This is a genomic window from Hellea balneolensis DSM 19091, assembly GCF_000428525.1.
Classification (GTDB): domain Bacteria; phylum Pseudomonadota; class Alphaproteobacteria; order Caulobacterales; family Maricaulaceae; genus Hellea; species Hellea balneolensis.
In genome coordinates, this window is record NZ_AUAC01000008.1 from 1 (window position 1) to 115,343 (window position 115,343).

105 protein-coding genes and 1 tRNA gene (1 of these 106 running past the window's edge) are annotated in these 115,343 nt (G+C 49.3%); 51 read left to right on the forward strand and 55 right to left on the reverse strand.

Features of this window, described 5'->3' with window-relative positions:
• A partial coding sequence (locus F569_RS0112750) for a beta strand repeat-containing protein (RefSeq protein WP_026942515.1) occupies positions 1–4,514 on the reverse strand: 4,514 nt, incomplete at its 3' end.
• A gap of 35 nt (positions 4,515–4,549) precedes the next feature.
• Positions 4,550–4,855: a BolA family protein gene (locus tag F569_RS0112755; protein ID WP_026942516.1), complete on the reverse strand. Its 306-nt coding sequence runs from the start codon at positions 4,853–4,855 to the stop codon at positions 4,550–4,552.
• 55 nt (positions 4,856–4,910) lie between these two features.
• Here F569_RS0112755 and F569_RS0112760 point away from each other — a divergent pair, with 55 nt between their 5' ends.
• Both F569_RS0112760 and cobS read left to right on the forward strand, forming a co-directional pair.
• Entirely contained in the window at positions 4,911–5,531 is a 621-nt protein-coding gene (locus tag F569_RS0112760) for a J domain-containing protein (protein WP_026942517.1), read from the forward strand.
• A 38-nt stretch (positions 5,532–5,569) separates the two neighbouring features.
• On the forward strand, positions 5,570–6,553 hold the full coding sequence (gene cobS, locus F569_RS0112765; protein WP_026942518.1) for a cobaltochelatase subunit CobS: 984 nt from the start codon (positions 5,570–5,572) through the stop codon (positions 6,551–6,553).
• 105 nt (positions 6,554–6,658) lie between these two features.
• Here the strand turns inward: cobS and F569_RS0112770 are convergent, their stop codons facing one another.
• The gene (locus F569_RS0112770; RefSeq protein WP_154813745.1) at positions 6,659–7,984 is read right to left on the reverse strand and encodes a hypothetical protein; all 1,326 of its coding nucleotides are present in this window, start codon (positions 7,982–7,984) and stop codon (positions 6,659–6,661) included.
• 38 nt (positions 7,985–8,022) lie between these two features.
• On the opposite strand from F569_RS0112770, the gene cobT reads away from it, so the two are divergent.
• The 3 genes from cobT (at position 8,023) to F569_RS0112785 (ending at position 12,050) form a co-directional block, all read left to right on the forward strand.
• Positions 8,023–9,846: a cobaltochelatase subunit CobT gene (gene cobT / locus F569_RS0112775; protein WP_026942520.1), complete on the forward strand. Its 1,824-nt coding sequence runs from the start codon at positions 8,023–8,025 to the stop codon at positions 9,844–9,846.
• Positions 9,847–10,341: a hypothetical protein gene (locus tag F569_RS0112780; protein WP_026942521.1), complete on the forward strand. Its 495-nt coding sequence runs from the start codon at positions 9,847–9,849 to the stop codon at positions 10,339–10,341.
• 314 nt (positions 10,342–10,655) lie between these two features.
• Positions 10,656–12,050 (forward strand): pyridoxal phosphate-dependent decarboxylase family protein, encoded by a 1,395-nt coding sequence (locus F569_RS0112785; RefSeq protein WP_026942522.1) that lies wholly within the window; start codon positions 10,656–10,658, stop codon positions 12,048–12,050.
• 159 nt (positions 12,051–12,209) lie between these two features.
• Here the strand turns inward: F569_RS0112785 and F569_RS0112790 are convergent, their stop codons facing one another.
• The 5 genes from F569_RS0112790 to F569_RS0112810 form a co-directional block, all read right to left on the reverse strand.
• A complete protein-coding gene (locus tag F569_RS0112790) occupies positions 12,210–12,551 on the reverse strand; it encodes a hypothetical protein (RefSeq protein ID WP_026942523.1) in 342 nt (113 codons plus the stop codon).
• On the reverse strand, positions 12,548–13,033 hold the full coding sequence (gene bfr, locus F569_RS0112795; RefSeq protein WP_026942524.1) for a bacterioferritin: 486 nt from the start codon (positions 13,031–13,033) through the stop codon (positions 12,548–12,550). Before bfr ends, F569_RS0112790 begins: the two co-directional genes overlap by 4 nt.
• A 140-nt stretch (positions 13,034–13,173) precedes the next feature.
• Entirely contained in the window at positions 13,174–13,428 is a 255-nt protein-coding gene (locus F569_RS18015) for a (2Fe-2S)-binding protein (RefSeq protein WP_034388920.1), read from the reverse strand.
• Positions 13,429–13,493: 65 nt separating this feature from the next.
• On the reverse strand, positions 13,494–14,099 hold the full coding sequence (locus F569_RS0112805) for a hypothetical protein (RefSeq protein ID WP_026942526.1): 606 nt from the start codon (positions 14,097–14,099) through the stop codon (positions 13,494–13,496).
• 168 nt (positions 14,100–14,267) lie between these two features.
• A complete protein-coding gene (locus F569_RS0112810) occupies positions 14,268–14,954 on the reverse strand; it encodes a tetratricopeptide repeat protein (RefSeq protein WP_026942527.1) in 687 nt (228 codons plus the stop codon).
• Positions 14,955–14,988: 34 nt separating this feature from the next.
• On the opposite strand from F569_RS0112810, the gene F569_RS18020 reads away from it, so the two are divergent.
• Positions 14,989–16,170, forward strand: a complete 1,182-nt coding sequence (locus tag F569_RS18020) for an antibiotic biosynthesis monooxygenase (protein WP_199285714.1) — start codon at positions 14,989–14,991, stop codon at positions 16,168–16,170.
• A gap of 3 nt (positions 16,171–16,173) precedes the next feature.
• Here F569_RS18020 and F569_RS0112820 read toward each other — a convergent pair whose 3' ends face one another.
• Positions 16,174–16,806, reverse strand: coding sequence for a hypothetical protein (locus F569_RS0112820; protein WP_026942528.1), 633 nt, complete (start codon positions 16,804–16,806; stop codon positions 16,174–16,176).
• Between the two features lie 143 nt (positions 16,807–16,949).
• Here F569_RS0112820 and F569_RS0112825 point away from each other — a divergent pair, with 143 nt between their 5' ends.
• From F569_RS0112825 to F569_RS18035, 6 genes are all read left to right on the forward strand, one after another.
• Positions 16,950–17,483 (forward strand): hypothetical protein, encoded by a 534-nt coding sequence (locus F569_RS0112825; protein WP_026942529.1) that lies wholly within the window; start codon positions 16,950–16,952, stop codon positions 17,481–17,483.
• A 41-nt stretch (positions 17,484–17,524) separates the two neighbouring features.
• A complete protein-coding gene (locus tag F569_RS18025) occupies positions 17,525–19,471 on the forward strand; it encodes a cation:proton antiporter (RefSeq protein ID WP_051279875.1) in 1,947 nt (648 codons plus the stop codon).
• Positions 19,472–19,556: 85 nt separating this feature from the next.
• Positions 19,557–21,425, forward strand: coding sequence for a transglycosylase domain-containing protein (locus F569_RS18030; RefSeq protein ID WP_051279876.1), 1,869 nt, complete (start codon positions 19,557–19,559; stop codon positions 21,423–21,425).
• 14 nt (positions 21,426–21,439) lie between these two features.
• Positions 21,440–22,648, forward strand: a complete 1,209-nt coding sequence (locus F569_RS0112840) for a M24 family metallopeptidase (RefSeq protein ID WP_026942530.1) — start codon at positions 21,440–21,442, stop codon at positions 22,646–22,648.
• Positions 22,649–23,161: 513 nt separating this feature from the next.
• Entirely contained in the window at positions 23,162–23,704 is a 543-nt protein-coding gene (locus F569_RS0112850; RefSeq protein WP_034388923.1) for a sigma-70 family RNA polymerase sigma factor, read from the forward strand.
• Positions 23,701–24,405 carry an anti-sigma factor gene (locus F569_RS18035; protein WP_051279877.1) on the forward strand — a complete coding sequence of 235 codons (705 nt, stop codon included), beginning with the start codon at positions 23,701–23,703 and terminating at the stop codon, positions 24,403–24,405. Before F569_RS0112850 ends, F569_RS18035 begins: the two co-directional genes overlap by 4 nt.
• A gap of 109 nt (positions 24,406–24,514) precedes the next feature.
• On the opposite strand, the gene F569_RS19785 is transcribed toward F569_RS18035, so the two are convergent.
• A complete protein-coding gene (locus F569_RS19785) occupies positions 24,515–24,829 on the reverse strand; it encodes a hypothetical protein (RefSeq protein WP_026942533.1) in 315 nt (104 codons plus the stop codon).
• Between the two features lie 9 nt (positions 24,830–24,838).
• Complete coding sequence (locus tag F569_RS0112865) at positions 24,839–26,377, reverse strand: DUF4331 domain-containing protein (protein ID WP_051279878.1); 1,539 nt, start codon at positions 26,375–26,377, stop codon at positions 24,839–24,841.
• Between the two features lie 266 nt (positions 26,378–26,643).
• Here F569_RS0112865 and F569_RS19110 point away from each other — a divergent pair, with 266 nt between their 5' ends.
• From F569_RS19110 to F569_RS0112890, 5 genes are all read left to right on the forward strand, one after another.
• Complete coding sequence (locus F569_RS19110; protein ID WP_026942535.1) at positions 26,644–27,471, forward strand: DUF4198 domain-containing protein; 828 nt, start codon at positions 26,644–26,646, stop codon at positions 27,469–27,471.
• A 99-nt stretch (positions 27,472–27,570) separates the two neighbouring features.
• Positions 27,571–28,398 carry a substrate-binding domain-containing protein gene (locus F569_RS0112875; protein ID WP_026942536.1) on the forward strand — a complete coding sequence of 276 codons (828 nt, stop codon included), beginning with the start codon at positions 27,571–27,573 and terminating at the stop codon, positions 28,396–28,398.
• Positions 28,395–29,294: a phosphate ABC transporter permease subunit PstC gene (gene pstC, locus F569_RS18045; protein WP_051279879.1), complete on the forward strand. Its 900-nt coding sequence runs from the start codon at positions 28,395–28,397 to the stop codon at positions 29,292–29,294. Before F569_RS0112875 ends, pstC begins: the two co-directional genes overlap by 4 nt.
• 4 nt (positions 29,295–29,298) lie before the next feature.
• Positions 29,299–30,153 carry a phosphate ABC transporter permease PstA gene (pstA, locus tag F569_RS0112885; protein WP_026942537.1) on the forward strand — a complete coding sequence of 285 codons (855 nt, stop codon included), beginning with the start codon at positions 29,299–29,301 and terminating at the stop codon, positions 30,151–30,153.
• The gene (locus F569_RS0112890) at positions 30,150–30,977 is read left to right on the forward strand and encodes a phosphate ABC transporter ATP-binding protein (protein WP_051279880.1); all 828 of its coding nucleotides are present in this window, start codon (positions 30,150–30,152) and stop codon (positions 30,975–30,977) included. Before pstA ends, F569_RS0112890 begins: the two co-directional genes overlap by 4 nt.
• Positions 30,978–30,991: 14 nt before the next feature.
• On the opposite strand, the gene F569_RS18050 is transcribed toward F569_RS0112890, so the two are convergent.
• On the reverse strand, positions 30,992–31,816 hold the full coding sequence (locus tag F569_RS18050) for a M48 family metallopeptidase (RefSeq protein WP_084169022.1): 825 nt from the start codon (positions 31,814–31,816) through the stop codon (positions 30,992–30,994).
• Between F569_RS18050 and F569_RS0112900 the strand changes: the two genes are divergently transcribed.
• Complete coding sequence (locus F569_RS0112900) at positions 31,764–33,368, forward strand: hypothetical protein (RefSeq protein WP_026942539.1); 1,605 nt, start codon at positions 31,764–31,766, stop codon at positions 33,366–33,368. The two genes, F569_RS18050 and F569_RS0112900, sit on opposite strands and share 53 nt — an antisense overlap.
• 2 nt (positions 33,369–33,370) lie before the next feature.
• Positions 33,371–34,084, forward strand: coding sequence for a TMEM175 family protein (locus F569_RS0112905; protein ID WP_026942540.1), 714 nt, complete (start codon positions 33,371–33,373; stop codon positions 34,082–34,084).
• Here F569_RS0112905 and F569_RS0112910 read toward each other — a convergent pair.
• From F569_RS0112910 to F569_RS18055, 3 genes are all read right to left on the reverse strand, one after another.
• Positions 34,081–35,205 (reverse strand): cation:dicarboxylate symporter family transporter, encoded by a 1,125-nt coding sequence (locus tag F569_RS0112910; protein ID WP_324603233.1) that lies wholly within the window; start codon positions 35,203–35,205, stop codon positions 34,081–34,083. The two genes, F569_RS0112905 and F569_RS0112910, sit on opposite strands and share 4 nt — an antisense overlap.
• Positions 35,196–35,324: a hypothetical protein gene (locus F569_RS19985; protein WP_267879453.1), complete on the reverse strand. Its 129-nt coding sequence runs from the start codon at positions 35,322–35,324 to the stop codon at positions 35,196–35,198. Before F569_RS19985 ends, F569_RS0112910 begins: the two co-directional genes overlap by 10 nt.
• Before the next feature lie 146 nt (positions 35,325–35,470).
• Positions 35,471–37,699 (reverse strand): prolyl oligopeptidase family serine peptidase, encoded by a 2,229-nt coding sequence (locus F569_RS18055; RefSeq protein ID WP_084169023.1) that lies wholly within the window; start codon positions 37,697–37,699, stop codon positions 35,471–35,473.
• Between the two features lie 103 nt (positions 37,700–37,802).
• Between F569_RS18055 and dapF the strand changes: the two genes are divergently transcribed.
• On the forward strand, positions 37,803–38,663 hold the full coding sequence (gene dapF / locus F569_RS0112925) for a diaminopimelate epimerase (protein ID WP_084169030.1): 861 nt from the start codon (positions 37,803–37,805) through the stop codon (positions 38,661–38,663).
• Here the strand turns inward: dapF and F569_RS0112930 are convergent.
• Positions 38,656–39,456 (reverse strand): class I SAM-dependent methyltransferase, encoded by an 801-nt coding sequence (locus tag F569_RS0112930; protein WP_084169024.1) that lies wholly within the window; start codon positions 39,454–39,456, stop codon positions 38,656–38,658. The two genes, dapF and F569_RS0112930, sit on opposite strands and share 8 nt — an antisense overlap.
• A 65-nt stretch (positions 39,457–39,521) precedes the next feature.
• On the opposite strand from F569_RS0112930, the gene mtaB reads away from it, so the two are divergent.
• Genes mtaB through F569_RS18070 form a run of 4 tightly spaced genes read left to right on the forward strand, consistent with a single transcriptional unit; the run spans position 39,522 to position 43,694 of the window.
• The gene (gene mtaB / locus F569_RS18060) at positions 39,522–40,835 is read left to right on the forward strand and encodes a tRNA (N(6)-L-threonylcarbamoyladenosine(37)-C(2))-methylthiotransferase MtaB (RefSeq protein ID WP_051279882.1); all 1,314 of its coding nucleotides are present in this window, start codon (positions 39,522–39,524) and stop codon (positions 40,833–40,835) included.
• Positions 40,832–42,637, forward strand: a complete 1,806-nt coding sequence (gene ftsY, locus F569_RS18065) for a signal recognition particle-docking protein FtsY (RefSeq protein ID WP_026942544.1) — start codon at positions 40,832–40,834, stop codon at positions 42,635–42,637. Before mtaB ends, ftsY begins: the two co-directional genes overlap by 4 nt.
• Positions 42,634–43,047, forward strand: a complete 414-nt coding sequence (locus F569_RS0112945) for a PaaI family thioesterase (protein ID WP_026942545.1) — start codon at positions 42,634–42,636, stop codon at positions 43,045–43,047. Before ftsY ends, F569_RS0112945 begins: the two co-directional genes overlap by 4 nt.
• Before the next feature lie 56 nt (positions 43,048–43,103).
• Complete coding sequence (locus F569_RS18070; protein ID WP_051279883.1) at positions 43,104–43,694, forward strand: inner membrane-spanning protein YciB; 591 nt, start codon at positions 43,104–43,106, stop codon at positions 43,692–43,694.
• Between the two features lie 5 nt (positions 43,695–43,699).
• Here the strand turns inward: F569_RS18070 and F569_RS0112955 are convergent, their stop codons facing one another.
• On the reverse strand, positions 43,700–44,092 hold the full coding sequence (locus F569_RS0112955; RefSeq protein WP_026942546.1) for a tellurite resistance TerB family protein: 393 nt from the start codon (positions 44,090–44,092) through the stop codon (positions 43,700–43,702).
• A gap of 187 nt (positions 44,093–44,279) precedes the next feature.
• Between F569_RS0112955 and acnA the strand changes: the two genes are divergently transcribed.
• Positions 44,280–46,967 (forward strand): aconitate hydratase AcnA, encoded by a 2,688-nt coding sequence (gene acnA, locus F569_RS0112960; RefSeq protein ID WP_026942547.1) that lies wholly within the window; start codon positions 44,280–44,282, stop codon positions 46,965–46,967.
• A gap of 66 nt (positions 46,968–47,033) precedes the next feature.
• On the opposite strand, the gene F569_RS18075 is transcribed toward acnA, so the two are convergent.
• The 3 genes from F569_RS18075 to F569_RS0112975 form a co-directional block, all read right to left on the reverse strand.
• A complete protein-coding gene (locus F569_RS18075; protein ID WP_051279884.1) occupies positions 47,034–47,948 on the reverse strand; it encodes a LysR family transcriptional regulator in 915 nt (304 codons plus the stop codon).
• Positions 47,949–48,180: 232 nt separating this feature from the next.
• Positions 48,181–48,552: a YMGG-like glycine zipper-containing protein gene (locus tag F569_RS0112970; protein ID WP_026942548.1), complete on the reverse strand. Its 372-nt coding sequence runs from the start codon at positions 48,550–48,552 to the stop codon at positions 48,181–48,183.
• 86 nt (positions 48,553–48,638) lie between these two features.
• Positions 48,639–48,941 carry a hypothetical protein gene (locus F569_RS0112975; RefSeq protein ID WP_154813746.1) on the reverse strand — a complete coding sequence of 101 codons (303 nt, stop codon included), beginning with the start codon at positions 48,939–48,941 and terminating at the stop codon, positions 48,639–48,641.
• Between the two features lie 167 nt (positions 48,942–49,108).
• Here F569_RS0112975 and F569_RS0112985 point away from each other — a divergent pair, with 167 nt between their 5' ends.
• A complete protein-coding gene (locus tag F569_RS0112985; RefSeq protein ID WP_026942550.1) occupies positions 49,109–49,555 on the forward strand; it encodes an ABA4-like family protein in 447 nt (148 codons plus the stop codon).
• On the opposite strand, the gene cas8a1 is transcribed toward F569_RS0112985, so the two are convergent.
• The 7 genes from cas8a1 to F569_RS0113020 form a co-directional block, all read right to left on the reverse strand.
• A complete protein-coding gene (cas8a1, locus tag F569_RS0112990; protein WP_026942551.1) occupies positions 49,552–49,944 on the reverse strand; it encodes a type I-B CRISPR-associated protein Cas8b1/Cst1 in 393 nt (130 codons plus the stop codon). The two genes, F569_RS0112985 and cas8a1, sit on opposite strands and share 4 nt — an antisense overlap.
• Position 49,945: 1 nt before the next feature.
• Complete coding sequence (gene purH / locus F569_RS0112995; protein WP_026942552.1) at positions 49,946–51,580, reverse strand: bifunctional phosphoribosylaminoimidazolecarboxamide formyltransferase/IMP cyclohydrolase; 1,635 nt, start codon at positions 51,578–51,580, stop codon at positions 49,946–49,948.
• Between the two features lie 54 nt (positions 51,581–51,634).
• A complete protein-coding gene (locus F569_RS18080) occupies positions 51,635–53,521 on the reverse strand; it encodes a polysaccharide biosynthesis protein (protein WP_051279885.1) in 1,887 nt (628 codons plus the stop codon).
• Positions 53,518–55,254 (reverse strand): heparinase II/III family protein, encoded by a 1,737-nt coding sequence (locus F569_RS18085; protein WP_051279886.1) that lies wholly within the window; start codon positions 55,252–55,254, stop codon positions 53,518–53,520. The genes F569_RS18080 and F569_RS18085 overlap by 4 nt, the downstream gene beginning before the upstream one ends.
• Before the next feature lie 286 nt (positions 55,255–55,540).
• On the reverse strand, positions 55,541–56,224 hold the full coding sequence (gene rpe / locus F569_RS0113010; RefSeq protein WP_026942553.1) for a ribulose-phosphate 3-epimerase: 684 nt from the start codon (positions 56,222–56,224) through the stop codon (positions 55,541–55,543).
• Between the two features lie 113 nt (positions 56,225–56,337).
• Positions 56,338–57,180 (reverse strand): hypothetical protein, encoded by an 843-nt coding sequence (locus F569_RS19115; protein WP_026942554.1) that lies wholly within the window; start codon positions 57,178–57,180, stop codon positions 56,338–56,340.
• A gap of 87 nt (positions 57,181–57,267) precedes the next feature.
• Positions 57,268–58,608 (reverse strand): RsmB/NOP family class I SAM-dependent RNA methyltransferase, encoded by a 1,341-nt coding sequence (locus tag F569_RS0113020; protein ID WP_051279887.1) that lies wholly within the window; start codon positions 58,606–58,608, stop codon positions 57,268–57,270.
• A 205-nt stretch (positions 58,609–58,813) separates the two neighbouring features.
• On the opposite strand from F569_RS0113020, the gene F569_RS0113025 reads away from it, so the two are divergent.
• Together F569_RS0113025 and F569_RS0113030 are read left to right on the forward strand one after the other, a co-directional pair.
• Complete coding sequence (locus tag F569_RS0113025; RefSeq protein ID WP_233353669.1) at positions 58,814–59,005, forward strand: DUF1674 domain-containing protein; 192 nt, start codon at positions 58,814–58,816, stop codon at positions 59,003–59,005.
• Between the two features lie 106 nt (positions 59,006–59,111).
• Positions 59,112–60,176 carry a hypothetical protein gene (locus F569_RS0113030; RefSeq protein WP_154813747.1) on the forward strand — a complete coding sequence of 355 codons (1,065 nt, stop codon included), beginning with the start codon at positions 59,112–59,114 and terminating at the stop codon, positions 60,174–60,176.
• Positions 60,177–60,343: 167 nt separating this feature from the next.
• On the opposite strand, the gene F569_RS0113035 is transcribed toward F569_RS0113030, so the two are convergent.
• The 3 genes from F569_RS0113035 to F569_RS0113045 form a co-directional block, all read right to left on the reverse strand.
• Positions 60,344–61,630 carry an aspartate kinase gene (locus F569_RS0113035; protein WP_026942558.1) on the reverse strand — a complete coding sequence of 429 codons (1,287 nt, stop codon included), beginning with the start codon at positions 61,628–61,630 and terminating at the stop codon, positions 60,344–60,346.
• A gap of 203 nt (positions 61,631–61,833) precedes the next feature.
• Entirely contained in the window at positions 61,834–62,226 is a 393-nt protein-coding gene (locus F569_RS0113040) for a response regulator (RefSeq protein WP_026942559.1), read from the reverse strand.
• A 123-nt stretch (positions 62,227–62,349) separates the two neighbouring features.
• Entirely contained in the window at positions 62,350–63,810 is a 1,461-nt protein-coding gene (locus F569_RS0113045; protein ID WP_026942560.1) for a sensor histidine kinase, read from the reverse strand.
• Between the two features lie 135 nt (positions 63,811–63,945).
• Here F569_RS0113045 and ubiG point away from each other — a divergent pair, with 135 nt between their 5' ends.
• Both ubiG and F569_RS0113055 read left to right on the forward strand, forming a co-directional pair.
• The gene (gene ubiG / locus F569_RS0113050) at positions 63,946–64,725 is read left to right on the forward strand and encodes a bifunctional 2-polyprenyl-6-hydroxyphenol methylase/3-demethylubiquinol 3-O-methyltransferase UbiG (RefSeq protein WP_026942561.1); all 780 of its coding nucleotides are present in this window, start codon (positions 63,946–63,948) and stop codon (positions 64,723–64,725) included.
• A gap of 206 nt (positions 64,726–64,931) precedes the next feature.
• A complete protein-coding gene (locus F569_RS0113055) occupies positions 64,932–65,654 on the forward strand; it encodes a ParB N-terminal domain-containing protein (RefSeq protein WP_026942562.1) in 723 nt (240 codons plus the stop codon).
• 262 nt (positions 65,655–65,916) lie between these two features.
• On the opposite strand, the gene F569_RS0113060 is transcribed toward F569_RS0113055, so the two are convergent.
• The 4 genes from F569_RS0113060 to F569_RS0113075 form a co-directional block, all read right to left on the reverse strand.
• A complete protein-coding gene (locus F569_RS0113060) occupies positions 65,917–66,357 on the reverse strand; it encodes a DUF1178 family protein (protein WP_026942563.1) in 441 nt (146 codons plus the stop codon).
• A complete protein-coding gene (locus tag F569_RS0113065; RefSeq protein WP_026942564.1) occupies positions 66,354–67,166 on the reverse strand; it encodes a carbon-nitrogen hydrolase family protein in 813 nt (270 codons plus the stop codon). The genes F569_RS0113060 and F569_RS0113065 overlap by 4 nt, the downstream gene beginning before the upstream one ends.
• 266 nt (positions 67,167–67,432) lie before the next feature.
• Positions 67,433–67,687 (reverse strand): glutaredoxin 3, encoded by a 255-nt coding sequence (grxC, locus tag F569_RS0113070; protein ID WP_026942565.1) that lies wholly within the window; start codon positions 67,685–67,687, stop codon positions 67,433–67,435.
• 28 nt (positions 67,688–67,715) lie between these two features.
• Positions 67,716–68,507 carry a ComF family protein gene (locus F569_RS0113075; protein WP_233353670.1) on the reverse strand — a complete coding sequence of 264 codons (792 nt, stop codon included), beginning with the start codon at positions 68,505–68,507 and terminating at the stop codon, positions 67,716–67,718.
• On the opposite strand from F569_RS0113075, the gene F569_RS0113080 reads away from it, so the two are divergent.
• Positions 68,508–69,362 carry a hypothetical protein gene (locus F569_RS0113080; RefSeq protein ID WP_051279888.1) on the forward strand — a complete coding sequence of 285 codons (855 nt, stop codon included), beginning with the start codon at positions 68,508–68,510 and terminating at the stop codon, positions 69,360–69,362.
• A 1-nt stretch (position 69,363) separates the two neighbouring features.
• On the opposite strand, the gene F569_RS0113085 is transcribed toward F569_RS0113080, so the two are convergent.
• Genes F569_RS0113085 through F569_RS18100 form a run of 4 tightly spaced genes read right to left on the reverse strand, consistent with a single transcriptional unit; the run spans position 69,364 to position 72,187 of the window.
• Positions 69,364–69,546 (reverse strand): Flp family type IVb pilin, encoded by a 183-nt coding sequence (locus F569_RS0113085; RefSeq protein WP_026942568.1) that lies wholly within the window; start codon positions 69,544–69,546, stop codon positions 69,364–69,366.
• 8 nt (positions 69,547–69,554) lie between these two features.
• Positions 69,555–69,974 carry a (deoxy)nucleoside triphosphate pyrophosphohydrolase gene (locus F569_RS18095; protein WP_034388928.1) on the reverse strand — a complete coding sequence of 140 codons (420 nt, stop codon included), beginning with the start codon at positions 69,972–69,974 and terminating at the stop codon, positions 69,555–69,557.
• Between the two features lie 60 nt (positions 69,975–70,034).
• The gene (gene argJ, locus F569_RS0113095; RefSeq protein WP_026942569.1) at positions 70,035–71,276 is read right to left on the reverse strand and encodes a bifunctional glutamate N-acetyltransferase/amino-acid acetyltransferase ArgJ; all 1,242 of its coding nucleotides are present in this window, start codon (positions 71,274–71,276) and stop codon (positions 70,035–70,037) included.
• A complete protein-coding gene (locus F569_RS18100) occupies positions 71,276–72,187 on the reverse strand; it encodes a peptidylprolyl isomerase (protein WP_051279889.1) in 912 nt (303 codons plus the stop codon). The genes argJ and F569_RS18100 overlap by 1 nt, the downstream gene beginning before the upstream one ends.
• Positions 72,188–72,321: 134 nt before the next feature.
• On the opposite strand from F569_RS18100, the gene secA reads away from it, so the two are divergent.
• From secA to F569_RS19120, 3 genes are all read left to right on the forward strand, one after another.
• Positions 72,322–74,994 (forward strand): preprotein translocase subunit SecA, encoded by a 2,673-nt coding sequence (gene secA / locus F569_RS0113105; RefSeq protein WP_026942570.1) that lies wholly within the window; start codon positions 72,322–72,324, stop codon positions 74,992–74,994.
• 80 nt (positions 74,995–75,074) lie between these two features.
• The gene (locus F569_RS0113110; protein ID WP_026942571.1) at positions 75,075–75,773 is read left to right on the forward strand and encodes a methyltransferase domain-containing protein; all 699 of its coding nucleotides are present in this window, start codon (positions 75,075–75,077) and stop codon (positions 75,771–75,773) included.
• A gap of 240 nt (positions 75,774–76,013) precedes the next feature.
• Positions 76,014–76,745 (forward strand): TorF family putative porin, encoded by a 732-nt coding sequence (locus F569_RS19120; RefSeq protein ID WP_026942572.1) that lies wholly within the window; start codon positions 76,014–76,016, stop codon positions 76,743–76,745.
• A gap of 56 nt (positions 76,746–76,801) precedes the next feature.
• On the opposite strand, the gene F569_RS0113120 is transcribed toward F569_RS19120, so the two are convergent.
• The 5 genes from F569_RS0113120 to F569_RS19600 form a co-directional block, all read right to left on the reverse strand.
• Complete coding sequence (locus F569_RS0113120; RefSeq protein ID WP_026942573.1) at positions 76,802–77,746, reverse strand: acetyl-CoA carboxylase carboxyltransferase subunit alpha; 945 nt, start codon at positions 77,744–77,746, stop codon at positions 76,802–76,804.
• A gap of 380 nt (positions 77,747–78,126) precedes the next feature.
• Positions 78,127–78,402, reverse strand: coding sequence for a hypothetical protein (locus tag F569_RS0113130; protein ID WP_026942575.1), 276 nt, complete (start codon positions 78,400–78,402; stop codon positions 78,127–78,129).
• A gap of 5 nt (positions 78,403–78,407) precedes the next feature.
• Complete coding sequence (locus F569_RS0113135) at positions 78,408–79,319, reverse strand: site-specific tyrosine recombinase XerD (RefSeq protein ID WP_026942576.1); 912 nt, start codon at positions 79,317–79,319, stop codon at positions 78,408–78,410.
• The gene (locus tag F569_RS0113140) at positions 79,316–80,875 is read right to left on the reverse strand and encodes a hypothetical protein (protein WP_026942577.1); all 1,560 of its coding nucleotides are present in this window, start codon (positions 80,873–80,875) and stop codon (positions 79,316–79,318) included. The genes F569_RS0113135 and F569_RS0113140 overlap by 4 nt, the downstream gene beginning before the upstream one ends.
• A 1-nt stretch (position 80,876) precedes the next feature.
• On the reverse strand, positions 80,877–81,017 hold the full coding sequence (locus tag F569_RS19600; RefSeq protein ID WP_154813748.1) for a hypothetical protein: 141 nt from the start codon (positions 81,015–81,017) through the stop codon (positions 80,877–80,879).
• 152 nt (positions 81,018–81,169) lie between these two features.
• On the opposite strand from F569_RS19600, the gene F569_RS18110 reads away from it, so the two are divergent.
• The 4 genes from F569_RS18110 to F569_RS18115 are packed head-to-tail and all read left to right on the forward strand — an operon-like array spanning position 81,170 to position 85,778.
• Positions 81,170–81,712: a shikimate kinase gene (locus tag F569_RS18110; RefSeq protein WP_034388931.1), complete on the forward strand. Its 543-nt coding sequence runs from the start codon at positions 81,170–81,172 to the stop codon at positions 81,710–81,712.
• Positions 81,709–82,815, forward strand: coding sequence for a 3-dehydroquinate synthase (gene aroB, locus F569_RS0113155; RefSeq protein WP_026942578.1), 1,107 nt, complete (start codon positions 81,709–81,711; stop codon positions 82,813–82,815). The genes F569_RS18110 and aroB overlap by 4 nt, the downstream gene beginning before the upstream one ends.
• On the forward strand, positions 82,808–84,112 hold the full coding sequence (locus F569_RS0113160) for an HlyC/CorC family transporter (RefSeq protein WP_026942579.1): 1,305 nt from the start codon (positions 82,808–82,810) through the stop codon (positions 84,110–84,112). Before aroB ends, F569_RS0113160 begins: the two co-directional genes overlap by 8 nt.
• On the forward strand, positions 84,102–85,778 hold the full coding sequence (locus tag F569_RS18115) for an amidohydrolase (protein WP_051279890.1): 1,677 nt from the start codon (positions 84,102–84,104) through the stop codon (positions 85,776–85,778). Before F569_RS0113160 ends, F569_RS18115 begins: the two co-directional genes overlap by 11 nt.
• Here F569_RS18115 and F569_RS0113170 read toward each other — a convergent pair.
• Both F569_RS0113170 and F569_RS0113175 read right to left on the reverse strand, forming a co-directional pair.
• Positions 85,775–88,816 carry an NF038122 family metalloprotease gene (locus F569_RS0113170; RefSeq protein ID WP_026942580.1) on the reverse strand — a complete coding sequence of 1,014 codons (3,042 nt, stop codon included), beginning with the start codon at positions 88,814–88,816 and terminating at the stop codon, positions 85,775–85,777. The two genes, F569_RS18115 and F569_RS0113170, sit on opposite strands and share 4 nt — an antisense overlap.
• A gap of 107 nt (positions 88,817–88,923) precedes the next feature.
• The gene (locus tag F569_RS0113175) at positions 88,924–89,853 is read right to left on the reverse strand and encodes a sterol desaturase family protein (protein ID WP_034388933.1); all 930 of its coding nucleotides are present in this window, start codon (positions 89,851–89,853) and stop codon (positions 88,924–88,926) included.
• A gap of 105 nt (positions 89,854–89,958) precedes the next feature.
• On the opposite strand from F569_RS0113175, the gene F569_RS0113180 reads away from it, so the two are divergent.
• The 5 genes from F569_RS0113180 to F569_RS0113200 all read left to right on the forward strand — a co-directional run bounded on the left by F569_RS0113180 (position 89,959) and on the right by F569_RS0113200 (position 94,632).
• The gene (locus F569_RS0113180; protein WP_026942582.1) at positions 89,959–91,266 is read left to right on the forward strand and encodes a UDP-glucose dehydrogenase family protein; all 1,308 of its coding nucleotides are present in this window, start codon (positions 89,959–89,961) and stop codon (positions 91,264–91,266) included.
• Between the two features lie 102 nt (positions 91,267–91,368).
• Positions 91,369–93,183: a glutamine--fructose-6-phosphate transaminase (isomerizing) gene (gene glmS / locus F569_RS0113185; protein ID WP_026942583.1), complete on the forward strand. Its 1,815-nt coding sequence runs from the start codon at positions 91,369–91,371 to the stop codon at positions 93,181–93,183.
• Complete coding sequence (locus F569_RS0113190) at positions 93,183–93,380, forward strand: hypothetical protein (protein WP_026942584.1); 198 nt, start codon at positions 93,183–93,185, stop codon at positions 93,378–93,380. Before glmS ends, F569_RS0113190 begins: the two co-directional genes overlap by 1 nt.
• Before the next feature lie 51 nt (positions 93,381–93,431).
• A complete protein-coding gene (galU, locus tag F569_RS0113195; protein ID WP_026942585.1) occupies positions 93,432–94,304 on the forward strand; it encodes a UTP--glucose-1-phosphate uridylyltransferase GalU in 873 nt (290 codons plus the stop codon).
• Between the two features lies 1 nt (position 94,305).
• Positions 94,306–94,632 (forward strand): DUF2004 domain-containing protein, encoded by a 327-nt coding sequence (locus F569_RS0113200; protein ID WP_026942586.1) that lies wholly within the window; start codon positions 94,306–94,308, stop codon positions 94,630–94,632.
• Positions 94,633–94,657: 25 nt separating this feature from the next.
• Here the strand turns inward: F569_RS0113200 and F569_RS18120 are convergent, their stop codons facing one another.
• Positions 94,658–95,686, reverse strand: a complete 1,029-nt coding sequence (locus tag F569_RS18120; RefSeq protein WP_034388936.1) for a cupin-like domain-containing protein — start codon at positions 95,684–95,686, stop codon at positions 94,658–94,660.
• Positions 95,683–96,645 (reverse strand): NAD-dependent epimerase/dehydratase family protein, encoded by a 963-nt coding sequence (locus tag F569_RS0113210; RefSeq protein ID WP_026942587.1) that lies wholly within the window; start codon positions 96,643–96,645, stop codon positions 95,683–95,685. The genes F569_RS18120 and F569_RS0113210 overlap by 4 nt, the downstream gene beginning before the upstream one ends.
• A gap of 44 nt (positions 96,646–96,689) precedes the next feature.
• Here F569_RS0113210 and F569_RS18125 point away from each other — a divergent pair, with 44 nt between their 5' ends.
• Positions 96,690–97,820, forward strand: a complete 1,131-nt coding sequence (locus F569_RS18125; RefSeq protein ID WP_051279891.1) for an AGE family epimerase/isomerase — start codon at positions 96,690–96,692, stop codon at positions 97,818–97,820.
• Here the strand turns inward: F569_RS18125 and F569_RS0113220 are convergent.
• Positions 97,817–98,428, reverse strand: coding sequence for a hypothetical protein (locus tag F569_RS0113220; RefSeq protein WP_026942588.1), 612 nt, complete (start codon positions 98,426–98,428; stop codon positions 97,817–97,819). The genes F569_RS18125 and F569_RS0113220 overlap by 4 nt on opposite strands.
• Positions 98,429–98,525: 97 nt before the next feature.
• Here F569_RS0113220 and F569_RS0113225 point away from each other — a divergent pair, with 97 nt between their 5' ends.
• A complete protein-coding gene (locus tag F569_RS0113225; protein ID WP_026942589.1) occupies positions 98,526–99,191 on the forward strand; it encodes a hypothetical protein in 666 nt (221 codons plus the stop codon).
• On the opposite strand, the gene F569_RS0113230 is transcribed toward F569_RS0113225, so the two are convergent.
• The 3 genes from F569_RS0113230 to F569_RS0113240 are packed head-to-tail and all read right to left on the reverse strand — an operon-like array spanning position 99,188 to position 104,357.
• The gene (locus F569_RS0113230) at positions 99,188–101,098 is read right to left on the reverse strand and encodes an Hsp70 family protein (RefSeq protein ID WP_026942590.1); all 1,911 of its coding nucleotides are present in this window, start codon (positions 101,096–101,098) and stop codon (positions 99,188–99,190) included. The genes F569_RS0113225 and F569_RS0113230 overlap by 4 nt on opposite strands.
• Entirely contained in the window at positions 101,095–102,039 is a 945-nt protein-coding gene (locus F569_RS0113235; protein ID WP_026942591.1) for a hypothetical protein, read from the reverse strand. Before F569_RS0113235 ends, F569_RS0113230 begins: the two co-directional genes overlap by 4 nt.
• On the reverse strand, positions 102,036–104,357 hold the full coding sequence (locus tag F569_RS0113240) for a S9 family peptidase (RefSeq protein ID WP_026942592.1): 2,322 nt from the start codon (positions 104,355–104,357) through the stop codon (positions 102,036–102,038). The genes F569_RS0113235 and F569_RS0113240 overlap by 4 nt, the downstream gene beginning before the upstream one ends.
• 90 nt (positions 104,358–104,447) lie before the next feature.
• On the opposite strand from F569_RS0113240, the gene F569_RS0113245 reads away from it, so the two are divergent.
• Positions 104,448–105,899, forward strand: a complete 1,452-nt coding sequence (locus tag F569_RS0113245; protein ID WP_026942593.1) for a TrkH family potassium uptake protein — start codon at positions 104,448–104,450, stop codon at positions 105,897–105,899.
• On the opposite strand, the gene F569_RS0113250 is transcribed toward F569_RS0113245, so the two are convergent.
• A complete protein-coding gene (locus tag F569_RS0113250) occupies positions 105,896–106,807 on the reverse strand; it encodes an Hsp33 family molecular chaperone HslO (protein ID WP_026942594.1) in 912 nt (303 codons plus the stop codon). The genes F569_RS0113245 and F569_RS0113250 overlap by 4 nt on opposite strands.
• A gap of 38 nt (positions 106,808–106,845) precedes the next feature.
• Positions 106,846–107,727 (reverse strand): N-formylglutamate amidohydrolase, encoded by an 882-nt coding sequence (locus tag F569_RS18130; RefSeq protein WP_051279892.1) that lies wholly within the window; start codon positions 107,725–107,727, stop codon positions 106,846–106,848.
• A 193-nt stretch (positions 107,728–107,920) separates the two neighbouring features.
• Between F569_RS18130 and F569_RS0113260 the strand changes: the two genes are divergently transcribed.
• Together F569_RS0113260 and F569_RS0113265 are read left to right on the forward strand one after the other, a co-directional pair.
• Entirely contained in the window at positions 107,921–108,280 is a 360-nt protein-coding gene (locus tag F569_RS0113260; protein WP_026942595.1) for a response regulator, read from the forward strand.
• A gap of 86 nt (positions 108,281–108,366) precedes the next feature.
• Positions 108,367–108,441, forward strand: a tRNA-Val gene (locus tag F569_RS0113265).
• A 164-nt stretch (positions 108,442–108,605) separates the two neighbouring features.
• Here F569_RS0113265 and F569_RS19605 read toward each other — a convergent pair.
• Complete coding sequence (locus tag F569_RS19605; protein WP_154813750.1) at positions 108,606–108,785, reverse strand: hypothetical protein; 180 nt, start codon at positions 108,783–108,785, stop codon at positions 108,606–108,608.
• A 28-nt stretch (positions 108,786–108,813) separates the two neighbouring features.
• The gene (locus F569_RS0113275) at positions 108,814–110,148 is read right to left on the reverse strand and encodes a TadE/TadG family type IV pilus assembly protein (RefSeq protein WP_026942596.1); all 1,335 of its coding nucleotides are present in this window, start codon (positions 110,146–110,148) and stop codon (positions 108,814–108,816) included.
• Positions 110,149–110,399: 251 nt separating this feature from the next.
• On the opposite strand from F569_RS0113275, the gene F569_RS18135 reads away from it, so the two are divergent.
• The 3 genes in view from F569_RS18135 to F569_RS0113290 are tightly spaced (at most 60 nt apart) and all read left to right on the forward strand, a layout consistent with a single transcriptional unit that may run on beyond the window.
• Positions 110,400–111,692, forward strand: coding sequence for an efflux RND transporter periplasmic adaptor subunit (locus F569_RS18135; protein ID WP_051279893.1), 1,293 nt, complete (start codon positions 110,400–110,402; stop codon positions 111,690–111,692).
• Positions 111,692–114,844: an efflux RND transporter permease subunit gene (locus tag F569_RS18140; protein ID WP_051279894.1), complete on the forward strand. Its 3,153-nt coding sequence runs from the start codon at positions 111,692–111,694 to the stop codon at positions 114,842–114,844. The genes F569_RS18135 and F569_RS18140 overlap by 1 nt, the downstream gene beginning before the upstream one ends.
• A 60-nt stretch (positions 114,845–114,904) precedes the next feature.
• Positions 114,905–115,343, forward strand: the 5' end (the start) of a protein-coding gene (locus F569_RS0113290) for a HEAT repeat domain-containing protein (protein ID WP_026942597.1). The gene runs 1,481 nt beyond the window's last position; the window shows 439 of its 1,920 coding nt (coding positions 1–439); its start codon is at positions 114,905–114,907; its stop codon lies beyond the right edge, outside the window.

Sequence of the window (115,343 nt, forward strand, 5' to 3'; positions counted from 1 at the left end):
ATCAGCGCGTCCATATCGAAGACTTCATTGATATCTGCTGCGAAGGCGTTGGGGTCATCCAGTGGTTCTGAAAATAACGGGCCTTCAAAGGTGAAGGTGTTACTTGGCAAGTCCGCAAGGTTTACCCCGACAATGGTGAGTGTGTTTCCATTTCCAAAATCAAAGATGACATTGGCGCCCGCATCCGTGCCTACAGCCAGGATTTCAGCCTCGGTATCAAAGTCAGGGTCCCCGCCCAATATTGAAATCTGTTCGTTGATAAAAAAGCCTTGGATAACATCGGCGCCGCCGCCCGTAACATCATAAGCGAAGGTATCAAGTCCCGCACCGCCATTGAGGCTATCATTCGAGCCGTTCATCCCCAGCAGATAATCATTCCCGCCATTACCAAGCAAGACGCCTGAAGCATTGATAATATCATCGCCTGACGAGCCAAAATAGCGTTCTATATTTGTATATGTATCCCCCGCAGCGTCGCCGCCTACGCCGATGCCGTTTTGTATCGCGATAGGGCCAGACGCGAGATAAGAGACAGAATCCGTTCCATCGCCTCCATCGTGACTGTCTGCCCCTGCGCCGCCAAAGAAGAAATCATTCCCCGCGCCGCCGCTCATGATGTCATCGCCGTCTTGACCGAAAATGGTATCAACACCATCGCCCCCATCAATGATGTCATTACCGTCGCCGCCCAGCAGGCGGTCATTCCCGCCTTCCCCGTTTAAGGTATCGTCACCATTGCGGCCTTCCAGGCGGTTATCTCGAAAATCACCGGTAATATTATCATCGAAATTGGACCCCCAAACCCACTCAATACCAGAGAATGTATCGCCCGCGGCTTCACCCGCCGTCCCGCCGATGGTCAAGTCAAGGGTAACGCCAGCCATAGCCTCTGTGTAGACCGCTATGTCAAAGCCCTGACCACCATTTAAGATATCAGCACCATTGCCTCCAAAGAGACGGTCATTACCCATATCTCCATTGAGAGTGTCATCTCCATCAAAACCACGCAGTTCATTGGTACTATTATTGCCCGTGATGCTGTCATTAAGGTCAGACCCGTAAACGGCCTCTATACCAAAATAGGTGTCGCCATCAGCATCGCCGCTTATACCTCCAGTTTGCATATCCAAAGTTACAGCCGCAGTTGCGAGGCTGTAATTGGCAATATCAAAACCTGAGCCGCCATTTAATTGGTCTGCGCCCGCAGAACCGTAAAGCGAATCGTTCCCGTCTTGACCGCGCTGAATATCATTGCCGTCACCGCCATAAATACGGTCAATACCTCCGCCGCCATTGATCACATCATTGCCGTCTTCGCCATAGAAAAACTCATTGGCGCCTGAGCCTGTGATAATGTCGTTAAAGTTGGATAGGTAGTAGCGCTCTATGCTGGAATATGTATCGCCAGCAGCTTCGCCAAATGTTCCGCCAGTCTCGACATTAAAGCGAACACCCGAAGACGCGCCACGATAGTCAACGGTGTCAAAGTCATCGCCCCCATCTAAAACATCTGCACCTTCACCGCCAATTAAAGTATCAGCACCATCATCACCTTCGAGTATATCATCACCTGTTCCCCCGTAGATGATATCATTCCCATTATAAGCGATTAATCGATCATTTCCACTCCCTCCGAAAAGCTGGTTATTTGCGTAAAAGCCTCCAATTAGCACATCGTCACCAGCGCCCCCGAACAGTATATCGTCACTGTAACTGGACGCTGAAATTCTGTCATCAAAAGACGTTCCAATAATTTGCTCAAACCCGTAAATAAGGTGATCATTTATTACAGTTCCAGGAATTCCTATAGCGACGGTTCCATTACTACCTAACCCAGCAATTATTGGGTCTGATAGACTGCTGTAATCTAAGATATCAAACCCTGCGCCACCATCCAGAACATCATTACCATAACTACCAAGAACGGTATCATTACCTTCATTACCAATTAAGTAGTCATTTCCCTCATTCCCATTGAGTAGGTCTCCTCCCAAGCCCCCATATATGTAATCATTGCCTGTTCCGCCATTTAGCGTATCGTTACCAACCCCGCCGAACACCCAGTCATTTCCTTCAAGACCATTGAAGACATCATCTCCTCCAAGAAGGTCATAAGCACTATCATTTGCCGACCCTAAAACTTCATCATTATTTTCGGTGAAGAATGAAATAACTGGTATATCGGAAGGATCAAATATGATGTTATCAGAAGAAGTGCCAGCGAATCTAACCGATTCTATATTTGTTAATGTATCAATCTCCGCATTCAATTTAATGACAGCAAAAGTCCCGTCACCGTTATTAATCAGTGAATAACCACGAAGAGAGCTGTAACTAATAGAGTCAAAACCGCTGCCGCCATCATAGATATCGTCCCCTTCACTTGTGCCAAAAGAGTCATCACCCTCTTCGCCATAAAGCGTATCATTCCCACTTTCACCACGGATATAATCATCGCCTTCACCGCCATGTATTGTGTCATCGTCATTGCCGCCAAGTAGATTATCGTTTCCATCACCGCCATAAATAAGGTCATTGCCGAAACCCCCTGGAATATAGTCATCGCCACCAAAGCCATATAAAGCGTCACTATTAACAGACCCGTATATATCGTCGCTGAATTCACTACCCCAAGCGCCCTCAAAGGCATTCAATGAGTCTGTGGCTTGACCATTTTCAAATACAATTGAACTTAGCCGAATATCGACTCGCTGTAAGGCGTCTCTGTAACTCACAATATCAAAGCCATCACCGCCATCGAGTGCATCTGTCCCAAGGTTGCCGGAAATGATATCGTCACCATCACCCCCATAAATTAGATCTTCCCCTTCTCCGCCGGATAAAATATCATTCCCAGAACGGCCATAAATCGTGTCATTTCCACCGAAACCATTGACCGTGTCGTTACCGCTAAGGGCGTCCAAAACATTGCTGGCCGCCGTTCCGTCAAAGACATCATCGCCTTCCGTAAAGATCGGCCCATTGAAAAATATGATCTCAATTGTGCCGTCTGAAAATTCAAGAAAATCAATATTGGATAATATATCAGCCCCTTCGTTTCCCTGATTGTCAGTCAGAATATAAGTCCCATCTCCGTTATCAATAAGTGTAAAATCAGTAGATTGTCCTACATATCTAGCTGTATTCTCATCTGCTCCACCCTCGAGGGTATCATCACCTAAGCCACCTTCTAAGGTATCGTTGCCTTCCCCACCATTTAAGGTATCTGCACCTGCGCCGCCGCTAATAACGTCATCTCCGCCCAAACCATTTACGATATCATTGCCGCCTAAAGCATCGACCGTATCTCCAATAAAACTTCCTTCGACAATATCGTCATTTTCGGTGAACGCGCCGGGGTTAAAGAATTGAACAGCAATCATTTGATCTGAAAAAGAAAGAACCTCAATACCTTCTAAAAGATCCGTTCCATCAAAGCCGAAATTGGCTGTGATTGAGTAGGTTCCATCGCCATTATCAACCAGGGTATGAAGGCGGGCTAAACGTGAATAAATTGCGATGTCATTGCCATCACCACCAATAAGAGTATCATCACCTGCCCGGCCATTTAATATGTCATCGCCGGCACGCCCCATAAGTAAATTATCAGCACTATTGCCAGAAAACTCATCATCGCCAGCAGTGCCTCCTATGGACTCAATACTGACATAGGTATCGCGGCTCTGAGGGCCTGTTCGTTGCGACTGTAAATCCGACCTAATACCATTCGAAATATCATTGTAATCTGAAATTTCATCGTAATTTGAAAAGTCTATGGTATCAAATCCATCTCCGCCATTGAAGGTGTTATAGCCTCCCGAACCATAGAATATGTCATCGCCATCGCCGCCAAGCCGAGTGTGGCCATTACCTCCATAGATAACGTCATTTCCAGCCTCACCGTAAATAATAGTGTCACGACCCGCGGTTCTCGCATCTATTAAATCATCGCCCTCTCCGCCATAGATAAAAAACCGAAAGTCTGAAAATCCACTTATCTCATCATCAAATGATGAGAGTTGGAAGGTGGTAATGCCATCATAAACATCTCCGTTCGCATCGCCTTCTGTGCCTCCGGTTTCTACATTTACGACAACACGAGCCGTCGAAGTGCTATAATCAACGGTATCGAAACCCGGGCCGCCAAAAAATGCATCCGCGCCAGCGCCGCCAATAAGAATATCGTTACCTGCGCCGCCGTTCAGAATATCATCCCCGTCGCCACCATTGAGAATATCTACACCATCTCCTCCATTAAGAATATCATTACCCCCAAGGCCATTAAGCGTATCGTCACCTTCAAATCCGTTGAGAACATCCACATCTTCCGTTCCCTCTAGAGTGTCATCACCGGGCGTTCCGTCAATATCGGCATACAGCGGGAGGTGAGTGGGCGGAGCTGCTATATATGGCAAGACAAAAGCAGTAAAATTTTGTGAAAAGACAGAACCGACTAAGCTTGCGTCCATATTAAACTCAAGCCCGTCAAAATCATACTCAAAAAAACGGCGCATGTGGTAGTCCCCAATCTATAATTGAACTATACGTATCAGACACTCACGGGCAATTCAACGCACTGCCCCGCACTCGCCTCTAGGGAAAACGCATGTATTTGCGCGATTTCCTCTGAGAGCACATCCAAAACGGCGCGGTGCTTGGCTAATCGGCTCAAGCCTTCGAACTTATCGCTTATAATCACCACATGAAAATGGCTCTCGGCACTGCCGCCATCCGCCGCGTGTTCATGGGCGCCGCGGTGATGTGCGTGCTTATGGCTCTCATCAATCACCTCTAGCTGCGACGGGTTGAAACTTTGCTTAAGTTTTTCCTTGATTGATGACGCGATAATGCCCATTTTGTGCAGTCCTTAAAAACAACCCTAATTTCAACTCTTAACGTATATAGGCAATATGGCAGGTAATTACGAATATAAACCCAAAGGCATCGATATCCGTGTCAATAAGGGTAAAAAGAAAGTCGATCCGAACCAGATGGAATGTGACTGGGCCGGGTGTGTGTCTATGGGCGGATGTAAAGCGCCAAAAAGTCCTGACCGTCTGCGCGAATATTATAATTTCTGCACTATTCATGCGCGCGAATATAATAAGAACTGGAACTTCTTCTCAAATATGAGCGACGAAGATATTGCCGAGTGGCAAGTCGGCGCGCGTCATGGTCACCGCCCGACATGGGACGTGAAGAAGAACACCGCTGAACGCGCCAAAGCACAGACAAAGCGTAAGGCAGGGTCAACTGCCGCCACCGCAGAAGGCTATAATATTTTTGGTGAAGGCAAAATCGGCAATCAAACCGAAGCGCCGCGCCGCCGCAGCCTGTCTAAGATGCAAATGAAAGCGCTCAATGATTTGGGGCTTGATGATACCGCGACCAAAGATGATGTGCGCAAACGCTACACACAGCTGGTCAAACAGCTCCATCCCGATGCCAACCAAGGCAAGCGTAACACCGAAGAAAGCTTCCAACGTGTTGTCAGCGCCATGAAGGTTCTTAAAACAACAAATCTGGGCTAAGCCAGACCTACAAATTCTCCATATAACGGATTAACGACATGAGTGACCAATTCCCTATTTTTGAGCCCGACATTATGGTCTCGGCGCGTGAGGTTTTTAATGTCGATTTCGACATGGAGGTTCCCGCCTTTAGCAAGACTAGCGAAAATGTGCCGCCCATCGATAATGCCTATATTTTTGATGATAAAACCACACAGGCCATCTGCGCAGGTTTCGCCCATGACCGCCGCGTTATGGTACAAGGCTATCACGGCACGGGTAAATCCACCCATATCGAACAAGTCGCCGCACGGCTTAACTGGCCGATGGTGCGGGTGAACCTCGACAGCCATGTCAGCCGTATCGATCTGGTCGGGAAAGACGCGATTGTCCTAAAAGACGGGAAACAAATTACAGAATTCCGCGAGGGGCTCCTCCCCTGGGCGCTGCAACATCCTGTCGCGCTCGTCTTTGATGAATATGATGCGGGCCGTCCGGATGTCATGTTCGTGATTCAGCGCGTGCTCGAAGCGCAAGGCCGCCTCACCCTGCTCGACCAAAACCGCGTGATAACACCCCATAAAGCGTTTCGCCTTTTCGCGACGACCAACACGGTTGGCCTCGGCGATACGTCTGGTCTTTATCACGGGACACAGCAAATCAACCAAGGCCAGATGGACCGCTGGAGCATTGTCTGTCAGCTCAACTATCTCTCTCACGCCGAAGAAGAAGCTATCGTCCTTGCCAAATCCCCGACTTACGACAACGCCGAAGGTAAAGACCTGATTGCGAGCATGGTCCGCGTCGCCGACATGACACGGCAAAGCTTTATCGCAGGTGATATCTCAACGGTCATGTCCCCGCGTACGGTGATGAACTGGGCCGAAAATGCCCGCATCTTTGACGGTGATATCGCGCAGGCGTTTAGGCTGACATTCCTGAATAAATGTGATGAGCTAGAGCGGCCTATTATTTCTGAATTTTATCAGCGGGCCTTTGGGAAAGATTTACCAGAAAGTGCCGCTACTGTGATGGTCGCTTAGTAACGATACATCCCACACCCGTTCATCCCCGCGCAGGCGGGGATCCAGAATTAAAAACTCTCACAACTGGGTCCCCGCTTTCGCGGGGATGAACGGATTAGTTATTCAAGTTTGAATGTAAGTTTCAGCAAAAAACTTTGTTTGCGTTTCCAAAAACTCAATCATCTTCTTGCGGCTTCTAATGTTTTTAGCGGCCCCGGTAGGCGTATACTGGATTATAATCTGAGATAAGTTATCGCTTTTCGGGTGAATGATTTTTGAGTCTTTTAGCGTGTCTTCTTTTGCATCAATCATAGCTTCGGACATGGAGCTATCCGTCATATCTCTATATCGGCTCCATTTCGCAAACAATCTTACATCTGAATGGTCGCCCCACTCGTCCTCAGTCTCATTATCTCGGAAAGTATCAAGAAACCGCTCAATTTGCTTATAAGGCGTCTTTACTTTCGAGGTGGGTTCATGCGCTGTTTCAAATTTTATACAGCGCCCATTTATGTCAACCAATACATTTAAATACTTGCCATCAGGCAATGCAAAGCGTGCTCTTAAATCCCCTGTTTTTTTCAAATAGCTTTCAGCAGCGTCCTTCCGAAGTTCGAGTGTTTTTTCGTCGTGGATTTCAGAAACTCTTTCATCAAAACACTCAGATAAGATTAAAGACAAATCGGACGTTTCCTGAAACCAACCTGAAATTACATCATCGGTATCGTCTGATTTAGGACGTCCGCCGTCACGCAAAACATCTACAAAATCAGACCAACATTTCGGCATCTGATTAAAACCATGGATGCCTGATTTTTCATGACTTAGAAACTCAATAAATTGTTCCAAAATTTTTGTTTCTACAAAGTCTAAATCTTGTTGCCGCAGACCTATTCCTGCTTGGAATTTTATGTAGCGCCAAGACCAGTGAAAGTGCGGGATTTTTCGTAAACGTTTTTCGGCGGGCTTTAGTCGGAGTGGTGGGTGTTCCGGGTCAGAACACATCTCATTAGATATGGTTATAAGTGCGTCAACCTTTTCCGAAATAGCTCTGTTTAGATAACGTCCTAATTGAGCTTGATCTAAATCTCCTGAGCCAATTTTTACTTCAACCAATGCCGTCCAGTCCGTTTTCTGACTCAAAGAAATTAGAGCGTCTGGAATATCTTTATTGGAAAGTCTGCCACCTATTGACGGTCGCAACGTGCAATCAAAATCACCTCCTGCTTTATAAGCCCGTTGACCAATCGATTTGAGCAACGCATTTCTGAAAGGGTAAACCAACTCTAAGACTGCAAAGAAAATACAGGTTGCCCTGTCTTCGAGACCATTTGTCATCATAGGAAATAAGGTTGCCGCTTGACCCCCTTTGAATGGTTCTGACATAAGTTCCCCCAGAGAATAATTATAGCCAACTTCAATTGGTGAATCTTTTAACTGACTTGTCAATTAAAAACAGCTTGGAATTGTGAAATAAATAAACTCCCATGACCTCCCGTACCCCCATCGACGAATTCAAACGCTCTCTCGCCTCCGCCACCAAAGCCATCTCAGGTGAGCCTGAGATGGAGGTGTCTTTTGGCGGGGATGTGGCGGGGATTGTGCGCGATCAGATTATGCTGCCGAGCTTGCCGCCAAAGCCCAAACCTGCACAGATTGCCAAAGCGCGGGGTGAAGCTGACGGCTTGGCGCTGCGTCTTGCGCTGCATGATAAATTCACCCACGCTAAAAATCAGCCGAGCACTGGCCCGGCCCGCGCGGTCTTTGAGGCCATGGAGCAAGCCCGTATCGAAGCATTGGGCGGAAAACATTTAGCGGGGCTTGGCGATAACCTTATGGCCTCGCTCTCGGCCCGCGCGGAGCGCAAAGGCTATGACAAACCCGACATTGCCAAGGATGATAATAGCTTTGCCGAAGCCGTCGGGCTTTATGCGCGCGAAGTCCTGACGGGGCGCAAACTGCCTGAGAGCTGTAACGGCATTATGTCGGCTTGGCGTATGGAAATAGACGCCAAAGCTGCGCCGCAAATGGAAGCGCTTAAGAACTTGCTCGACAACCAACAAGACTTTGGCCGCTCTGTGCGTGACCTGATCCAAGACTTTGACCTCGGCGAAGATTTGGCCGACCCTAATGAGGATGAAGACTCGGATGAGGAAACCTCTGAGAATGAAGAGGACCAACAGCCTGACCAAACGCCCGACACGCCCCAAGAAGAGCAGCAAGGCCAGACCGAAGTCTCTGACGCCGACGCGCAAGAAGATGACAGCGCAGAGCCGCAGGATATGGTGGATGCCGAAAATATTGACGGCGAGTCTGACGATAGCGACCAAACACCCAACCCCAATGCGCAGCGCCCGCAACCGACAAATCTGCCTGACCCTTACACGGTTTATTCGACCAAACATGATGAAGTCATAAAAGCCGAAGAGCTTTGCGAGACGGAAGAGCTCGACCGTCTGCGCGGTTATTTGGACGGGCATATGGCCGGGCTATCCTCTGTCATTGCGCGGCTCGCCAACCGTTTGCAACGCCGCCTGCTCGCGCAGCAACAACGCAGCTGGACCTTCGACCTCGAGGAAGGGATGCTTGATACGGCCCGCCTCACCCGGGTGATTATCGACCCCATGTCGGCGCTGACGTTTAAGGAAGAAAAAGAAACCGATTTCCGCGATACGGTGGTGACGATCCTGATTGATAATTCCGGCTCTATGCGCGGGCGGCCTATTATGGTTGCGGCGGTCTGCGCGGATATCATGGCGAGAACGCTAGAGCGCTGCGGCGTGAAGGCGGAAATTCTGGGCTTTACCACGCGGGCTTGGAAGGGCGGACGCAGTTTCCAAGATTGGATGGCGGCGGGCAAGCCGCCCATGCCGGGCCGCCTCAATGACTTACGCCACATCATTTATAAATCCGCTGATATGCCCTGGCGCCGCGCCAAGCGGAATCTCGGCCTAATGATGCGCGAAGGCCTCCTGAAAGAGAACATTGACGGCGAAGCGCTCGAATGGGCCTATCGCCGCCTCATGGCTCGCCCCGAACAGAGACGCATTATGATGGTCATCTCCGACGGCGCCCCCGTGGATGACGCCACCCAAAGCCAGAATAAAACGGGAATGCTTGAGTCCCACCTGCGCATGGTCATAGACAAGATAGAAAACCGCAGCGAAGTCGAGTTAGTCGCGATTGGTATCGGTCATGATGTGACCCGGTGGTACAAACGCGCCGTCACGATTATGGATGTGGAACAATTGGGCGGAGCCATGACGGAGAAGTTGGCTGAGTTGTTTGATGACGCTAGCGGGCGGCGGTAAGTGAACTTTTTTCACTCACTATTTGACCATAGCTTTGAAGCTGACGACTTTTGGTTAAAAAGGCTTCACACCTTAGCTTTGTCTAGTAATGGCGCCGCAATTATTTTCTTAGGAACATTCGTCACGAGACAATCAGACCCTTTTTTCTACCTAACAAGTGTGCGTGAGTATTTTATTAGCTTTGCAATAGGTTTATTTTTTGCAGTAATAGCTAGCTTAATTGGAATGGCATTGGTTCATGCAAAAGATTGGGGCAAAGTCGTTAAGGCACAAGCTGACATAACTGCCGAAAAGCTTACTGCAAACCCAGAATTTGCAGAGGCCCACTTTCAAAATGGTGATGAAATTTTGACCGGAAATGAGGGGTGGGAAAGGGACATTGCAGCTTTCAACAAAACCACCAAACGGATTCACAATCTTTTTAAGTCGTTTCTTTTAGTTGTATTCACTTCCCTTGCTCTGTTTTGCGCAGGCGTAACATACCTTTTTATTTGACTCCAAAACGAAAGGTTTGCAATCCCTTCCCCCGTTTACGGGGGAAGTACCGCGAAGCGGGGATGGGGGGAGCGGCAGGCGCTTTATTTGAAGTGATTTGACTGTTTCGCCGTGATACGATGTGCTTGGCTTGTGACGCGAGAAGCCCTCCGTAGCTATTATAATGTGCCGCTCCCCGCATCGCCTCCGCTGCCGCTCCAGCACTTCCCCCGTGAACGGGGGAAGGTGGCGCAAGGTTATAGTGAGGCACTTAGACTACCCTACACCCTCATTTCCCCATTGCCTCACCTGCGCCAAAACCCTATTCCCACCGCATGACACTCGACCCCAAAAATTGGCCTGCTTTTCGTAAGACCGCCCATGCTATGCTTGACGCTTCGCTTGATAAGCTTGAAGGCGCGCGTGAAGGGCGGGTTTGGACGCCTGTGCCTAAATCGCTTAAGGCGGAGATAAATACGCCGCTGCCGCAAGGCGGTATATCTGAAGATCAAATGATGGCTGAGCTGGAAGCCATCATGCCGTATAATCCCGGAAATATTCACCCGCGCTTTTTTGGCTGGGTCAACGGAGCGGGCGCGCCGTCTAATATTTTAGCCGAGATGGCGGGCGCGGCGATGAACGCCAATTGCGGTGGACGCAACCATGTCGGCCCCGTGATTGAGCAGCAAGTCATTCGCTGGGCGGCACAGATTATGGGCATGCCGAGCGAGACGACGGGGCTCATCTCCTCGGGCACATCCATGGCCACAGTCACGGCGCTGAAAGTCGCACGGGATAAGTTTCAACGCGAAAACCCTGAAGCTAAGCTTGTCGGTTATACAGGCGCACAAACCCATAGCTGTGTGCGCCGCGCTTTTGACCTACTCGGCATTGGCAAAGACGCATTACGCCTTGTGCAGTGTAATGATGATTTCGAAATTAATTTAAGTGCCCTGCAAGACGCCATCGACAAAGACCGTGCAGAAGGCTTCACGCCCTTCTCTGTTATTGGCACAGTTGGCGCGGTAAATGTCGGCGCGATTGATGATTTAGACGGGCTGGCTGATATTTGCGAAAAAGAAGAGCTCTGGTTTCATGTGGACGGGGCCTTTGGCGCAGCGGCGATCTTGTCCCCATCCGTCGGCCACCGCGTCAAAGCCCTATCCCGCGTGGACAGCCTCGCTTTTGATTTTCATAAATGGTGGCAAGTAAATTATGAAGCCGGATGTGTGTTGATCCGGGATCCGTATTTGCACCGCTCCTCTTATGCTAACCGGCCCGAATATTTACGTCATGATGAAGATGGCCTCGCGGGCGGGGATTTTTGGGCTGTGGATTACGGGCCCGAACTCTCCCGCAGCTTCCGCGCCTTGAAAGTTTGGACACATCTGAAAACCCACGGCATTGACGCCATTGCCGAGGTGGTCGAGCGCAATATTTCCCAAGCTCAATATCTGAAGCGGCGCGTGGAGGCCGAGGATAAATTAGAATTGCTCGCCCCTGTTGCGCTGAATATTTGCTGTTTTCGCTATGACTTCCGCTATGAGAGCAATGCTAAAAACGCGCGTATTGTCGTGGACCTCCAGGAAAGCGGGCTGGCCGCGCCGTCCTCAACCATCATTGATGACGTCACGGCTATTCGCGTGAATCTAACCAATCACCGCACCCAAGAGAGTGATTTGGATATTCTGGTCGATGCTGTGTTGGAAATGGGGAAAGAGCTAGAGTAGATCATCTCCTTCATCTGCCTCATTGCAAGACCCTGCCGGGCTGGCGCACCAGTCTTGCAACCCATCTTCCGCCATTTCTAAACATGACCAAAGTAAGTGGTCGAGCGGCATGGGAGATGGGTTACAAGGACAAGCCTTGTAATGACGTAGGTGTGTAGCCTACGAAAACGTCTTATCTGCATCAACTTTGGATAGCTTTTTTTTGTGTCTGCGCAAGACGAGCCACTGAAACAAAAATAAGATGGGGCCAAAGAAAACGAGTCCGATAAGACCTGTGAGAATGGCTTCGCTTAACTGGCCTGCCATGAGCTGGGGGTCACCCTCCCCATATATCATCATGGCTTGAAATGTTTTGATAAATGCCGGAGCAATGAGGCTGAGAAAAATTATGAGAAGAGCAATGGCAAAAGCGGTACGCGGACGCTTCTTCCAAAGTCCTACAATCAAGAACGGAATAAATAAATAGGCTATTACGCCGATCAGCGCGAATAAGAGGATCATCCCTCTTCAGTCACCGCCGCGCTTTGCAATTGAATATAATTCTGAATGCCAACCTGCTTAATCAGATCAAATTGCGTTTCTAGGAAATCAACATGTTCCTCTTCATCTAGTAAAATACCCTGCAACAAATCACGTGTGCCGTAATCGCGAACCTTTTCGCAATGCTCAACACCGTCGCGGTAAATCGGAAGCGCAATATCTTCAAGCTTCATATCGCATTCTAGAATTTCTTGAACGGTCTCGCCGATATACAGCTTGCCGAGGTCCTGCAAATTTGGAAGGCCGCCTAGGAACAAAATACGCTCGATGATTTTATCGGCGTGCTGCATCTCTTCAATGCTCTCTTCATATTCCTTTTTGGCAAGCTTACTTACGCCCCAATCAGCAAGCATACGCGAGTGCAGAAAATATTGATTGATGGCTGTCAGCTCTGCTTTGAGCGCCAGATTTAGAAATTCAATTGTTTTTTTATCACCGCGCATAATCGAGTCTCCTTAGAAATTATTATGCAGACTTGCCTAACATTGGATGCCTGGGTCAACCAAAAACCAGGCAACTGCAAATCACTTGCACAGAAAAATGCGCACCTGATAATCACTCACAATTAAAAGGGGGTTTTAAGCTATTCAGCCGCTTCGAGAGCCGGGTTGATGGCCCGCCACTCTTCAAGGCGGGCATTGATACTCACGCGACATTGTCCACAATTAAACTTGGTTCCGCAAACGCGCATGACATCTTTAGCGCGTTCTGCACCTTGCGATGCCGCGATATCGACTTTGGCCGTATTGATATTATTGCAAAGGCAGTGAATCATATTCGCCATATGACGACATTGCGAATGATTGTCAATAACTTTGCGAATGAATTGCAGATTCATCTACTTGCTATCAGCACAAAAAAAGCGCCCCCAAAGGGACGCCATCGAGTTTAATTTTAGAAGGCTTAGCCTCGCGGCTGATAATCGCCTGTAATCATACATGTGCCATTGGCCTGAGCCGTTGTTCCAGCCGGACAAGCAATATTTACCGTAGCCGGAGCCGTCATGGTAGGTGCACTCGTCTTGATTGTGCCCTGTGACATCATTTTATCTTTCATCATGCCATCCGCTTTTTCCATCATAGCGTCCTTGGCATTTTCTTTGGCAACAGCCATGGCTGCGTCTTCAGCAGATCCGCCCTCCATCATGACTTTACCGGCTGTCATCATGTCATCGCCGTCCATTTTGCCTTTTTCGGTCAACATTTCGTCGCCCATGACCTTTCCTTTCATCATGGATTTGGCTTCGGACTGACCGGCTTTCATCACAGCGTCTTTAGCGCTGTGGCCATCCATCATATGCTCTCCGGCTTTCATCGCAGGATCAACCATATTGGCTTTATCGCCCGCCATCTCTTTAGCTTTGTCTTTTGCCATATCCGTTGCCATATCTTTGGCTTTGTCAGTTGCCATTGATTTAGCTTTATCTGTCATCGCGTCCTGCGCGAAAGAAACAGAGGCCGTGCCTAAAATAAGCGCCGATGCCATAAGTGTAGATTTAAGAATTGTCATTATGTGTTCTCCTCTAAGCGAATTAATGTCCGCTCTCTTAATAATAAAATATGACTGACAGGACAAGTCTTCCCCTGCCAATCAACCCATGTAACATGCTCGTGAGCTATTGAGGCAAAACTAAGGCACCTTACAGAAGCTTCACACGCGAGTCATTTTCGCAGACCGTTATTCTCTCGAGCCTGTATCAAGCGCCTCTAACCGAATGGCTTCATTGATCTGCCCGCGTAACAGCGCCGTTTCGACTTTGGTCGGGTCGGCCTTTAAAGACATTTCAATATCCGTTTTAGCCTCGCTCAGACGGCCCTGTTTCATTTTTGCGTCAGCGCGGTAGCGCAGGGCATCAGGGTTATTAGGCGAAAATTTTAAAACCGAGGTTAAGTCCGTTTCAGCATAATCATAACGCTCCAACATGGCATAGGCCCGCGCACGGGCGATCCGCAGATCAACATGGTCTTTACGCAGTTTTAGACCGTCAGACGCTGATTTATAAGCCCGGTCGGGCTGTCCATCAACGAGCCAAAAGTTGGCAGCCTCAGCATAAAAATCCGCCCGCATTAATTTCGTGCCGCCATCAGACGCCATCGCCAAGACGTCCAATCGCCTCGCCGCCTCGTCTTCATGGCCCAGCGCATATAGCGCCATCGCCACACAATGTTTGGCTCGGCGGCCGCCGCCTTCATCTTGCCAAATCATGGCCTCTTCATAGGCCAGATCATTATCTTCAGAAATTCGCTCGAGACAGGCTTTGTGTTTAGCATCAAACTCAGCCGTAAGGTTTGCCGCAGCGGCCGGTCCTGCAAAAGCCGTTGCAATCAGGGGTAAACTCAATAGGAGGGTAAGCGTAAGTTTCATGCAAGCTATCTATCCAAGGGGGAGCGGCGCGGCAATGCCAAGACGCATTAAATCACAGTCACATAATGCGCGGCCCACTGCATTGCTTCTGGGCGCGGGATATTGTGCCAAGGCTATGATCACGCCTTTGCGCAAGCAAGGTTATGAGGTTTTGGCAACAACGCGTAACCCTGAAAAAGCGGCGCGTCTCAAGTCTCTTGGCGTTACCCCTATTATTTATAATGGTTTGATAAATGAAGCTTTAAAGGAAAGTCTATTCGGGGCTGATATTATTCTCTCTTCAATCCCGCCTGGTGATAATGGCGATCCTTTTTTAAACAGCCTCGGCCGCCCTTTGGCGGATTGGATACCAAATGCCAAATGGGTTGGGTACCTCTCTGCCACAAGCGTCTATGGAGATCGCCAAGGACAATGGGCGTTTGAAGATGAGCTGCTCCGTCCCTTCACCCGCCGCGGAAAGAATCGCGCTAATGCTGAGATTAAATGGCTTGAGACAGGAACGCCAGTTCACGTCTTTCGCCTCGCCGGAATTTACGGCAAAGGCCGCAATGCCTTTAGCCGTATAAAGCAGGGCAAAGCACGGGCTGTTATAAAAGAAGGCCACGTTGTGAACCGCATACATGTTGAAGATATCGTCTCTGTACTACTGGCCTCTATCGCCCGCCCTAACCCTTTAATGATCTACAATATTGCCGATGGACACCCTACACCCCCGCAAGATGTTTTGAACTATGCGGCAGACCTCATCAATGCGCAGCGTCCACCACAATTGGATCATGAGACGGCTGACATTTCAGATATGGCGCGAAGCTTTTATAAAGAGACCAAACGTATTGACTGCAGCCGCGCGGGGCGTGACTTAGGTTGGACACCAAAATACAAAAATTATCGTGAAGGCCTTATGGCAACCTTAAAAGCGGAACGCGGCGAAACAGAGACTGTTTACTTATCGGGCTATATCGATGTCCTCAAAGCTGATTTGAAATCTGTAAAGCTTGCACTACCCGCACATATTCGTCTTAGCCAACAAGAGCCGGACTGCACGAGCTTTCATATTTTCCAAGATCAAGACCTGCCAACGCGGTTCCACGTCTTTGAAACCTTCTCGAACTCAGCTGCGTTTCGCCGCCATCAAGACCGTATGAAAAACAGCGAATGGGCCACTATCAGTAAAAATGCCCAACGACATTATGATGTTATAGGTCTAGAAAATTAAGGCTTACAGACTTAATTGATCGAGCACTTCGCTTTCTGGCTTATAGCCTTTTGCCCGCATGCAACGCTCAAATCCGGAGTCAATGAGATAACCCTCTTCAAGCACACGAACAAACCCGCCTGCTTGGGCCTCACATATAACCCAATCCTGCATATTTGAACCGCCGCCCATCTTAACAAATGAAATATCTTTTGACTTACGCGGTGCGGATAGCGTCGCAGTGGGTCTGGCCTCAACGGTGCGGGCGGCTTGTATCGGGGGGTTACCATAGACGCTCTGATAGGTCTTTGGCGGATAAACGGGGTTTTGATAATTAGGTGTTTGAGGCACAGGAAGTTGCCTCAATTTAGGAATAACCAATTCACCGCGCTTTTGCATCTGCCCATCTGATGCAAAAGCCATTTTGGCGGCCTGCTGTGACCTGTCGTTATTTTCAAAAACATAGGCCTGCTCAGGTGCAGATCGTAGAAGATTTGTAACAGGACTGGCCACAAAGCTCGCAGCCGATTTGGTATAACCCCAAGCATTTTGTGTATGTCCCCAAACATTATGGCCAAAATGACCCAGTTGCGCACATCCGGACAGCGTCAAGGCTGCCGAGACTAAAAATACGGTTTTCGCAAAATTATGGGACATATTTTCTCTCTAACGTCATGATTCAGAGGAAGATGAGCAAGTGTCATGCCATGCATTGTGAGGTTTCGGGGGATATATATGGATAAAGCCTTGGTAGAGTCGGCCCTTCGCGGTTATAAAGCGGCTTAAAATTAGGGAAGACCATGCCGACGCCAGACAATAAAACGCCAAGCCGCTTGGACAATATCGCTGCTGCAGCCAAAATTTATGGGGCGCGAAGTTTTGACAATTACGCACAAATTCGGTCTGTCGCAGAAGCTATTCGCGATGGACTTTGCGCGTGGCTGGATGATGGCAAGCAATGTGTCTATCTCGTGCCGCCTCAAGGTCCTTTTACAGCGCAAAATTACCGATCGGCAGCTTATTCTGTTTCGGGCAAAGGGTTTCTACCGCTTGAACCGATTAGCTTTGGTCTTGCCGTAAATATTTCAGGCGATGGCGATTACATGCGCCTTGTCCTGACCTGCCGCAAAGAAGGCGATAAGATGTTTATACATCTTGATGAGGGCCGCGAGACTGATTTGAATCTTCCATTGCAAGACAACGAACTCGCAAACTTCTTTGAAGGTATAACAACACATTTGCTGCATTGGTTTGAAGGTCGGGTCGATCAATATGATAATGGCAGTTACGGCAATAATGATATTGGGTTTGATATTCAGCGCGTAGATGAATAACGCTCAACCCAAGACACGCACAATCACTCTGAGGGATTAATATGGCCGCTGCTGCAGATGCTGCCCATCACGTTGTAAATATGCTTCCGTTCAAAATTGCCTTGATTGGCGTTTTGGGCATAGGGGCACAATGGCTTGCATGGAAACTCCAACGTCCAGCGATTGTCTTAATGGCTATCGCAGGACTTATTTTTGGCCCGCTAATAGGTTGGTTCTTAGGCTTTGACCTGCCAGGACCTCTCATGCACAGCCTTGACCTTTTCAGGCTCGATCCCATCAATGATTTTGGCGACCTTTATCGCCCTATGATTGGACTCGCTGTCGCAATTATTCTCTTTGAGGGCGGCATGACCTTACGTTTCAAAGATCTAGGAGATGCCTCCCAAGCCGTCATGCGCATGGTTATAGTGGCGGGCCCCATAGCCTGGTTCCTTGGCACCTGCGCGGCGCATTATATTGTCGGGCTTCCTTGGGATATTTCAGCCATGGTTGGCGGCCTTTTTGTTGTCACAGGACCAACCGTTATCATGCCGCTATTACGGCAAGCCCATCTCAAATCCCGCCCGGCCAATGTGCTAAAATGGGAAGGTATTGTGAATGATCCGCTCGGCGCATTATTCGCGGTTGGCGGCTATGAATTTATTCGCTTCACCATGACCGAAGGGTCTATGTATATTGCCTTTGGTAAGTTAGCTTTTGCAGCCATATTGGGCACTGTCGTTGGCATCATATCAGGTTACGGACTCGCATGGGCCTTCCGCCGCGGTCATATTCCTGAATATCTTAAAGCTCCTGTTGTCTTAGCGTGGGTTCTCGCCATTTATGTTCTCGCCAATAATATGGCAGATGAAACCGGTCTCCTGGCTGTTACAGCCCTCGGCATGACTATGGCCAACACGAAATTTGCCTCCATGGTCGAGATGCGCCGTTTCAAAGAAAATATTGCGATCATTCTTGTCTCCGGAGTCTTCGTTATTTTGACAGCCACTCTCACGCCTGATGTACTCAAAGCTTTCCTCACCGAATGGCGTGTCCTCGCTTTTGTGCTTGCGATGATGCTCCTCGTGCGCCCGATTGCTGTTATGATTTCGACGCTTTTTTCAGGTCTACACTGGAAAGAAAGCCTTCTCATTTCCATAATCGCGCCTCGCGGCGTTGTTGCTGTGGCAGTCGCGGGTCTTTTCGCGGCTGAACTGACAGCCTTGGGCCGCCCCGAAGGCGCACTCTTTGTGCCGCTCGCTTTCGCACTGGTTTTCGCAACCGTTCTTTTTGCCGGGTTCTTTATCGGTCCTATCTCCAAAGCCCTGGGTCTTGCGGCCGGCGGCGGCGAAGGCGTGCTTATCGTAGGCGCTAATCCTTGGTCGCTTGGTCTTGCGAAAGCGCTTAAGGAGATGGACGTAAAAGTTCTGGTCGCCGACACCAATTGGCGGCGTCTGCGCGGCGCACGCCTTGAAGGCCACGCCACCTTTTACGGGGAAGTCCTCTCTGAAAATGCGGATTTCCGCCTCGACCACTCAGCCTTTAATCACCTCATTGCAGCGACGCCAAATGATGCTTATAATGCCCTTGTCTGCGTAGAGTTCGCACCGGAGCTGGGCCGTCACCGTGTTTTCCAAGTTACATCCGTCGATAATGATGAAGATGATGCAGATACAATCGCCTTCACATCGCGCGGACGAACGCTCACATCTCGCGGGCGCAGTTTTGACGCCCTAACTCGCGATTGGTGGGGAGGTTGGCGTTTCCGCTCAACAACTCTGTCTGATGAATACACACTAGATGACCTCTATAAAGATCGCGGTGATGATCTTGATCTTATATTGGCCAAAAAGCCCGATGGCGGCCTCGACTTTATTCAACCTGGAAAAGAATCCCGCGCCGCCGGCTCTACAGTGTTAAGCTTCTGTCCTGTCAAAGATAAAGACAATCGCGGTGCAGGTGCAAAAGAACCCGGCTTAGCTGGCCCTGCTGCGCCTTTGCCCACTTAGTTTTATTACCCGACTTAAGCAGCCGTTCACGGCTGCTTAATCTTATGACGCCATAAGGTTAAGCCCGATTAACCTTGATAGGCCCATGACGCTTAACCGTAAAATATTAAAACGTTTTGCCGCAAGGCTCAGCCTATTCGGAGCCACAGTTTTTTACGCCTTAGGCATGGCCGTTCTGACCGGGGCCGCCTTTGCGTCTAAAGATTTGCCCTCAGCTGAAACCTTATGGGCGCCGAACCGTCCCGTCTCGGTTCAAATTGTGGACCGTTATGGCCGTGATGTGTTGGTTCGCGGTGCGTCATCAGCTCCGAAAGTAAAACTCACGGAACTGCCCGCCCATGTTCCCGCTGTCGTTCTTGCGACAGAAGATAAGCGCTTTAAAACACATATCGGCGTGGATCCTTACGGACTTATCCGCGCCATGACCGTAAACCTCAAAGAGAGACGTTACGTTCAAGGCGGTTCAACCTTGACGCAACAACTCACGAAGAACGTCTTTTTAACGCCTGATAAAACACTCCGCCGCAAAGCCCAGGAAATGATGATTTCCATTTGGCTAGAACAAACGTTCACAAAAGACGAAATTTTAGAAATGTATCTCTCCCGCGTTTATTTTGGCAGCGGCGCTTGGGGCCTCGAAGCCGCCAGTCAAACTTACCTTGGCAAATCATCCTCTGACCTAAGCTTTTCCGAAAGTGCTATGATGGCTGCGTTGCTTAAAGCCCCCTCGCGCTTTAACCCAACCGCTCATCCCGACCGCGCGGCTAAGCGCACGGCCCTGGTGATCGGCCTTATGGTTGAACAAGGTCTGATCTCGCGCGAGAGCCAGTTGAACGCGCTTATGAACCCTATCGACATTCAGCGGCCACAATCTGACAATAGTGCCCAATATTTCGTGGACTGGATGTGGGATGAGCTTGAGCTCGCCATCGGCACACCTGTTCAGGATATAGTCGTGCAAACCACATTGGATTATGACGCGCAGTTGACCGCCAATCAAGCCGTAGCCGCCCATATCGACCACAAGCGCCATGCGAGCCAAGCGGCGCTTGTCTCCATGGACGGAACCGGCGGCGTGATGGCGATGATTGGCGGGTTGTCTTATACGGACAGCCAGTTTAATCGCGCCGTACAAGCCGAGCGGCAACCCGGCTCCGCCTTTAAACCCTTTGTCTATTTGGCCGCCTTTAAGGCCGGTCTTACGCCTTGGGATATACGCGAGGACGCGCCCATAGAAATTGGCGACTGGGCCCCTGAGAATTTCACGGAAGACTTTAAAGGTGCTATGAGACTGGAAGACGCCTTTCGTCAGTCCATCAATACTGTTGCTGTGAGCCTTGGCGAGGAGGTCGGGCGTGAGGCTGTGATCAATACGGCCCGCGATTTTGGCTTCTCTGATCTGAAACCGCTTCGCAGCCTCTCCTTGGGCGCGCAAGCCACCACGCCGCTTAAGCTGACAGCCGCTTACCTGCCCTTTTCCAATTACGGCAAAACGGCCGAACCTTATGGTATTCTCTCGGTTTCCACGGCGGACGGAACGCCGCTCTATGACCGAAAACCGCAAAACCTCCCTCGTATCATAACGGCGCAAAATCTTGCTCATATGAACGTGCTTATGACGAGCGCAGTAAGCCAAGGCACAGGGCGCCGCGCCGCAATATCCGGTCGTCATCTTGCCGGAAAAACGGGCACGACGAATGATTTTAAGGATGCGTGGTTTGTAGGTTATGCCCCCGACATTGTAACTGGTGTTTGGGTCGGAAATGATGATTATACCTCCATGAAAGGCATCACCGGGGGCACAATTCCAGCTATGATTTGGCATGACTATATGGACTCCGCTCTGGAAACGATGCCCAAAACCAAGCTGCCTGTCTCCTCCGAACCCGTCTGGCGCAAACAGGAAAAAGTGCTAGACGCCTTACTCAATGACATCGAGGATGCGCTTCCGTAAAGAGAAAGACTATTATGACTAAAGGCGTTGGCGGTAAGAGTTTTGATGAGGCTCTGGCCTCTCTTACGAATATGACAGCAGGTACTCAATCCATCGGGGAGCCTGAATTTCAAGCGCGAATTAACAAAGCGCAACGCCTTATGGCTGAGCATAATATAAGCGCGGTTTACCTTCATGCCGGTACGTCGCTTTATTATTTTACGGGAATGCGTTGGAAAAGCTCCGAACGCATGGTTGGGGCGATGCTTCTCCCTAAAGGGGCTCCTATCTTTATAGCTCCCGCTTTTGAAAAAGGCACACTTGAGCAATTTATGCTGCTGAAAGGCGACGTGATAACGTGGGAAGAACATGAAAGCCCTTATGGACTGCCCGCAAAAATATTGGATCAGGCCGGTGTCACGAACGGGACTATTGCTATTGATGAAGCCACGCCTTTTTTCGTAAGCAATGGGATCGCGCTTGCGAGCCCTGAGTTTCGTTACGTAAATGGCGCAGTCATTACAGCGGCCTGCCGCATGATTAAATCCGAAACCGAGCTGGCCTTGATGCAACGCGCCAAGGAAATGACCCTTGCTGTGCATAAAGCCACCGCCTCTATGCTCTATGCAGGCATTACAACTCAAGACGTAGGTAAATTTATTGATGCCGCGCACCAAAAAGTAGGCGCGCCAAAAGGGTCTTATTTTAAGATCATTCTTTTTGGGCCTGACAGCTCTTACCCGCATGGCGTCAAATCTCCCAAGCCGCTTGAAGATGGCGATATGGTCTTGATTGATACTGGGTGCCAGTTGCATGATTATATCTCCGACATCACGCGCTCTTATGTGTTTGGCACGCCGAGCCTTAGGCAGCGCGAGGTTTGGGACGCCGAGAAAGCGGCCCAAGCCAAAGCCTTTGACGCCGCCCAAATCGGTACGCGCTGCGGAGATGTCGATCTGGCGGCGCGAGCTGAACTTGAGGCACGCGGTTTTGGCCCTGGTTATAAAACGCCTGGTTTGCCGCACCGAACAGGGCATGGCATCGGTTTGGACATTCATGAATGGCCTTATTTAAATTGGTGTGATGATACCAAACTCAGGCCTGGCATGTGTTTTTCAAATGAACCGATGATTTGTCTTTACGGCGAATTTGGTGTTCGTTTGGAAGATCATTTTTACATGACGGCGGATGGCCCTGTTTGGTTTACACAGCCCAGCAAATCAATTGATGATCCCTTTGGTTAAAGTTTGACATAAAGTTACACTTACCCTGCACATTAACTCGGCTTTTTTAAATGAAAGCCAACATTTAACTCGCGCCCAAATAAATGGACGTCCGCAGGGCGTTCGCCTTGAGGCACGCCTGGGATAACTATAAACACAAGGAGAGGCCCTGCGGCGGTGATTTTATCTATGCCCCCGACATAGCGGAGCGTCATAGAAGCCAGCATCTCTGTGGCCGTAAACACAGCGCTTAGCCTCACCGTCCCTCTAATAACAAACCTACGACGATTGCCTGTCCTCGCGTGTTTTATTAAAAATATAACACGCTCATTAGCGGGAACGGATGCAGAATAACACAGGCTCGCAAAACCATGAATTAAGTTTTTTGAAAGCGCCGTTTTAAGAGGTTCATTGATGTTTTTGGCAAGAATTGAAGGACTACTCCATAAAGCTCAACGCTCCCAAAACTCAAATTATAGTCATTTTTTTCAAGAAAGAGAGTGAAACTTAAATCAGAGGGTGGTAGACATAATTATGGAAGAGACCGACGATATAGCCGCTCTTATAGGACGCGTAACATTAAAGGATCGCGCTGCCTTTGACCGTCTTTATAATGCTGCTTCTCCGAAACTTTTTGGCGCCTGTCTTCGTTTACTAAAGGACAACACCGAAGCCGAAGACGCAATGCAAGATATATTCGTAAAGATATGGAACAAGGCTGATCGTTACCGCCCTGGTAACGCCTCAGCCATGGGGTGGCTTTATGCCATTGCCCGCAATCACTGTTTGGATATTTTGCGAGCTCGTAAAGCTCCTTTGCGCTCGATGGAACAAACACTGGATATTCCAGACAAAGCGGCTGACCCTGAAAAAAGCGCCGTTAATGCCGGAGAAGGACGTAGGATAGATATCTGTATGATGGAATTGGAGCCCGATAAAGCTGAGGCTGTCAAAGCTGCTTATGTCGAAGGCTATTCCTATGCGGAATTATCCGCCCATTACGAAGTTCCCCTAAACACAATGAGAACATGGCTAAGACGTAGCTTAATGAAGCTCAGAAAGTGCTTGGAAAAATGACCCAAGACACACCCCTTACACCTGAAGACAGCCATATTCTCGCTGCGGAATATGTCCTTGGCCTGTTAGAAGGTGCACCTCGCCGTACGGCTTCTGAACGTCTCGAAAATGATGCTGAATTCGCAGCGCAAGTCAGCGCTTGGGAACAGCATTTTGAGCCTATGAATGCAGCCTATGCGCCAGCCATACCGCCTTTGCATGTAAAGAAAGACCTCATGAACCGTCTCTTTGGCACCCCCGAGTTAAAGCCTAAAGGCTTATGGCACAGCCTAAAACTCTGGCGCGGAATTACGGCGGGCGCCTTAGCTGTGAGCCTCTTCACTATGGGCCTGTTTATCACAGACAGACAGACGGCTGCCACATCAGAACCGCTTATCGCGTCACTCCAAGCAGAGACGGGTAACATTAGATTTATGGCCTTTTACGAAGCCGGCACAGATAAAATCAGACTCTCTAAATTGGACGCGGAGAAAACCTCCGAACAGGATTTTGAGCTTTGGCTGATCGAAGCTGATGGGCAGCCTCAATCACTAGGTGTTATTCCGAATTCACGGCGAAGCACAATAGATTTGAGTCAAGATTTTATACGAAAGATTAATGCGGGTGATACATTTGCGGTGTCTATAGAACCGCTAGGCGGATCCCCGACAGGCGCAGTGACAGGTCCGGTTATTGCCGCAGGTGTCTCTGACGTCTTGTAATAATATTTCCAGTTAAAATTTAAACTAACCTTTCGAACCTTAGATCAGACACAAAAATAGCCGCACTTCCCACAAAGCACGGCTATTTAAGCGATCCTATGAGGGGCGCCTACATAGGATTGGGGACGTCGAACGCCTCGGCTGTTTTATCCAAGGGTATTATATCACCCGCCATCGGGTCGGTGGGTTCCGCAAATGCATTTTGTTCAAATGACGCTTTAAACCCGGCCCCAAGAGCATCTTGTGGCGCTTCCGTTGTTGGCGGTGGCGGTGGTGGAGGCGGAGGCGGAGGCGGAGGCGGAGGCGGAGGCGCAACCACAACTGGAGGCGGCGTAACACTGTTATTATCGCCCGCACAGCCAGTTACGAATGCAGCTGAGAGAACAACCAATATCGCCGTTTTTAAATATAGACTTTTCTTCATAGCTGTCTCCTAATTTCCTGTTCCGGCATCACCTGCTAGAGGTGTGTTCAGATACGGGAAGGAGCCGCGCAGGTCGGTGGCCTTTACAGGCGCGCCATCGGTAAAAGGCTGATCTCCGACAGGAGCATCTTCTGGTTCGCAGAACCCTAAATTTGTTGGCACGCCGTTGACAGGAATATCATGACACAAAGCGCCCATGACAACACGCAGCGCAATATCAACGACATCATCACCCGGGCGGCGACCATTCGGGAAACCGGCCAAGTCATTACCGGCAACACCTAAATTACTTTGTTCAGAGCGAGGCGTTGGTGCAATCCCTGTATTAAGGCGCATCATTTCAGAACCTGTCACGATCGATTGTTGATTAACACCTTCAACACCTGTCAAGAAGGCCGCAACGAGGTCAGTTCGCGGAAAGTTGGATGGCGCGATATTGTCTTCTGCACCCAGAGCGTCGCGGAAAAGAATGTCGATAAGAGCTGGGAATGTCGGGTTGGTGACAAAGTCAGCAGCCTGAGCGTCATCTTTGGGCTCAGAGCCATTGAACAAATCTTTAAACGGCAAACCAATAACCACTTCATTTACAAGAGGCGCAGAAAGACGCGAGACTTGGACATAAGCACCGCCTTGTAGGGCCGGCTGTTCATAATTTGGAATAGGATCCAAAATTTGTGCTTGCGGCAAACTGGCTGTTGTCCAAGCGCCAATGACGCCGTTACCATCACCGACCAAGCAGCTAATTGGCACTTCTAATGCGATGGATGTGACGTTTTTATCTGCAAGTTCATTATTGTCGTCGCTTTGTTCAATCGACCCTTCAAGCGGGACGAGATTTACGAGGTCAAATATTCTACCCAAATTGACGGCAAAAGCATCTTTACGCTGGCCAACAAAAACGCGGCCTGGCGTATCGCAGCCCGGTAACGTAACATTTGCGGAATTTGACAAAGCATAGGCTTCATAATCGGGAATAGTCTTACTACCGACATTATCGAGCGGCTTAGTAAATGTAAGTCCAACAGGCGTGCGTGTTCCGCTGCGGCGATCACCAGTCACAACATCAATGGTGTAGCTTTCTGTTTCTGCCAAATTAGCTGTATCGCCCGCGCCAATTGGGCCGACAAATCTTAGCGGAATAGGCAATGTTTTCCCGTCAATATCTAATGTGACGCCATTTCCGCCATTCACCAGATTATTATCAAACTGGAAAGAGTAAGTGATATCCTCTATGGCGTCGCCATCATTATCAACGTGTATTTCATAAAGCGCGTCCGGGTCCATGGTGAAATAGTTTGGGCCACCATAGGCGTCTTGGAGGGGCTGATAATTAGCAATAAAGGTAACGTAGTTTTCGCGTCCTTGTTCATAACTGCGGAACATATAAAAGTCCGAAGCATCCACTTTGGGCTTTTCAGTAATCGCCGGTGCCTCTCTGTGTGAGGAGGCCCAGCTCGGGGCTGTTAAGAGTGTTGCGCCCATCAGCGCGCTCGTGGTTAAAATCGCTTTTGTAAAGCTGAAGCCTTTGGGAGCTGTCAGTATTGCCATGTTAAAATCCTTATCATTACGTGGGTACCGACTCGCATTGCGCTCTTACTTGAGTTTCAGAGAGTTTCAGAACGCAAGCGAGCCGGTTTGCATGTAAATATGCGAAAGGGTAACGGAGCGGCGCGAAAAAAAGTTTCAAAAAAAATTATAAAAAATTGAATTTATTCAAATCCCGACGATAACGCTTACTAAGTGGCCTGAAATGAAACTTTTCACAGGTTGAACTCGTTTAGAGATTAAATCACATAAAATTAGGACAGAACCTCATGACCCGCTTGATCACTTCTCTCTTTTTTGGCACTGCCCTTAGTCTCTCTCTCAGCACATATGCGCAGGCCCATGATTTTTGGTTGGCCCCTCAAAACTATTACATGGAGAAAGCGCGGCCTATACCGCTGGCCATTATGATTGGCCACCCACAGGATAAATCTCGCTGGTCTCTCAGTCCTCACCGCGTCGTCAGCCTCTCTTCATTGGGGCCAAATGGAATAACCGACCATCAAAATAGAATGACTCCTCTGACGCCCACTGGCGATGTTATATTGTCTTTAAAAGATGAGGGAACACATATGGTTATGATAGAGACAACATCTGCCGTCAGTATTTTACCTCCAGAAAAATTTACCGACTATGTCAATGAAGAGGGTCTCACGCCAATCATCGCGCATCGCAGCGAATATGAACTAAATGATGAGGATGGCAGAGAAATTTACTCGCGGCGCGGAAAAGCTTTGGTGCAAATCGGAGATATGACTGATCAAAAAGCCGCTTATGTAACCCGTCCCGTTGGCATGACTTTGGAAATAGTGCCGCAAGTTAATCCCTACGCGCTCAAAGCCGGGGCAGAGCTAACGTCTACTGTCTATTACCGCGGAAACCCCATAGAGGGTGTCTCCATAGGCCTCATCAGTCTTGACACGGAAAAGGGCCTTGTACGAACACAAATAACAAATGCAGAAGGCCAAGTCAGCTTTGACAGACCGGTGACGGGGCAATGGATGCTTCATGCCGTCTGGTCTGACCCTATGGAAAATACTCTGACTGCTGATTATGATACTATTTTTTCGAGCCTGAGCTTTGGGTTCAATAACTAATGTTTCGGTCACTACAGCTTCACAGTTTGTTGAAGTTACGCCACAGTTTAATGCTGTATCACGCTGACACTATGCCTTCGCTTAATTTGAAAATCCCCAATGTTTAAAGCCTATAGTCTCTCCGCACTCACCCTATGCTTAGCCGCCTGTTCCGCCCCTGAGGCCGTGAATATTTCAGGGTCATCGACGGTTCTGCCCGCCGTGTCCTTGGCAGCGGATAGCTATGTCGCCGAGACAGGCACGGCCATCATCGTCAATGCGGGCGGATCGGGCAGCGGGTTTAACCAGCTTGCCGAGGGTCAAACCGATATCGGCATGATGTCGCGGAATATTACTGCCAGTGAATTGGAGAGGTTCTCTGAGCTTGAATTCACTTCCACCGCCATTGGCCGTGACGCGGTTGTGCCAAGCATCTCCTCTGAAATTTATGAAGCGGGCGTGACAGCGCTTACCCTGCCTCAGATTGCGGATATTTATGCGGGCCGTGTAGGTAATTGGTCAGTCTTTGGCGGGCCAGACAGGGCCATATTTGCAATTGATAAAGAGGCTAGCCGCGGCACGCGCCAGATTTTTATGTTTGTGGTCACGGGCGACAGCAAAGCCAAAGCCACCGGCGCGGATTTGGTCACAGGGTCTAACAATGAAGAGCAAACCGCTTTAACACAAAGCGATTCCGCCATTGGCATGTTGTCCTTCGCCTGGCTGAATGAGGAGGTGCGCGGCCTGTCAGTGATTATGCCCAATGGCCAAATTATTGAACCGTCACTTGAAAATGTAAGAAATGGAAGCTTCCCTTTTGTGCGCGATTTAACCGTTGTCACGCGGGATGATATTAAGCCCGCTGCGCAGAAATTTGTCGATTACCTCTTAGGGCCCGATGGGCAAAAAGCCGTAGAGGCATCAGGTTATATCAGGGTCACTGAGTGAGCACGCTCCTCCTTTCGCAGTCAAAATCACTCTCGCGGCCCAAAGACGCCGTAAAGGTCTATTGCCAGATCAGCGCAATGCTGTCGGTCTTGATTGTCGCGATTATTTTAGGCACGCTACTATTGCAAAGTGGGCCGGTTTTAAGTTTGAAAGACACCGGCCTCTTCACAACGGAGTGGAACCCTGATACCGGGCAATATGGTATGGTACCCATGGTGTTTGGCTCTGTCTTTGTTATGAGTATCGCCATTCTTATCGCCGGGCCCCTCGGCTTAATGACAGCCATATATATTTCGGAAACGCGCTCTTCCAGATTGCGGCGGTTTATAAAATCGGCATTGGAGCTGCTCACTGGCATACCCTCTATCGTTTATGGCCTGATCGGTGTGGCTTATCTGAATGTATGGGTGGCTGATGCATTTGATTTGCAATCTGGACGTATTATTCTAACAGCCGGAATTTTACTTGGCATTATGGTGCTGCCAACATTTTTAACCCTCGCCGAGGACGCGATCTCTTCAGTCCCGCTCAAGTTTCGCGAAAATGCTAAATCGCTTGGACTATACCGTCATGAGGTTTTCAAACAGGTTATCGTTCCGCAAGCCAAGGCAGGTATTGCAGGGGCGGGCTTACTCGCCATTGGCCGCGCTTTGGGCGAAACCATGGCCGTTATGCTGGTCATTGGGTCTTTGGACCGGCTCCCCTCCCCGCTTTTTAATCCTCTATCATCCGGGCAAACGATCACCTCCAAGCTAGGACGAGAAATTGGCGAGAGCGCCTTTGGCTCTGTGCATTTTAGCGCCTTGGTCTTTATGAGCCTGATATTAGTGTCCATCACAATAACGCTGACACTCATATCGCAATATTTCCTATTGCGGAAGAATTCTCGTGTTTAGAGCCGTGAATAAAAGACATTTTGCAGAAAAATGTTTCGCGCTCACAACGCGGCTGTCTCTATTATTGTGTGCCGCTGTTTTGCTGTTTCTGCTCGGCTCTATTCTCTTTCAAGGTATCGGCGCAATGAGCCTCGAATTTCTGTTTACCCCCGCCAGAGAATTCGGAAAATCCGGCGGTATTTTTTATCAGCTCTTTGGCAGCTTACTCATCGTTCTCATCGGCGCATTATTAGTCTTGCCCCTTGCCTTCGGTACCGCGTTGTTTCGTAATGCCTATAATTCCAATTCCGTTATTGCCAGAGTGATGGATCAAAGCCTTTATGCGCTCAATGCCATTCCCTCTGTCACCTATGGTATTTTTGGGCTTATCTTTTTTGTTAACTTTCTGGGTGCAGGTATTTCATGGTTTGTCGGCTCTGTTATTTTAGCCATTATGATGCTGCCAACCGTGACGCTGTCGACCTCTCAAGCTATGGCGGCGATTCCGAAAATCTACAATGAGAATGCCGCCGCTTTAGGCCTTGCCAAGAAAGATATCATCCGCCGCGTGACCTTACCGCAAAGCTTTCACGGCGTTGTCACAGGGCTGCTCATTAGCTTGGCCCGCGCGATCGGAGAGACCGCGCCGATTATGTTTATCGCCACCGCCTTTTCGGGCGTCAAAGTCCCCAATAGCCTAGTCGAACCTGTCTCAACATTGCCGACCCATATTCTTGAACTCGCGCAACAGTCCACAGACCCACAAGCGCTGCAAAATGCCTGGGGGGCGAGCCTGACCCTTATATTGCTGGCAGCTATATTTAGCGGCTTGGCCCTCTTTCTTCGCCGCCGTCTTAATCGTGAAGGACGTTCCTCATGACCGCAGAAAACACAGCTTCGCACCTCACCCTTATTGAGACAGGCTCACAGGCCCATCCCGAAGAGCTGACGTCCTCCATTCAAATTGACGGCTTTTCAGCTTATTACGGCAAGAATTGCATTATTTCAGGCCTCACTCTGGATATCGCCCATAAAGGCGTAACCTGCCTACTTGGGCCGTCGGGCACTGGTAAATCAACTCTACTCAGATGGCTAAACCGCATCAACGAAGAAACTGAAAATGCCTCCTTTACCGGGCGCATAAAAACCTTGGGTCTGGACATCATGGAGGATTATCCCGACGTTACAGAATTGCGCCGCCAGATTGGGATGGTCTTTCAGCAGCCCTGCGTCTTTCCCTGTTCCGTTTATGATAATATGTTGATGGGGCTGCGTCATCTTAAACTCTCCAAAGCCGAAGCCCGCGAGACAATTAAGGGCAGCCTTAAGCGCGCTGCGCTGTGGGACGAAGTCGCCCACCGCCTCGAAGCGCCGGCTATATCACTCTCATTAGGTCAACAACAGCGCCTCTGTATCGCGCGGGCTCTTGTCTTAAAACCCAAAGTGCTTTTACTAGACGAGCCCACAGCCTCAATCGATCCGATATCCTCACGCGCGATAGAAGATCTCGTCGTCGCCTTAGGAGAGACCATCTCTATTGTTATGGTCACGCATAATATCGCCCAAACAAAGCGCGTGGCCGATCATGTCGTCTTTATGTGCGACGGAAAAATTGTCGAGCAAGGCTCACGCAACCACATGTTTTCCCTGCGCACCTGCGATAAAACAAGAACCTATATCACCGAAGAATTTTGCGATTGTTGAAAAGCGTAAAGGCCCTACCACTCTGCGCCCACGGCATGTAAATGCGCCCCGTTTTTGCGTAGCCAGGTCTTGGCCTTTTTGACATCATCATTGATAGAGGCGCAGACATCCCAAAAAGCTTGGCTGTGATTGGCTTCGATCATATGAGCGCATTCATGGGCGGCGACATAATCCAAGACAAATGGCGGGGCCGAGATAAGCCGCCAGGAATAGCTGATATGGCCTTCCCCTTTTCGCGTAATGCAACTGCCCCAACGTGAGCTGGTATCGCGCACACTGACTTTGCCAATACGTTTGCCGAGCTTATCAGCATAAAAATGACTGGCGGCTTCAAGCTCTTCTCTTGCCTCGCGGATCATAAAGCGGCGAACGCGTCCCGGAAAGCTCTCGGCATCCGGCGCAGGCACATTGATAATGCGCCGCTCATGATTGACTTTGGGGCGGCCCCGTCCGGGCGGTGAAACAAGTTCATAAAGCTCACCGCGCATTAAGATAGACGCGCCTGGCAGAAAAGGCTGCGGGGGCGGCAAAGCTTCGAGCTGAACGTCTATCCAGTCTTGTTGCTCGCGTGCAAATTTTTTGGCTTTAGACAATGCGCGGATACCCGGTACGATAACGCTAACCTCACGCTCCGCTGTATTGACCTTTAGGGAGATGCGCCTCGCCCGCTCAGAGAGCTTATAAACGATGCGCGGGTCGTCTTCGTCGCGAAAAGGGAAAAGCACTTTAGCCTCGCCTTTTGGCGTGCTAGGCTTTTTCCGTGCCAAATTTAAAAGGAAGCCGCTCATGACTTTACTTCGTTCTGCCTCAATCTCTGTGATTCTTTCAACGGTTGTCATAATGGGGGGCTGCTCCAATAAGGACAAGGGGCCCTCTGCGGAAAAATCGGCCCCTGCGGCAGCGCTTGGGTTGAAAGCGCCGTCCGATAAAGTCTTTGCCAAGCATTTCGACGTACCGTCACGCACAGTCTCTGACGCCGAAGGCAAGCAAGCTTTGGCGGCGCTTAGTCTGCTCAATCAAAATACTGAGGGTCTGAATTGGGCTGAAACAAGCGGTGCAGATGGCAATTATAGCTATACAGATCTTACTGTGAAAGACGAGGATGGTCAGCTCAGCATCGCGAAAGCCAACCTTATAGGTGTTCACATGGACGGCGAGACAGCCACATTTGATCGCGCTGATTTCTCCGGCATCAAAATTTATGACGAGACAGAGAATACGACTGTCACAATGGGGACTTTATCCGTGGCACGTCCAACACCCGATATGGCCAAAGCGATTATCACCTCGCTGCAAAATATCAGAGACCTTGATGATCTGGATCTAGAAATTGACGAGGAAGACTTGGATATGGGTTTTGGTGCACTTGGGATGGGTGATGTGAACATCACCTCTGAGGATCTAAACTTATCGACAAAGAGCCTGATGTGGGGTGAGGACTCGGACTCAGGTCTGACAGATTTTAAAATTCAGGATGTGACCTTTAAACTCACCGAGAATGCGGAGGAGCCCGTCACCGCGTCTTTGAAATCATTTTCAGGTACTGGGTTTCGCGGAGATATGCTTGATAACTTGCCTGACAGAGGGCGGAGCCCGCTGGGCATGATGGGCGGATTTAATCCTTTAGCGAAAATTTACGATACGATAAAAATGGAAGATCTGGACTTTAATAGTTCTTTTGTATCGGTGACTTCGGAGGGGTTTGAAGGCAAGTCCACGGAAAAAGGCGGCGTAACGACCCAAAAATCTGTGGGGGAGCCTTTCATTATTCGGCTGAAAGAAGCACCAAAAGACCCGCAAGCCAAACAAGCCTATAATATGGTCAAAGAGCTTGGTTTTGATGAAATCGTTTTGCAATCTAGCCAAACTACAATTCTGGATGCCAATGAAGATACTATAGCCGTAAAAGATGGTCTTTTGTCGATGAAGGATGGCTTTAAGCTGTCTTATAATTACGGAGCGTCGGGCGTAAAGGCTATGACAGATAAAATGCAGTCTATGGATAGAGCGGATATGAGCCCCCGCGAAAGCCAGTCCGAAATGCAAGCAGCCATGGCAGATATGAAGCTTGAGGGGTTCCAAATGCGGCTTGAAGACCAATCAATTGTCGAGCGCGGATTGAAGTTAGCCGGAAAGTTTCGCGGCGCTACGCCTGATCAGGTAAAAAAGGAAATGAAAGTCGCTCTGGCCCTCGCGCCCATGATGGCCCGCGGCTTAGAAGGTGAAATGCTCGGCGAAATAAGCGGCGCCTTTGGTGAATTTATCGAAAATGGCGGCACGTTATCTATTGTTGTGGATCCTAAAGAACCTCTCTCCGTTACCGAACTGGCGGATTATAAACGCTCTAACCTGACGATGGATGATATCGGCTTTTCAGCCAAAGCTGAGTAATTATGCTTCGGGGCGAAATTACTAAGGGACTCGATCATGACCCTAATTTTCGGTGGCGCGGCCAGTCGGTCACGCGCATCGAAAACTTATCGGACATTGTCTTTGCCCTCGCGCTTGGCATGATTATTTCCGCTGCGGTAACGCCGCAAAGCTATGATGAGTTACGTGATTATTTGATTTCAATTATTCCAGCAACAGCCGCCTTTGCTGTACTGATTGGTATTTGGCACACACATTTTACTTTCTTCAGGCGTTACGGAGTCGCTGATAAAAAGATCATCTTCTTTAATGCTATCTTGCTGTTTGTTGTTCTTTATCTCGCCTATCCCTTACGCTTTGCTTTTGACAGCTTCTTTGCCTTTGTCATGGGCCTGACTGGAGATCTGAGCCGGATTGAAAGAATGAGACTAAACTTTTCCAGCTCCGGAAATATTTTGGGTTTTTTTGGATTGGGATTTATGGTGGTACACATTCTATACATGTTAATGCACCGCCATGTGCTGTCCAAATATACTCTGCTCAATTTATCAGAGATTGAGATGAAAATTACGCGGCAATCTATTTTCTATCATAGCGGCGTCGCATTATTAGCCGTCATAATGGGTGGTCTGGCTTATTTCACCCCGCTCAATGGTTTTGCCGGATTCATATTGGCCTTTACTGGGCTCATACCCTTTTTGGGACAGAAGAAGTACCCTGTCCCTAAGGCCGATTAATCCACCAAAGTCTTAGGCGTTTTGTAATAAAGCTTCAAACCATTCGCCGTAGACATTGAATCCGACTGCGTATTCAGCATCGTGCGCATGCGGTCTAATATCAATGTATCAATGGTGATAATAATGGCGGTGATATAGGTCGCAAAATCGCCCGACACGCCTTGGCTCGTCAGCAATTCCTGTATCAGAACGATAGAGGCGCTCGGGACGCCTGCGGCAGATGTGGCATAAACCATGGACTGGAAAGCCACGACAAAACGATCGCCAAGCGAAACATCAAGGCCATAAGCCTGCATGCCGTATAGCGAAATCAACGTTAGTCCCATCAAAGTACCGACCATGTTAATGGTTGCGCCGACGGTATAAAACGGCGTTGCTTCATCCGCATTGGCCCCAAGTTGATCACAAGCAACACGCGTCGCCGGCAACGTCGCCATGGACGAGCTGGTCGCGATGGCGACGACAGCTTGCGGGACAAGTGCGCGGCCCATAAAGCCCAGGCCGTGACCCAATATGCGTGAGCTAATCGCGACCATCAGCACCCAAACAATAAACATAGACCCAAGATAAACAGGTAGAACTTTTGAGAGCTTTACGAGAGTCTCTATACCGCCGGGCCGGTTCAAGGCCAAGGTCAGAGAACCAAATACAGCGAGCGGAATTGTAATCCAGAGAAATTTGATAAAGCCCTTTATGAACATATCCGAGACGATATCCGCTTGTTGTCCAATGCCGGGATGCTGTCCCTCTAGCGACTTAAGAGAACGGCCCAATAGAATACCAGCATAAATAGAAATCATAAGCGGACTTGTAATCACCCCATAGATTTTCTTCATAAAAGGAATGGGTTCAACACTCATGGTCTCAGACAGGCCAAGCTCCGCGGGTGTATCAAATACGGATATTGGGAATAGCGTATGGGCCAGAACGGCCACTAAGACGCCAATCAATGAAAAGCCGATGAAGAAGCTCAGAACGCGAACGAACTTTGGCCCCATGCCGCCGCGCGAAATCGCAATCGACGCCCCGATGGAGAGAATAATCAAAGCATACATGACAGGCTTAAGCGGGACAAAGAGCGCGTCCTTGGCTAACGCCGCTATAGACTTTGTCAGATAGATGTCCCCATTCGCAGAGGCTCAGTCAAACCTGACAATCCCATACCCCAAAATGCAAAAGCCAGAACAGCTGCGATCATAACAAGGATCAAGAGCGGTATATTATAATATTTCGTCATCATGGCGAGGGTCCCGAATATGTCTTATTTTGGGGACATCATGGCGGGAGCCCTCTACATTTGCAATGCCCCATTCTCGCTTGAACTAGCCAAATAAAAAGCCGCTATAAGTTATTTAAAGCGGCTCTTCGTTTAAATTTAAGCGGCTGTTATTCGCCGTCTTTTAGCTTTTGCATTAAATACGTATGCTGCAAAGCCAAGCGCTTGGCTGTTTCTTTGAGGTTCGCCGCCGCACTATGACCGCCATCTATATTTTCATAATAGAGGAAATCATGCCCTTGGTCTTCCATACGCTTTGCCGTTTTCCGCGCATGTCCGGGATGGACGCGGTCATCCTTGGTCGAAGTAATGAAGAACACTTCAGGATAATCAGCCTCTGGATCGATATTATGATAAGGCGAAATAGAGCGCAAAAACTTACCTTCTACCGCATCTTCAGGGTCACCATATTCGCCCATCCACGATGCGCCCGCAAGAAGGGTGTGATAACGCATCATATCCAAGAGCGGCACGGCACAGATCACGGCGTTAAATAGATCAGGGCGCTGCGTAAACATTACGCCCATGAGAAGGCCGCCATTAGAGCCGCCCTCAATACCCAGATGTTTTGGGGCCGTGATGCCTTTTGCGACTAAGTCTTCACCAACAGAAATAAAGTCATCATAAATACGCTGACGCTCTGTCTTAAGACCGGCAGCATGCCATTTAGGCCCATACTCACCGCCGCCGCGAATATTGGCGAGAACATAAACGCCTCCGCGTTCAACCCATAGCTTTCCGCGCGTCGCGCTATAGCTAGGATTTAATGAAATACGAAAGCCGCCATAACCATAAAGCAAAGTCGGGTTCGTCCCGTCCATTTGCGTATCTTTCTGGCGAACCACAAAATAAGGCACTTTCGTCCCATCTGTTGATGTCGCAAAAAATTGCTCGCTCACCATAGAGCTGGCGTCAAACCAATCGGGCAATGACTTGGCTTTGGCCTTAACGCCCGTCTCCGTACTATAAGTCCAAAGCGTATCAGGGGTTAAAAAGGACTCGCTTGAAATAAAGGCGACATCTTCCTTATCATTTGTAGCCCCAATCGAGACCGTGCCGCCGCTCGGAAAATCCAGTTTCTCAGAACTCCATTTTGAGCCATCCAAATCAAAAGCATAAGCACTGCCCACGACATCCTTTGTTATGGACATGAGTAGTTTTGATTTCGTCGCGCCAAAGCCTCCAATGGAGGATTTCTTATCCGGTGAAAATACAAGATTGACCTGGTCGATTGTTCCGTTTTCGAAAAAATCATCTGCGCTAAAACTTACCAGATCGCCGGTTTTATAACCGCCCCAATCATCATTAAGCTGAGCGACCATTTGGCCTTTGAAATATTCATTCAGGCGCGTTTTTTCAGAAACAGGCACTTTGACAGGCTCGCTTAAGTCACCGTCTTTTTTGGGAATCCAAAAATACTCACGATCATAAAATGAGGATGAGCTATAGCCGAAGACTTCTTTGCGGCCCTCTTCTAGCTCCCAACTAAAAGCTCCTGCGGAAACATCCGATGCTTTGCCGCGAAAAATTTCTTTGGCACTCTCAAGCGGCGTGCCGCGTGTCCATATTTTCGCGATAAAGGGATAGCCTGAATCGGTCATAGTCCCATCGCCAAAATCGATTCCGGCAATGACCGTATCTTCATCCACCCAACTCAGGCCGCCTTTAGACTCCGGCGTTTCAAAACCGCCTTTAACAAAACTTTTGCTCGCCACATCAAATTCACGCACCACAACCGCATCTTTGCCGCCATCAGATAATCTGATCAGGCATTTATTATAATCGGGAGCCAGGCAGTCATTGCCCTTATAAACCCAGTTCTTACCCTCATCTTTAGCCAATTTGTCATAATCCAAAACAGTTTCCCAATCCGGGCTGTCTGTCAGGTAACTTTCAAGGCTGGCCTTGCGCCAAATACCGCGCACATGGGTTTCGTCCTGCCAGAAATTATGCACCTCTCCGCCGCGATAAGAGACATAAGGAATTTTATCTTTGCTCTGAAGGATTTCAAGGGCTTCGGCTTGCATGGCTTCAAAACGCGGATCGGCCATTAGGCGGTCAAGAGAGCGCTTATTCCAGGCTTTGACTTCATCCAAGGCTTTATCGCCAAGCACCTCCTCAAGGTAAAGATGGTCCTCATCCATTTGTCCAGCTGTTGTATAATTTATCATTTTTGTTGTGGTCTCTTTTACTGTGTCACTCATTTTATCACTTGCAGAAGACGCAGCCCCTTTGGCTTTCGCCGCCATATCTTCAGCCGATGTTTCAGTTTGTCCGCAAGCTGACATCACTAAAGCTGTTCCTAATAATAAAACGGATTTAAATTTGGATATGGGCATGGCTGGCCTCCTGGTGTTCATTTGCGCAGTTATTTTTATCACTCGAATATTGCGGAGTTTAAGGCTGGGCGCAAGGCTTTGCATATTTCGCCGCAGCGCCTATATGCGCTCTATGAGATTTTTAATTATGAACGGCGCGGGAAACCGCTTTGCAGTCTTTGATGCGCGCAGTCAGCCTAGCTTTGTGATATCCGAAGAGAAAGTCAAAGTCATTTGCAAGCCCGGCTCAGCCGTTATGGGCGAAAAAGGCGCGGATCAATTAATCATTATACGCGATCCCAAATCATCTGGCGCTGATGCCTTTATGGAAATCTGGAATCAACAAGGCTTTGAAGTCGATGCCTGCGGGAATGCTACGCGCTGTGCAGGATGGCTTTTTATGCGCGATAATGATGTCGATTCAATGGTGCTGGAAACCAATGCGGGGCTGCTGCTCTGCGCAGATGCAAGCTCAGCAGCAAGCAAGAACCAAGTGGCCGTCGATATGGGTCCACCTAAATTAGACTGGGCGCAGATACCGCTTAAAGAACCCATGCACACCCATCATGTGGATGTGAAGCTCGGCCCGATTGATAATCCGGTTCTGCATAATCCCGGCGCGGTAAATATGGGTAATCCCCATTGCGTTTTTTTTGTCGAGGATTTCGAGCAGGCCAAGCCCGATAAGGTCGGGCCGATGATTGAATATCACCCCCTCTTTCCTGAACAAGTCAATGTCGGCTTTGCCAAGGTCGAGGCCAAAGATAAAATACGCCTAAAAGTCTGGGAACGCGGCGTTGGCATGACACTGGCCTGCGGCACGGGCGCTTGCGCAGCAGTTGTGGCCGCCGTGCGCCAAAAACGCACTGAGCGCAAAGTCGAGGTCGAAGTAGATGGCGGCACATTATTTATCGAATGGCGAGAAAGCGATGACCACGTCATTATGACTGGACCCGTGGAGCTGGAGAGTGAAGGGACTATTTAGTGGCCACGACCATATCCTGTAAATCATATTGACTATCTGGGCGGCCCCATTTTCCGTGCTCAATGTCTTTGATACCAAGGCCGCATTTTTCATAAAGCGCTCGCACAAAATCTATCTCAAAAGCAATGGCCGCTTCGGGATTTGATTTTACCGTGGTTTGGCTAACGTTATCTACATCGTACCTAAATTGCATAACAGGGTGTTGGCTCTGCCGCGATATTTCATCGAGCAAGAACCACGTTACGAGGCATTTGCCACCCGGTTTAAGAACCCGTGCAATTTCCGAAAGATAATTCTCAACATCGTCTTTGAACATATGGGTGAAAACCGATGTCAGAAAAACCATATCAAAGGCATTATCCTCAAACGGAAAGCGGTAATCTTTTGCCGCAGTTTTTCCTGTATTATTATAACGTGCATTGAAGACATCGGCATGATGAAAGGTGAAATTTGGCACATCTTTATATTGATTTTTGCACCACTCAATGCCTGCCCTGTCAATGTCAAACCCCTCATAGCGCCCCGTCAGAAACTCGGTCATAGGCCGCGCCATACGCCCTTGCCCGCAGCCGACATCCAAGACATCCATAGCGAGCGAGAGGCCGTGCCGTTTTAGCGTACCAAAAAATGCATCGCCTACAGTAATAAAATCCCCGCCGCCGATAAAGGTTTTGCGCTTAGGCGGAACGCGAGCGGCACGGGTGCCCCCCGTCGCATCTTGCCACGCATAGCCGAGCCATTTCAGGCGGGAGCGAAGCGGCAAAGGCACGATTTGTTTGAGGCGGTGTAACATATCGCGCCTATTAGCCATGACCGCAGACCTTGACCAGAGTTAGTTTAAGGACCACATAGCGGCCCATGTCTAAAAAGACTGAAATCGTTACATTGGGCTGCCGCCTGAACGCTTACGAAAGTGACGTGATGCGCGGCAATGCGCGGGATGCAGGGCTTGAAAACACCGTCATTATCAACACTTGCGCCGTCACCAATGAAGCTGTGCGCGGCTCGCGCTATGCCGTGCGAAAGGCCAAGAAGGATAACCCTGAGGCCAGCATTGTTGTCACGGGCTGCGCGGCGCAAATTGACCCCAAAGCCTTTGCCGATATGCCTGAAGTTGACCACGTTATTGGGAACGCCGAAAAAATGTTGGCGGCCTCATTTGAACCAGACACACTTTTGGGCGGCGAGCCTATTAAAGTGAATGATATTATGGCGGTGCGCGAGACTGCCCCACAACTCATTAGCGGCGGTAATCGGGAACTCACAAAATCACAAAACCGAACGCGTGCATTCCTACAAGTGCAAAATGGATGCGATCACCGCTGCACCTTTTGCATTATTCCCTATGGGCGGGGGCAGGCCCGCTCGACGCCAGCAGGGGAAGTTGTCGCCCATGTGAAATCCCTCGTCGCGCAAGGTTATAAGGAAGTTGTTCTAACAGGGGTAGATTTATCCTCATGGGGCGGCGATCTGCCCGGGCAGCCCCCGCTAGGTGACCTCGTCCGCCGCGTGTTAAAACTTGTGCCTGACCTGCCCCGCCTTCGCCTGTCTTCTATCGATCCCGCAGAAATTGACCCGGCATTGTTTGAAGCGCTGACAACAGAAGCGCGGATGAAGCCTTATCTGCATCTTTCCCTTCAAGCGGGCGATAATATGATTTTAAAACGCATGAAGCGCCGCCATAGCCGCGAAGATGCGATAGAGCTTTGCACCAAGCTTAGAGCAGCGCGGCCTGAGTTCACATTTGGCGCCGATATTATCGCGGGTTTCCCCACGGAAGATGACGTCATGTTTGAAAATTCTAAAAATATCATTTCCGAGATTGGCATTCCTTGGCTGCATGTCTTCCCCTATTCCGCGCGTGAAGGCACGCCCGCGGCAAAAATGCCGCCCGTGGATGGCAAGACCATAAAGGCCCGCGCGAAACTTTTACGCCAAGAAGGCATTGCGGTTAAGACAGCACACCTTACGGCACGCATTGGCGATAAAGACATAGCGCTATTTGAAGAGACGGGTCTTGGGCGGCTCCCTGATTTTAGCCTTATCAAGGTGGACAATCCACCCAAAGCGGGTAGCTTGGCAGAGGTGGAAATCACTGGTGTTGACGGTGAACACGCAACGGGGGCTTTAGCACAAGAGCCGCATAGCGAGCGACAGGGACGTATAAATTGACTGAAAAGAATAAGAAACGCGGCTTCCTCTCTAAGCTTGGATTTAAGTCTAAAGACGAAAAACTTGCAGAGGCAGCCGCTGAGAAAGCGGCGCAGCAAAAACTTGTCGATGAGCAAATGGCCGCGCGAATGGCGGCGATTAATGCCGCCGCACTAAAATCTGCGCGGAAGCAAGATGAAGCGGAGTCCGGCGTTAGTGTTGATGCCGGAGAACAAGCTCGCATCGAGGCAGAAGAAAAACGTCAAGCCGAAATTCAGGCCGCAAAAGATGTCGCCCGTGCCAAACAGTTGGCTGAGGAAAAGGCGCGCAAAGAGGAAGAGGCGAAACGCCTGGCCGAAGAAGAGGCCGCGCGGCTAGTTGAAGCCAAAGCCCGCGCTGATGAATTAGAACGCCAAGAGGCCGAAGCCAAAGCCAGAGCCGAAGCCGAGGCTAAAGCCCGCGCCGAAAAAGAAGCTCGCATAAAGGCCGAAGAAAAAAAGGCGCTAGCTGAAGCTAAAGCAAAATCCGAAGCTGAGGCCGCGGCACTTAAAGCCAAACAAGACGCTGAAGCGAAGGCTCGCGCCATTGAGGAATCCAAGCGCCAAGCCGAAGACGCCAAGCGCTTAGCGGATGAAAAAGCCGCTGCAGAAAAGGCTGAACTTGAACGCTTAGAAGCCGAAGCGCTAGCGGCAGAAAAAGCTCAAGTGAAACGTCTGCGCGAAGAAGCTATGGAGGCCGAGCGCCGCGCCAAGGTTGCCGCTCAAGCCGCAGAACGCGAGGCAGCGGAACGGGAGGCCCGCGCCAAGGCGGCAGCGGAACGCGAGGCGAAACGCCGGCAAGATCTCATCGATCAAGGTATAGATCCTGATGCGCAGACAGATACTTTGGCTGAAGGTAACTTTCTAAAACGCATTACAAAGGGACTTTCCAAATCCACCTCCCGCATGACGGATCAGGTTTCCGCCGTCTTCAACAAACGTGTTCTGGATGAAGAGGCTCTGCAGGACCTGGAAGATATCCTCATTACATCAGATTTTGGCGTAGGCCCGGCGGCAAGAGTGACGGCCCTTTTGACGGAAGATAAATTTGATAAACAAGTCACAGATATGGAAGTTAAGATTGCCTTGGCTGACGTAATTTCAGACATTTTAACGCCCTTGGAAGTGCCTATCGTACTGACCTCAGCCAAACCGCAAATTATGCTTTTTGTAGGCGTAAACGGTTCAGGTAAAACAACCACATTAGGTAAGCTTGCCAAACGTTATCATGATCAAGGCAAAAAGGTTATGATCGCCGCAGGGGATACATTCCGCGCCGCCGCCGTCGAACAACTTACTGTCTGGAGCGAGCGAGCGGGCGCGAAAATCGTCTCCGGCAATTTAGGCTCAGACGCAGCCGGTCTCGTCTATGACGCCATTGAGCAAGCCAAGGCCGAAAATGTTGATATCTTGATGATCGATACGGCGGGCCGCTTACAAAACCGTACTGAATTGATGGATGAATTGGCCAAAGTCGTGCGCGTCATAAAAAAACAAGACCCCTCTGCCCCGCATCATTCCATCTTAGTTCTTGATGCTACAGTCGGGCAAAACGCCTTGATGCAGACTGAAGCCTTTCACCAAACAGCGGGTGTTACTGGCCTTGTCATGACCAAACTGGACGGCACCGCCAAAGGCGGTGTCCTCGTGGCGCTATCCGACAAATATAAACTCCCCATCCACGCCATCGGTATTGGTGAGCGGATAGAGGATTTGGAAAACTTCTCCGCGCCAGTTTTTGCAGCGGCCCTATCAGGTGTGGCCGACGCGATGATTGAGGGATGACAATTCCCGAAGGCTTTGCGCCTCACTTTCGTAAATCGCCACTCACCGATCCTTGGGAGCCGCTCTATTCGAGGCGCTCTGATAATGGAATTATCATTGGTCTGTTTGCGGATGAGCAGCACTGCAATTCTCGCGGCTTTGTTCATGGCGGACTAATCTCCGCACTTTCTGATAATGCCCTGGGACTCTCATGTGCGAGCCATTATGACCGCGATAAATTGGGCGGGCTCGTGACCATCAGCCTACATGTCGATTTCACCTCTTCAGTCAAAAAGGGCGACTGGATGGAATGTGTAACGCACGGTGTTTGCACGGGCCGAAACATAGCAACTGCACAAGGTCAGGTCATAGTAAATGGCAAAACTTGCGCGATGATTGGCGCAACCTTTAAAGTGCTGACAAAATCATAAGTCGCCTTTGAGCTATAATTCTTGCCATTAACTCATTCCTAAGGCACACCCCTCGAATGGAAAATAAAACACCTACACCTCCTAAAAAGCCAAGTAACTTCTGGATAGACTTTGGCCCGTTATTGGTATTTTTCGGAGCCTTTCAATATTTCAAACGCAGCCAACCGGAACAAGCCATGCTCTGGGCGGCGGGTATCTTTGCGGTAGTCGCTGTAATTGCGCTTTTGATTGGTTGGCTAAAATATAAGCATATTTCCAAGATGCTGATATTTTCAACGGTCATCATTGTTTTAACAGCGGCCTTGGCGATTTTCTCGGGCAATAAAACGATATTTTATATGAAACCAACGGTCATAAATATTCTGTTCGGTTTCGCCGTTATTGGCGGTATATTCATAAAAAAGAACGTGATTAAAATAATGATGGGCGAGGCCATAGAATTGCCGGATGCGCGGTGGGATACACTCGCCATGCGTTGGGGGCTTTTCTTTTTTGCGATGGCAGCGCTAAATGAATATATCTGGCGCACCCAGAGCGAAGACTTTTGGGCGACCTTTAAAGTTTTCGGATTTCTCCCAATTACCTTTATTTTCACACTAACCCAAATTCCCTTTATTCAAAAACATGGGAAAATGCGTACGGAATAACACCCCTAGCCTTGCCCCGGTGTTGGCAAATTCCAATACTCACAGGCCAGGCTAATGAGCTTGCTTTCCGCATGATGATAGTCCCCGTCAACAATTGCAACAGCATAAAGGGCGTCCAATATCTCTTCACAAAAAGGTGAGTCACCCAAAGCCATGACATGCCGCTTTGCATGTTCCTGAGGATCAATACCTCTCGCCCATTTAATAATTTCATCCCGGTGGAGAAAAAACCAATCCATCGCCATTTTCTTCGAATATATCATTTTTGGCGATATTGTCTCTTTCAGCGCTAAAGTACGCTCGACAAAGGTATCAACTTCTTCTTTATAAACACGGCCATCAGCAAGAATGACCACGCTAAATAGCGTCAGAATATTCGTCCATTTATGCGGTTCCACAAAATACCCCTATCATGCCCAATATATGAGATGCGTGTGTGAGCAAGTTTATGAATAGGCCATGAACGCTCTTCTAACGGTAAAAGCTTTAAGCATAGTGCCAGAATTCAGTTTTCGTCCCCGCTTTGCAATTGAACCTTACGCCAGCAATGCTATAAGCGCCGCAAATTACCAATTGAGGATTATCATGGCATCTTTGGACAGCTTTAACTGCGAACGCGAAATTAAAGTCCGCGGCGGAACTTATACTTATTACGACCTTGGCGAAGCCGAGAAAAACGGCCTGAGCGGCATTTCTAAGCTGCCGCGCTCTTTAAAGGTCTTGCTGGAAAATCTCTTGCGCCACGAAGATGGTACAACAGTTAAAAAAGAAGATATTCAAGCTATGGCGGATTGGCTGAAAACCAAGACCTCCACACATGAGATTGCTTACCGCCCTGCCCGCGTTTTGATGCAGGACTTTACCGGTGTTCCTGCCGTAGTTGATTTAGCCGCGATGCGCGATGCGATGGTCAATCTTGGCGGCGATGCCAATGCGATTAACCCACTTAATCCTGTTCACCTCGTTATCGACCATTCTGTGATGGTGGATTATTACGGCACCAAGACAGCCTTTAAGAAGAATGTTGAGCGCGAATATGAGCGTAATGGTGAGCGTTATGACTTCTTGAAATGGGGCCAAGAGGCCTTTGATAATTTCGCCGTTGTCCCTCCCGGAACTGGTATTTGTCACCAAGTCAACCTTGAGAACTTAGCACAAACAGTTTGGACAAAAACAGCAGACGGCAAAACATATGCCTTCCCTGATACGCTTGTTGGGACAGACTCACATACCACTATGATCAATGGCCTTTCTGTTCTTGGCTGGGGTGTTGGCGGAATTGAGGCCGAAGCAGCCATGCTTGGCCAGCCCATTTCCATGCTTATCCCCGAAGTTGTCGGTTTTGAACTGAAAGGGAAATTACCTGAAGGCGCGACAGCGACAGACTTAGTACTGCGCGTTGTGGAAATGCTGCGCAAAAAAGGCGTGGTTGGTAAATTCGTCGAATTTTATGGCCCGGGCCTTGACCACCTCTCGCTCGAAGATCAAGCGACACTTGCCAATATGGCCCCTGAATATGGCGCGACCTGCGGCTTTTTCCCGATCGATGATGACACGCTGAAATATCTTGAAGCGACAGGCCGCGATAAGCAGCGCATTGAGCTCGTCGAAGCCTATGCAAAACAGCAAGGCCTGTGGCGCGATGGAACAACACCGGAATATACGGATAGTATCGGATTGGATGTCAGCACTGTCATGCCGGCTATCTCTGGACCGAAACGTCCGCAAGACCGCTTTGATTTGAAAGGCGCTAATGTCCATTTTGCTAAAATCCTGCGTGATGAGTTTGGTAAAACTCCGACAGGCGACTCTGCTGTTCCTGTAAAGGGCCGCGATTTTAGCGTCGATCATGGTGACGTCTTCATCGCCGCGATTACCTCTTGCACCAATACGTCTAACCCGTCCGTTATGATGGCCGCTGGCTTAGTGGCTGAAAAAGCGAATAAGCTTGGCTTAACCGTTAAGCCTTGGGTCAAGACATCCCTCGCGCCCGGCTCTCAAGTCGTGGGTGAGTATCTTGAAAAGTCTAAGCTTCAAACAGAGCTGAACCAGCTTGGCTTTGATGTTGTCGGCTATGGCTGTACGACATGTATCGGAAATTCCGGCCCTCTTGCGCCTGAGCTTTCCGAGGCCATAGCAGAAGGCGACCTCGTCTCTTGTTCAGTCCTCTCGGGCAACCGTAACTTTGAAGGCCGTATTGGCCCGGATCTGAAAGCCAACTTCCTCGCCTCACCGCCGCTTGTGGTGGCCTATGCCTTGGCGGGATCGCTGCACCATGATTTTGATGCCGACCCATTAGGCGTCGATGCGGATGGCAATGATATTTACCTCAAGGACATCTGGCCAACATCCAAGGAAATTGCTGATGTTGTCCGCAAAGTCATCACGCGTAAAATGTTCGTCGAGCGTTATGGTGATCTTTATAAAGGCGATAAAGAGTGGCAGAAGATTAAAGTTACAGGCGGCGAGACTTATAATTGGGCCCCCGCTTCGACCTATGTACGTAACCCGCCCTATTTTGACGGCATGACAACTACGCCTGATGCGGTTGAAGATGTAAAGAATGCCAACATACTCGCGCTCCTTGGCGACTCTATCACAACTGACCATATCAGCCCCGCCGGCGCGATAAAGCATGACGGTCCTGCAGGGGATTACCTCTCAGCCCGCCAGGTGCCCAAGAATGAATTCAATTCATTCGGGTCTCGCCGAGGAAACCACGAAGTTATGATGCGCGGCACATTTGCTAATATCCGCATCAAAAATCTTATGGCCCCTGGCACAGAAGGCGGCGTGACGAAGCACATTCCATCCGGTGAAGTCATGAGCATCTTTGAAGCCGCAGAAAAATATGCTGCTGAAGATAAAGATCTTGTTGTCTTTGCAGGCGGACTTTACGGTAATGGCTCATCACGAGACTGGGCCGCCAAGGGCACAATCTTGCTAGGCGTTAAAGCTGTCATTGCTGAGAGCTTTGAGCGTATTCACCGCTCTAACCTTATTGGGATGGGCGTTTTGCCTCTTGAGTTCCAAGACGGTGATAGCTGGCAGTCACTTGGCCTTAAGGGTTCTGAGACAGTCTCAATCGCAAATATTGACGATCTGAAGCCTCGCGGAACGCTTGACGTAAAAATTGACTTCCCTGACGGGTCTTCAAAAACTGTTACCGCGAATGTTCGCATCGATACAGATAATGAGCATGAATATTACAAAAACGGTGGTATCCTTCACTACGTATTGCGGAACCTCGCGCGTGAGGCTCAAGCCGCATAATCGGCCTATATATTGACAAAATATTGACAAAAAAGCTCCGGAGTTTTGCTTCGGAGCTTTTTTATTTTAAATTGCTCTGTCCATACTATTTAAAAAACCCTTCATTGCATCAGTTCTTTCAATCGTGAAATCAATAAGGCTTTGGACACGGGCCGGGCAATGCAGATGAGCAGGGCGAACAATGTAGCCATCTAAATTGCGCCCCTCATAATCGTTAAGAACCGTCACGAGCTGTTTTTTCGAAATCGCATAATACGCCAAAAAATATGGCAAATAAATAATGCCTTGTCCAGCCAGCGCAAACTGCCTCAAATTCTCTCCACTATTTGTGGTTATACGGCCCTCAGGCGTAAATTCGTAAGCCTTGCCATTTTTGACAAAGTGCCATGTCGGACTGCGTGTATAGATTAAACAATTATGGTATTTTAAATCTTTAAGATCATTGAGCGGTTTATTGGCCTCTTTAAGATAGGACGGACTAGCGCATGCGACCATGCGAACTGAAGATAATTTTGTCCATTTATGTTGCCGATCTTCGGTTGGTTTTATACGAAAAGCGAGATCAAAGCCCTCTTCAACCAAGTCAATACTGCGTTCTGTCAGATGCAGATCAAGGGTAATGTCAGGATTTTCGTCCATAAATTGGGAAAATATCGGCGTCAAAAGATAAGAGCCAAATGTATCAGGAGCCGTAATACGAATATGGCCCGAAACCTTTTTTTCATCGCCGCGCAGACCTTCTTCGACAGTTTCAACGTCTGCTAATATCCGTTTGCAATGGTCATAATAGCTTTGGCCAGCCCCCGTTAACTGCAAAGCGCGTGGATTGCGCGATAGGAGCTGAACCCCCAAATAGCGCTCAAGGTCTGACAGCCCATGACTTACAGCAGACTTTGAAAGATGCAATTTTTCAGAAGCACGCGTGATTTGCCCCGTCTCCACAACGGCTACAAAAATTTCCATGCGCCTAAAACGGTCCATCACAGCCCCTTTATGTTTAATTTATCAGAACACGAAGTTCTTTTTTATATTCTTTTGTTTATTATTTTCAACACATAAGATAAATTAGCAAGTGATAACTTGCGGTCCGTTTGTCAGTTGCCCCACAACGGCTGGGAGGCGGGCCACCCCCATAAAAACAGGCGGCTCCCAATGGGGGCCGCCTGCATCATCCAAACGGGGCGCGATGTTTGGATATCGTTATTATGCAACTTTAATAGCTACGGATTGACCCGTTTTGCCAATAGGTTCGGCCCGTATTTCGATCCGTGAAATAATAGCGTCCGGCTTGACGGTCATAGATAAGCTCCTGGCCCTCTGCACCTTGGCGGATACGTGTAGGCTCGCCTACGGTTTTATCCTTTTGGCTGCCAGCATAGGCCCCGCCTGCGCCGCCAACAACTGCGCCGATCGCAGCGCCCGTAGAGGCATCGCCCGATCCGGTATTGTTCCCAATGACAGCACCTGCAACCGCACCAGCAGCCGCGCCAATAGCGGCCCCGCGTTCTGTATTACCCGTTGTTGTACAAGCGCTCAGTGCTGCAAGGCTTAGTGTAGCCGTGGTTATCGTAATGTGTTTTAACATATTAAACTCCTAATTAAGGCAGAAAAAAACTTCATGCCAAGGTGAGACGGCATGAAGCTCATATTAAAATGGGGCGAGATTGTGCCCTATTCAGTGACAATTTTGTTAGTATAAATGCGTCCCTCATATTCGAAGGTATATGTATCGACAGTTTCAAAATCGAGACTCGCATCAAAAAGTTCTGAATCGTCAACGTAATGGTTATAAAAAACCTGACCATCCTCATCTTGCACAGGGATGACATTAGCCGTTTCAACAGCAGCTAAAACCTGCGTGTTTTCTGACTTAACGGTCTTTGTATCAGCTGTGTTTTCGGCTGCGAACGCGGTCGGTGCGGCCATAAACAAGGCAACAAAACCAGTTGCAGATAGCGTTTTAAACGTCGTCATAGGAACCTCCATTGTTGTTTCCATGTGGAGGTAAACGGCAAGGCGCGGATTCCGTTCCCTAAAAAAATAGTCATAAATCGGACGGGGTTTTTAAAGGCGCCGTTCTATGGCGACGTGACAATACAGTTTAGAGGCGTTAGGTTTTTTAGAAAAATCGGAGCCTTTGCATGACCTATGATCTTCTTTTCAGCTTGGTAAACGCCTCTGTTATGCCCGCTTGGGCGCTTCTGATTTTTGCGCCAAAATGGAGCTTCACGGATAGGCTTGTCCACTCCATGTTCTACCCACTTCTGCTGGGCGCGGTTTATATTGGCGGTATGGTCATGGCGGCTATGGGGCACGGCGCAGAAGGCGGCGGCTTCACAAGCATAGAAGGTGTAAGGACTCTGTTCTCAACAGATGTCGGCATGATTATCGGCTGGACGCATTTTCTGGTGTTCGATTTATTCGTCGGAGCATGGGAGGCGAGAGATGCGCAAAGACGCGGGTTTAAGCATTGGATGTTAGTGCCGTGCCTGTTGCTAACATTTATGCTCGGGCCGATTGGGTTGTTCTTGTATCTGCTCTTGCGGAAGGTTACGGACAAGGGTCGATGGAGTTTGGCTGAGGGTTAAATTCTAGGTCCAGGCCAATGCGCTTGAGCATTGTTTTTATTTACAGTCATAGTCTCGCCCTCAGTGGCTCTTACTCTCACCGCGGGCACGTCTATATTTTGAAGACAATGCACATTCACCCCAAAATGGTCAGGTGCAGCGCGTTTATTATGAAAGACATAAATACCACAAATCGAACAGAAGTAGTGTTTCGCTACCTTCATATTCCATTGGTAAAGCGAGAGCTTATCTTCACCCGATATTATCGTGAGGGCAGTCTCAGGAGCTTTCAGCATGACGGCGTTCCGCATCACGCATAATGAACAGTCACATGTTGTGAACTCATCAAGAGAAGAGCTCAATTCAAACTGGATAGCACCACAGTGACAGTTACCTGAAATCAATTCCATATCAGTGCCTAAAATGACGCATCCCGGTAAACACCATCGCTATCCCTTGCTCATCAGCAGCCTTAATCACTTCATCATCGCGGATTGATCCACCCGGCTGAATGATGGCCGTGGCGCCCGCGGCGGCGGCGGCGAGCATGCCATCTGCGAAGGGGAAGAAGGCGTCTGAGGCACAGGCGCAGCCCTTAGTGCGCGGGGTATCCGAGCCCGCAGACTTCTGCGCGTCTTCAGCTTTGCGGGCGGCAATCCTCGCAGAATCGATACGGCTCATTTGGCCTGCGCCGATGCCTGCTGTGGAGCCGTCTTTGACATAAATAATCGCATTGGATTTAACATGCTTGGCGACTTTCCACGCCATGCGGAGGTCTGCCATTTCGGACATACTTGGCTTACGCTTGGTCACGACTTTCAAATCCTCATCCGAAACATAACCATTATCGCGGTCTTGGACGAGGATGCCGCCGGCAACATTTCTTTGTGTCATGGACGGCGCTTTCACATCTGGCAGGCCGCCCGCAATGAGGAGCCGCAAATTTTTCTTCTTGGCAAAGACAGCAACAGCGTCACCATCAGCGCTAGGCGCAATCACAACTTCGGTAAAGACTTTGACGATTTCTTTGGCTGTCGCCGCGTCAAGATTCCCGTTCAGCGCAACAATGCCGCCAAAGGCCGAAACAGGATCACAGGCATGGGCAGCCGTGTAAGCCTCAATATAGCTCTCGCCGACTGCTACGCCGCAAGGGTTCGCATGTTTAATAATCGCCACGGCTGGCTTGGCCCCTTGTGCATTATCCCCAAATTCTGCGACCAATTCATAAGCAGCATCGGTATCATTGATATTATTATAAGACAGTGCCTTGCCTTGTAGCTGCTCGGCAGTCGCAACGCCGGGACGGTTCGAGCCGTCTGAATAGAACGCCGCCGTTTGATGCGGATTCTCGCCATAACGTAGGGCCTGTTTCAGCGCTCCGCCTTGCGCGCGATAGGACGGCGCCGGGTCTTTGAGCGTATCCGCAAAATAATTGGCAATCGCGGCATCATAAGCGGCGGAACGTGCATAGGTTTTTGCCGCTAGTTTCTGGCGTAAGGTCCCGCTCGTCTGCCCCTTATTTGCATCCATATCCGCGAGCACAGCATCAACATCCTCAGCATCTGTACAGACCGCCACATGGGCATGGTTCTTGGCCGCCGCGCGTATCATGGCTGGCCCGCCAATATCGATATTCTCAACACACATCTCATAAGACCCGCCGCCTGCTACGGCTTGTTCAAACGGATAGAGATTTACGACGAGTAAATCGATAGAGAGGATACCATGATCATGCATCGCGTCTTTGTGAGAGGCCAAGTCACGGTCACACAATAATCCGCCATGCACCATAGGGTGCAAGGTTTTTACGCGGCCATCCATCATTTCCGGAAACTTTGTCAGCTCCGCGACATCTTTTACTGGAATACCTGCCGCTGTGATGGCTTTGTGAGTGCCGCCTGTAGAGACGAGCTTAACCCCCCGCTCATGCAAAGCCTGGGCTTGATCAAGCAAGCGGGATTTGTCTGAAACTGAAATCAATGCCCGCTTAACAGGCGCAAGACGGCTAGGATCAAACGGCGGAAGATCGGGATTGGGAGCGGGCATAGAGCGAATCCATTAGCTTAGTACATTTGCGCCGCCCGTAACATGAGAGGCGTTTTACGACAAGCCGCCATTGGGCTCATAATCTGGCAATAAGGCCTTAAGCGCTTTGCGAATGGCGGGCTTTTTGCGTTGGTCAATCGCGTCGAGTAAATTGTCAATTCGGCGCAACATTGAGGCCGGATCAGAGACATCTCCGGTGAATCTCATAACTCCCTTAACATAGGTAGTCTCCAATATTTCGTCGTCACCCGTAAGCGCCTCGGACATTTTTTCGCCGTCACGAAGATCCGTATATTCTATTTTTATATCCCGGTCCGGCACGAAACCTCTTAGACGAATAAGTTGACGCGCCAGCCGCGTAATATTGACAGGTTCGCCCATTTCCAAAACAAAGACAGACGCTTTGTTTTGAGATTGATTAGCGTTCAGTGCAGCAGCCTGAAGGACAAGCGCGGCCGCTTCTTCCGTTGTCATGAAATAGCGGTTTACGTCTTTATGGGTGACTGTCACAGGACCGCCCATCGCAATTTGATCTTCAAATAGAGGCACGACGGATCCCGCCGAGGCCAGGACATTACCAAACCTTACAGCGGACGCCGAAAGTAAAGATTGCTGAGCCTCAGAAGCCATTGTCAGCAATTCAACAATGCGCTTACTCGCGCCCATAATATTACTCGGGTCAACGGCTTTATCGGTAGAGACCAAAGTAAAACTTTTGGCCTTATACTTAACTGCCAGATCAATGATTGTTTTCGTGCCGCCAACATTATTTTTCAGCGTTTCTATCGGATTTGTTTCACCCAGAGGCACATGTTTAAATGCAGCTGCGTGTAGAATAATTTCAGGTTTATGCGTTTTGAATATCTCTTCCATGCAGGGCACATCACAGACATCGCCTAAATGCACACCCCATTGGGTGTCGCCCTCGTCCGGCAAAAGGTCTTGCATCAGCTGATCCAGTTTATAAAGATTATACTCTGAATTATCGACAAGAATCATTTTAGCGGGAGATAAAGCCGCGATTTGGCGTGATAGCTCTGAGCCAATAGAACCACCTGCCCCCGTGACCATAACCCGCCGTCCCGTCATGAGACGCTTAACAGGCGCAATATCTAAAGCTCTCGCTTCTCGGCCAATAAGGTCAGCCGCTTCAAATGGAGACAGTTTCTCGCCGGGATTACGCGCAATCCTGGCAAGAGGAGCCCCAATTTCCGATGCCGTTTTGACCAATTGATAGGCCTGGGCTCGGTCCGGAGCAACATCAGTGGCTAAAAGCATAGGCTTATTGTTCTTATCTAATCCCAGCCGCGCATAGACTTTTGGAAGCGTTTCCAAATTCCCCAAAACCGGCACACCACGGATGGACCGCCCTTGATAGCTGTCATCTGTCTCGATCAAGCCCCGTATATTATATCCCGGACCGCCGCTTTGCCGAAAACTATCTCGCAAATACGTATAAAGAGAGGCCCCACTGCCGATCAAAATAGCGTCTTTCCGGTCCGCTCCGTAATTATTAAATAATCCGCGAATATCACCATTTTGGAACAACATCACCACGAGACGGGAGAAACAGAGCAGAACAAAAAACAGCGCGCCAGAAATTAAAGGCGCTGACCTTGGGAAATGTTCAGCCCTGTCCACAAAGAGAAACAAAATAAGGGGCGTTAAAATGACGGCTAAGAATACGCCTTCAAGAAGTTTGCGAATATCTGAAATCGAGGTAAAGCGCCAAATCGCTCTATGAACACCCAAGGACACCCAGAGCACAATCACAAGTCCAACCATGACAAAGCCGGCATTCTCATCGACATTATTAGGTATGGTTTTGTTGAGAAAGTCATAGCGCCATTGGATAGCGCCATACATACAAAGCCCGCCCAATATGGCGTCAAAGAAGACGACTGCTGTTTTTGTCAGCCAAGGCACGCGCGTCAGGCTCATTTTCGGGCCTCTAATTTACGAAATGACCAGCGCACGCGGTTACTGCGCGTTTCTCCGTCACTGTCGCAAAAAGCATGACCGGAGATAATAATTTGCTGACATTTTACAGGCCGATGCCCTGCGCCCAAATAAACAGAATCCTCAAGGCTTAAGGGCCCGCCATCCGTGCGGAAACGCCAGCCCGCTTTGCCATTTTGAACTAATAATGCGCTTTGCTGATCTTGTGATAAGCTGACCCGAACATCAGGATGAAAATGAAAGCTGATTTGAAAAGGCTTCTCCGCATTACTAAGCGGCACAGCCCCTAAGGGCACAAATAAGCTGTCTTCGCCGCGAATGTCATCACCTTCTACAGACATATAAAACCGGCGGCGGTGAGAAAGCCCCGTCTCTTCGCGGTAGCCATCATGAGACGTTTCAAGCCACGTGCCTGAAACTTGTTCTTTGCGCGTTGCGCTCACCGAGCAAGCAGAAACAGCGACGGCTTCGCCCAGATATTTCGTCCCGAGGCCTTCTTTAAGAAGGCGCCCGGCTGATTGTTTATCCAGCGTGAGGCTGCTATGTGCGGCTGTTGCTCTGACAGGTCTGCGAAAATTCAACGGCTGCCGCGCGTTCCATCCACAATTTACAACCAACCGTCCGATCTGGGTGGAAAGCTCAAAAGCCAGTGGGGCCAAATGCGCCTGAGTATCAAAGGGGCGGGGGCTAGTTTCACCTGTATCGACCACCAAAACCGTACCTTCGGCTTCGATACGTTGATATCCCGTATGCGGGCAATAACCAAAAGGCTTGGACGTTGTTTTAGGGGCTGCTTTTTTAAGCGTAGCAAGCCTAGCGAGGTCACATTCGCCGCTACCATTAAAACTCACAAGTTTTCCGTCAGCCGCTGTAAAAAACGGGACTATGGGAGCCAAACGGTCAATCGCGCGGCTCATGGCACGAGATCCTTCAACCCCGCGTGACTCCAGCATACTATCCAAAGTCAGCAATATTTCGAGCGCTTCTACGGCTTGAGCCGGTGAGCGGGAGATATGACCACCATCTGGCAGTATTTGAAGCTCTATTTCGTCGTCCAGCCAATCAAGACCGCGGCCTAAAAATCCATCAGACTTATCTTTAAGCCGCGCTCCGCCCATCGCCAAAACCGCCGCGGCTTTCAGGCGTGAAAGCCCCGGACTTGTGCGGCGATATGTTTTGCGAAGACGTTTGAGCTGACGCAAGACCGAGGATCTGCGCAATTGCGCTGTTTCAGAAAGGTTATCACCACTCAGCAAGGGCGACCAAACTGCTAGCCAATGAAATAATCTGTCTGACAATATATCCGGAGACCAGGCAAAATGGTTCCATTTTCCATAGACAGATATCCACTTATCAATGAGGCTTCTGGCCCGAATAGCCGCATTTTTGTCTTTGGACACCGCGAAATGATTTAGCCATGAAAACCCGTGTAGCCATGTTGCAAATCGTGTGGACGGCACAGCAACTGTCCAAGGGTCTCCCTGTCCGCCAACATCTAATGTCTGGCTGGCATAATCAAAATGGCCTTTAAGAAGGCTATCGGCTTTTTTCTTGTCTCCATAAAGATAAGAGGGACGTATATCATGAAAAACGGTAGGTTTTCCCGCTGTCATATTCACGGCCCGTAGAGGTCCGCCCATATCGACAGCCCAGCGCTTATAATGATAAATCGCCCCGGCCTTTAAAAGCTGTGATAACGGAATGCGCCGCGACATTATGGGATCCGACTCTAGGGTCTGTGGACAATTAAGGTTGAGTTAAGACGGGTACGATTTTGAACGAATTTGAGGCGCATACCGCAAGGTGGTGTTTGCACCACCGAGGATGTGCAACGTAAAAGTCGTTCGAAAGCGCCCCGCCGCGTAGCGGTATGGACAAAATCACCTATTTTGTCGTCGAAAACCCTCGCCGTGCGGACGCACGCCTTCGAATTTTCTTCTAAAACTATGTGATTTTGTCTCATATCTTAATCTTAACCTTAATTGTCCACAGACCCTAAGCTTAAGCGACCTTTGAGGTCGCCATGGATTGATGTCTTAATGCCGCTATGTTTTCAGAATAACTTCCCGTGCCTTTAAACACGGCACTGCCAGCCACAAGTGCTGTAGCGCCCGCCGCAATACATTGCTGTGATGTAACAGGGTTCACACCGCCATCAACTTCTAGGATGATATCCCGTCCGCTGGCCTTTATTTTATCGGCCAATATTTTTATTTTATCCAATTGAGACGAAATAAAGCTCTGACCTCCAAAACCCGGATTTACGCTCATCACCAAGATAAGGTCCAGCTCATCAATAACAGGATCAACAACATCGGGATGGGTGCCGGGATTAAGAACCAATCCCGCTTTTGCCCCGCCGGCCTTAATCGCTTGAAGTGTGCGGTGTAGATGCGGCCCAGCATCGGGATGAACACTCACATAATCAGCCCCGGCATCAATAAAAGCCTGGATCAGTGGGTCTGCAGGCGCGATCATAAGATGCACGTCAAAAGGTTTTTCGGTGTGGGGTTTTAGAGCCTTTACGACCATTGGCCCTATGGTCAGGTTTGGCACATAATGACCGTCCATGACGTCAATATGAATCATATCCGCACCTGCCGCATCAATAGCGCGAACTTCAGCACCGAGATCCGCAAAATCAGCTGATAAAATGGATGGAGATATAAGAATGTTGTTTGGCATAAGGTTCATTATCAGCCGCGCTGCACCTAAGCAAGCGGAGTCGCTCATTGAGCGAACCCATAAAAAAACCCACCGCGGTCAGAGCCGGGCGGGTTTTTAAAATTTAGGCCAAATTACTTACGAATTGGCAGATAATCTGTCGCTGTGTAAGTGCCTTCAGACGTGTAACCGTAAGATGGAGCTGTCGTAGCCGCATCACCGGTGTAAAGCTCAACTGAGCTTCCTGTATAAGATGATACAGATCCGCCCTGCATACATGTGCCATCAGACTGGGCCGTCGTGCCAGCTGGGCAATTTGCCGGAGCCGTTGTGCTTGAGCTGTAAGTGGAGGATGAGCTGAAGCTGTCATATGTACCAGGAAGCGTCGGTGCTGAATAGCTTGTAGACCCTTGCAAACATGTTCCGTCTGATTGAGCCGTCGTTCCAGCCGGACAATCTGCAGGCATAGATGACGTCATTGACGAAGATGAAGAATATGATGTTGAACTACCATAGCTACCTGTCGGCGCTGCATAAGTCGTTGAAGAGCCGTAGCTAGACTGCATACATGTGCCGTCTGATTGGGCTGTTGTTCCGGCGGGGCAGTTTGCTGGCGCTTGCGTGTAAGTCGGCGCGGGCGCAGCATAAGTCGGAGCCGCCTGATACTGAACCGGAGCCGGCTGTGTATAGACAGTTGTCGGCTGAGGTGCACAAGTGCCCATTTGAGCGCAATCAACATAGATAGGGCCCGGCGCCACATGCATTGGAGCAGAATGTGTTACCGTGTTACCATAACGTGAGGATGTTTGACCCATCGGCGCAGGCGCTACGCAGGCCTGGCCACAATTGCGGCCGCTTTCGTAATCATAGACGTTAGCATAACGCGAAGATTGCGCATTTGCAGACGCTGTCACTGACAGGCCCGCTAGAGTCATCGCAGCAATTGCGCTGGACTTTAAGATTGTGTTCGTGCTCATTCGGAGCCTCCCATATTGAAACATTACAAAGCTCAGTTGCAAAGAATAGACCAAAACAAGGTTAATGTAGCCTTACTTTAGCAGTTTTTATTCTTCGCGCCCAAGCTGCGCCATAAAAAAGCCGTCCATACCCCCCTTATCCTCCAGATAATATGGTAAGGACCTTAAGCCGCCTTTGAAAAATGAAGCCTCAGGCAGAGCCAATTCAGGCGTCTCTAAAATCGGAATAAGGCGAAATTCCGGCACGTTTTGTAAAAATTTATCTACGCGCGGCTGTCCTTCAACAGGTTGCAGCGAACAAGTACAATAAAAAAGCGTGCCGCCGGGGGCCGTAAACTGTCCTGCTTTGGGCAATAACTTATCTTGTAGGCGAACAAGATTAGAAACGTCTTTGGGAGTTTTATTATAAAGAACGTCGGGGTGACGCCTGAATGTGCCTGTGGCCGAACAGGGCGCATCAAGCAAAACAATGTCAAATTCAGCTGCTTTGGGAGACCATTCGAGCGCATCCGCACAAATAATTTCGGCCTCTAATTTCGTCCGGAATAAATTATCCTCAAGCCGCTTTAGACGCGCCTCAGATTTATCCACAGACGTCACAATTGCGCCTTTGGCGGCAAGTTGGAGTGTCTTACCGCCCGGGGCCGCACAAAGATCAAGTACGCGTTTCCCCCTAACATCCCTTAGCAATTGCACTGGCAGACTTGCTGCAATATCCTGTGCCCACCATTCTCCGTGCTCAAATCCCTCCAGCGCTGTGACATCACCGATTTTGCTGAGCCTAACAGTCTCGGCTCCTATTTTGATGCCTCCCAGTTTTTCAGCCCATCCGGCCGCATCGGACTTAACTGTAAGATCAAGAATAGGATCTTTCATAAGCTGGACAGCCATTTTTCGCCCGGCTTGACGACCGTAGACACGTTCCCATTCCCCTCTAAGCCATCCCGGAATATTGACCTTGGGAGGCTGCGAACCCGCATATTTCTGGCCCTCTTTAACAATATTACGCAAAACAGCATTGGCCATATTGGCAAAGCCCTTTGAAGAGCCGCGTGATTTCAGCATCGCGACCGTCTCGCCCACAGCTGCATGAGGCGGCGTTCCCAGATATAAGAGCTGTGCGGTGGCCGTTTGCAAAGCAGCATAGACCAGCTTTGTAGGCCGTTGACGCACAAATGGTTTTAAGGCAGCATCAATTTGGCCCATGCGCCGAAATGTCGTGGCCGCGATTAATCTCGCAAAAGCGCGGTCGCGAGGCTCCAAAGTTTGATAATCGGTCTGCCCTGCCAAAACCTGTTCCAGTGGGTTATTGTTCTCTAAAACCTCTTTGACCGCAAAAGCCGCGACCCGTCGCGATGTCAATGCATTGCTATCTCGGGGAGCCAGCCTACTCTCGGTAGAGCTTTTTAGTGTGTCTTTTTCTGCCATGGCGCGCCCCTACATCAAAAACAGCAGCACGTCACGGCGTTAAACATAGTAAATGAATTCCAAAGACGGGCTTAATCAATTTCTAAGGCTCATAGTGTATCAACATGGTTCACATGCATCGGGAGAGGTCTTGGCGCGTGTGAGGTCAAGCGGTAATAGGTTTGACGAATAGCATCGGGACGGCTAGCTCGCGCGTATGAACACTATGATTGAGCATGCTGCCCCCGGAAAAAAGCTAAGCCCAGCCGCAAAGCGGGCTTTAGAAGAAGCTGCCGAGCGCCGCAAGGCACAAGAGAAGCTTGATGCTAATCGTCCCCCTGAAACTGCCGGACCAAAAGGTGCGGAACCCACGCGCTTCGGCGATTGGGAACGCGGCGGGATTGCCTACGACTTTTAGGTCCCTCGCCTTTTTCGCATCACTAAAAGAGTAATGCCCTGCCGAAGGTAGGGTGAATGAGGTGGAATTTATGGGCCTTTGCCCGAAAAACGTGGGAGACGCAAAAATGCGTATCAAGTTTAAAATATTAGCGGCTATCAGCAGCTTAAGCCTGGCAGCCTTTGCAAGCCCAGCACTTGCAGGAGGGTGCATGAACGGCGCGCCAAACTGCAATATGGGCGTCAAAGTTATTCCGTCATCCCCCGCACAATTCGGGCCTATGACAGTACATACCGCACATCCTATGGGTCATTTGCGTCAAGTTGATTTTCAGCGTGCGCCGAATGTGTCTATAACGCGCGTTCATGGTATGGGGCCAACAGCCAGTCTTTCAGATGCGCCTAGCGGATTCACAAATGGATGTTTTCCGACATCGACCAATTATTGCCGATCAGATGTCGGTACGCCCGTCTCAGTTGAGATGGCCCCACAACCTGTTATAGCTCAGCCCGTTGTGGCTCAGCCATATGTAGCACCTGCGCCTCAGCCAATGCGCACAGTGATTGGCCAAGGTTATGACGCATCGAAATTTGCGCCGCGCCAATATGGGGACAATACGTTTACGCCGGGCATCGTACATGCACCGACATCATATGTGGATCGTTCGCCAAACAATGCACAGGCCGCGCTTAATTCGGGCCGCGCTGTCGCGCAACCTCTCGCTAATGGCGGTATGACGCCGGCTTATGGCATGACGACGCCTCTCCAAGCCGCGCCTATGCAGCAACGTGTTGTTACGCTTCCGGGCACAATGGCCCCTAATGTGGGTGTGGGAATGGGTATGAGAATGGCGCCGGCTATGCCAATGGCCCGACCCGTAGCAATGGGCCGTCAAGCAACAGCCCCTGTTCTGACACAGAACGGCACATATGCCTCTAATGTCGGGACGGACGGCTCTTACTGGGAGAAAGTCTCAGGCCCGACCATGTTTGGCAACACAATGGCAACGCAAGTTATTTGTAAACGTAAACTACCAACACAAGTGGTCAACCCGGTTGTGAACGTGCCTTATGCTGTGCCAACGCCTGTTCCGACATGCGGTCCTGCAACTGGCGGGGCTCACCCTCACCAAGGGCATCAGCACCCGAATTACGCGCTTTACGGCCATCCTCAGGGGCGTTGGACTCAGTAATAATAATTAAAACACTGTCTTCTTTATCGTGGGGAAGACCTGAAGAAAGCGGCTCTCACATGGATGTGAAGGCCGCTTTTTAGTTTGAATTACAAATAGTCTCTCAAAAAACGACTAAGAGTGTCGATTTTTTTGAGGCTTTTTTATTTTTTGAGATGCAATTCAAACTAAGGTGCACTCACCTTAAGCGGCCCGGCCTCGTGCAATTCAAAGGCATTGTGAAGTGCCCTCACCGCGAGCTCAGTATATTCCGCGTCGATCAGCACGGAAATTTTAATTTCGGATGTCGCGATAACCTCTATATTAATGCCCCGTTCTGCCAAGGCTTCGAACATGGTTTGCGCCACTCCAGTATGACTGCGCATGCCAATGCCGACGACAGAAACTTTAGTCACATTATCATCAGATTTAATATCACCAAACCCGATTATATCTTTCGAAGCTTCCAAAGCTTTGAGCGCCTTATCAAGATCCCGCTTACCGACGGTAAAGGTCAAATTCGCTTTATTATCAGAGCGCGAAATCCCTTGGACGATCATATCCACAATAATATTGGCATCTGACATCGCGCCGCAGACTTTGGCGACCATACCCGGCGTATCAGCCAAGCTAAGCAATGTGATTTGAGCTTCGTCGCGCGAATAGGCGACCCCTGAGACAACACGTTCTTCCATGGTTTCATCCTCGTTACAAACTAGAGTTCCGGGGTTTACGTCCCCGGCTTCGGCCATCGACGTCAGAACGCGGATAGGCAGATTATAATTCATAGCCAATTCGACAGAGCGGGTTTGCAGAACCTTGGCCCCTAAGGACGCCAGCTCCAACATCTCCTCAAATGCGATGCGGTTTAGCCGTCTGGCATCTTTGGCAATACGCGGGTCTGTTGTGTAGATACCATCCACATCGGTATAAATATCACATCGGTCCGCCTTTAGCGCTACGGCCAGAGCCACAGCCGATGTATCTGATCCGCCTCGGCCCAATGTCGAAATACGGCCATCATCACTGATGCCTTGGAAACCAGCGACGACGGCTACATTTCCACTTTCCATAGAAGGGCCGATGGCCGAACTTTCAATTTCAGCGATGCGAGCTTTTGAGTGGGCCATATCTGTGCGCAACGGGATTTGCCATCCAAGCCAGGACCGGGCTTTAACGCCGCGGCGGCGAAGGGCAATTGAGAGTAATCCGGATGTGACTTGCTCGCCCGTGGCAACAATAGAATCATATTCGTCTTCAATCGCGCCGCCATGAACATCTTCATTACCGATACGGTCAGCATCAAGTTCATCGACAAGCCCAACAAGACGGTTTGTCTCGCCGGACATGGCGGAAACAACTACAGCCACTTCATGGCCGGCTTTGACCTCAGCTTCAACCAATCTGGAGACATGACGAATACGTTCCAAATTGGCAACAGATGTGCCCCCGAATTTCATGACGATACGCGCCATTGGTAAACCCTCATTAAATAATCGCGCTACATACGCGCACAGGGATTTTTTTCAAGAGAAAGAATTTATTCGCCTAAAGAGCTTATAAGCCCCGCGTAACATTTGGCACTGGGGTTATCATCAAGATACCTCAGGACTTGAAAATCCAGCAGGGTATATTTCAAGCGGCGTTAAGCTGACGGAAGGCCGCCCTAATCAAAAGTCTAAGCTGCGTGTTGAGCGTCGCCCGTTTTGTGCTTACGCCTGTTCAGCCTTTCGGACACGTAATCCCGGACATCCGATTTGTTCATAATCGCTGTCACGCCAAGGTCTTCAGCGCTTTTAAGGTGTTGGCTTGAAATACAAGATGATATGATAATAATTTTAGCCTTGCCGCATAAGGGTTTTAGCAGTGGCAGTGTTTCAAGAGCGTTTTTAAACGGCGTAAAACGATCATCTAAAAAGATATAGTCATATGTTTCAGAGCCAAGCGCCGCTTTAGCGGTATCAATATCAAGTGCGCTTGTGAGCATAACGGGACCTCCGATACCTGCTGTTATATAGCAGTTCAGGATTTTATGCTCTATAGCGTCGTCATCTATCAATAAAAGTTTCATCACAACCTACATTCTTATAGGAAGAGGATAGTATGTTTGCGTTACGAATAAGCAAAAAAACACGGTTAAAATTGGTTTAAATTTAAGGCTGAATGTCCACTATAACGGCTTTTTACAGCTCGCCTAAGCTTTAGTGGCATTTAAAGAAAAGTTAAATTCAGATCCCTTTTCACGGCGCGGATTAAGCTCAATCCGGCCGCCATGGAGCGTAATAATACGTTGGCAAAGGGCCAGTCCGATACCTGTGCCTTCCCTGTGGGATTGAAGCTTAGAGCGGCCAAAGAGATCAAAGACATGCGGCGCAAATTCTTTATTAATACCAACGCCATTATCGGCAAAGCTTAAATGCCACTGTCCTTGCCGTTTTGACGCTGTGATGTCGATGATGACTGGAACAGAATGGTCCCGATATTTTATCGCGTTTTCAACAAGATTACTGACCACTTGGGTCAATAAAGCGCGGTCTCCGCGCACATGAATTAAATCATCAGGACATTTTATGACGCCACCGCATGCTTGGAGGTCTGACATATTAAGCTGCGCAACATGGTCTATCACAGATGATAAATTGACTGGGTCAAGATGCGCCGTCCCGGGAGAGGAGCGCATAAATTTAAGAAAACTTCTGATCAGGCTATGCATATTATCCACGCCGTCTCTTATCTTATTGATATAAGCCTGCCCTTCAGGCGCGAGGCTTTGGCCATGCTCGACTTGAAGCAGCTCCGCAAAGACAGAGATATGCCTTAAAGGCGTCTGTAAATCATGCGAGGTTAAAGAGGCAAAATCATCTAGATTTTTATTGATGGATTCTAAGATAGCCTCTTTTTCTTTAAGTTCTGTAATATCTGTGGAGACAACCAAAATACGGCTCTCACCGGTCAACGGGTCATTAAACGGAATTTTATCAGTCTGCGTCCAGCCCGGCTCACCCTCATTGGGTGTGTAGCGCTCAACAATACCCAAGAGCGGTTCTCCGGTATTGATAACTTTGAGGTCATCATCGTGGTAAGCTTTGGCACTGTCACCGAATAAATCATAGGTATTCTGCCCTTCAACGCTCTCAACATCCATACCCATAGATTCAGCTGCCGTCGCATTGAGCTTGAGTATAGTGTTTTTATCATCTTTATACCACACTTTGGACGGCATCGAATCCAAGACAATGCGCATTTCGGCTTGCATGATTTCGAGCGCCTTATTACGTGCTTCTAACTCAAGGGTAAGGGTGCGCTGCTCGGTGACATCGCGGGCCAATGACTGATATTCGATAAGTTGCGAGAACTCATCAAATAGGGCGATTATGATCCATTCCAAATGTAGAGCCGTACCGTCACTTTTTATGCGGGAGCTGTTTATTGTAGCGCGAGGGGCTTCTGGTGACAGGGCTGAAAGCTTATCCTGTAACGGCCCGCGCTGCTCTTCTTGAACGACGTCGAATAGAGGCTTTCCTATAAAGTCTTTTTCTTGACCTTGAAAAAACTCGGCAAACATTCTGTTGACATAGGAGAGCGAAAATTCCGGCGAAAACCGGCAAATTAGCTCAGGGTGCGTATCCAAAATCGAATTATATTTATGTTGCATAACCGGCCAAGATAAAAACTTAAATAAAGCGAGAGTCGTAAATATGCTAATATGGTTTCTATTTGCCTAAAATAAGCGCCCTATTGATATAGGCTGTGCCACCTTCTAAGAGACCTACGAATTTGAGGACGACACATGGCTCATACACATAGCCCGCCTGAGACACTCAAAACTGTTTCCGTGGACCCAGCTGAAATGAAGAGCTTTTCCCGCATGGCGGCGGATTGGTGGGACCCATCGGGCCCGTTTAAGCCGCTACACATTATGAATGGAGCGCGGCTTGGTTTTATTAAAGACACGCTCTGTGAGCATTTCCACCGCGATCCTAATTCCGAACTCCCGCTCAAGGGCTTACGCATTTTAGATATAGGTTGCGGAGGCGGCTTATTATGCGAGCCCTTAACACGCCTTGGCGCGAGAATGACAGGGGTGGATGCTTTAGAGCGCAACCTTAAAACAGCCAAAACCCATGCTGAGCAAATGGGTCTGGACATTGATTATCGACATGGAACCATCGAACAGATGGTGGCTGCATCGGAAAAAAAGAGCGGTGATATACCTTTTGATGCTGTCCTAAATATGGAGGTCATTGAACATGTCGCGAACCCACCTGAGTTCATGAAAGATTGCGGAGCGATGGTTCGAGAAGGCGGTATTATGTTCTGCTCAACAATAAACCGCACGCTCAAAGCCTTTACCTTTGCTATATTAGGCGCAGAATATATTTTAGGCTGGCTCCCAAAAGGCACGCATCAATATCGTAAATTCGTTAAACCAGAAGAAATTCAGACGTGGCTTAAATCTGCAGGCCTGTCTCCACAACCCGGCATTGGCATGAGTCTAAACCCTGTGACTAGCCACTGGCGCTTCTCAGATGATCTCTCTATTAATTACGTAACGGTCGCAACAGCTTAATAAATAGTGTTAATAAGTCTTAAAGCACACTCTTAACCCCTTCAGATTTAATTCAGAAGACCTTCCTTATTTATGACATATTGCTGTTACATAACAACAATATAGGAAGTTAACAGGCGTTAACCATAATGGGTTTTATTTAATGGAACCGTATCAATCGCGTAAGCGTTATGGGTTTATTAACGTAGTCTTTTAAGGAGGCAATTATGTTACCGACTAAAATAAAAATGGCGAAATTATCTCGTTTCCGAGCTCCAACGACACGCATTTTATATGGTGAGCGCCTTAAAGACGTCACTCAAATACAGGCCTCTGTCCTAAAGCATGGGCTCTTAAGCCCCCTCTTAGTCGTGTCCCGCGGACAAAAGCTTATCGTTGTCGATGGCAAAAAGAGACTTTCCGCCCTCCGCCGTATGAGATTTTCTGGTGACCTGCCCCGCTCGCTCGTGCGCGTCCCCTATATTCTCGTCAACCACGAGGAGGGGAAATATGAGAAAAACGACGCTGAGACGCCTGTTAAAAAACTACGCCCTATGAACCTTTTATCGAACCAGGAACGTTTCGAAGAAGTCACGAAGCTTCGCCATAAAGGTTATGGCCTGATGGAAATTGCCTCAGAGCTTTATGTTTCGAAATCCTGCGTCAAAGACCTACTGCGCGTCGCTCTCCTCTCTCCGCGTTTGCGACAGGCTTATTTTGGCGGCACAATTTCTATTGAACAAGCGCGTGCTTTTGCAAGCCTTCCCAATACGGATGCGCAGGATCAACTCCTCATCGCTTTGGGGCCATTCGCGGATGCTCCTGAAATCTTAAAGGCGATCGAAAATGGAGAAACCGTCATTGAAATGGCAGATGACAATGTGATTATATTGCCAAGTCGTCGTCCACTCACGCCTTATCGTGCGGGCCCGGAAACGATTGCCGCCTAGTGTCTGTGGACAACTAAGGTTGAGTTAAGACAGGTACGATTTTAAACGAGTTTGAGGCGCAGACCGCAAGGTGGTGTTTGCACCACCGAGGATGTGCAACGTAAAAGTCGTTAAAAAGCGCACCGCCGCGTCGCGGTATGGACAAAATCACCTATTTTGTCGTCGAAAACCCTCGCCGTGCGGACGCACGCCTTCAATTTTCTTCTAAAACTATGAGATTTTTGTCTCATATCTTAATCTTAACCTTAGTTGTCCCCAGACCCTAGTTGACTTTCTTTTTGGGTTTAGGCGCAAGGACGTCAGGCAAAGGCGCTATGCCGACGCCTTCATCCCTTAACTCTTCAGCCTCTTTAGCGCTCGCTTCGCCGTAAATCGGGCGCTCTTCTTTTTCGCCGTAGTGAATAGCCCTCGCTTCATCCGCAAATTTCTCCCCAACATAGTCACATTTATCTTCTATTTCTTTGCGAATAGTCTGAGCCGCTGCGTTCATCATGGCGAGCGCCTCTTTGCGCTTCGTTTGAGCCGCAGCTTTCTTGCGAGACGTCGAAACGTTTGGAGCCATAATCGCTTTCTCGACCTTGGCAGACCCGCAATGGGGACACTGCACAAGCCGTTTCTCACGCTGGGCGTCATAATCCTTTGAGCTTGAAAACCAAGCTTCAAATTCATGGTCATGCCGACATATGAGGTTATATTTTATCATGTGATATAATCGGGGTTATGATTCCAAGCAGGAAGTCTGCTGCGGGCCTCTGCCACATCTTTAAGATCTATATCCGCTAAGAGAATACCCGGCGCGTCATGATACAAATGAGCGCGAACACCGCCCCAAGGCCCAATAATCATGGAATGACCATAAGTGGAACGCCCATCTTCATGCTGGCCGCCTTGAGCGGGCGCTATCACAAAACTGCCCGTTTCTATAGCGCGGGCTCTTAACAAAACCTCCCAATGGGCCTCTCCTGTGGGTTTTGTGAAAGCCGCCGGAACCGCAATTATATCTGCGCCGGCCTGTCCATAATATCTGTAAAGACCGGGAAAGCGAAGATCATAACAGACTGACAAGCCCAGCTTCGCCCCCTCGATAGTGGCCATCACGGCCATGTCGCCGCGGTCATAAACGCGGCTCTCTTTCCACGTTTCTTCTTTTGAAACCGTGACATCAAAGAGGTGTATTTTGTCATAGCGGGCGGTGATCGCGCCCGAAGGATCGAATAAATAAGAGCGATTCACGGCACGCCTTTCGCCCGTTTTTACGGCCAGAGACCCTATGAGGAGATCAATGTTTAAATCATGTGACAGACGGCCAAAGTGCCGAATGCCTCGATCACGCTCCTCTTCATTTATGACCTCAAAAAGGCGATTTGAGGATCGCTGCAGGATATGTGTCATTTCAGGCGTTGCAATAAATGTCGCGCCTTCATCAGCCGCGCGGCGTATCAATGTCTCTGCAGCCTTCAAATTCGCGTCAATATCAACGCCAGACCTCATCTGTATGGCCGCAATACGCACTTAGGGTCTGTGGACAATTAGGTTTGAGTTAAGACGGGAGCGATTTTGAACGAATTTTAGGCGCAAACCGCAAGGTGGTGTCTGCACCACCGAGGACTTGCAACGCGAAAGTCGCTCAAAAGCGCCCCGCCGCGTCGCGGTCTGGATAAAATCACCTATTTTGTCGTCGAAAACCCTCGCCGCGCGGACGCGCGCCTTCGGGGTTTCTCCTAAAACTATGTGATTTTGTCTCATATCTTAATCTCAACCCTAATGGTCCACAGACCCTAGGTAAGCAATGGGTCCAGACCGCCTTTAGCGTCAAGCGCATATAAATCATCACATCCGCCAATATGTTTTCCATCAATAAATATTTGCGGAAATGTATTTGCGCCTTGGGCGCGTGACCTCATCTCGGCGCGAATCTTACTATCCATATAGGCCGGAATATCGATAAATTCAGCGCCTTTGCTTTTTAGCAGCGCTTTGGCGCGCGAACAAAATGGACACATCATTTTCGTATAGATTTCAATTTTGGCCATCACCATTATCCTTAAAGTGTTTCAGCCCTTATGTAGGAAGTGGGGCGGCTTTGACAACCCGAGCTAATGTCAGGGCGCAGACTTTTGCCGCGCCCGCTCTCTTAAGCGTTCTCGCACAAGCCTCCAACGTTGCACCGGTTGTCATAACATCGTCAATCAACACGATATTAGCGTCTTTAAGCCGGGGCAGAGCGGGCTCCCTGACGCTAAAAGCTCCCTGAACATTTCTACGGCGGGACGCGGCTGAGCGGCCACCTTGGCTTGAGGTGGCGCGGTGGCGCATGAGGATATCCGGATCAAATGCCGGAGCAGATATTTTAGACAGCGCTCTTGCCAGTAAGGCGGATTGATTATACCGGCGCTTAACCCGCCGCGTAAGGTGCAGCGGAACTGGAACAAGATAATCGGCATCCTTTAAAACAGTCCGCCCAGCGCGGCGCATATGTGCTGCAAATATCTTAAGCCCTTCCGTCCGTCCGCCATGTTTAAATCCCAGAACTAAAGACCTTGAGATATCATCATATTTAAATCCCGCCCGCCCCATATCATAAGCAGGTTTTTTAATAGAGCACCGCCCGCAAAGCGCGAAACTCCCCTCATCAAATTCAAAAGGGAAACCACAAATATAACAACACGGTTCATCTAGAAATGTGACCTCTCCCCAAATATCACTTTCAATAGCGCCGGCCTCCAAACTACCGGTTAGAAGGGATTGCGGCGGCAAAATGATATCAACAGTTCGCCGAGCGATATCCATTATATGCGGCGTAATCTGCATTTGCGCTATCAAGGCCTTTATCTTTAAGTTTAATAAGAGCATATGCCAGATATGACTGCTGCAAAAGCCCCTCCGAATATATTTGACGAAGACGCACTCGCCCTACGCAGATTACGGGCTGCAAAACGAGAAGACTCATTTTTGATGGAACGCTGCGTGGCTGACCTTATTGACCGCTTGCTGGATGTAAATCGCGACTTTGAAAATGTTTTGATTTATGGCCCTAGCACCTTAGACACAGCCATAAGGTCAAAATTACCTGATAGTAAAATAAATAACATTTCAACCTTCGAAACGCTCGATACCCTCCCAAGTCGCCCAGATTTTGATCTCATTATTTCATTATTACGACTGCAAAGCCTCAATGATTTACCCGGCGGTATAATCCGGCTCTCGAAATGCCTGAAAGCTGATGGATTGTTTATCGGGGCGATGTTTGGAGGCGATACTTTGACCGAGCTGCGACAAGTTTTTTACGCGGTTGATGAAATGCATTTAGGGGGGCTGTCAGCGCATATCTATCCCATGGTCTCACACACTCAAGCCGGAGCTCTTTTAGCCCGCGCAGGTCTGAACCAACCTGTTATTGATACGGATCGTTTTACTGTGTCTTATGGGAAATTGAACACTCTTATCTCTGACTTACGAGATCTTGGCGAGACCAATATATTGTCAGAACGCGTAAAGACGCCCTTAGGCCGAGCCTATAAAACAGCCCTTGAAGCGACTTATAAGGATATGTTTTCAACTCAAAACAACAAGCTCACTTGTAGTTTTGAAATTTTATGGCTGACAGGCTGGACACCTCATGAGAGCCAGCAAAAACCCCTTAAACCCGGCAGCGCTAAAATGCGGCTGGAGGACAGTCTTAAGGATATCCGAAAACGGCGGCCGTGATTTAGTCGCCTAAATACCCGTCTCCGGCCGCAGTTACTTGTGTCGAAACTGTTGTAAATTTATTATTGATGTCCTGCCCCATAAGGCTAGCACTTGCTATTAGCGCTATAGATATCAACGCCGCGACCATACCATATTCAATGGCTGTCGCTCCGGATTCGTCTTTTAAAAACGTCTTAAACATGCCCATTTTTACCTCACAAACCGCTGCCCTTTAGGCAAACGGTCACTTAATTCCCTTGCAAGCGAAACATCCGCTGGCACTAAATTCAATGTTGTCAGCTTATCCGGAAAAACCCATTTTAGAGTTTGTCCTTCACGGGGCCGAGCGAATCCGTCCCATTGCCGACATAAGAACAAAGGCATGAACAGATCAAAGTCGTCATAAGCATGGGACGCAAAGGAGAAAGGCTGCAAGCAACGTTCACACGGCTCAATACCTAATTCTTCGCGCAACTCCCGCACTATCGTCTGTTCAGGCCGTTCTTCAGCCTCAATTTTCCCTCCGGGAAATTCCCACAAACCCGCGTGAGATTTACCTTCGGGCCGCCTGCACATAAGGATGCGCCCATCTGTGTCGATAAGAGCGCAAGCTGCTACATACAGAACCATTTGATGTTATCCTAAGTGTAAGTGTTTAAATTTTCCGTACGAAACATCGTTAAAAAATGATTAGCTTCGGTAATCCGCATTTATCTCGATATAGCCGTGAGTCAGATCACAGGTGTAAACAGCCGCTGAGCCTGTACCAAGTCCAAGGTCCACCGTAATGTCAATCTCAGACTGTTTCATATAAGCGGCGCCATCATCTTCTGTGTAACTTTCAGCAATTTGCCCATTTTGCGCCAGTAAATGCGGCCCCATCCATATGGACAACTTATCGCGCTCGGCAGGCTCCCCTGCCTTACCAACGGCCATGACAATCCGTCCCCAATTTGCATCCTCTCCCGCGATGGCTGTTTTCACCAAAGGCGAATTTGCGATGCTCATGCCAATACGTTTCGCGCTGATATCACTGACGGCCCCCTTAACCGCCACAGTCACAAACTTAGTGATACCCTCCCCATCTTTTATGACCTGCATCGCTAGGTCAAAAAGAACATCTTTCAGAGCGGCTTTGAAAGCCGAAAGACGCGGATCAGATATATCTGTAATTTGCTCATGCGCCGCCGCGCCGCTGGCAAATAGCAGAAGTGTATCTGATGTGGATGTGTCGCTATCTACAGTGATGGCGTTAAAGGTTGATTGTGTTAGCTCTGACAATAATTCTTGTAAAACAGGCTGCGCTATTTTCGCATCCGTCGCGACGAAGGACAGCATAGTCGCCATATCAGGCGCAATCATGCCTGAGCCCTTGGCAATTCCATTGATCCGAATTGGACGCCCGTCAATTTCGGTTAGGGCACTTGCGCCTTTGGGATGCGTATCCGTAGTCATGATGGCCCGCGCTGCGGCTTCCCAACCATCATTTGTTAAGCCCGCTTGAATATCAGGAAATTTAGCGATTAGTTTTGAGGCTTCCAGCGGCTCTCCAATTACGCCCGTAGACGCCAGAAGTACGGCTTCAGACTCACTGCCAAAATGTTTGGCCGCCCCTTGCGCTGTCTCAATCACGGCATCACGGCTCTTCTGACCCCCAAAAACATTGGCCGTACCTGAATTGACGACGAGAATACGCCGCCCGTTACTATTGCTTTTGAGCGCCTTGCGGGACCAATCAACAGGCGCACCGGGACATAGATTTTGCGTAAAAACACCCGCGACTTGTGTGCCTTCTTGCGCTTTGAGCACCCACAAATCAGTACGTCCTTGATATTTGACGCCCGCCTCAGCTGTCGCCATTTCAAACCCCACTATCGGCGGTAAGCTTGGAAATTTTACGGGCGCGAATGGCGAAATTTTACTGTCAGTCATTACTCGGAGTTTTCCGTTTCTGGTTGGACGCTTTCAGAGCCTATAACAGCTTGTCCGAACAGAAGCTTAACGTCACCCTCAGCCCGCAATGATTTTAAGATATTTTGGATTTCGTCATAGGTCATGAAATTTACAATTTGGCTTCGCATTTCTTCAAAGCTTGGCTCTGGGGCTTTTCGGCGGTTTTGAACCTGCAAAATATGCCAGCCATAATCCGTTTTAAAGGGCGCGGAAACTTCCCCTTTTGGCGTCGCAAAAGCCACATTAGTAAAGACAGCCTCAAACATATCAGTGGTGAAGTATCCAAGATTTCCACCTTTATCGCGGCTGCCTTCATCTTCAGACATTTCCCGCGCGAGAGCGGCAAAATCAGCCCCATCCGCCAGTTTTTTCGCGATATCTTGAGCGGTCTCTTCGTCTTTGAGTAAAATATGACGTGCCTGCACTTCATCACCCCTGTTTCTCAGGCTAGCTTGCTCGTCATACATGCGGCGAATGGTGGTTTCATTGACTGTGTTTTTCAAATGGTTTTCAACTAGCACGTTGCCCAAAATACGCTCTCTGGCGGCAGAAAGGCGGCGGCGCGTTTCATCATCCTGATCCAGAGATTGGCGCAAAGCGTCTAGGGCCAAAAGCCGCTGATCTATCAATTCATCCAACACTTTTTGAAATACTGGCTGTCCTGGCGTCAGTGGGGAGCCTTCCTTTATCAGGCCTTGTGAGGCTGCTGTACGTTCCACGTCAGACAAATAAATTTTTGTACCGTCTACCTCAGCCACCTCAGTGTCTCCGAGCCGGACAACTCCTTCCCCAAAAGGCGAGCTATCAGACATCACAAGCCTGTCTTGGCATCCCGTCAAAGCCATAGCGCTAAAAAGGGATGCGGCGGTGAGTAATTTCAAGTTTTTCACAGCTGTCCTTACCCTATTTTGACTGTTTTAGTTTGGGCCATTTCATTGACTTAGAGCATGAGCGTCACTAAGTCACCACAAAGCATATTGTCAGCGGCGCGATGCAGATACGCGCCTGCCCGTAAGGAGCCCCCATGTTAGGGATAGCCAAGAAGATTTTCGGCACAGAAAATGACCGAAAACTTAAAAAATTACGTCCGCTAGTCGAGAGCATTAACGCGCTTGAGCCGCAATTCGAGAAAATGACGGATGATGCGCTAAAACTGAAAACGGACGAATATAAAAAACGCCATCAAGATGGCGAGAGCTTGGATGACTTGCTACCCGAAGCCTTTGCTACCGTACGCGAGGCCGCAAAGCGGACATTGGGCCAGCGCCATTACGATGTTCAGCTTATTGGCGGCATCACACTGCACCGCGGCGAAATTGCTGAAATGCGCACGGGCGAAGGTAAAACACTTGTCTCAACCCTTGCAGCCTATCTGAACGCGCTCACCGGACATGGCGTGCATATCGTCACCGTTAATGACTATTTGGCCAGCCGTGATGCGGAATGGATGGGACAGATTTATAATTTCCTCGGCATGAGCGTTGATTGTGTCAATAATTATGAAGCCTACGGAAATGAGCGCAAGGCTGCTTATAATTGCGATATCACTTACGGGACGAACAATGAATTCGGCTTTGATTATCTACGCGATAATATGAAATATTCCGTCGAGGAAATGGCGCAACGCGGTCACGTCTATGCCATAATTGATGAAATCGACTCCATTCTGATCGACGAAGCTCGGACGCCTTTGATCATCTCAGGCCCGACAGATGACAAGTCAGACTTCTACCGCTCCATTGATCTGATTATACCAAGTATTACTGAAGACGGCTATGAGCTTGACGAAAAAGCGCGTACCGCTACTTTTAACGAAGCGGGTAATGAGCAGATTGAGAACATTCTTCGTGAACAAGGCTTACTGCAAGGCGAGAGCCTTTATGACATCGAAAATGTCACAATCGTCCATCACATCAATCAAGCCCTGAAAGCCCACAAGCTCTTTATCCGCGATAAGGACTACATCATCAAAAATGACGAAGTTGTTTTAATCGACGAATTTACAGGTCGGATGATGGATGGCCGGCGCCTTTCTGATGGCTTGCACCAAGCGATTGAAGCCAAAGAACGTGTAGATATTAAACCTGAAAACGTTACCCTGGCCTCTGTTACCTTGCAGAATTATTTCCGTCTCTATGACAAACTGTCGGGTATGACGGGTACAGCCGAAACCGAGGCCAGCGAATTTGCCGAAACTTACGGCCTTGAAGTTCTCGTAATTCCGACCAACCGTCCAATCCAACGGATTGATAATGATGATGTCATTTACCGAACCGAGGGCGAAAAGTTCAAAGCCATTGTCGATGAAATTGAGCGCTGCGCGAAAAATAAGCAGCCTATGCTTGTCGGTACAGTCTCCATTGAAAAATCAGAGAGCCTGTCGCGCTACCTGACTGAACGCGGCGTTGAACACCGCGTCTTAAATGCGCGTTTCCATGATGAAGAAGCCTCTATCGTCGCCCAAGCCGGCGTGCCCGGCGCTGTCACCATCGCGACCAATATGGCGGGTCGTGGGACCGACATTCAGCTTGGCGGTAATTTGGACATGCGTCTTGAGCAAGAAATTCCGCAAAGCGCGAGCGAGATAGAGCGCGCAGGTCTCGAAGATAAAATCAAAGCGGAAATTGCAACGCTGAAAGAAGAAGCTCTTGCCGCAGGCGGGCTTTACGTTCTGGGCACGGAACGCCACGAATCGCGCCGCATTGATAATCAGCTTCGCGGACGGACGGGCCGCCAAGGCGATCCGGGGCGGTCTAAATTTTATCTGTCAACCGAAGACGACCTTATGCGTATTTTTGGCGGTGATCGCCTGAAATCCATGATGGGTAAAATGGGCTGGGAAGAAGGCGAGGAACTGACCAACCGTTTCATGTCCAAAGCTGTAGAGCGCGCACAGGTCCGCGTTGAAACACGTAATTTCGATATTCGCAAAAATCTGCTCAAATATGATGACGTCATGAATGATCAACGTAAGACCATTTTTGAACAACGCATGGAATTCATGACCGATGATGACGTTTCTGACGTTATTGTCGATTTCCGTCATCAGGTCTGCGAAGATTTAATTGAAGAATATATTCCGAAAAAGGCCTATGCCGAGCAATGGAACATTGAAGGCCTTACAGAAAAAGCCAAAGAAACTTTGGCGATGGAAATTCCTTTTGCCGATTGGGCCAAGGAAGAAGGTATTGCAGATGAGGAAATGCTAGAGCGGCTGAAGAAAGCCACCGATACAGCTTTTGAGCAATTAACCGCAGATATTGACAATAATGAAATGCTCCGTGTTGAAAAACAGCTCTTATTGCAAGTTATCGACCAAAATTGGCGCGAGCACTTACAGCAACTTGATAATCTTAAATCCGTTATTGGTATGCGCGCTTATGGGCAGCGAGACCCCCTCAATGAATATAAATCCGAAGCCTTTACGCTCTTTGATACATTGCTGACGGATCTGCGCGAGGGCGTAACCAAAGCTGTGACCCGGCTGCTAATAAATGTTCAAATGCAGCGCCAGCAGGAGCAGGTGATGGCACAACAACGCGCTCAGGCCTCTGCCCGCGCCCCCATGGATATGTTAAGCCAATCTGCACCAGCCCCTGAATTGTCGGAAGACGATTTTAAAGGTGTCTCGCGTAACAGCCCGTGTCCGTGCGGTTCAGGCGAGAAATTTAAGCATTGTCACGGCAAGGCGGCCTAATCCTTTTGCTAAACCCCCTATCAAGGGAATATTCATTTTTATAGGCTATCGCACGTCTAGTTTAAGACTGGACAAGCTCTATGAAAGCTACTTTGAAAAAAATTATCGTAGGGTCACCCGTCGAAATAATGGCCCGTAAGCTTCATGCTGTGGCCAGCGGCTATAGATTTGAAGATTCCTCAACTTACTGGGAAGACCGGTATAAAAATAAAGGTAATTCCGGCGCGGGGTCCTATGGACGGTTGGCCATTTTCAAAGCAGATATTCTAAACGTCTACGTCGAAGATAATAATATCAGTACTGTCATTGAATATGGCAGCGGCGATGGACATCAACTCACTCTCGCAAACTATCCAGAATATTTGGGATTCGATGTCGCGCACACCGCTATTGATATATGCCGTGATTTATTTGCAAATAATACAACAAGAACTTTTGCACATTATGACGACTATAACGGAGAGAAAGCAGACCTAACGCTGTCTCTGGATGTGATCTATCACTTGGTGGAAGATAGCGTTTTTGAGCACTACATGGCACGCCTTTTTGATAGCGCTATAAAGCATGTCATTATTTATTCTTCGAACTCAACAGATAAAGACATGTTAAAAGGACACGGCTCTGAACATGTTCGCCACAGGTGCTTCACAGACTGGATTTCTCAAAATAGGCCAGATTGGCAGTTGACCCAAGAAATTCCCAATCCTTACCCCTATTCAAAAGACGATCACGACAATACATCTCTCGCCGACTTTTTCATATTTCGCAAAATACAGTAGTTAAAACAACTGATGCAAAAAAGTCATACCCAACAGTTTTGAGGCTTAAACGGCCAAATAAGCCTGTATGCCTCTGACTGCATCATATTTGGGCACAATCGCACAGCTCAGCATCATCTTGCGCTAAATCAAGCAAGTTACACTGAAACCCGTCGTAAATTTGTCATCTAATCTCTATCCGAAGGTCACAAATTTTCATGTCCCGCCAGTTCAGGCGGACAAAACATAACGGAGATAAACATGAAAAAGCTTCTTTTGGGTGCAACTTCAATCTTGATTGCAGCCTCAGCCACAATGCCGGCCCAGGCAGGAGACATCAGCGTATCCACCTCCATTGATTATGTCACAGATTATGTCTTTCGCGGAGTCAGCCTAGCCGACACAGCCATTCAGCCAGGTGTCGAAGTTTCAGCCGGTGACTTTACAGTGGGTGCTTGGTTCTCAACAGGTGTCGGTGACACGTCTATTTTTGCAGGCGATGAAGTCGACCTTTATGCGAGCTACAGCCTCCCACTATCCGATAGCCTTAGCGCAGATGTCGGGATCACATATTACCATTATCCCCAAGGCGGTAGCCTCTTCTCAACGAATGATGGCGGTTCGGGCACATATGAAGTCTTTGCCAGTCTTGGCTTTGACGCGCCTCTAGCGCCGTCAGTCTCGGCTTATTATGACTTCACGCTCGAAGCCTTCACACTTGAAGGCGGTGTCGGCCATAGTATCGCAACGGGCGATAAGACAAGTCTCGATCTTGGCGCAACAGTCGGCCTCGTAGATGGAGACGGATTTTCATATGAGTATGGCTCTGCCTCAGCTTCAGTAGGCTATGCCTTTACTGATGCTGTTTCCGCTTATGTCGGAGTGAATTATGCTCTCAGCTCAGAGGATACCTTAGACTATAAAAAGATTATCCAAGGCGGCGGTAAAGACAATCTTCTTTTCGCAGGCGCAGGCATTGCCGCTGGCTTTTAAAAAACGCCTTCACAGGGGAGACTTAAGGTCCTGCCATTTGGCGGGGCCTTTTTTGTTCATAGGAGTGAGCGGCCAATATCAAGAAATTTATCGCGGCGGCGCTTGATAAGGGTTTTGCTGTCCATCAGCTCTAATTCGGCCAAAGACTTTACAATTGCTGCTCCAACAAGCTTTACCGCTTCGGCTTGGGCTCTATGTGCGCCCCCAACTGGCTCTTTAATGATCTTATCAATCACGCCTAATTTTTTCAGGTCCTGCGCCGTAATTTTCATGGCGGTCGCAGCATCTTTGGCACGTGCGCCATCTCGCCATAAAATAGATGCGCAGCCTTCGGGCGAAATTACGGAATAAATGGAATGCTCGAGCATCATGACCGCATCGGCTGTGGCAATCGCAACCGCGCCGCCTGAGCCGCCCTCACCCGCGATCACTGAGACAAATGGCACTTTTACGGATAAGCCTTTATCAATGCTGCGCGCAATGGCTTCGGCTTGTCCGCGCTCTTCCGCGCCGCGCCCCGGAAAGGCACCAGCTGTGTCAACAAAACTTATGATGGGAATATTAAACCGCTCGGCCAGTTCCATGAGGCGCACAGCTTTACGGTAGCCCTCAGGTTGGGCCATGCCGAAATTATGCTTTAGCCGTGTTTCCGTATCCGTGCCTTTTTCATGGCCCATCACGACAACACTGCGACCCCGAATTTTACCAAGACCGCCCAAAAGCGCATGATCGTCGCCGAACTTACGATCACCTGAAAGCGGCGTATAATCGGTGATAAGCCCGCTTATATATTCCTTAAAGTGCGGGCGGGCGGGGTGACGCGCGACCTGAGTTTTCTCCCAAGGCCCAATTTTAGCATAAAGCGTTTTCAGCTTGGTTTTGGACGTCTCGCGCAGTTCTTCAACACCTTTAGCCGCCGCACCGCCTTCTGCGATAAGCGCTTCAATCTTATTATCAAGCTCAGCCACAGGCCGTTCAAAATCAAGATAGGTGCGTGCCATAAAATATCGTGTCCCGAATTAAGCGCCGCACAATAGCGGGGTTAGTGGGGAGGTAAAGCGTTTTTAGATAACATAAAATATAATGTTTAATAAAAATGATAATCGAAAAATTGCGTCACTAAGCTAAATTAAAAATCCACCAAATACCTATGGACAGGGTATATGAAAAATTTAGCGGTTAGGAAGAAAATAATAAGTCCAATCATATCAGAAACTCCTGACATTTGGATAATCGGGATTGTTATCAAACCACTAACACCCAATGATATTATTCCAATATACATCCACCTTATTACTAAAAGAAGCCTTTTCATTTTATATTCCCCTTTCAGATCAACTCAAATGAAATAAAATCTAATTAGGTCTCTAGTAGTTAAGGCTTAAAGCACCCACGTCTTCTCGCTTACCTCATGACCGTACCTTTGCACAAAAAGCCGTTTAATACGTCTTTGCCATTGATGCTCGTCTTCGAGTTTCATGCCTTCAGCGAGGATAACCGTATCTGTGAACACTTTTGAGGTCAGGGGCTTCTTTTTATCTTTGAGTAAATCCGCGCCTTTGACGCCTGCGCAGAAATCCCATTTTTCGCAAAGCTCTTCGAGGAAGAGATTTAAATCCTCAGCGAGGTCGGGATGGTGGAGAGTCTTTTTAGGCATATTCTCTAGCTCGCAAGCGGGTGTTTGGTTTCGACAAGTTCCCGAATACGCTCATCGAGCACATGTGTATAGATTTGCGTGGTCGAAATATCAGCATGGCCGAGCAAAGTCTGGACGGAGCGCAAGTCAGCGCCGTTTGATAATAAATGCGTGGCGAAGGCGTGACGCAAAACATGGGGCGATATTTTCGCCGGATTCAGCCCCGCCTCGCGTGCGAGGTCTTTGAGAAGTTGCGCGAAACGCTCCCTCGTCAGATGGCCTAGCTTCGACCCGCTGGGGAAGAGGAATGTCTTGGCGCGATCTTTGGCAAGTTCGTTTTTCGGCAAGGTTGTGCGCCGAATGTCGAGCCAGGCGCTAATCGCCCGATGCGCTGCGCCTGTCAGCGGCACTAACCGCTCTCGCCCGCCTTTGCCTTTAATCATGAGGCAATTATCGCGGCGATTCGTGGCGGTTACTTTCAAAGTCACCAATTCGCTGACCCGCAAGCCGCCCGCATAAAGAATTTCGAGCAAGCATAACATCCGTATGCCTTTCCCGCTCACATTTTTTTCAGCCGTTTCAAACAATGCATTCACATCCGCTTCGCTCATGATCTTCGGCAAAGGTCGCCCTTGTTTCGGGCCGCGCAGACTATGCGCCGGATTATCCTCACGCAGCCCTTCGACTTGCAGAAACAAGCAAAACTGTTTCATGGCCGAGAGCTTTCGCGCCGCTGTTGAGGGCGCAAGGCCTTTAGCAGCCCAGGCCGCCAAAACGGATTCCAATGCGCCCGTTCCGGCAGATAATAAGTCCTTTTTTCCAAGACTTTTTCCCCAATCCGTCAGGTCTCGCCGATAAGCGGATAGCGTATTCTCTGACGCGCCGCGCTCAGCGCTCATCATCTCCAAAAAAGCCTCTATCAAGCGGGCATTGCTCATAGGCCGCTCATAAAGTCCTCAGCGGCGAGGCGTCCCGCAAATTGCGGCAAACCCGCAATCTGTAAGGCAGAAATAACCGCTGCTAATGACGCATCATCCAATGTACCGCGATCTATCATGGAGGCGGCCCGCAAAGCAGTTTCGGCTCGAGACCCCGCTTTCGCGGCAGCGTCAAGCGCCAAAAGCTCTCCGGCTTTAATTGAAATACCGGTACCGCTGCCGACGCCGCTGAGCGCCGCCTCAGCTTCGCCGGTTAAGCGCGAACCCATAGCCGTGGCAATAAAGGTATCCCGAATTGCGCGGCGTTTTTCAGTACCCTCCGCCGCGAGGCGCGTTTCTATATCCTCCCCAAGACTGCCCAAAGTAAAGCCATTACCAAGTGCATCTGCAACCAGCGCAATGCGTAATTTCTGCTGGCCTTCGGGCAGAGCCTGATAAAAACCTTGCAATGCGCCAACATCGCCGCGCTCAATTGCAGCTCGGGTGAATATCTTTACATCCGCTTCGGCTTGGAGGCTTACTGGTATAATAGCCATGTTATTTTCGAACAGCTTTGCAAAGCGGGAAAACACGCCTTTTTTATCAGCCGCCGTCAAAATAAGGGCCATCGCTTCAACCGCCGTGCGCGCATCCCCGCTTGAAGTCGCAAGCTGGAAAATTTGGGCCGTTCCTTTTGGGCCAATATTAGCTTTCGCGGAGTCCAAATCAAATCCTGCCCCGCCTGCCAATTCATCCTCATCAAAGGACAAATCCGAAAACGCGCTTGTCATTTGCGCATCGCTGAGGCTATCGGCAAATTCGAAAATCGCCTTGACTCGGTCCTCAGGCTTTGCGGCTGCGTCCATTGCCGTTTGCGCAGAAAGCGAGCCGTCATCAGGCGCGGCGCGTTTCGCCATGATTTTCAATAAGGGCGATGCAGTGCTCTCTATCATTGGCGGGGTTTTCGATACGCCCGTCAAAACCTTCATAAGTTCAAAATAGGCCTCATCTTCATGGCCTGAATTTTTCAAAAGCTCTGTCGTCAGTTCAGCCGCAGACAACTCATCGCGGACGATATGGCAGAAGGCGCGTAACTTGGCCCAATAAGGCTCGCCGCGCCCTTGCGTAATATTATCAGCTGTTTGGCAGGCTTCCGTCACATCGCCTCCCGCTAAAGCTAGGTCGGTGCGCACAGTTGGGTCGCGGGTTATTTCAGGGTTTCGCGCGGCAATGTTTTCCAAGGCTGCCTTATCCCCCATCGCCATGACGGTCTGCAATCGCACACGGTCATAATTGGATCTATCGCCTTCGGGCGGAACGCCTGCGGATAAAATGACTGCCTCTATCATGTCCTGCACAATCGCCTTCTCTGAAGAGAGCGGCAATTCCTGCATAAGACGGACAGCCGTTTTGGCCGATGTGCCTTGCCATAAAGCGGCATCAAGGCCGCCGCTACGCGCATCAATTACGCCTGCATCAAAGGCTTGCGCGGCGTCAAGCTCGCCCGTCACAATAGATTGCGCCTGAGCTAAACCAGGCATCAGCGCAAAAACAGATGTGAGGAGCCAAGCTTTCATATTATTTCTCATAGGTGTCCGGGAGCTCAATTGTTTGTATCTCCTGCGGGGCGTTTTCCGGCGACGCGCCCGATAATAACCACATAAACACGCCTATGAGCAGAATAAGTAAAATACCGCCGCCAATTGCAATTTTTTTCATCTGACAAGCCTTTTTTAAGATTCGCGCCCATATTGCGCTTTAAGTATTGAGCATAAGTTATTTTATGCTCATATTAAGGCAAATTTCCGTGGTTATGCTAGCGCCTTTCTCAGAAAGGCTGCAGCTTAGCTACGAGACGAAGGATAAGGCCAATGAGCCCGGACATAACCACACGTCCCATTGCCCTAGTGGGTTTGATGGGTGTCGGTAAAACAACAGTCGGTCGGCGGCTGGCCAAGAAGCTTGGCCGTGACTTTTATGACTCTGACGATGAAATTGAGCTGGCTTCGGGCCGCACAGTTGCGGGATATTTCCGGGATCACGGCGAGGCAGAATTCAGAAAAGGTGAGCGCCGCGTGATAGAGCGCCTACTGGACGGAACACCTATAATCCTTGCGACGGGCGGCGGGGCTTTTATCCCGAACGAGACCCGTAAAATACTCAAGGAAAAAGCCTTAACGATTTGGCTTAAAGGCGACTTTAACACCGTCATGGAACGGGTCAGCCGCAACAGGGAAAAACGCCCTTTACTACGCGTTGAAGACCCGCGCGCCAAAATGCGCGAGCTTATGGATATCCGCCATCCGATTTATGCCAAAGCTCACATCACTGTTCCGATTGCGCGCGGCCCTCACATCCGCACGGTTCACAAAGTCATTCGCGCCATTAAAGCTCATGAAAGTGAAACTGCATGACCACCGTCACTGTCGATTTAGGTGAGCGTAGCTATGATATTGTCATAGGCGAAGATTTACTGAAGAATGCAGCGAATTACATCACGCCGCAGCTTAAAGCCAAACGCGTTGCTATTGTGACGGATGAGAATGTTCACGCCCTTCATGGTAAGACGTTAGAAACTGCGCTTGCGGGTCTTGAAACGCATATGATCATACGCCCGGCAGGAGAAAATCAGAAAAGTTTTGATGGATTACAAGCTGTTTTAGACGCGCTGTTCCGCGCAGGATTTGATCGCAATGATACGCTTATCGCCTTTGGCGGCGGCGTCATCGGCGACCTGACAGGCTTTGCAGCGTCCGTCTATAAGCGCGGCTGTCAATTCATCCAAATCCCCACAACTCTTCTTTCGCAAGTCGATAGTTCGGTTGGCGGGAAGACGGCCATAAATAATGAATTTGGAAAGAACCTCATTGGGGCCTTTTACCAGCCCAAATTGGTCCTGGCTGATACCTCCGTCTTAAAAACGCTGCCCTTAAGAGAGTTAAAAGCGGGATATGCCGAAGTTGTAAAATATGGGCTTCTGGGGGATAAATCATTTTTTGAATGGCTCGAAAGTCATGGCCAAGATGTTCTGAACTTAGACCCTGTGGCTACGGCTCAAGCGGTCGCAATATCTTGCGAGACCAAAGCCCGTATCGTTGCAGCGGATGAGCAGGAGCGCGGCGAAAGGGCACTTTTAAATCTGGGCCACACATTCGCCCATGCCTTGGAAATAGAAGCTGGCTATTCAGGCGATTTGCTTCACGGAGAAGCCGTCAGTGCGGGAATGGAAATGGCCTTTGAGTATAGCGCCGCGCAAGGGCTATGCCCGCTCAGTGACGCCGAAAAAGTCAAGACCCATTTTAAAACATTGGAACTTACCTCCATCAACGACATTGCGCCTTTGCTTAAAGATGCAGAAAAACTACTCACCCATATGGACCAGGATAAAAAAAATGAAGGCGGCGCTTTAACACTTATTCTGGCCCGGGCCATTGGTGAAGCCTTTGTTCAAAAGTCTGCGCCGCGAGAGGCCGTTCTGAATTATCTCACTCATTTATCAGAGACCGTTAATGCTTGACGCTTTCCTACAGCCCGAAAACCTCATCATGCTGGGCATTGTGCTTTTCCTGTTATGTTTTTCAGGTTTTTTCTCTGGCTCTGAAACCGCTCTGACGGCCGCCTCGCGCGCCCGCATGCATGCGGCGGAAAAAGACGGTGATCGGCGCGCAGGCATTGTTTCAAAATTGCTGAATATGCGTGAGCGGCTATTGGGCGGTATTTTGCTTGGTAATAATATGGTCAATATCCTCGCCTCGGTTCTAACGACGGCTGTTTTTACAAATATCTTTGGTGATGGCGGCGTCGCCCTGGCCGGCGCGACATTGGTTATGACACTGCTTATTCTGATTTTCGCCGAGGTCTTGCCTAAAACCTATGCCATATCCCAACCAGATAAGATGGCCCTCAAAGTCGCACGGCCCATAAATATTATCGTCAAAATTTTCGCTCCGATTGTGTCAATTGTTCAGCTCATTGTGAACGGGACTCTGCGTCTCTTCGGAATTGATACAAATGCAAGCGCTTGGACGGCGGCTGATGAGATTAAAGGGGCTGTCGATCTTCACCTTGAAGAAGGTGCGGTGGCCAAACGCGCAAGAGATCAAATTTACGGCGTTTTGGAAATCGGCGAACTTGATGTTGAAGAGGTCATGATTCACCGCAAAAATGTGACGATGATTGATGTGGACTTACCCGCTGATCAAATCGTTAAGGAAGTGCTCGCGACAGGTCATTCTCGCGTTCCTGTTTATTCAGAAGATCAAGATAATATTATTGGCATCCTTCACGTCAAAGACGTTTTAAAATCACTCTCAAAAAGCGGCGGGGATTTATCGGCCTTGGAAGCCCGTAAAATTATGCGCGACGCTTGGTTCGTGCCAGAAACCACATCGGTCGTAAAACAGCTTAGAGCCTTCCAACAAAAACGCGAGCATTTTGCGCTAGTTGTGGATGAATATGGCGCCTTGATGGGCGTGCTTACGCTCGAAGATATTCTTGAGGAAATCGTAGGCGACATTCAAGACGAATATGATGAAGACGTTGAAGGCGTACAGCGCTTAAAAGAAGGCGGCGCCGTTATTCAAGGCCATATTGCCGTGAGAGATGTCAATCGTGCCATGGACTGGAAGCTCCCCGATGAAGAGGCTGTGACCATTGCGGGTCTCGTCATTCACGAGTCGCAAACCATCCCTGAAATCGGGCAAACCTTTGCCTATTATGGCTATCGCTTTGAGATTTTAGAAAAATTACGTAATCAAATCATTTCGCTGAAAGTCACTAAAACCTTCGAACCGGACCAGCGCAGTGAAAGTTAAGTACTTTACTCTAGCAGCGGCTCTGTTCTGCGGCGCTTGCCAAAATGCGGCTGAGCAAGATGCGCAAAAAGACGCCACGGTTTTCACCAATGGCACCATAATTACGATGGACCCTCAGAACCCTATTGCTTCGCAATTGATTATCCAAGGCGATAAAATCAGCGCTCTTAAATACCCTGAAGATGATTTCAAAATTTCTGATCGCAGTTCAGCCAATATAGTGGATTTGGGCGGAAGAACTATACTTCCCGGCATTATTGATAGTCATGTCCATGTGCGTGAATTGGGAATGGATGCGGTCAAAGCTGACCTAGTCGGCGTTAAAAACACGGCGCAAATAGTTGATCGGTTAAAGCAGCGCTTTCCGAACCCCAATCCCGGGCAATGGCTTATCGGCCAAGGGTGGGATGAAGGCATATTCGCCTCTATTGGCTATCCTGACCGTGCCGAATTGGACGAAGCTTTTCCAAACAACCCTGTAAAATTGGAAAGCCTTCACGGCTTTGGCGGATTTTATAACGGGGCCGCGCTTGCAATTGCCGAAATTGATAAAGCTACGCCGGAGCCGGAGGTTGGAAATATCTTGCGCCGCGAAAATGGGGAGCCAACCGGAGTCATGCTGACCCTCGCACAAGACCTCGTTAATCGCCACGTTCCAGCGCCCACACAGACTCAGCTTGAAGAGGCTATTTCGGCGGGTCTTTATAAGATGGCAAAAGCAGGCGTCACATCTGTGCATGAGGCGGGAATGACTCCGCAAGACGTGGCGGCGTTTAAAGCCCTCGCGGAAAGAGACGAGTTGCCTATTCGCGTTTACGGCATGTTGGACGGCAATGATGGCCCGCTAATGAAACACTGGTTTGCAACTGGGCCGCTAGATGACCCTCAGGACTTTCTGGATATTCGCGGCGTGAAGGTCTTCTATGACGGATCCTTGGGCTCGCGCACGGCTCTCATGGCCGCGCCCTATTCAGATCAGCCTGACAAAGCCAACCCTACGGAACGTATAACGCCTGAAGCCGTTTTTTCTTTGGGTCAACGCTCTGCTAAATACGGGTTTCAAATGGCGGTGCACGCCATTGGCGATGAAGGCAATAACCGAACGCTTGGTCTGTATGAGAAGGCATTAGAGACGCAGCCGCCACAAGATCACCGCTGGCGTATTGAACATGCGCAGGTCGTCCTGCCTGATTTCTATAAGCGCCAAGCCGCGCTAGGCGTAATCGCTTCCATGCAGTCCTCTCATGCGGTTGGCGATAGCAAATGGGCCGAAGACCGCGTCGGGCCTGACCGCATTCGTCATGCCTATGCGTGGCAAACGATTTTAGACAATGGCGGAAGATTGCTTATGAATTCAGATTTACCGGGCGAGCCGTGGGAGCCAATGGAAACACTTTATTTCGCTGTGAACAGAAAGCCGCTTAATGCGCCGGCGGAGGCGGAAGGTTGGTATATGGAGCAAACCCTGTCTGTGCCTGAGGCGCTCAAATCGATGACAATTGAGAACGCTTACGGCGCTTTCCAAGAGGATAATCTCGGCAGCATAGAGCCGGGCAAATGGGCTGATTTTATTGTGCTTGACGCTAATCCGATGACAGTGCCGCCCCACCTCCTGAAAGATATACAGGTTGAGCAGACATGGGTTGCAGGGCGTAAGCTGAATTAAATCAGCGCATCCATATCAAAGATTTCTTCGGGCTCAGCCGCGAAGGCGTTAGGGTCATTTAGCGGGACAGCGGCTGGCGGTGTGCCGCCAAAATCAAAGTCGCTTGCACTTAAATCAGCAATATTACGGCCGACAATAGTCAGCGTATTACCTGCACCGAAGTTAAAGATGACATTACCGCCCGCATCAGAAGCGATTGCCTGTAATTCTGCAAAGCTGTCAAAATTCGGATCCCCGCCAAGAATAAAGATAGTCTCACCGCCAAAGAAGTCGGAAATTACATCTGCGCCGTCATTGGCCGTATCATAACCAAAGCTGTCTATTCCTGCGCCGCCAAAAAGGCTATCATTACCCTGGTCACCTGCCAGATAATCATTCCCACCATTGCCGAGCAAGGTATCATTATTATCAGACCCTGAGATAGAGTCATCAAAACTAGTCCCAAAGACGCGTTCAATGCTGATATAAGTATCCCCATCCGCATCACCGCCTGTACCGCCTGAAACGAGGTTTACAATGACGCCGGATGACGAGCCCAAATAGGACACCGTATCAAAATCGGCACCGCCATCAATGGTATCACCCCCGGATGAGCCAAAGATAAAATCATTATCGTCGCCGCCATTAATCGTATCATTTCCGGGCTGGCCAAATAATGTATCAATGCCGTCACCTCCGGATAAGTCATCGTCACCCTCGCCCCCTAAAATGCGGTCATTACCCTCGCGGCCCGTAAGAGCATCATTACCGCCGCGGCCCTCCAAGCGATTGTCACCTCCGTCGCCGGTAATTATGTCTCCGAAATCAGAGCCAAAGACCCATTCGATTGACGTATATGTGTCGCCTTCAGCTTCATTATTTAATCCATCTAGAATAAGATCAACATCTACCGCGCCTGTCGATAGCGTATAATTGACGATATCGATGCCTGCGCCGCCATCAAAACTATCCGCTCCGGAGCCGCCAAAGAAGCGGTCATTACCACCGCCTCCGATCAAGGTATCATCTCCATCAAAACCGCGTAGTTCATTCGCGCTACCATTACCCGTAATGACGTCGTTAAAATCAGAACCGTAAATCGCTTCCAATCCAAAATAAGTGTCACCCGCTGCATCGCCAACTGTGCCGCCAGACGCCAAGCTCAGCTCGACTGCGCTGGTGGCATCACGGTAACTACCAATATCAAATCCAGCGCCGCCATTGAGTTGGTCACTACCCGAAGATCCAAAAAGCGTATCATTGCCAGCATCGCCGCGTTGAATGTCATTACCTGCGCCGCCATAGATTCGGTCAATTCCGCCGCCGCCATTGATTTGGTCATTGCCGTCTTCACCGAAGAAGAACTCATTGGCATTTGACCCTGTAATGATATCACTAAAGTCTGAAAGGTAATAACGCTCTATGCTGCTGAAACTGTCGCCATTGGCTTCACCCACTGTTCCGCCAGTCTCAACATTAAAACGCACACCTGTTGTAGCCCCGCGATAATCCGCCGAATCAAAACCAGCACCGCCATTTAAAGCATCCGCCCCATCGCCTCCAATAAGGCGATCAGCACCGTCACCGCCATTTATAACATCATCACCAGCGGCCCCATTGATAATATCATTTCCGCCAAGCCCGTTTATAGTTTCATTGGCGGCGGTGCCTGTGAAATTGTCATTTCCCTCGGTGAGGTTTATATCCCCGTTCTGGCCAACCCGGTCCCACCCGATCACGTCAAAGGCCCGAATGTCAAGTTCTGTAATTGTGTTGGCTTGCCCGGCCGGAGCAGAGGTGGGGTCCATAATACCTAAACCCAAGCCGTCTCTCCAATGGCTGGCTTGCTGTCCGTCGCCATTTTGACGACCCGAAGAAAAGAATCCCAAATTTGTGACGCCGCCATCAATGGAGAAATAAGGATCACCGCCATAACCCAAGTCTCGCGTACCGGCGCCGAAAGTGGCTTGCGAATTATCACTATAGCGAAAAATATCGAGCTGATTGAAAATCGCAAACCCGTTCAGATCGATGGTAGAGTTATTATCAACAATATCGACACCGCTAGTGAAGCCCAGAGCATGGCCAATTTCATGAAATGCAACGCCGACAAAATCTATATGCCCAGGGTCAATGCCATCAGTAGGGTCAAAATCGAAATTGAAGTCGCTGTTAAATGTAATACTCGCATAAGCGCTTGAGCCATCATCTATCGCATTACCGTTTGCATCAATATTAATACCTAGAGCTAATGCGGTCGTGCTATTAATCGCTAAGAAATTATTATTATTCGAATTATCATTATCAAGAATGTAATTACCATTTTGATCTTGGGTAGCGAACTCCAGCGAGGTTCCCATCGCCAGATTTGCAATAGCTGTAGCGTCATCTTCGGATGTGCCATCGGCTATCAAAGCATCGCGATAGACTTCATATGTAAGAACAACACGCGTTGATCCTGCCGACCCCAAAACGCCAGGATTTAATGATGAGAAGCCTACATCCAAGCGAATATCCACATCATCAGACAGAAAGCTCTGCCATAGTGCAACGGCTGCTAAGAAACCAGCTTCTGCGTCAGTGCCAGGTCCAACACCACCTGTATCATTTAAGGTGAAAGTTAGGTCTGACATCGGCGCCATGGCAGTCATAGATTGAATATCATAGCCATCAGAGCCCACAAGCCATGAGGGGTCGGGCGCTGCGTGGCTGTGATAATACATCCCGTCTTGGAAATACGGCATCATGGCCGCAACAAAGTCTGCATCCCCATTCTGCCCGTCACAGGACACGCAGGGACAGCAAGAGGTTACATTATTGTCAGTGTCTGCCGTGCTGAGTTCAAAACTCTTCTCTTTTATGACGACTTCGAAAGTGGTTTCTGGAATTAAGCTAGGCGCATTATTGGAGGCTGATATATTTTGTTCGATTACGCCGCCAGGGTTTTGTATAAAGCTCTCAGAGATCTCAAAATCTACCGTCTGTAGGCTCAAATCAATATCAACCAAAAGCATATCCAGCTCAGCCATTGTCGAAAGATTGTTAAAAAATTTATACATAGTATTTGCACCCTTCTTAACAGCACGGCCTAGCGCCACACCTTCGGGTTATAAATTTCATAATTGCAGCTTTATGACAAGCGCTACGTGCTCACCATTCCGTGAACTTAGAGACCTTGCATGCCATTTTGCTCAGGGTGCTTGGCGACATAATCAGCCTTTAAGGCTTTTGAACCCTTGCGCGATCCATCATGAGAATATCCCGGCGGGCCGAAGATATAGGCCAGACGTTGACGGAGCTTCAGCCCAGGCTGCACGGCGTCTTTAAGAATATAAAAGAGTTCCTTAAAAGCGACTATTGCCGGATTGTGTGAGGCGATAGGCGTAATAATGCCGTAACTGACAGGATCATCATCTCGTTCCTCTACAAATGTGCCAAACATACGATCCCAGATAATGAGAATACCGCCGTAATTACTATCCAAGTAGCGGGGGTTGGTCCCATGATGAACGCGGTGGTGGCTTGGCGTATTAAAGATAAACTCAAACCAGCGCGGCATTTTCTTAATGGCTTGGGTGTGTATACAAAATTGATAGACGAGGTTCACAGCGCCTATGAAGCCGACCAGTAGCGGGTGAAATCCCAGTAAAACAAGCGGCGTGGAAAGGAGCACAAATCCTGTAAAATGATTGTTCCAAGGCTGGCGAAAGGCTGTGCTGAGGTTATATTCCTCAGAACTGTGATGCACATTATGTGCGCTCCAAAACCAACGGATTTTATGCGCGGCCATATGTTTATACCAGTAAACAAAGTCCTGCAGCAGCAGACAGGCCAGCATCGCGCCAATGCCAAAGCCCCAATTAAAGACCCTAAATTGCCAGAACCACAATAAAACCCCAAGGCTGATTGCGCCCATCAACACATCAGATATGAGCTGCCCGCCGCCCATCACCATTGATGTTATCGCGTCTTTCCGGTCATATTTACCGCTCAAGCGCTTACGCGAGACTAAAAACCATTCAATTATCAATAGCGCAAGAAAAGCGGGCGCAGCAACCGCTAAAACCATAGGATAATCAGGCGTTTCAAATTCCATAAATCCACATGCAAGATTATCACATGAAAAGTCAATAAGCGGCTATAGCCTCGCCTCGCGCAAACTGTCATAAACGCGTTAAAGAAATCACTTAAAGGCCCGCATATGCGTGTTGTCATGGTAGGTACAGGATATGTTGGGCTTGTCTCAGGGGTCTGCTTTGCAGATTTCGGACATGACGTCATTTGTGTCGATAAAGACCCGGCAAAAATTGAGACTCTGAATGCTGGCGGCATCCCAATTTTCGAACCGGGTCTTGAGGCCTTGGTCGCAAAAAATGTGCGCGCCAAACGCTTAAGCTTCACCACGGATTTAAAGGCCGCTATGAAAGAGGCTGATGCGGTTTTTATTGCCGTGGGCACGCCATCGCGGCGCGGTGACGGTTATGCTGATCTGTCTTTTGTCTATGCCGCGAGTGAAGAAATTGCCCAATATATGGAAGGTTTCACAGTTATTGTGACCAAATCAACCGTCCCCGTCGGAACAGGGGATGAGGTTGAGAAGATAATAGAAAAACATCACGATACCGACAGTTTTGCTGTTGTTTCTAACCCTGAATTTTTGCGCGAAGGCGCGGCAATTACAGATTTCAAACGCCCTGACCGTGTTGTGGTCGGAACAGAAAATCCGAAAGCCAAAGAAATTATGCGCGCCCTGTATCGGCCGCTCTTCATCAATGAAACACCCATCTTGTTTACGTCACGCCGTACATCTGAGCTGATAAAATATGCAGCCAATTCCTTTTTGGCGACCAAGATAACCTTCATCAATGAGATAGCTGATTTATGCGAAGCCGTTGGCGCAAATGTGCAGGAAGTCGCGAAAGGGATTGGCCTTGATAAACGGATTGGCTCTAAATTCCTACATGCCGGGCCGGGCTATGGCGGCTCTTGCTTTCCCAAAGATACCCTGGCTCTGGCGAGAACAGCTGAGGAGGCCAATGTATCGCTCTCTATCGTGAGTTCTGTCATTGATGCCAATGAAGCCCGTAAGCGCCGCATGGCCCATAAGGTCATTGATGCATTGGGCGGGGACCTGACAGGAAAGACGATTGCCGTACTCGGCCTCGCTTTTAAGCCTAACACGGATGATATGCGCGATGCGCCGAGCTTGACCATTATTCCGCGATTGCAAGACAAAGGGGCCGTGATCCGCGCTTATGATCCAGAAGCTATCGAAGAGGCTAAGGGCCTTCTGAAAGATGTCATTTATATGGACGGCCCTTATGCGTGCCTTGAGGGTGCAGATGCGCTTGTGATTATTACAGAATGGGATGAGTTCAGAGCCCTGGATCTACGACGCGTAAAGGCCGCGCTTTCAAAGCCTGATGTCATTGATTTGCGTAATATTTACCAACCCAAAGCGATGCAAGCTGCAGGGTTTAACTATAATAGCGTGGGGCGGCCTGACTAATCCACAATAGCGGCACAAAAATTGCACATTTTTCTATGAAATTAAGCATAGAGTTTGCGGCCACTAGCCGTTAATGACGGGAAAAAACTTAAGGCTATATCTATGTGCGGCATTATCGGTATTGTGGGTCATACAGACGTTACAGAACGCTTGGTGGACGGGCTTAAACGTCTGGAATATCGCGGTTATGACAGCTCCGGCGTCGCCGTGCTGGATAATGGCACGCTTAAGCGCCAACGCGCTGAAGGTAAAATCAAAGGCCTAGAAGCCAAACTTGAAAAAGAACATGTCGATGGGCAAATCGGTATTGCGCACACACGCTGGGCGACACACGGCGTTCCCAATGAAACAAATTCACATCCGCACTTCTCGGGCCGGGTCGGGGTTGTGCATAACGGGATTATCGAAAACTTTCTGGGTATTCGCGAAGAGCTGTCTCACCGTACATTTGAAACAGAGACAGACACTGAAGTCGCCGCGCATCTTGTAGATGAATATTTAGGCCAAGGGGATAAGCCGATTGATGCCTTTTCAAAGGCCTTGAAAAAACTCAAAGGCGCCTATGCATTTGGCTTGATTATTGACGGACATACGGATCAGGTATTTTGCGCGCGGGCAGGGTCACCCCTCGCCCTTGGAGTAGGTGACGGCGAAATGTATCTGGGGTCAGATGCGATGGCGCTGACGCAACTCACCTCTAATCTAATTTATCTCGAGGAAGGGGACTGGGCGGTTTTAACCCCGACAAGCTACCAAATATATGACCGCGATGATAACAAAGTAGAGCGTGAAGTCACTATTATTGCCGGCGGCCCCGCTATGGCGGAAAAGGGCAATTATCGCCACTTCATGCTCAAAGAAATGTATGAGCAACCTGAGACAATCGGCCGGACCCTCACAAATTATATTGACGAATATCGCCTCGCCTCCGATATGCCGGCAGAGCTTGATTTTAGCGAGATAGACCGCGTCATCATCATTGCCTGCGGGACAGCCTGTTATGCCGGGATGGTTGCCAAATATTGGTTTGAGCAAATCGCAGGCGTTGCTGTTGATGTCGATATCGCCTCTGAATTCCGCTACCGAAAGCCTGTCCTCTCACCTAAGTCACTTTTCATTGCTGTCTCTCAGTCGGGCGAAACAGCTGACACTTTAGCGGCCTTGCGCTATTGCAAAGAGGCCGGCGTCAAAACGGCAGCCCTCGTAAACGTTATGACATCCACTATGGCGCGCGAAGCCGATATTGCGCTTCCTATCAATGCTGGCCCTGAGATTGGCGTGGCATCAACCAAGGCGTTCACATCGCAATTAACAGCTTTGGCGGCGCTCTCTTTAGCCGCCGCGACATCGCGCGGCGCTGTCTCAGAAGACGAACAGCATGATCTGGCCACCGCCCTTATCAAAACACCTCGCCTTGTGAAGCAAGCTCTGCGCCTTGATGATGAGATCGAGGCCATGGCTTTTGAGTTTTCCAAATCAAAAAGCGCCTTTTATCTGGGCCGCGGCAGTCAGGTGCCTATCGCCTTTGAAGGGGCGCTGAAGCTGAAAGAAATTTCTTATATTCACGCCGAAGGTTATGCCGCAGGTGAGCTAAAGCACGGCCCTATTGCGCTGATTGAAGACGGAACGCCCGTCATTGTTCTAGCGCCTTATGATGAGCTGTTTGAGAAAACCATTTCCAACTTGCAAGAAGTCGCTTCACGCGGCGCCTATATTATCCTTGTTACGGATGAAAACGGCGCCAAACATACAGGCGACATGGCGGATGAGATTATCGTGCTTCCCACAGCACATGACTTTGTTGCGCCTATTATTTCAACGATCGCTGTTCAGCTTCTCGCTTATCACACAGCCGTTCATCTTGGCACAGATGTTGATCAACCCCGCAACCTCGCGAAATCTGTGACGGTGGAATAATGATTTCTCGCCTTATACGTTTGCTGAATATCAGCGAGGAAAACGCCAAAGTCTTAGCGGCCAAAATTGACCAACGCGTCTTAGCCTTGGAGCCTGAAGGCCTAAGCAAGAAAAAAGCCTTGAAAACAGTTTTGAAAGAATTTGGTTGGTCAAATAAGAATATAGAGCATTTTGTGTACGGGCCGCCTAAGCGATAACGCTTAGATAAGGGTTTTATGCTAGCTATCTTGCAAGAAAGTAGGGACCCTATGAAAAAACTTCGTAAAGCTGTACTGCCCGTCGCTGGATTTGGAACACGCGTCCTGCCCGCTACTAAGACGATACCCAAAGAAATGCTGCCCGTTGTGGACCGCCCTGCCCTGCAATATGTTGTTGATGAAGCCCGCGAGGCCGGTATTGAGCATTTTGTCTTTGTCACAGGCCGCAATAAAGGCGCTATTGAAGATTACTTCGACCGGGCCTATGAGCTAGAATATTCCCTCAAAGCCAAAGGGAAAACAGAGATTTATGATGCGCTTGACCGCGACACACCAAAGGCCGGAACCATGTCATTTGTGCGCCAACAAAGCGCCCTCGGACTAGGTCACGCCATATGGTGCGCGCGCGACGTGATTGGGGATGATCCTTTTGCCATTTTACTGCCTGACGTATTGGTAAAGGCTGAAACCTCTTGCCTCGCTCAGATGGTCGAGGCCTATAATAAAGTCGGCGGTAATGTGATTGCCGTGGACGCCGTGCCGCAAGAGCGCGTCAGCTCTTACGGCGTAATTGCGCCAAAGTCGCGTGAAGGCCGCCTTATTGAAATGTCAGGTATGGTCGAAAAGCCGCCCGCCGCAGAGGCACCGTCCAACCTTAAAATTACAGGCCGTTATATATTGCAGCCTGAAATCATGGATATTCTCAAAGACCAAGAAGCCGGCGCGGGCGGGGAAATACAGCTCACAGACGCTATGGCCACCCTTATGAATCAACAAGCTTTCCACGCCTATGAATATAAAGGTCAAGATTACGATTGCGGCAGTAAAATCGGTTATTTCGAAGCCGTACTAGCCTATGCGCGTGACCACGAAGAGATAGGTGCAGAAGCGCTAGAAATGATTAAGCGGTTTGGGAACCAATAGCATGCCCACTGACACAAAAGAGACATTAGCTCTAGCGAAAATAAAGGCCTGTTTTGGGAAACCAGAAGGTGAGTTTAGCTCCACCCTATTTGTATCACATCACTTAGAAGAGCTATCAAAAGAAAATTGGCTGGCTCTACTTTCAATCAAGGAGCCAACACCTCAGCAAATCCTTGATTGCTTAATATTGAAAGATAAATGGGATTCGGCAGATGATGGATTGGTTGATACATACGACTTCACTCTTCCAGAAAACTTGACCGATTACTTATTGTCTGTTCGATTTTCAGAAGATGGTAATATTAAGAGTATTTCTTTGGAAAGTTAGTATCAGCACCTAAGGCCTAAGCCGCCTATCGTAAAATCTGTTGCAAACGCGACATCAGGAATTGCTTAATACGGTTATCGCGTTCCGGGGTTTTAACACCTAGCACCCCTCTTATATTATCTGGTATGTGCTCGAGGGCCTCTTCGACATCCTCGCCGAAAATAAAGTGATCGAAATAATGCCGCCATGCCGCGCGTTCGGGCGCAGGCAAGTCGCGTAATGTTAAAAGCGCTAAAGCGATATTGCTCATAGGCGCATTATTTTTAAGAGCACTCCACCAGTAATTGACCAGTACATTTAACGGGCCTTCTGATTCGACATAATGCCACCACAAACTTGGCAAATATAATGCGTCTCCAGGTTCAAGCTCCGCTAGCATAGCGGCCTCCATCGCCCTTTGAAATTTTGGAAATTTATCCAGATCAATATCTCTGGGGTTTACCAAACTCGCGGGAGGCCCTGCCATATTATGATCAATTGGTCCCGCATAGATATTACCGATTTGCTCAGGCGGGAAAATCAAAAAACGCCTCTTTCCAGCAACCGAACAGGCAATATTCTCTGACGTATCAAAATGAGGCGCAATAGAAGCAGAATTTCCAAGCCATAAAAGTGGCGGCACATCACTATCCACCAATGGCATACGGTTCGCGGCAGCGAAGCCTGAAAGAATATCACCCGCCGAGGTCGCTCCGGCATAGACTCCGATGGGCGAACGGCTATCCTGTTGAGACAATAATTTATCAATCGAAGCAGATAGGGGAATATTGCGGCGCTCAAAGTTAAACCCGCGCATATCCTCATTATAGAAATAGCGGCCCTCAATATCCGGCTGACCAAGATAGGTTGGCACTGCTTGGCGGCTATCCATGTTTTTGATGTAATCGCCAATGGCTTCAAGAGACTCAGTTCCGGCCCTCACGGAAGGCCAGTCTTTGATAAGACCGCGCAATATGACCGGCTGGCCAGCAGGGCGAATATCATTATCAAATTGCTCTCGCGTAACGTTTTCTCGCGCAGGTATAGCGGGGATGTCTGTGTCAAAAATATTCATGAAACTGAGCTCTGCATATACCATTCAACAAATCGTTTTACGCCCTCATGCAAATCAGTTTTAGGCGCGAACCCAAAGTCTCTTTCAGCTGCGCTAACATCCGCGAAGGTGTTACTGACGTCACCATTTTGTTTGCCAAGGATTATTTTTTCTCCTGTCCTGCCACAGGCCGCTTCGACAGCGTCCACGAGTTGCATCAAGGTATTGGGCTTTGAGTTACCGAGATTGTAAATTTCATGACCTGATGACGGCGGACGGCTCAGAATTTTAGGTAGGACATCCACAATATCATCGATGTAGGTAAAATCACGGCGCATCTCATCAGGTGCAAATAGCGTTATCGGATCGCCCTTCATGATTTTGTCCGTAAAAATAAAATAGGCCATATCGGGGCGGCCCCAAGGCCCGTAAACTGTAAAGAAACGCAGGCCCGTTTGAGGGATTCCGTAGAGCCGCTGATAACTCTCGGCCAGCATCTCACCGCCAAGCTTCGTAGCGGCATAAAGAGAGGCCGGAGAACGCACTTTATCTGTCTCTGTAAATGGACCATCTTCGCGGTCGCCATAAACAGAGGATGAACTGGCATAGGCGACATGCTCGACGGTGCCGCTGTGCCGCGCGAACTCCAATATATTCAAATGCCCCATAACATTGGCCTGAATATAGGCGCGGGGGTTATCAAGAGAATACCTCACACCCGCTTGCGCCGCGAGATGCAAAATATGGGTCACACCTTTATCTTTTGCCGCTACGTCCAATGCCTTATGATCGGAAATTTCTACTTTATAAAACTCGAAATTTTCATGGCTTTTCAGTTCGGCTAATCGGGCATATTTTAATGACACATCATAATAGTCATTGAGGCTATCAATCCCAATGACACGGTGGCCCTCAGAAAGTAATCGACGCGCGGCATGAAAGCCGATAAATCCAGCCGTGCCTGTTAAGAGAATAATCATGGCCTTTCCTTATATCTTTCCGTTCACAGGAGCAAAGCTTTAGAATGTCCACGGCCTTAGAGAATCTAGCCCTCAAACAAAGCGCAGAGAAAATCCGCAATTGGGTTATCGGTAAAGCCCTGCCGCTCTGGGCGGACCGCGCACAGCATAAGAGCGGACGTTGGGTCGAGCATTTAAACCTCGACGGCACGCCGGACCTGTCAGCAGATTTGCGCTGGCGCGTTTTAGCGCGGCAAATTTATGTCTATGCCGAAGCCACACGGTGGAACTGGTTTGATGGAAAAGAGATTGCGCGGCAGACTTATGAGCACATGCGCGAGCGAGGCTATGTGCAGCGGGTTCGAGCTGACGGCACAGTTACAGAACGCCGCCGCGATTTATATGACCATGCTTTTTTTCTGCTCGCCAGTATTAGCCTCTATCGCCTGACTAAAGAGCCGCAATATCTGGCCGCTGTTGAGGATATATGCAGCACGCTTGATACGGAGTTTAAACATCCGGACGGTGGATGGCGGGAGACACCGCGGGGCGCGCTACCCCGTCGTCAAAACCCGCATATGCATTTGCTCGAAGCTTTTCTCTATCTATATAATGAAACGCGCGATCCCAATCATCTGGCCTATGCCGAGCACATTATTGGGCTTTTTAAGGCGCATTTCTTTGATTCAAAGCATCATATTATTCGTGAGTTTTTTAATGAAGATTGGAGCTATTATTCCGGCGAACAAGGCACGACGGCCGAGCCTGGTCATGCCATGGAATGGATATGGCTACTCTATCGCTATGAATTTAGCTCAGGCCGCGATACGAAATTATGGCGGCAGGCACTTTATGCTAATGCGCTAAAACAGAGGGGGTATTTTCTCAACGATGAGGAAGATATTAAAGGCAATATTCGCCGCGAGACACGGCGGCTTTGGGTGCAAACTGAAGTCATTAAGGCTCACCTCACAATGGCTGAAAATAATGTTTCCGGCAGCGCAGATATGGCCGCCGCCTTTATTGACGGATTATTTGAAACCTATCTCAAAACCGATGGAACATGGTGCGACCAAACCAATGCTTGCGGCGGACAAATCGCGAAAACAATTCCCGTCAGCACCTTTTACCACATCGCCTGTATGGCCTTTGAAGCCGAACGCGTTTCAGGGCTGGGGCGTCTTGATCCGCTTTAAGCGGCGGGACAATCTCTTGATGCAGAGGCGGGTTTGGACAGCACATCAATTTTCATGAATTCAATGTCCATTGTCTTTTGTTCACCGCTATCTCCTGGCCAAACACCGAGATAGTCCAAATCAGGATCGCCATTTGGCGGCTTAGGCGAGAAGTCCAGCACATAGTCTTTCCAATCAGGCGTTAGGGTTCGACGTCGCCATCCGCTATCCCCTGCCCCTGCTGTAAAATAACCCATATCAAATAGGTCAAGCGGATTTTTACGGCCCGCACGGGCCCGTACAGTAATTCTTATATTTTGGCCGGCCAGTGCCCTCTCGTAATCAGGGCCCAGCGATGCAAAAACACCGGCAGAGCCGGGAGCGTCACGGCGAGGAATTTGGGTCAAGGCTATTATATGGGCCGAATCTGTTGGTGTTGCGCCTACATATTCATAGCTCGTTCCTGGAGAGGCCGTCAGCGTAATTAAGTCATCCCCTTGGACCGAGAAGCCATTTTGCCAAATGCAAGCATCCGAGAGCTTCGTAACAGAACTTAATGACAAGGCGTACCAAATCATCCCAGCGATCAGCGCCAGTGCGAGAGGATAGAAAAAACGGTCTTTTAACATAGGCTCTCATAACGGCGATAATGGCAACTGTGAAGAGACGTTTACGAGCTCTGCTCCGCAATTTATAGTTAATCAAAGGTAAAGTGGAGAAAGTAAAATGAAGACGGGCTTGAAAAAAATTATCCTTCCCATCGCGCTCATCGCGCTAAGCGGCGCAGCCATGGCCCATCCTCATAAATCCGGCGAGGAAGAGAGCAAAGCGAAACCGGAGCGCGTTTGGCCTTATTTTGGCAAAAAGGCCAAAGAGGAGAAGAAAGAAAGTCAGGCGGCTGAAAACAAAACCGAGAGCCTTACAGGCGAAGAATTTGCGCAGCGACTTGAAAAGCGCTTTGAAGCCCATTCTGAAAAATTTGAACGCGCAGTAGAAAAAGCTGAAGGCAAAAATGACTTTCTGCGTGAGGGGCGCGAGATTAGAAATGCAGATGATATTCGTGAAGCGGCTCGCGCTATTGAGGATCTCGTCTCTGAATCAGGTATCATTTCAAGCTTTGCCGATATGATGCTTGGCCTTGCCGAAGATTTTGACGTGGAAGCTTCTGATGGTGGTTTGGCGCTAAATTTCGAGGGCGAGCGTATTGGGCGCGTGAAAATGAAACGCGATAAACACACAGACAGCTCGTTTGATATTGAAGGCTTTGGCCGCAATATGACCATTGAAAAAGAGGTTATTAAACGCGACGGTAAAACCAAAACCCGCATCGTTATCGAAGTTGATGGCGATGAAGAGTTTGATATCGACCTGATACCTAAATCAAAAAACTAGATTAAAAAGAGCATAGCCCGCTCATCTGCGCGTTCTGTCAGGGCGGATTTTAAAGTCTCTGTCAGCTCATCCGTAAAGCGGTCAGCAGCGGCTTGTTGCCACGCTTCATCTACGACTTGAATGAGGTCAGGCCTCTGCTTGGCTGCCGCGCGTTTTATGCGGCCATCCGTCATAATCTGCCGCGCAATAACAGGTACATTCGCGCCTTTAAAGCGGCCTTCCAAAGCTTTGCGGCCATAGATAAAGCTACCGCCCGCAACAGCTCCGCCCACAACAAGCCCGATGGGGTTTAACAGCAAAGGCGCAAATAAATTTGCCTTGGCCAACAGTGCAGACACAATTAGCGCCGTCAAAGTCGTCCCGACCAAAGCTGTGTCCGATTCCATTGTATTTACCTTGGGCGCGGACACTGACAGATCTTCCAAATGGCGGCTTATATGCTGACTGTCATCTAGCGACAGCACCATAGCCGGCAGACCATGATCCCGGCAAAGGGGATCTGTTTCGCGTTCAATATCGCGTTGCAAGTCAGCAAACCAGTGGCCAATAACAGGTTTTAATACAGCGGCCGCGCTTTCGCTTTGTAGCCATGTTTTCACGCGCCCTGATAAAACACCCTCAACCTCATCAAGGCTTTTAATCTTACCTGAGCGCCAGTCCTGAAACACTGGCACGATACAATTATCCGCCATGGCATCGACTAAAACAGGGGCCATTTGTTTGCCCAACGCAACACTGGCTTTACGTGCCTTTGTATATATCGCCCCCTCACCAGAGAGCATGTCAGCCACCGATTTTTGGAAACTGGCATGAAGGAATTCAAACCGCCCGAGCCACGCCAACCCGCGGGCAATTGAAAATTCAGGTTCCGCGCCGCGAACGACTTTGGCTTTTGGAAAGATTTTTTTCGTAGCCGGTAAAACCAGTGGTAGGCGCGATGCTCCTCCCGTGAGCAAAACTGTATCGGGTGCCCGCCCGCCTAAATTCTCTATGGTTTCACTTAGCGCATAATCAAAAGCGGTCTGCCAACTATAGCCGTTTAAAGCTTCAAGCGGGTTATTTAATATCGCTTTGGCATCTTCTTTATCCATACGAATTTCAAATAATACGCCGCCATTTATCGGAAGGCGTTTGATCATTTCGACAGGGGTTTCCTGCCCCGTAAAATATTGCTCTTTCGCGAGGCGGCACCAATATTCCATAATGGGCTGATAATGCGGATAGCGGGTTATAAGTTTTTCAATCTGCTTGCGCGATTTCTGCCGTGCCAAATTTAATTTAAATATTTCTGTGTCGAGTAAGCCTGAGCCCAATATATTATGCCCGACATCTTCGGCGTCCATATCCCGGCAATATGTAAAGTCTGTGGTCGAAGAGCCAATATCAATAATTAAAACAGAAGAGCGTGCGTCTTCAATGGAAAGATATCCCTGCTCCAATGCGGTCATCAGAGCCGCGCGGCTTTCGGGAACAATACGCACGGTTTTCAATCCTGCGCCTTCAAAAAGCTTTTGATAGCCTTGCCGCGTCTCATTCTCCCAACCAGACGGACAACCGACAATGAAACGGCTCTCTTTGGGGCCGCGAATAATGCCGTCTTTGGCCAAGCCGCCGATTAGAGTTTTTGTAAATAATTGTGTCGGGGTTTTTATCTCAGACCTGTTTAAGTCCCGCCCTTTAAATTTTACCCAGATCTCAGGCGCATCGCCCATAAAGGACAGATTGACAGCATCGGCGCCGATTTTGACCTCGCCTTTCGCCTTGGCGATAGCGGTCACAAAACTGCGCTCACCGCGATATTCAAGAATTTCAGGCTCACGTATCGTTGCGCCAAATGCACGGCCTAGCGCGGTCTCGCCATGCCCTAAATCAAATCCGATGAATTCATCTGATGAGGCTTTATTCATGACGAGTCCTCACTCTGCCAAACTGTGCCCCGGCGCAATAGCCTCCCACCTGAAACCAAAGCGGGCGCAGCCATTTTAGTTTCAATCTCGCCCAAAGCGGGAAGAATATCGAACATATCTTTTGTTTTCTTGGAAAAGCTAATCAGCTCCACACCTTCGCCCGCTAGGACGGATATCATTTCCTGCTTAATCAGCGTCAGCGCGAAATCACCATCACCTGCATTTTGAGCCTCTAAAAGACTTTGCATCATACCGAGCAAACGCGGATTATCCCGCCAATCTGTTTGATGTTCAGGTTCTGCCAAGCGCAGTAAAATATGATCTGCGGTTTTCAGCGCTTCAACAAGCTGCGTGACAAAGCCCTGCGTGTCGGCGCGAATAAAGGCTTGGGCTTCCATACGGCGGCCGGATAAATCCTCTAGCGCCACCGTTTTTTTGCGAAACGGTATTTTATCAAGAAGATGCCCCCAATCTTTAGGGTCAAAAAACCTCAAGGCGGCCAGGCCCGCTGCCGCAACAATTGTTAGCATCGAGCCTTGCATAAGACCTGCCGCTGCAAAGAGACCCGCGGCACCATAAAACAATCCCCGTCCCGCCCATTGGCGCTTGGGCTTCGCCGCCTGTTCAGACCAAATAACATCTGCGCCTGTCGCGCGGTCTAAGACCCCCGCGCCAGCTTTGACCATTTCCAAAAGCCATAGGCCTGATTTCTGGAGCTTTGGATCGTCAATCTGTTGTGAAAAAGCCAGACCCGTGCGGTCAAGGGCGCGCCGCGCTTCGCCCACGATCTGCGAAGCTGACAGCTCCGGCGTCAAAGCCGTTTGCAAATTCCGCCGCTCCGGTTCAAAGGCCCGGGCGAGGCTTGGCACGATGGCTGGCAGGTTCTCACTCATGGCTCTGATGTCGGGTCTGAACCCATCCAAGTCAAGGGAGGGACTCATTCAAGCTCAGTTAAGAAAAACTCCAAAATAAGACGAGATCTGTGCACTTTATTATGCGTACGGCGAAATCCGTGTTTCTCAGACGGATATGTCATGAGCTGCATATTTTGTGCACCAAGCTTATGCATTTCGTCCATCAGCTTGGTTGAATTGCGAAAGACGACATTGTCATCCGACATACCGTGAATCAGCAGAAACGGCTCTGTTATACCGTCCAGATAAGGCCAGACATTGCTCTGCTCATAAGAACCTTTTGTATAATTTGGGCTACCTGGATTTGGATTGCCTAAATAACGCTCTGTATAAGCGGTATCATAAAGCTGCCACTCTGTGACAGGCGCGCCGACTACACCTGCGGCATAATCATTTGTCTGGCCGAGCATCATCAGGCTCATATAGCCGCCATAAGACCAGCCATAGACGCCCATTTTTTCAGGGTCGATAAAGGACTGGGATTTCAGCCATGTCGCGCCGATCTGCTGATCTTCAGTCTCAGGCCGCCCCATATTACGGTAAAGCGGCGCTTCAAAGGCCTTGCCTCGGTTACCTGTCCCGCGATTATCTATCTGGAAAACAACAAAGCCGTGATGGGCGAGCATTTGCGAAAGCCCCAATCGCCATCGATTATAAATACGCTGACCATGCGGTCCGCCATAAACAATAGTCACGCTTGGCCGTTTTTCGCCTACTTTCAAATCAAGCGGTTTAAAAATCTGATAGTGCAAATCCGTCCCGTCAGCAGCTTTTAAGACTCCAAATTCAGGCTGAATATCAGCCTGCATAAACGGGGCGTAAGGGTGGGAGTCATCCAGCTTATTTTCATTTAGCCACGCCAGAGCGCTGCCGTCATTCTTAAAGGCCCGGCTTTGCGGCGGTGTTGTGGTGCTATTAAATGTCCCGATATAACGCTCACATGCCGTATTAAAGTTCGCGGAATGGATGCCGCTGGCTTTCGTGATTTGAACGGCCTCAGCGCCATCTAAATCAGTTTTAAAAAGATGACGCTCAAGCGGGGTATCTTTCCAACCTGTAAAGTAAAGCTCGCCGCTATCTTGGTTCACGCAATTAAGGCGCGTCATAAGAATATCGGGCGGCGTAACAGGCGTAAATTCACCGGCTGTTTCCCCGTCCGTGCTGACGCGAAAGAGTTGCCATTTATCATTGCGCTCGCTCGACCACAAAATGGAGCCGTCCTTTAAGCCTTTATAGCTGACTTCGACATTCATCCAGGCTGGGTGGATTTCTTCGAATAAGATCTTAGACGCCCCTGTGGCAGGGTCAATTTTTAACAGCTTATGCGATTTTTGATCCCTGGATAATATTCCGGCAAAAAGCGTCTTACTATCTTGGCTCCAAAAAACGCGGCTTAAATAGATGTCCTTTTCAGCTCCAATATCAACCCATTTCGTCGCTCCGCCTTTAATGCCGACAATACCCAGCTTAACGGTAGCATTGGGCGTTCCGGCAAAAGGATAGCGCTGCTGTACATTGATAATTCCGTCTGATGTATATTCTGCGCGGGTACGTGTTTTGACATTGGCATCATCAGTTTGGGTATAAGCTATCCTCTGAGCGTCACCACTGGGCCAATAACCCGTGTAGCGGTCGAGTTCTTCTTGGACGACAAAACTCGCAATGCCATTTCGGATAAGCTCGGTTGCGCCGTCAGAGAGCTGGCGCTCCAAGCCGGATTTTAAATCTTTTACATAGAGATTATTCTCGCGGATATATCCCACATATTGACCCGCTCCAAACACCTTTGGATCCGTTTCAAAGCCTTTCGTAGCGGTCACTTGGCGCGCCTCTTTGGCTTCTAAATCATAGAGGTAAATATCACCGCCCAAAGGAAAAAGAAGCAAATCATCACCGGCCCAATCATAGGACACGATCCCGCGGCTATATTCGCGGCGGCGCTCTCGGCGGTTTTTTTCTTCAAGGGATAATTCCTCAGGCGCGCCCAAAATATCAGTAGAGCTCACAAGTAAGCGTCCCTCTCCGCTTTCCAGATCATAAGCCCATAAATCTTGCTGCCTTGCATCATCAGCGCGGCCTTGCAGCACGGTCACGAAATCACCTTTGGGCGAAATTTTAGCCCCGCGCAGAGATGTTCCGCTCAGCGAGATATCTGAGTTGAGCGTTTCAGGGGTCAGCCGGCCTGGCCCAGGGTCTCGCGTCAAATACGACACTTCAGGGGCGGGCGTTTGCGCTTGCATGGCGGCTTGCTCCAGCGCCGTTGTCTCAGAACTTGGCCTCTTATCAGAGCACGCCGAAAGCATGACCGCAGAAGCTGAGAAGAGGAGGAAAATTTTGCGCAACATATTATATCTCATATTTATTGGAGTCTTGTTGCGTCAATTCCGATAGATTTCAAGCTTTGAGAAAAAGCCGCGCTGTTGTAGGGCGTGGATATGCCAGATTTACGCCCGGTATTTTTTGTTGTTGGCCTCATGATCGCGGCGTTGGGCGCGGCCATGTTCGCGCCTATGATTGTCGATCTGGGATATAATGACCGTTCTTGGAGAGCCTTTGGTGTATCGGGGATTCTGACGACGCTTTTAGGCACGGCTTTAGCTCTGGCAACCTATACACCCAAACCGGATATGCGGGCCCGCGGAGCATTTCTGCTGACAGTTCTCAGTTGGGCCGCGCTCTCAGGCTTTGCTTCTATACCCTTTATGATGGAGCCGCTGACGCTAAGCGTCACGGATGCGCTCTTTGAAGCCACTTCGGGAATCACAACGACAGGCTCCACTATATTGACAGGTTTGGATGATATGCCTCGCGGAATATTACTCTGGCGAGCTATTCTGCAATGGATTGGCGGGGTGGGTATTATTGTTACCGCTATGGCGGTTTTGCCTATGCTAAAAATTGGCGGGATGCAGCTATTCCGCCTTGAAAACTCAGATATGGGCGAGAAAATCCTGCCCAAAGCCGCGACACTTGCTGCCGGTATTGGCGGCATTTATGTCGTGCTGACACTGCTATGTATTTTCGGATATATGGCAACAGGAATGGATGGTTTTGATGCTGTTTCCCATGCCATGACAACTGTTGCGACCGGCGGTTACTCCACCTCTGATGCCTCAATGGGCGGCTTTATGGATGATGGTGCTGATCTGGTTTGCATTGCCTTTATGATGGCGGGCGGTATGCCCTTTGGTGTCTATCTACTAATGGCAACACGCGGCGATTTGCGGGCGCCCTTTAGAGACAGTCAGGTCCGCGCTTTCATAGGTATCATGAGCGTCTTGATTATTATGGTGACTCTTTACCTCTGGCTGAATTCTGAAATGACCAATAGCCGCGCCTTGCGCCTTTCAGCGTTTAACGTCGTTTCCATCGTCACGGGCACAGGCTATGCTACTGCCGATTATAATAGTTGGGGGCCATTTGCGGTTTCGGCCTTTTTCGCCTTTATGTTTATTGGCGGCTGTGCGGGCTCGACAGCTTGTTCGATTAAAATCTTCCGTTACCAAGTCGCCTTTGAAGGCTTACGGGCCTATCTTTTTAAAATGCCGCGCCAACATGCGGTCTCGCCATTGCGTTATGGCGGTAAGCCCCTGCCCGAAGCGGTCTTATTCTCCGTAATGAGTTACTTCTTTTTATTCTTTATGACCTTTGCTCTTGTCGCGATCACGCTATCCGTCATGGGTCTCGACCCAATCACAGCGTGGTCAGGCGCAGGAAGTGCGGTGGCAAATGTTGGGCCAGGCCTTGGCGATATAATTGGCCCTTCCGGCACCTATCAGGCACTGCCGGGTGAAGCCAAATGGGTCTTGATGCTGGCCATGATTGTAGGGCGCCTGGAAATCGTGACAGCTCTTGTCGTGCTCACCCCGGCTTTCTGGCGGTCTTAAAGCTCGGCCATAGGAAAGCTGTAAGTCGTGTCGCAAAATTCACAATTAGCGTCGATAACGCCGTCTTCCGCCATATCTTCGAGCGCCGCTTTTTCAAATGAGCGCAACGTATTTTCAAGCCGTTCACGAGAACACTTACACTTAGCTTCGATCTCAGACGTCTCAACAACGCGTACGCCGTCCTCATGGAAGAGACGGTAAAGGAGTTCATTCTGTGTCAAATCAGGGTCCAACAACTCAGCATCACTGACGGTTTGGAATAAAGCCCGCGCCGTATCCCAAGCTTCATCCGTATCTCCGCGTAATTTATCCTCAGCAATTTTCTGAATCATAAGGCCGCCGCCGCGCCAGACAGGGTCTTTGCCGGGCTCTTGTAACTCACCGCAAACCAGGCGAATTTCAGTGGGTATTTGTTCGGATTGCTTAAAATAATGCTCGGCACACTCAGACAGGCGCGCGCCTTCAATAGCCGCCAAACCTTGATATTGATCCATATCCGGGCCTTGATCGATTGTCATTGAGAAGGTCCCGCCGCCAAGCAAAGTATCGGCACCGGGATTTCGGCTATCCAAGCTGATCTCTTTTAGCTTATCCGCGTCCCAACGGGCATAGCCCCGCACATGACCTTCTGTTGTACAATCGCTCATAAGCAAGCTGACCGCACCCTCATTCGTGCCGTGACATTGTATGACCAAGCGTCCATCAAACTTTAAGGATTGCGCGACAATAGCTGAAATTAGCATGGCTTCGCCCAAAAGACGTGCGACTAAATCTGGATATCGGGTTCCCAGCGCTTGTGTGAGTGACGCGCCCATACGCACAGCACGACCCCGCACAGGTTTGCCGTCCAGTTGGAAAACTGTAACCAGGTCATCAGAGGCAGGGTTATTGAATAATGTTTCTGTCATGGGCGGCAAATGGGGTATGCCGCATCTGTTTACAAGGGCTATTCCGCCGCCAATAAGTCAGCCATAGGTTGGCCTTCTATGATATCTGAAATCACCGTCTTTAAATTCTCCGCCAGCGCCGCATAGCTGCGCTTCTTTTTCAAAGTGACAGGGTTAAGATAAAGGTCCCGGTTAATTTCTATTTGCAACGCCTCTATGCCTGCACGAGGTTTGCCGTAATGCTGTGTTACATAACCACCTGCATAAGGATAATTACGTGTCACATTATAGCCTTGGCGGCGAAAGGCGAGTTCGACCCGCGTAATGGTCTCAGGGTAACAGGACACTCCGAAACGATCTCCCAAAATTATATCAGGGCGGCGCGACCCCATTGGGGCAAAGCCCGGCATAGAATGGCAATCAATCAGCAGGGCAGATCCAAATCTCAGCCCGGCTTGGGTAATCAAATCCTGCAGCGCGTCATGATAAGGATGATAGAGCGCCGTCAGGCGGGCTCTGGCCGCACGGTAGGAGAGCGGCTTTTTATATATCGCCAAGCTCTCTGATAGCATCGTGGGAATCACCCCTAACCCGGCTGCGGCGCGGGGCGTCGGGGTGCCCGCTTCGGGTGCCCAGTCTAAAGGCAGTTCATTAGGGGCGCGATTGACATCAACAAAACAGCGCGGGAATTGCGCCGCAAGCAAAGGGGCGCCGCATATCACAGCAGGCGCAAAAAGCTCTGCAATATAGGCATCCTCATTTCGCCGTAAGCTTTGCAGGCTTAACGAGGACCGGGCCGTGAACCCTTTGGGATAAACATTACCCGAATGGGGCGAAGCGAAAATAACGCCGCGGCGCCATTTTTTGGGCGGTATCACGCGAATGGGTGGTGTGAACGCTTTAAGACAATCAGATTCAAAAGCGGTTTCGCGGGCTAACATTTTTCGGGACTATTTTTTATTTTAGGGCCTGCATACTTAGAAATTTTTAAGACACCGAAGTTAAGAGTGGGGGAACTGGCGGGATTCCTGCATAATATAAATGTTCTGGGCGTCATATGCCTCAGACTAAGTCACTTTCGCTTAAAAGGCGAGTCAAACTGAGCGCGGATGGGCGCGAATAGGGAAACGCGATATGGCCACAATTTTATATGCCGAAGATGATGATGCCATGCGCAAATTCTTCGAAAAAGCCCTTGAAAAAGCCGGTCACCACGTCATTGCCTGCGCTGACGGCGAACGGGCTCTGCGCGCTCTGAAATTTGCGGATGGCGCATTTGATATGCTCCTCACCGATATTATGATGCCAGGCATGGACGGAATTGAACTGGCAAAACAGGCTGAAACGCTCTCTCCCGGCATTAAAATTATGTTCATCACAGGCTTTTCTGCCGTTGCTATGGGCGATAGCCAAGCTGCAGAACAAACAGTCCTGCAAAAGCCAGTTCATTTGCGCCAACTCGTTAATGAAGTTGATAAATTGATTGCTGCCTAAAGCTCGTAATTAGGGGTTGAAAACACATAAGGGCGGCGATATACGCCCCATTTCTAAAGTTCGCTTTAGGATCTATCTAATGGATAGCGCGATTAGCTCAGCGGGAGAGCACTACATTGACATTGTAGGGGTCACTGGTTCAATCCCAGTATCGCGCACCATTCTCTTTTTGTTTGCGGGTTGCCGCCCACCAACCCAACCCGCGTTTGACGGTTCCGCAGCACGCAGAAAATTCAATCCGGGGGATTGAATATAGGCGAAGAATGCCCCTGCAGGGGCCAAATATCTTCAAGACATTTCGAATACGCGATCTGACCTAAGCTCATCAGAGCCCCGGCAAGCTCGCATATCCGACTGTCAGGCTCAGCACTGCAAACATTGAAACCGCTCCCATAAATATTTTAGGGGCAAGTCTATTTTCTTCCACCATATATTTTCTTTTGAAGAGTAGCAGATACACTGTACTACCCATCACCAAATAAATAATCGCTCCAAACATTGTCATCGCCCAATCTCCCTACCAATGATACTTACTAGCTCGAAATTCGTATGGAATCTTGAGCAATTTTCTTCCCAATTTTTTCAAAGGCCACATCCAAAGCATCTGAATCTTTAGCAATTAAAAACTGATCTTCAGAACTCGCGCAACTTTTTAAGAAGTCATAAGCTGAATCTGTTGTGCTTTTCGCAATCGTCGCCGTTGACCTTAACCGAGGAGCGTCTGCGAAATAAGTCCCTGGTTCCAAAGCAAAGCCAACAGTGAAAACCTCTACACCCTCATTCTTAAGCTGATTGCAAACAGATACACTCATGCGGTTGGAATTGTTTTCTTGCCTACAATTATAAGCTACGCCTTCGCTCCAGCCATTTCCAGGGGACCTCCTAGAATTGGCGTATTCATATTTATACCCGTTATAACGCCTCCACAGCCGCGTTCTACGTCGGTCCCGCCAATCACATACCCATTCTTCATTATTGGCACCATCCGTCATGAATATGACGTATTTATTCGGATCTTTGGTCCCGTTTTCAGAGTAGTGAATATTGTTTTCAGATTTCATTAAAGTTCTGGCAAGCGTCAAAGGGCCTCTGGAATCTGTGCCGCCAGACGCTCTCATTCTGCTTACGGCTCCATTATTTACAGTGCCCCAGTCCGGGCCTGAAACCTTATTGGTTATTGTGTCCGTTGAATAAGGAATGAGAGCAGTCCTAAGGTATTTTTCCTTCGAGTTTTTTAAAGCTTTGCTCAATGATGTATTTAGATCTGTATTGAATTTTGTGACTGTTGATTGTAGTCCTGAAATACGGGTCTTCGCGTCTGTCGGACGTTTAAAGCTTGAAACGATAGGTATGTCATCCCAAGCCATGGACCCTGAATTGTCAACGACCAGAAATACACTCGTTGCGGCTTGCGCTGTTTCGTAATATTGAACAGTTGACTTTACATTTATATCAACGCTTGATTTATTAAACGCGCCCAAGAAAGTCGTCTTTATTTTACCTTTGACTTCAACTTCTGAACGACGGGCTTGATCATTATAATTTACAGAGAAATCACCCGTAACGCCGTCTAATGGCTGTCCAAAATTTGCGGCGCTGATGTCATATTTAACATCATCCATAAATCCTTCATCTGATGATCGTGGCGACTCATCATTGTCCCTCACATATATTGAAGACATAAGGCCCACAGTATCAGCAGTGGCTTGCAATTTCGCTCTGGCTTTAAAAGCTAGTGACACGTCTATAGCTGTTCCAATCGCCAGAACTAGCATTAACATCGAAACTCCAGCAATAATGCCAAAGGAGCCTTCTTGATTGTTTTTCAGCCTTTTGAGCTGAAATTTGAACTTTTCTGTATTCAACACTCTTACCACCGCACGACCTAAAAAATTAAACTAGGCTAAAGCCGTTACAGTTCCGCCAATAGATGACCTTAATAAAAGGTAAATTTCTTCCAAACTTTCACCAAAAACATGGTCTCTGGTGACGTCCTCTTCTTCGGGGTAGAAAATAAAAATCTAATATCGATATGTTTTTCAATAAATTTTTATTGATAATCAATAATTATCTGCTATAAGCGCCTTATAACCGGTGTGCCAACCGGTCGGAGGCGATAATGACTGATTCACATAACGCCCGGACTCCGTCAGGGGCCGGCGAAACCTTACCCCATTCCGCGCGTGAAAAAGCCGAGCGAAAGCGCCTCTGGATCTGGCGCGCGCTTATATTCGTACTGCCTGTCCTCGTCATTGGCGGCGCAATAGGCGGCTTTGCGGCGATGGGCGCTTTGAAACCTACGCCTGAGGAAAAAGAAGATGTGGTGAAAGCTATTCCTGTTTTGACCGCCATCGCCACTCAGGATGATGTAACGCTAAAGGTCAATGTCCAAGGTGAGGTGCAGCCGCGCACGCAGATCAATATAGTGCCGCAGATCAGCGGGCTAATCACTTATATGTCGCCCAAATTCATAGAAGGCGGCCGTTTTAAAAAAGGCGACCTTTTAGTTCGTATTGACTCCGCCGAATTTGAGCTGCGCGTGACCCAAGCCAAGGCCAGCGTCGCCCAAGCCGAAACTGTCGTCACCCGCGAGATATCAGAATCAAATATGGCACGCCGGGATTGGGAAGAATTGGGCCGCGTTGGAAATCCCACACCTCTAACTCTAAGAGAGCCGCAAATGGCAGAGGCCAAGGCCCAGCTCGCATCAGCCCAAGCCCGCCTCGCGGAGACAGAATTACAGCTAAACCGAACATCGCTCTATGCGCCTTTCACGGGACGAGTGACGATGCGCCATGTCGATCAGGGTGAATTTGTAACTGCTGGCACAAAACTTGGAGAGATCTACGCCACCAATCTTATGGATGTGCGGCTGCCTATGACAAATGCAGAGCTTCGCCGCGCGGGCCTTTCACTCGGCTTTGAAGCTAGCGGAAAAACCGCTGGTATTCCCGTAACATTATCGGCTGACGTAGCCGGAACTTTCAGCGAATGGCAAGGGCGTATTGTCCGGACTGACAGCCGCTTTGATAGCAAGACACGCGTGCTTTATGCTTATGCCGAAGTGCGTGATCCCTTTGTAAGCGGTGCCAGTAATGGCGTTCCGCTTGCGCCGGGTCTCTTCGTCAATGCGGCTGTCAAAGGGCAAAAGCTCGAAAACATGATCGTTATTCCCCGCGCAGCTCTGCGCGGCGAGGATAAAGTCTATATCGCAAAAGGTGATACGCTCTCAATTATGACCGTAAATGTCATGTCATCTAATAAAGACGAAGCGATCTTAGGCGGAGGAATAGAGATTGGTGACGCGGTTATTACCTCGCCTATTCGCGGCGTAGCTGATGGCATGAAAATCCAAGTCGTAAAGACTAGCGCAAATACGGCCACCTCGACCTCGACTGAGGGAGAGCCATAATGGAAAAGATAATTAAATGGTGGGCCAGCAACCCTGTCGCCGCTAATCTGTTGATGCTGATTTGTTTTATCGGCGGGATTGTCAGCTATGTGCAAATTGAGCGCGAGCTTGACCCTTATGTCGAGTTCCCTGGAGCTTGGACTTATATCGCTTGGCCCGGGGCCTCGCCGCAGGATGTCGAAGAACAAATTATCGTGCGCATGGAAGAGGCGCTCTCCGAAGTTCAGGGCGTGAACCGCATGTGGGCCTTTGCAGGTGAAGGCGGCGGCTCGGTCACGGTAGTTGGTAAGAACAATGTCGATGAAGCTGTTCTTATGGCTGATGTGAAGCGCGCGGTAGACTCCATCAATGCCTTCCCACCAGCCGCCGAAGAGCCGCAAATAAATGTCTTCCGAAACCGTGATGAGATTATTCGATTGGCAGTTTCAGGTAATGAGTCCGTGTCAGAACGCGAGCTGAAACGCTTTGCCGAAAAAACACGCCGCGAGATCGGTTTGCTGGGCTTTATCCCGGCGGTGGAGCTTTTTGGCGTGCGCAATGAAGAAGTATCAATCGAGGTCTCGGAGGACGCCCTTCGTCAATATGGTCTCACGCTAAATGAGGTTGCCCAAGCTGTACGCGGCACCTCGGTTAATGCCTCCTCCGGCACGGTGCGCACTCAAATCGGAAATATGCAGCTACGCACACGCAACCAGGCCGATACACAAGAGGATTTTGAAAATATCATTGTCAGCCAGAGCGCTGGCGGGGCCACCATTCGCGTCAAAGATATCGCCACCGTGATTGACGGGTTTGAACAGGTCAACCTCCTCGCCACAGTCAATGGCAAGCGCACTATTCTTGTTCAAATTCAAAGCGGCCCAAATATGGATATCATCAAGGCCTCTGAGAATGTAAAATCCTACCTTGAAAAATTAGACGGTACTCTTCCCAAAGGCATCTCCATCACCACATGGGAAGACGAAGCTGATACTTATGCTGGACGAATTTCTTCCATCACGAATAATTTCTTCACAGGTTTGATCTTGGTCTGCTTGACCTTGATGCTGTTTTTGCGGCCGAAAATTGCCTTATGGGTCTCTATCGGGATCGCAACAGCCTTTGCCGGCGGCCTGGCCCTTCTTCCGCTTTTTGGTGTATCCTTTAATATGATTTCAACATTCGCCTTTCTGTTAGTCATTGGCGTGATTGTCGATGATGCCATTATTGTCGGAGAGGCTATTCACTTTAAAACCGAAGACGGGGAACGCGGCTTGGACGCAGCGGTCAACGGCACCACAATGGTTGTTAAACCCGTCATCTTTGCGGTTCTGACGACGATGATTTTCTTTGCGCCGTGGATGTATCTCTCTGGCGGCACGAGTGAGTTCACGCGAGCGATTTCGCTTGTTGTTATCCTGGCGCTGTTCTTCTCGCTCGTGGAATCGCTTCTAATATTGCCAGCGCATCTCGCCAATCTAAAGCCCGTCGATCCCAAGAGCCGTATCATGCGTTTTCAGGCGAAAATTTCAGGGAGCCTGATGTGGGTGGCTGAAAATATTTATCGTCCTTTGATAACCAGAGCCTTGCGCCGCCGCTACCTTACTGCGTCGCTCTTTATGGCGCTGATGATTATGACGGTCGGTGTTGTGGCAAATGGGCTTGTGAAATCATCATTCTTCCCCGAGTCTGAATCCGATCAAATTGAGATCTCTGTCGAGCTCCCAGAAGGCACGCCCTATAGCCGTGCCCTAGAAGTTCTCTCGCAATTACAGCATGCCGAGGAAGAGCTTCAGAAAGAGATTAAAGCCAAAGATGGTGACTTGATCGAAAATTGGTACACGCGCTCACGCGATGACAATATTCTTGCCTTGGTCAAATTGGTGCCGCCGGAGACTCGCTCGCTCACAGCTAAAGAAACAGCAGAACGCTTGCGTGAGCTTATCGGCGACGTGCCTGACGCGGAAAAAATTACCGTCAATTACAAGGATAATAATGACGGGCCGCCCATTGAATATGTGCTCAACGCCAAATCCTTTGAGGACCTCCAAGCGGCGGCAGATGACTTAATGGGGCAACTGCGCAGTTATGAAGGTGTGTTTAATGTCGTCAATGATATGGAAAGCGCATCGGAAGAAGTCCAGTTCGATCTTAAACCCGGCGCGCAAGCCCTTGGGGTGACGACAGCTGAAGTCGCGCGGCAGGTGCGCCAAGGATTCTTTGGCGAAGAAGTTCAGCGGCTGCCCCGCGACGGCGAAGATGTTCGCGTCTATGTGCGTTACCCACGCGCAGACAGAGAGTCGCTTGACTTCTTAAAGTCCATCCGCATTCGAACGGCTGATGGGCGGGAGCTTCCCCTTGGTGCTGTGGCTGACTTACGCTTTGAAAAGGGCACAAACCGTATTTTGCGCCGCGAACGTCAACGCGCTATTATCGTCTCTGCCGAAGTTGTGACGGACCGTATTGATGAAATTCGCAAAGAACTAAATGATGGTTTCTTTGATGAATTTGATACGCGGCACCCTAATGTAACGCGCGGGAATATTGGACGGGCCCAAGGCGAAGCCGAATTCCAGCAAGAGCTGATGACGTTTTTCCTCATTGCGATTGGGACGGCTTATTTCCTCGTCGCAGTATCTTTCAAATCTTACTTTGAACCTATCTTGATTTTGCTCGCCGCCATTCCTTTTTGTTATTGCGGAATGATCATTGGTCATATGACAATGGGCGCAACAATGTCGCTACTCTCAATTCTAGGTATGTTTGCGGCAGCAGGCGTGGCGGTAAATGACAATCTAGTCTTGTTAGATTACGTGCATCGCCTCCGCGCGCAAGGCATGGATGGGGCGCAAGCTTTGGTCGAGGCCGGCACACGGCGGTTTCGCCCAATCTTACTCACCTCGCTCACGACCTTTATCGGCTTGATGCCCCTCTTGATGGAAAAGTCATTGCAAGCTCAGTGGCTCATTCCCATCGGGATCAGCCTCGCTTTTGGCGTGCTCTTTGCGCTGTTCGTCACGCTGTTCTTTGTCCCGGCCCTTTACGGCATTGGCGCAGATATCGGGCGGGGCATGAAATACCTTATCAAGGGTCAGCCTCAGCCTAAATTCAGCGCCTCTATATCCCCTGAAGCTCTGGGAGAGTGGGACAGAACGGCACTTCCTGCTGAATAAGAACTCGCCTCACAGAGCTAACCGCTTGAACCGCTGCGCATAAGTCTTTATGCGCGGCTTATGCGGTTTACGGGGATCATATCAGCAGTTGTTTTGAGCACAGCTTTAGGAAGCTTAGCGCAGGCCAAACCGGCTCTCACTTCTGCTGAAATTCGGGTTTGCAAAACGCTTTCCCAATGTGTTGACATTGTCGAGCGCCACGCCCCTGACAGTTTTGATTACCGCGTTCTAAACAGTGAATTTCAACGCTTCGGTCGCAAGGGCAAAGCCGCGCTTATTGATATGCTCGCCAGCGATGACGAGACGGATATGCGCCGTGCCCAAGCGGTGCTCGCTAAAGGCCAGACGCTCCTTACGCCTGATGAACAGCGCAAAGTCGCCGCCCTCTGGCCACGCGGAGATCTGGACACTCACGCCAAGATAATGAAGAGCGCCCTCTCCCCGCTTATGCGCGCGCGAATGATTGAGACGCTCTCTGATGACAACCCAAAAGTCCGCG

Coding starts and splice junctions, on each gene's coding strand:
- F569_RS0113225 (WP_026942589.1), top strand. CDS start 98,526: ATGAAGACGGGCTTGAAAAAAATTATCCTTCCCATCGCGCTCATCGCG.
- F569_RS0112805 (WP_026942526.1), bottom strand. CDS start 14,099: ATGACAATTCTTAAATCTACACTTATGGCATCGGCGCTTATTTTAGGC.
- F569_RS0112970 (WP_026942548.1), bottom strand. CDS start 48,552: ATGTTAAAACACATTACGATAACCACGGCTACACTAAGCCTTGCAGCA.
- F569_RS19110 (WP_026942535.1), top strand. CDS start 26,644: ATGACCCGCTTGATCACTTCTCTCTTTTTTGGCACTGCCCTTAGTCTC.
- F569_RS18015 (WP_034388920.1), bottom strand. CDS start 13,428: ATGAATCTGCAATTCATTCGCAAAGTTATTGACAATCATTCGCAATGT.
- F569_RS0112790 (WP_026942523.1), bottom strand. CDS start 12,551: ATGATCCTCTTATTCGCGCTGATCGGCGTAATAGCCTATTTATTTATT.
- grxC (WP_026942565.1), bottom strand. CDS start 67,687: ATGGCCAAAATTGAAATCTATACGAAAATGATGTGTCCATTTTGTTCG.
- F569_RS0112850 (WP_034388923.1), top strand. CDS start 23,162: ATGGAAGAGACCGACGATATAGCCGCTCTTATAGGACGCGTAACATTA.
- F569_RS0113060 (WP_026942563.1), bottom strand. CDS start 66,357: ATGATAAAATATAACCTCATATGTCGGCATGACCATGAATTTGAAGCT.
- F569_RS0112875 (WP_026942536.1), top strand. CDS start 27,571: ATGTTTAAAGCCTATAGTCTCTCCGCACTCACCCTATGCTTAGCCGCC.
- F569_RS0113110 (WP_026942571.1), top strand. CDS start 75,075: ATGAAAGCTACTTTGAAAAAAATTATCGTAGGGTCACCCGTCGAAATA.
- galU (WP_026942585.1), top strand. CDS start 93,432: ATGAAAAAACTTCGTAAAGCTGTACTGCCCGTCGCTGGATTTGGAACA.
- F569_RS0112865 (WP_051279878.1), bottom strand. CDS start 26,377: ATGGCAATACTGACAGCTCCCAAAGGCTTCAGCTTTACAAAAGCGATT.
- secA (WP_026942570.1), top strand. CDS start 72,322: ATGTTAGGGATAGCCAAGAAGATTTTCGGCACAGAAAATGACCGAAAA.
- F569_RS0113035 (WP_026942558.1), bottom strand. CDS start 61,630: ATGGCGCGTATCGTCATGAAATTCGGGGGCACATCTGTTGCCAATTTG.
- F569_RS0113230 (WP_026942590.1), bottom strand. CDS start 101,098: ATGAATAAAGCCTCATCAGATGAATTCATCGGATTTGATTTAGGGCAT.
- F569_RS18080 (WP_051279885.1), bottom strand. CDS start 53,521: ATGAGCCTGACGCGCGTGCCTTGGCTGACAAAAACAGCAGTCGTCTTC.
- F569_RS0113030 (WP_154813747.1), top strand. CDS start 59,112: ATGCGTATCAAGTTTAAAATATTAGCGGCTATCAGCAGCTTAAGCCTG.
- F569_RS18050 (WP_084169022.1), bottom strand. CDS start 31,816: ATGACAACCGTTGAAAGAATCACAGAGATTGAGGCAGAACGAAGTAAA.
- aroB (WP_026942578.1), top strand. CDS start 81,709: ATGACCACCGTCACTGTCGATTTAGGTGAGCGTAGCTATGATATTGTC.
- F569_RS0113140 (WP_026942577.1), bottom strand. CDS start 80,875: ATGAAAGCTTGGCTCCTCACATCTGTTTTTGCGCTGATGCCTGGTTTA.
- F569_RS0113025 (WP_233353669.1), top strand. CDS start 58,814: ATGATTGAGCATGCTGCCCCCGGAAAAAAGCTAAGCCCAGCCGCAAAG.
- F569_RS18085 (WP_051279886.1), bottom strand. CDS start 55,254: ATGTCGCGGCGCATTCCGTTATCACAGCTTTTAAAGGCCGGGGCGATT.
- rpe (WP_026942553.1), bottom strand. CDS start 56,224: ATGCCAAACAACATTCTTATATCTCCATCCATTTTATCAGCTGATTTT.
- F569_RS0113175 (WP_034388933.1), bottom strand. CDS start 89,853: ATGGAATTTGAAACGCCTGATTATCCTATGGTTTTAGCGGTTGCTGCG.
- F569_RS0113235 (WP_026942591.1), bottom strand. CDS start 102,039: ATGAGTCCCTCCCTTGACTTGGATGGGTTCAGACCCGACATCAGAGCC.
- F569_RS0113045 (WP_026942560.1), bottom strand. CDS start 63,810: ATGCAACATAAATATAATTCGATTTTGGATACGCACCCTGAGCTAATT.
- F569_RS0113245 (WP_026942593.1), top strand. CDS start 104,448: ATGCCAGATTTACGCCCGGTATTTTTTGTTGTTGGCCTCATGATCGCG.
- glmS (WP_026942583.1), top strand. CDS start 91,369: ATGTGCGGCATTATCGGTATTGTGGGTCATACAGACGTTACAGAACGC.
- F569_RS0112755 (WP_026942516.1), bottom strand. CDS start 4,855: ATGGGCATTATCGCGTCATCAATCAAGGAAAAACTTAAGCAAAGTTTC.
- F569_RS0113260 (WP_026942595.1), top strand. CDS start 107,921: ATGGCCACAATTTTATATGCCGAAGATGATGATGCCATGCGCAAATTC.
- acnA (WP_026942547.1), top strand. CDS start 44,280: ATGGCATCTTTGGACAGCTTTAACTGCGAACGCGAAATTAAAGTCCGC.
- F569_RS0113200 (WP_026942586.1), top strand. CDS start 94,306: ATGCCCACTGACACAAAAGAGACATTAGCTCTAGCGAAAATAAAGGCC.
- F569_RS18125 (WP_051279891.1), top strand. CDS start 96,690: ATGTCCACGGCCTTAGAGAATCTAGCCCTCAAACAAAGCGCAGAGAAA.
- F569_RS19120 (WP_026942572.1), top strand. CDS start 76,014: ATGAAAAAGCTTCTTTTGGGTGCAACTTCAATCTTGATTGCAGCCTCA.
- F569_RS0113055 (WP_026942562.1), top strand. CDS start 64,932: ATGTTACCGACTAAAATAAAAATGGCGAAATTATCTCGTTTCCGAGCT.
- F569_RS0113180 (WP_026942582.1), top strand. CDS start 89,959: ATGCGTGTTGTCATGGTAGGTACAGGATATGTTGGGCTTGTCTCAGGG.
- F569_RS0113135 (WP_026942576.1), bottom strand. CDS start 79,319: ATGAGCAATGCCCGCTTGATAGAGGCTTTTTTGGAGATGATGAGCGCT.
- F569_RS18135 (WP_051279893.1), top strand. CDS start 110,400: ATGACTGATTCACATAACGCCCGGACTCCGTCAGGGGCCGGCGAAACC.
- F569_RS19115 (WP_026942554.1), bottom strand. CDS start 57,180: ATGAGCACGAACACAATCTTAAAGTCCAGCGCAATTGCTGCGATGACT.
- F569_RS0113170 (WP_026942580.1), bottom strand. CDS start 88,816: ATGTATAAATTTTTTAACAATCTTTCGACAATGGCTGAGCTGGATATG.
- F569_RS0112890 (WP_051279880.1), top strand. CDS start 30,150: ATGACCGCAGAAAACACAGCTTCGCACCTCACCCTTATTGAGACAGGC.
- F569_RS18030 (WP_051279876.1), top strand. CDS start 19,557: ATGACGCTTAACCGTAAAATATTAAAACGTTTTGCCGCAAGGCTCAGC.
- argJ (WP_026942569.1), bottom strand. CDS start 71,276: ATGACTGACAGTAAAATTTCGCCATTCGCGCCCGTAAAATTTCCAAGC.
- F569_RS18070 (WP_051279883.1), top strand. CDS start 43,104: ATGGAAAATAAAACACCTACACCTCCTAAAAAGCCAAGTAACTTCTGG.
- F569_RS19605 (WP_154813750.1), bottom strand. CDS start 108,785: ATGACAATGTTTGGAGCGATTATTTATTTGGTGATGGGTAGTACAGTG.
- F569_RS0112900 (WP_026942539.1), top strand. CDS start 31,764: ATGACTTTACTTCGTTCTGCCTCAATCTCTGTGATTCTTTCAACGGTT.
- F569_RS18095 (WP_034388928.1), bottom strand. CDS start 69,974: ATGGTTCTGTATGTAGCAGCTTGCGCTCTTATCGACACAGATGGGCGC.
- F569_RS18140 (WP_051279894.1), top strand. CDS start 111,692: ATGGAAAAGATAATTAAATGGTGGGCCAGCAACCCTGTCGCCGCTAAT.
- F569_RS0113250 (WP_026942594.1), bottom strand. CDS start 106,807: ATGACAGAAACATTATTCAATAACCCTGCCTCTGATGACCTGGTTACA.
- F569_RS0112975 (WP_154813746.1), bottom strand. CDS start 48,941: ATGACGACGTTTAAAACGCTATCTGCAACTGGTTTTGTTGCCTTGTTT.
- F569_RS18120 (WP_034388936.1), bottom strand. CDS start 95,686: ATGAATATTTTTGACACAGACATCCCCGCTATACCTGCGCGAGAAAAC.
- cobT (WP_026942520.1), top strand. CDS start 8,023: ATGACCTCCCGTACCCCCATCGACGAATTCAAACGCTCTCTCGCCTCC.
- F569_RS18025 (WP_051279875.1), top strand. CDS start 17,525: ATGGCCGCTGCTGCAGATGCTGCCCATCACGTTGTAAATATGCTTCCG.
- F569_RS19985 (WP_267879453.1), bottom strand. CDS start 35,324: ATGATGACGAAATATTATAATATACCGCTCTTGATCCTTGTTATGATC.
- F569_RS18110 (WP_034388931.1), top strand. CDS start 81,170: ATGAGCCCGGACATAACCACACGTCCCATTGCCCTAGTGGGTTTGATG.
- F569_RS0112945 (WP_026942545.1), top strand. CDS start 42,634: ATGACAATTCCCGAAGGCTTTGCGCCTCACTTTCGTAAATCGCCACTC.
- F569_RS0113210 (WP_026942587.1), bottom strand. CDS start 96,645: ATGATTATTCTCTTAACAGGCACGGCTGGATTTATCGGCTTTCATGCC.
- F569_RS0112760 (WP_026942517.1), top strand. CDS start 4,911: ATGGCAGGTAATTACGAATATAAACCCAAAGGCATCGATATCCGTGTC.
- F569_RS0113130 (WP_026942575.1), bottom strand. CDS start 78,402: ATGCCTAAAAAGACTCTCCACCATCCCGACCTCGCTGAGGATTTAAAT.
- F569_RS0113085 (WP_026942568.1), bottom strand. CDS start 69,546: ATGTTTAAGACGTTTTTAAAAGACGAATCCGGAGCGACAGCCATTGAA.
- F569_RS0113040 (WP_026942559.1), bottom strand. CDS start 62,226: ATGAAACTTTTATTGATAGATGACGACGCTATAGAGCATAAAATCCTG.
- F569_RS0113120 (WP_026942573.1), bottom strand. CDS start 77,746: ATGGCACGCACCTATCTTGATTTTGAACGGCCTGTGGCTGAGCTTGAT.
- bfr (WP_026942524.1), bottom strand. CDS start 13,033: ATGCGCGGTGATAAAAAAACAATTGAATTTCTAAATCTGGCGCTCAAA.
- F569_RS18035 (WP_051279877.1), top strand. CDS start 23,701: ATGACCCAAGACACACCCCTTACACCTGAAGACAGCCATATTCTCGCT.
- mtaB (WP_051279882.1), top strand. CDS start 39,522: ATGTCTAAAAAGACTGAAATCGTTACATTGGGCTGCCGCCTGAACGCT.
- cas8a1 (WP_026942551.1), bottom strand. CDS start 49,944: ATGGAATTGATTTCAGGTAACTGTCACTGTGGTGCTATCCAGTTTGAA.
- purH (WP_026942552.1), bottom strand. CDS start 51,580: ATGCCCGCTCCCAATCCCGATCTTCCGCCGTTTGATCCTAGCCGTCTT.
- F569_RS18075 (WP_051279884.1), bottom strand. CDS start 47,948: ATGGACCGTTTTAGGCGCATGGAAATTTTTGTAGCCGTTGTGGAGACG.
- F569_RS18055 (WP_084169023.1), bottom strand. CDS start 37,699: ATGCCCATATCCAAATTTAAATCCGTTTTATTATTAGGAACAGCTTTA.
- cobS (WP_026942518.1), top strand. CDS start 5,570: ATGAGTGACCAATTCCCTATTTTTGAGCCCGACATTATGGTCTCGGCG.
- F569_RS0113020 (WP_051279887.1), bottom strand. CDS start 58,608: ATGGCAGAAAAAGACACACTAAAAAGCTCTACCGAGAGTAGGCTGGCT.
- F569_RS0112820 (WP_026942528.1), bottom strand. CDS start 16,806: ATGTCCCATAATTTTGCGAAAACCGTATTTTTAGTCTCGGCAGCCTTG.
- F569_RS19600 (WP_154813748.1), bottom strand. CDS start 81,017: ATGAAAAAAATTGCAATTGGCGGCGGTATTTTACTTATTCTGCTCATA.
- F569_RS0113220 (WP_026942588.1), bottom strand. CDS start 98,428: ATGTTAAAAGACCGTTTTTTCTATCCTCTCGCACTGGCGCTGATCGCT.
- F569_RS0112825 (WP_026942529.1), top strand. CDS start 16,950: ATGCCGACGCCAGACAATAAAACGCCAAGCCGCTTGGACAATATCGCT.
- F569_RS0112840 (WP_026942530.1), top strand. CDS start 21,440: ATGACTAAAGGCGTTGGCGGTAAGAGTTTTGATGAGGCTCTGGCCTCT.
- F569_RS0112905 (WP_026942540.1), top strand. CDS start 33,371: ATGCTTCGGGGCGAAATTACTAAGGGACTCGATCATGACCCTAATTTT.
- F569_RS0112810 (WP_026942527.1), bottom strand. CDS start 14,954: ATGAAACTTACGCTTACCCTCCTATTGAGTTTACCCCTGATTGCAACG.
- F569_RS0113080 (WP_051279888.1), top strand. CDS start 68,508: ATGCCAGATATGACTGCTGCAAAAGCCCCTCCGAATATATTTGACGAA.
- F569_RS0112785 (WP_026942522.1), top strand. CDS start 10,656: ATGACACTCGACCCCAAAAATTGGCCTGCTTTTCGTAAGACCGCCCAT.
- F569_RS19785 (WP_026942533.1), bottom strand. CDS start 24,829: ATGAAGAAAAGTCTATATTTAAAAACGGCGATATTGGTTGTTCTCTCA.
- dapF (WP_084169030.1), top strand. CDS start 37,803: ATGCGCTCTATGAGATTTTTAATTATGAACGGCGCGGGAAACCGCTTT.
- F569_RS18020 (WP_199285714.1), top strand. CDS start 14,989: ATGCCAAGACGCATTAAATCACAGTCACATAATGCGCGGCCCACTGCA.
- F569_RS18130 (WP_051279892.1), bottom strand. CDS start 107,727: ATGTTAGCCCGCGAAACCGCTTTTGAATCTGATTGTCTTAAAGCGTTC.
- F569_RS0113075 (WP_233353670.1), bottom strand. CDS start 68,507: ATGCTCTTATTAAACTTAAAGATAAAGGCCTTGATAGCGCAAATGCAG.
- F569_RS0112985 (WP_026942550.1), top strand. CDS start 49,109: ATGACCTATGATCTTCTTTTCAGCTTGGTAAACGCCTCTGTTATGCCC.
- F569_RS0113240 (WP_026942592.1), bottom strand. CDS start 104,357: ATGTTGCGCAAAATTTTCCTCCTCTTCTCAGCTTCTGCGGTCATGCTT.
- F569_RS0113190 (WP_026942584.1), top strand. CDS start 93,183: ATGATTTCTCGCCTTATACGTTTGCTGAATATCAGCGAGGAAAACGCC.
- ubiG (WP_026942561.1), top strand. CDS start 63,946: ATGGCTCATACACATAGCCCGCCTGAGACACTCAAAACTGTTTCCGTG.
- F569_RS0113160 (WP_026942579.1), top strand. CDS start 82,808: ATGCTTGACGCTTTCCTACAGCCCGAAAACCTCATCATGCTGGGCATT.
- F569_RS0112930 (WP_084169024.1), bottom strand. CDS start 39,456: ATGTTACACCGCCTCAAACAAATCGTGCCTTTGCCGCTTCGCTCCCGC.